Annotated in this window: 94 protein-coding genes, 1 tRNA gene and 2 pseudogenes; 61 read left to right on the forward strand and 36 right to left on the reverse strand. The window is 63.5% G+C overall.

The window, feature by feature from the left end; all coding sequences use genetic code 11:
• Positions 1 to 376: 376 nt before the first annotated feature.
• Positions 377 to 835 carry a GNAT family N-acetyltransferase gene (locus AC0L18_RS14300; protein ID WP_091598943.1) on the reverse strand — a complete coding sequence of 153 codons (459 nt, stop codon included), beginning with the start codon at positions 833 to 835 and terminating at the stop codon, positions 377 to 379.
• Positions 836 to 1,128: 293 nt separating this feature from the next.
• On the opposite strand from AC0L18_RS14300, the gene AC0L18_RS14305 reads away from it, so the two are divergent.
• Entirely contained in the window at positions 1,129 to 1,569 is a 441-nt protein-coding gene (locus AC0L18_RS14305; protein ID WP_473492862.1) for a hypothetical protein, read from the forward strand.
• A 31-nt stretch (positions 1,570 to 1,600) separates the two neighbouring features.
• Here the strand turns inward: AC0L18_RS14305 and AC0L18_RS14310 are convergent, their stop codons facing one another.
• Positions 1,601 to 1,804 carry a hypothetical protein gene (locus tag AC0L18_RS14310; RefSeq protein WP_473492863.1) on the reverse strand — a complete coding sequence of 68 codons (204 nt, stop codon included), beginning with the start codon at positions 1,802 to 1,804 and terminating at the stop codon, positions 1,601 to 1,603.
• 39 nt (positions 1,805 to 1,843) lie between these two features.
• Positions 1,844 to 1,969 carry a hypothetical protein gene (locus AC0L18_RS14315; protein ID WP_473492864.1) on the reverse strand — a complete coding sequence of 42 codons (126 nt, stop codon included), beginning with the start codon at positions 1,967 to 1,969 and terminating at the stop codon, positions 1,844 to 1,846.
• Between the two features lie 193 nt (positions 1,970 to 2,162).
• Here AC0L18_RS14315 and AC0L18_RS14320 point away from each other — a divergent pair, with 193 nt between their 5' ends.
• The gene (locus AC0L18_RS14320; RefSeq protein WP_023799072.1) at positions 2,163 to 2,465 is read left to right on the forward strand and encodes a hypothetical protein; all 303 of its coding nucleotides are present in this window, start codon (positions 2,163 to 2,165) and stop codon (positions 2,463 to 2,465) included.
• Positions 2,466 to 2,746: 281 nt separating this feature from the next.
• On the opposite strand, the gene AC0L18_RS14325 is transcribed toward AC0L18_RS14320, so the two are convergent.
• Positions 2,747 to 3,442 carry an XRE family transcriptional regulator gene (locus AC0L18_RS14325; RefSeq protein ID WP_023799071.1) on the reverse strand — a complete coding sequence of 232 codons (696 nt, stop codon included), beginning with the start codon at positions 3,440 to 3,442 and terminating at the stop codon, positions 2,747 to 2,749.
• Between the two features lie 460 nt (positions 3,443 to 3,902).
• On the opposite strand from AC0L18_RS14325, the gene AC0L18_RS14330 reads away from it, so the two are divergent.
• The 3 genes from AC0L18_RS14330 (at position 3,903) to AC0L18_RS14340 (ending at position 5,383) form a co-directional block, all read left to right on the forward strand.
• A complete protein-coding gene (locus AC0L18_RS14330; RefSeq protein ID WP_473492866.1) occupies positions 3,903 to 4,295 on the forward strand; it encodes a hypothetical protein in 393 nt (130 codons plus the stop codon).
• A 110-nt stretch (positions 4,296 to 4,405) separates the two neighbouring features.
• Positions 4,406 to 5,005, forward strand: coding sequence for a DUF6456 domain-containing protein (locus AC0L18_RS14335; protein WP_473492867.1), 600 nt, complete (start codon positions 4,406 to 4,408; stop codon positions 5,003 to 5,005).
• Positions 5,006 to 5,110: 105 nt separating this feature from the next.
• Positions 5,111 to 5,383: a DUF2285 domain-containing protein gene (locus tag AC0L18_RS14340; RefSeq protein ID WP_473492868.1), complete on the forward strand. Its 273-nt coding sequence runs from the start codon at positions 5,111 to 5,113 to the stop codon at positions 5,381 to 5,383.
• A 281-nt stretch (positions 5,384 to 5,664) separates the two neighbouring features.
• Here the strand turns inward: AC0L18_RS14340 and efp are convergent, their stop codons facing one another.
• Positions 5,665 to 6,231 carry an elongation factor P gene (gene efp / locus AC0L18_RS14345; protein ID WP_473492870.1) on the reverse strand — a complete coding sequence of 189 codons (567 nt, stop codon included), beginning with the start codon at positions 6,229 to 6,231 and terminating at the stop codon, positions 5,665 to 5,667.
• A gap of 129 nt (positions 6,232 to 6,360) precedes the next feature.
• On the opposite strand from efp, the gene epmA reads away from it, so the two are divergent.
• Positions 6,361 to 7,404 (forward strand): EF-P lysine aminoacylase EpmA, encoded by a 1,044-nt coding sequence (gene epmA / locus AC0L18_RS14350; RefSeq protein ID WP_473492871.1) that lies wholly within the window; start codon positions 6,361 to 6,363, stop codon positions 7,402 to 7,404.
• Between the two features lie 3 nt (positions 7,405 to 7,407).
• Here the strand turns inward: epmA and AC0L18_RS14355 are convergent, their stop codons facing one another.
• Positions 7,408 to 7,773: an endonuclease domain-containing protein gene (locus AC0L18_RS14355; protein WP_473492873.1), complete on the reverse strand. Its 366-nt coding sequence runs from the start codon at positions 7,771 to 7,773 to the stop codon at positions 7,408 to 7,410.
• Between the two features lie 116 nt (positions 7,774 to 7,889).
• The gene (locus AC0L18_RS14360) at positions 7,890 to 8,510 is read right to left on the reverse strand and encodes a DUF922 domain-containing Zn-dependent protease (RefSeq protein ID WP_473492875.1); all 621 of its coding nucleotides are present in this window, start codon (positions 8,508 to 8,510) and stop codon (positions 7,890 to 7,892) included.
• Positions 8,511 to 8,741: 231 nt separating this feature from the next.
• Between AC0L18_RS14360 and msuE the strand changes: the two genes are divergently transcribed.
• Genes msuE through AC0L18_RS14385 form a run of 5 tightly spaced genes read left to right on the forward strand, consistent with a single transcriptional unit; the run spans position 8,742 to position 13,423 of the window.
• Positions 8,742 to 9,293, forward strand: coding sequence for an FMN reductase (msuE, locus tag AC0L18_RS14365; protein ID WP_473492876.1), 552 nt, complete (start codon positions 8,742 to 8,744; stop codon positions 9,291 to 9,293).
• Between the two features lie 60 nt (positions 9,294 to 9,353).
• Entirely contained in the window at positions 9,354 to 10,727 is a 1,374-nt protein-coding gene (locus AC0L18_RS14370) for an LLM class flavin-dependent oxidoreductase (RefSeq protein ID WP_473492877.1), read from the forward strand.
• Positions 10,728 to 10,743: 16 nt separating this feature from the next.
• The gene (locus tag AC0L18_RS14375; protein ID WP_473492878.1) at positions 10,744 to 11,592 is read left to right on the forward strand and encodes an ABC transporter permease; all 849 of its coding nucleotides are present in this window, start codon (positions 10,744 to 10,746) and stop codon (positions 11,590 to 11,592) included.
• 57 nt (positions 11,593 to 11,649) lie between these two features.
• Complete coding sequence (locus AC0L18_RS14380) at positions 11,650 to 12,648, forward strand: ABC transporter substrate-binding protein (RefSeq protein ID WP_473492879.1); 999 nt, start codon at positions 11,650 to 11,652, stop codon at positions 12,646 to 12,648.
• 13 nt (positions 12,649 to 12,661) lie between these two features.
• Complete coding sequence (locus AC0L18_RS14385) at positions 12,662 to 13,423, forward strand: ABC transporter ATP-binding protein (protein ID WP_473492880.1); 762 nt, start codon at positions 12,662 to 12,664, stop codon at positions 13,421 to 13,423.
• Between the two features lie 71 nt (positions 13,424 to 13,494).
• Here the strand turns inward: AC0L18_RS14385 and AC0L18_RS14390 are convergent, their stop codons facing one another.
• From AC0L18_RS14390 to AC0L18_RS14405, 4 genes are all read right to left on the reverse strand, one after another.
• Positions 13,495 to 15,462 (reverse strand): acyltransferase family protein, encoded by a 1,968-nt coding sequence (locus AC0L18_RS14390; RefSeq protein ID WP_473492882.1) that lies wholly within the window; start codon positions 15,460 to 15,462, stop codon positions 13,495 to 13,497.
• A gap of 541 nt (positions 15,463 to 16,003) precedes the next feature.
• Positions 16,004 to 16,366 carry an SPW repeat protein gene (locus AC0L18_RS14395; RefSeq protein ID WP_027154285.1) on the reverse strand — a complete coding sequence of 121 codons (363 nt, stop codon included), beginning with the start codon at positions 16,364 to 16,366 and terminating at the stop codon, positions 16,004 to 16,006.
• Between the two features lie 138 nt (positions 16,367 to 16,504).
• Positions 16,505 to 16,726 carry an alkylphosphonate utilization protein gene (locus AC0L18_RS14400; RefSeq protein WP_473492962.1) on the reverse strand — a complete coding sequence of 74 codons (222 nt, stop codon included), beginning with the start codon at positions 16,724 to 16,726 and terminating at the stop codon, positions 16,505 to 16,507.
• Positions 16,727 to 17,084: 358 nt separating this feature from the next.
• Positions 17,085 to 17,312 carry a hypothetical protein gene (locus AC0L18_RS14405; RefSeq protein WP_091598836.1) on the reverse strand — a complete coding sequence of 76 codons (228 nt, stop codon included), beginning with the start codon at positions 17,310 to 17,312 and terminating at the stop codon, positions 17,085 to 17,087.
• A 176-nt stretch (positions 17,313 to 17,488) separates the two neighbouring features.
• Between AC0L18_RS14405 and AC0L18_RS14410 the strand changes: the two genes are divergently transcribed.
• Both AC0L18_RS14410 and AC0L18_RS14415 read left to right on the forward strand, forming a co-directional pair.
• A complete protein-coding gene (locus AC0L18_RS14410) occupies positions 17,489 to 18,418 on the forward strand; it encodes a hypothetical protein (RefSeq protein WP_473492884.1) in 930 nt (309 codons plus the stop codon).
• Between the two features lie 140 nt (positions 18,419 to 18,558).
• Entirely contained in the window at positions 18,559 to 20,562 is a 2,004-nt protein-coding gene (locus AC0L18_RS14415; protein WP_473492885.1) for an AI-2E family transporter, read from the forward strand.
• Positions 20,563 to 20,819: 257 nt separating this feature from the next.
• On the opposite strand, the gene AC0L18_RS14420 is transcribed toward AC0L18_RS14415, so the two are convergent.
• The 7 genes and pseudogenes from AC0L18_RS14420 to AC0L18_RS14450 all read right to left on the reverse strand — a co-directional run bounded on the left by AC0L18_RS14420 (position 20,820) and on the right by AC0L18_RS14450 (position 28,001).
• A complete protein-coding gene (locus AC0L18_RS14420) occupies positions 20,820 to 21,749 on the reverse strand; it encodes a phosphatidate cytidylyltransferase (protein WP_473492887.1) in 930 nt (309 codons plus the stop codon).
• A 162-nt stretch (positions 21,750 to 21,911) separates the two neighbouring features.
• Positions 21,912 to 22,571 (reverse strand): annotated as a pseudogene (locus AC0L18_RS14425) (lysophospholipid acyltransferase family protein); the annotation flags it as partial.
• An 8-nt stretch (positions 22,572 to 22,579) separates the two neighbouring features.
• Positions 22,580 to 23,008, reverse strand: a complete 429-nt coding sequence (locus tag AC0L18_RS14430) for a hypothetical protein (protein ID WP_473492889.1) — start codon at positions 23,006 to 23,008, stop codon at positions 22,580 to 22,582.
• Positions 23,005 to 24,336: a phosphatase PAP2/dual specificity phosphatase family protein gene (locus tag AC0L18_RS14435; RefSeq protein WP_473492890.1), complete on the reverse strand. Its 1,332-nt coding sequence runs from the start codon at positions 24,334 to 24,336 to the stop codon at positions 23,005 to 23,007. The genes AC0L18_RS14430 and AC0L18_RS14435 overlap by 4 nt, the downstream gene beginning before the upstream one ends.
• A 2-nt stretch (positions 24,337 to 24,338) precedes the next feature.
• Positions 24,339 to 26,120: a bifunctional alpha/beta hydrolase/class I SAM-dependent methyltransferase gene (locus tag AC0L18_RS14440; RefSeq protein ID WP_473492891.1), complete on the reverse strand. Its 1,782-nt coding sequence runs from the start codon at positions 26,118 to 26,120 to the stop codon at positions 24,339 to 24,341.
• 31 nt (positions 26,121 to 26,151) lie between these two features.
• Positions 26,152 to 26,754 (reverse strand): CDP-alcohol phosphatidyltransferase family protein, encoded by a 603-nt coding sequence (locus AC0L18_RS14445; RefSeq protein ID WP_473492893.1) that lies wholly within the window; start codon positions 26,752 to 26,754, stop codon positions 26,152 to 26,154.
• Between the two features lie 128 nt (positions 26,755 to 26,882).
• The gene (locus AC0L18_RS14450) at positions 26,883 to 28,001 is read right to left on the reverse strand and encodes a nucleotidyltransferase family protein (protein ID WP_473492895.1); all 1,119 of its coding nucleotides are present in this window, start codon (positions 27,999 to 28,001) and stop codon (positions 26,883 to 26,885) included.
• Between the two features lie 270 nt (positions 28,002 to 28,271).
• On the opposite strand from AC0L18_RS14450, the gene AC0L18_RS14455 reads away from it, so the two are divergent.
• From AC0L18_RS14455 to AC0L18_RS14480, 6 genes are read left to right on the forward strand one after another with little or no spacing between them, the layout of a single operon-like run.
• Positions 28,272 to 29,261 (forward strand): TIM barrel protein, encoded by a 990-nt coding sequence (locus tag AC0L18_RS14455; protein ID WP_473492896.1) that lies wholly within the window; start codon positions 28,272 to 28,274, stop codon positions 29,259 to 29,261.
• Positions 29,262 to 29,300: 39 nt separating this feature from the next.
• Positions 29,301 to 30,359 carry a sugar ABC transporter substrate-binding protein gene (locus AC0L18_RS14460; protein WP_473492898.1) on the forward strand — a complete coding sequence of 353 codons (1,059 nt, stop codon included), beginning with the start codon at positions 29,301 to 29,303 and terminating at the stop codon, positions 30,357 to 30,359.
• Positions 30,360 to 30,415: 56 nt separating this feature from the next.
• Positions 30,416 to 31,969 carry a sugar ABC transporter ATP-binding protein gene (locus AC0L18_RS14465; RefSeq protein ID WP_473492899.1) on the forward strand — a complete coding sequence of 518 codons (1,554 nt, stop codon included), beginning with the start codon at positions 30,416 to 30,418 and terminating at the stop codon, positions 31,967 to 31,969.
• On the forward strand, positions 31,966 to 32,943 hold the full coding sequence (locus tag AC0L18_RS14470) for an ABC transporter permease (protein WP_473492901.1): 978 nt from the start codon (positions 31,966 to 31,968) through the stop codon (positions 32,941 to 32,943). Before AC0L18_RS14465 ends, AC0L18_RS14470 begins: the two co-directional genes overlap by 4 nt.
• The gene (locus AC0L18_RS14475; RefSeq protein WP_091598869.1) at positions 32,940 to 33,818 is read left to right on the forward strand and encodes a MurR/RpiR family transcriptional regulator; all 879 of its coding nucleotides are present in this window, start codon (positions 32,940 to 32,942) and stop codon (positions 33,816 to 33,818) included. The genes AC0L18_RS14470 and AC0L18_RS14475 overlap by 4 nt, the downstream gene beginning before the upstream one ends.
• 33 nt (positions 33,819 to 33,851) lie before the next feature.
• A complete protein-coding gene (locus AC0L18_RS14480; protein ID WP_473492902.1) occupies positions 33,852 to 34,742 on the forward strand; it encodes a ribokinase in 891 nt (296 codons plus the stop codon).
• A gap of 317 nt (positions 34,743 to 35,059) precedes the next feature.
• On the opposite strand, the gene AC0L18_RS14485 is transcribed toward AC0L18_RS14480, so the two are convergent.
• Positions 35,060 to 35,596 carry an Hsp20/alpha crystallin family protein gene (locus AC0L18_RS14485; RefSeq protein WP_473492903.1) on the reverse strand — a complete coding sequence of 179 codons (537 nt, stop codon included), beginning with the start codon at positions 35,594 to 35,596 and terminating at the stop codon, positions 35,060 to 35,062.
• Positions 35,597 to 35,654: 58 nt separating this feature from the next.
• Positions 35,655 to 36,119, reverse strand: coding sequence for an Hsp20 family protein (locus AC0L18_RS14490; RefSeq protein ID WP_091598875.1), 465 nt, complete (start codon positions 36,117 to 36,119; stop codon positions 35,655 to 35,657).
• A 232-nt stretch (positions 36,120 to 36,351) separates the two neighbouring features.
• Between AC0L18_RS14490 and AC0L18_RS14495 the strand changes: the two genes are divergently transcribed.
• Both AC0L18_RS14495 and AC0L18_RS14500 read left to right on the forward strand, forming a co-directional pair.
• The gene (locus tag AC0L18_RS14495) at positions 36,352 to 36,570 is read left to right on the forward strand and encodes a hypothetical protein (protein ID WP_473492904.1); all 219 of its coding nucleotides are present in this window, start codon (positions 36,352 to 36,354) and stop codon (positions 36,568 to 36,570) included.
• Between the two features lie 130 nt (positions 36,571 to 36,700).
• Positions 36,701 to 36,949, forward strand: coding sequence for a DUF982 domain-containing protein (locus tag AC0L18_RS14500; RefSeq protein ID WP_473492905.1), 249 nt, complete (start codon positions 36,701 to 36,703; stop codon positions 36,947 to 36,949).
• 123 nt (positions 36,950 to 37,072) lie between these two features.
• Here AC0L18_RS14500 and AC0L18_RS14505 read toward each other — a convergent pair whose 3' ends face one another.
• Positions 37,073 to 37,360 (reverse strand): usg protein, encoded by a 288-nt coding sequence (locus tag AC0L18_RS14505; RefSeq protein ID WP_091598882.1) that lies wholly within the window; start codon positions 37,358 to 37,360, stop codon positions 37,073 to 37,075.
• On the opposite strand from AC0L18_RS14505, the gene AC0L18_RS14510 reads away from it, so the two are divergent.
• The 4 genes from AC0L18_RS14510 to AC0L18_RS14525 all read left to right on the forward strand — a co-directional run bounded on the left by AC0L18_RS14510 (position 37,359) and on the right by AC0L18_RS14525 (position 40,049).
• Positions 37,359 to 37,583, forward strand: a complete 225-nt coding sequence (locus tag AC0L18_RS14510; RefSeq protein ID WP_473492906.1) for a hypothetical protein — start codon at positions 37,359 to 37,361, stop codon at positions 37,581 to 37,583. The genes AC0L18_RS14505 and AC0L18_RS14510 overlap by 2 nt on opposite strands.
• A 153-nt stretch (positions 37,584 to 37,736) precedes the next feature.
• Positions 37,737 to 38,054: a co-chaperone GroES gene (locus tag AC0L18_RS14515; RefSeq protein ID WP_023799038.1), complete on the forward strand. Its 318-nt coding sequence runs from the start codon at positions 37,737 to 37,739 to the stop codon at positions 38,052 to 38,054.
• Between the two features lie 58 nt (positions 38,055 to 38,112).
• Positions 38,113 to 39,741: a chaperonin GroEL gene (groL, locus tag AC0L18_RS14520; protein ID WP_473492907.1), complete on the forward strand. Its 1,629-nt coding sequence runs from the start codon at positions 38,113 to 38,115 to the stop codon at positions 39,739 to 39,741.
• 35 nt (positions 39,742 to 39,776) lie between these two features.
• Complete coding sequence (locus tag AC0L18_RS14525; RefSeq protein ID WP_473492908.1) at positions 39,777 to 40,049, forward strand: hypothetical protein; 273 nt, start codon at positions 39,777 to 39,779, stop codon at positions 40,047 to 40,049.
• 263 nt (positions 40,050 to 40,312) lie between these two features.
• Here AC0L18_RS14525 and AC0L18_RS14530 read toward each other — a convergent pair whose 3' ends face one another.
• From AC0L18_RS14530 to AC0L18_RS14550, 5 genes are all read right to left on the reverse strand, one after another.
• Positions 40,313 to 41,329, reverse strand: coding sequence for an ABC transporter permease (locus AC0L18_RS14530; RefSeq protein WP_236377500.1), 1,017 nt, complete (start codon positions 41,327 to 41,329; stop codon positions 40,313 to 40,315).
• On the reverse strand, positions 41,326 to 42,957 hold the full coding sequence (locus AC0L18_RS14535; RefSeq protein ID WP_473492909.1) for a sugar ABC transporter ATP-binding protein: 1,632 nt from the start codon (positions 42,955 to 42,957) through the stop codon (positions 41,326 to 41,328). The genes AC0L18_RS14530 and AC0L18_RS14535 overlap by 4 nt, the downstream gene beginning before the upstream one ends.
• Before the next feature lie 177 nt (positions 42,958 to 43,134).
• Positions 43,135 to 44,085 (reverse strand): substrate-binding domain-containing protein, encoded by a 951-nt coding sequence (locus AC0L18_RS14540; protein WP_473492964.1) that lies wholly within the window; start codon positions 44,083 to 44,085, stop codon positions 43,135 to 43,137.
• 318 nt (positions 44,086 to 44,403) lie between these two features.
• Positions 44,404 to 44,589: an EamA family transporter gene (locus AC0L18_RS14545; protein ID WP_473492910.1), complete on the reverse strand. Its 186-nt coding sequence runs from the start codon at positions 44,587 to 44,589 to the stop codon at positions 44,404 to 44,406.
• 35 nt (positions 44,590 to 44,624) lie between these two features.
• The gene (locus AC0L18_RS14550) at positions 44,625 to 44,831 is read right to left on the reverse strand and encodes a hypothetical protein (RefSeq protein WP_128171069.1); all 207 of its coding nucleotides are present in this window, start codon (positions 44,829 to 44,831) and stop codon (positions 44,625 to 44,627) included.
• A gap of 232 nt (positions 44,832 to 45,063) precedes the next feature.
• Here AC0L18_RS14550 and AC0L18_RS14555 point away from each other — a divergent pair, with 232 nt between their 5' ends.
• The 7 genes from AC0L18_RS14555 to AC0L18_RS14585 all read left to right on the forward strand — a co-directional run bounded on the left by AC0L18_RS14555 (position 45,064) and on the right by AC0L18_RS14585 (position 53,378).
• Positions 45,064 to 46,503, forward strand: a complete 1,440-nt coding sequence (locus AC0L18_RS14555; RefSeq protein WP_473492911.1) for a LuxR C-terminal-related transcriptional regulator — start codon at positions 45,064 to 45,066, stop codon at positions 46,501 to 46,503.
• A gap of 87 nt (positions 46,504 to 46,590) precedes the next feature.
• Positions 46,591 to 46,815: a hypothetical protein gene (locus tag AC0L18_RS14560; RefSeq protein WP_023799025.1), complete on the forward strand. Its 225-nt coding sequence runs from the start codon at positions 46,591 to 46,593 to the stop codon at positions 46,813 to 46,815.
• A 332-nt stretch (positions 46,816 to 47,147) separates the two neighbouring features.
• Complete coding sequence (gene ligD / locus AC0L18_RS14565; protein WP_473492912.1) at positions 47,148 to 49,634, forward strand: DNA ligase D; 2,487 nt, start codon at positions 47,148 to 47,150, stop codon at positions 49,632 to 49,634.
• Between the two features lie 89 nt (positions 49,635 to 49,723).
• The gene (gene ku / locus AC0L18_RS14570) at positions 49,724 to 50,638 is read left to right on the forward strand and encodes a non-homologous end joining protein Ku (RefSeq protein ID WP_473492913.1); all 915 of its coding nucleotides are present in this window, start codon (positions 49,724 to 49,726) and stop codon (positions 50,636 to 50,638) included.
• Positions 50,635 to 51,738, forward strand: a complete 1,104-nt coding sequence (locus tag AC0L18_RS14575; RefSeq protein ID WP_473492914.1) for a tetratricopeptide repeat protein — start codon at positions 50,635 to 50,637, stop codon at positions 51,736 to 51,738. The genes ku and AC0L18_RS14575 overlap by 4 nt, the downstream gene beginning before the upstream one ends.
• Positions 51,739 to 51,953: 215 nt before the next feature.
• Positions 51,954 to 52,598 (forward strand): alpha/beta hydrolase family protein, encoded by a 645-nt coding sequence (locus AC0L18_RS14580; protein WP_473492915.1) that lies wholly within the window; start codon positions 51,954 to 51,956, stop codon positions 52,596 to 52,598.
• Between the two features lie 9 nt (positions 52,599 to 52,607).
• Entirely contained in the window at positions 52,608 to 53,378 is a 771-nt protein-coding gene (locus AC0L18_RS14585; protein WP_473492916.1) for an exodeoxyribonuclease III, read from the forward strand.
• Positions 53,379 to 53,627: 249 nt separating this feature from the next.
• Here AC0L18_RS14585 and AC0L18_RS14590 read toward each other — a convergent pair whose 3' ends face one another.
• Positions 53,628 to 54,092, reverse strand: a complete 465-nt coding sequence (locus AC0L18_RS14590; protein ID WP_473492917.1) for a GFA family protein — start codon at positions 54,090 to 54,092, stop codon at positions 53,628 to 53,630.
• Between the two features lie 308 nt (positions 54,093 to 54,400).
• Here AC0L18_RS14590 and AC0L18_RS14595 point away from each other — a divergent pair, with 308 nt between their 5' ends.
• The 3 genes from AC0L18_RS14595 to AC0L18_RS14605 all read left to right on the forward strand — a co-directional run bounded on the left by AC0L18_RS14595 (position 54,401) and on the right by AC0L18_RS14605 (position 59,201).
• Positions 54,401 to 55,780, forward strand: a complete 1,380-nt coding sequence (locus AC0L18_RS14595; protein WP_473492918.1) for a WD40 repeat domain-containing protein — start codon at positions 54,401 to 54,403, stop codon at positions 55,778 to 55,780.
• 82 nt (positions 55,781 to 55,862) lie between these two features.
• Complete coding sequence (locus AC0L18_RS14600; RefSeq protein ID WP_473492919.1) at positions 55,863 to 57,137, forward strand: tetratricopeptide repeat protein; 1,275 nt, start codon at positions 55,863 to 55,865, stop codon at positions 57,135 to 57,137.
• A gap of 24 nt (positions 57,138 to 57,161) precedes the next feature.
• The gene (locus tag AC0L18_RS14605; RefSeq protein ID WP_473492920.1) at positions 57,162 to 59,201 is read left to right on the forward strand and encodes an amidase; all 2,040 of its coding nucleotides are present in this window, start codon (positions 57,162 to 57,164) and stop codon (positions 59,199 to 59,201) included.
• Between the two features lie 58 nt (positions 59,202 to 59,259).
• Here AC0L18_RS14605 and AC0L18_RS14610 read toward each other — a convergent pair whose 3' ends face one another.
• Positions 59,260 to 59,589: a hypothetical protein gene (locus AC0L18_RS14610; RefSeq protein WP_473492921.1), complete on the reverse strand. Its 330-nt coding sequence runs from the start codon at positions 59,587 to 59,589 to the stop codon at positions 59,260 to 59,262.
• A gap of 177 nt (positions 59,590 to 59,766) precedes the next feature.
• Between AC0L18_RS14610 and AC0L18_RS14615 the strand changes: the two genes are divergently transcribed.
• The 7 genes from AC0L18_RS14615 (at position 59,767) to AC0L18_RS14645 (ending at position 67,984) form a co-directional block, all read left to right on the forward strand.
• Complete coding sequence (locus AC0L18_RS14615; RefSeq protein WP_473492922.1) at positions 59,767 to 61,389, forward strand: ABC-F family ATP-binding cassette domain-containing protein; 1,623 nt, start codon at positions 59,767 to 59,769, stop codon at positions 61,387 to 61,389.
• Positions 61,390 to 61,776: 387 nt separating this feature from the next.
• Positions 61,777 to 63,081 (forward strand): mechanosensitive ion channel family protein, encoded by a 1,305-nt coding sequence (locus tag AC0L18_RS14620; protein ID WP_473492923.1) that lies wholly within the window; start codon positions 61,777 to 61,779, stop codon positions 63,079 to 63,081.
• 352 nt (positions 63,082 to 63,433) lie between these two features.
• Complete coding sequence (locus tag AC0L18_RS14625; RefSeq protein ID WP_473492924.1) at positions 63,434 to 64,552, forward strand: KamA family radical SAM protein; 1,119 nt, start codon at positions 63,434 to 63,436, stop codon at positions 64,550 to 64,552.
• A gap of 159 nt (positions 64,553 to 64,711) precedes the next feature.
• Positions 64,712 to 65,443 (forward strand): BA14K family protein, encoded by a 732-nt coding sequence (locus AC0L18_RS14630; protein ID WP_473492925.1) that lies wholly within the window; start codon positions 64,712 to 64,714, stop codon positions 65,441 to 65,443.
• 124 nt (positions 65,444 to 65,567) lie between these two features.
• Complete coding sequence (locus AC0L18_RS14635) at positions 65,568 to 65,897, forward strand: DUF2934 domain-containing protein (protein ID WP_473492926.1); 330 nt, start codon at positions 65,568 to 65,570, stop codon at positions 65,895 to 65,897.
• 3 nt (positions 65,898 to 65,900) lie between these two features.
• Positions 65,901 to 66,050 (forward strand): hypothetical protein, encoded by a 150-nt coding sequence (locus AC0L18_RS14640; protein ID WP_473492927.1) that lies wholly within the window; start codon positions 65,901 to 65,903, stop codon positions 66,048 to 66,050.
• 161 nt (positions 66,051 to 66,211) lie between these two features.
• Positions 66,212 to 67,984: an adenylate/guanylate cyclase domain-containing protein gene (locus AC0L18_RS14645; RefSeq protein WP_473492929.1), complete on the forward strand. Its 1,773-nt coding sequence runs from the start codon at positions 66,212 to 66,214 to the stop codon at positions 67,982 to 67,984.
• 331 nt (positions 67,985 to 68,315) lie between these two features.
• Here AC0L18_RS14645 and AC0L18_RS14650 read toward each other — a convergent pair.
• Positions 68,316 to 69,373, reverse strand: a pseudogene (locus AC0L18_RS14650) (alpha-hydroxy acid oxidase).
• Positions 69,374 to 69,841: 468 nt separating this feature from the next.
• Between AC0L18_RS14650 and AC0L18_RS14655 the strand changes: the two are divergent.
• From AC0L18_RS14655 to AC0L18_RS14695, 9 genes are all read left to right on the forward strand, one after another.
• Entirely contained in the window at positions 69,842 to 71,254 is a 1,413-nt protein-coding gene (locus AC0L18_RS14655; protein WP_473492931.1) for a DUF1254 domain-containing protein, read from the forward strand.
• A gap of 90 nt (positions 71,255 to 71,344) precedes the next feature.
• Positions 71,345 to 71,872, forward strand: coding sequence for a hypothetical protein (locus tag AC0L18_RS14660; RefSeq protein WP_473492933.1), 528 nt, complete (start codon positions 71,345 to 71,347; stop codon positions 71,870 to 71,872).
• A 305-nt stretch (positions 71,873 to 72,177) separates the two neighbouring features.
• On the forward strand, positions 72,178 to 72,636 hold the full coding sequence (locus AC0L18_RS14665) for an NUDIX hydrolase (protein WP_353682347.1): 459 nt from the start codon (positions 72,178 to 72,180) through the stop codon (positions 72,634 to 72,636).
• Positions 72,637 to 72,653: 17 nt separating this feature from the next.
• Positions 72,654 to 73,298, forward strand: a complete 645-nt coding sequence (locus tag AC0L18_RS14670; RefSeq protein ID WP_023801761.1) for a DUF47 domain-containing protein — start codon at positions 72,654 to 72,656, stop codon at positions 73,296 to 73,298.
• Positions 73,299 to 73,302: 4 nt separating this feature from the next.
• Positions 73,303 to 74,307 carry an anion permease gene (locus tag AC0L18_RS14675; RefSeq protein WP_473492935.1) on the forward strand — a complete coding sequence of 335 codons (1,005 nt, stop codon included), beginning with the start codon at positions 73,303 to 73,305 and terminating at the stop codon, positions 74,305 to 74,307.
• A 292-nt stretch (positions 74,308 to 74,599) separates the two neighbouring features.
• On the forward strand, positions 74,600 to 75,292 hold the full coding sequence (locus tag AC0L18_RS14680; protein ID WP_473492937.1) for an RNA polymerase sigma factor: 693 nt from the start codon (positions 74,600 to 74,602) through the stop codon (positions 75,290 to 75,292).
• A 228-nt stretch (positions 75,293 to 75,520) separates the two neighbouring features.
• A complete protein-coding gene (locus AC0L18_RS14685; protein WP_473492939.1) occupies positions 75,521 to 76,795 on the forward strand; it encodes a hypothetical protein in 1,275 nt (424 codons plus the stop codon).
• A gap of 494 nt (positions 76,796 to 77,289) precedes the next feature.
• Positions 77,290 to 77,550, forward strand: a complete 261-nt coding sequence (locus AC0L18_RS14690) for a hypothetical protein (protein WP_287295606.1) — start codon at positions 77,290 to 77,292, stop codon at positions 77,548 to 77,550.
• Between the two features lie 4 nt (positions 77,551 to 77,554).
• Positions 77,555 to 77,815 carry a hypothetical protein gene (locus AC0L18_RS14695; RefSeq protein WP_473492941.1) on the forward strand — a complete coding sequence of 87 codons (261 nt, stop codon included), beginning with the start codon at positions 77,555 to 77,557 and terminating at the stop codon, positions 77,813 to 77,815.
• Here the strand turns inward: AC0L18_RS14695 and AC0L18_RS14700 are convergent.
• The gene (locus AC0L18_RS14700) at positions 77,812 to 78,525 is read right to left on the reverse strand and encodes an SOS response-associated peptidase (RefSeq protein ID WP_473492943.1); all 714 of its coding nucleotides are present in this window, start codon (positions 78,523 to 78,525) and stop codon (positions 77,812 to 77,814) included. The genes AC0L18_RS14695 and AC0L18_RS14700 overlap by 4 nt on opposite strands.
• A gap of 294 nt (positions 78,526 to 78,819) precedes the next feature.
• On the opposite strand from AC0L18_RS14700, the gene AC0L18_RS14705 reads away from it, so the two are divergent.
• From AC0L18_RS14705 to minE, 4 genes are all read left to right on the forward strand, one after another.
• Positions 78,820 to 79,257: a hypothetical protein gene (locus AC0L18_RS14705; protein ID WP_473492945.1), complete on the forward strand. Its 438-nt coding sequence runs from the start codon at positions 78,820 to 78,822 to the stop codon at positions 79,255 to 79,257.
• A gap of 169 nt (positions 79,258 to 79,426) precedes the next feature.
• Positions 79,427 to 80,197, forward strand: a complete 771-nt coding sequence (gene minC / locus AC0L18_RS14710; protein WP_473492946.1) for a septum site-determining protein MinC — start codon at positions 79,427 to 79,429, stop codon at positions 80,195 to 80,197.
• 102 nt (positions 80,198 to 80,299) lie between these two features.
• Positions 80,300 to 81,115, forward strand: coding sequence for a septum site-determining protein MinD (gene minD, locus AC0L18_RS14715; protein ID WP_023803856.1), 816 nt, complete (start codon positions 80,300 to 80,302; stop codon positions 81,113 to 81,115).
• A complete protein-coding gene (gene minE / locus AC0L18_RS14720; protein ID WP_023803855.1) occupies positions 81,112 to 81,384 on the forward strand; it encodes a cell division topological specificity factor MinE in 273 nt (90 codons plus the stop codon). Before minD ends, minE begins: the two co-directional genes overlap by 4 nt.
• A 693-nt stretch (positions 81,385 to 82,077) precedes the next feature.
• On the opposite strand, the gene yghU is transcribed toward minE, so the two are convergent.
• Entirely contained in the window at positions 82,078 to 82,944 is an 867-nt protein-coding gene (yghU, locus tag AC0L18_RS14725; RefSeq protein WP_473492947.1) for a glutathione-dependent disulfide-bond oxidoreductase, read from the reverse strand.
• Positions 82,945 to 83,170: 226 nt separating this feature from the next.
• Between yghU and AC0L18_RS14730 the strand changes: the two genes are divergently transcribed.
• The 3 genes from AC0L18_RS14730 (at position 83,171) to AC0L18_RS14740 (ending at position 87,206) form a co-directional block, all read left to right on the forward strand.
• Positions 83,171 to 84,073: a S1C family serine protease gene (locus AC0L18_RS14730; RefSeq protein WP_473492949.1), complete on the forward strand. Its 903-nt coding sequence runs from the start codon at positions 83,171 to 83,173 to the stop codon at positions 84,071 to 84,073.
• 223 nt (positions 84,074 to 84,296) lie between these two features.
• A complete protein-coding gene (locus tag AC0L18_RS14735) occupies positions 84,297 to 84,896 on the forward strand; it encodes a YdeI/OmpD-associated family protein (RefSeq protein WP_473492966.1) in 600 nt (199 codons plus the stop codon).
• Positions 84,897 to 85,058: 162 nt separating this feature from the next.
• The gene (locus AC0L18_RS14740) at positions 85,059 to 87,206 is read left to right on the forward strand and encodes an EAL domain-containing protein (RefSeq protein WP_473492950.1); all 2,148 of its coding nucleotides are present in this window, start codon (positions 85,059 to 85,061) and stop codon (positions 87,204 to 87,206) included.
• Between the two features lie 69 nt (positions 87,207 to 87,275).
• Here AC0L18_RS14740 and AC0L18_RS14745 read toward each other — a convergent pair whose 3' ends face one another.
• The 3 genes from AC0L18_RS14745 to AC0L18_RS14755 all read right to left on the reverse strand — a co-directional run bounded on the left by AC0L18_RS14745 (position 87,276) and on the right by AC0L18_RS14755 (position 88,048).
• On the reverse strand, positions 87,276 to 87,605 hold the full coding sequence (locus AC0L18_RS14745; RefSeq protein ID WP_027155386.1) for a GYD domain-containing protein: 330 nt from the start codon (positions 87,603 to 87,605) through the stop codon (positions 87,276 to 87,278).
• A 165-nt stretch (positions 87,606 to 87,770) separates the two neighbouring features.
• The gene (locus tag AC0L18_RS14750; protein WP_027155385.1) at positions 87,771 to 87,953 is read right to left on the reverse strand and encodes a DUF3606 domain-containing protein; all 183 of its coding nucleotides are present in this window, start codon (positions 87,951 to 87,953) and stop codon (positions 87,771 to 87,773) included.
• Positions 87,954 to 87,974: 21 nt separating this feature from the next.
• Positions 87,975 to 88,048: transfer RNA gene (locus tag AC0L18_RS14755), tRNA-Gln, on the reverse strand.
• A gap of 122 nt (positions 88,049 to 88,170) precedes the next feature.
• Between AC0L18_RS14755 and AC0L18_RS14760 the strand changes: the two genes are divergently transcribed.
• Positions 88,171 to 88,557: an ester cyclase gene (locus AC0L18_RS14760; protein WP_473492951.1), complete on the forward strand. Its 387-nt coding sequence runs from the start codon at positions 88,171 to 88,173 to the stop codon at positions 88,555 to 88,557.
• Between the two features lie 498 nt (positions 88,558 to 89,055).
• On the opposite strand, the gene AC0L18_RS14765 is transcribed toward AC0L18_RS14760, so the two are convergent.
• Positions 89,056 to 89,541, reverse strand: coding sequence for an Lrp/AsnC family transcriptional regulator (locus tag AC0L18_RS14765; RefSeq protein WP_287283691.1), 486 nt, complete (start codon positions 89,539 to 89,541; stop codon positions 89,056 to 89,058).
• Positions 89,542 to 89,695: 154 nt separating this feature from the next.
• On the opposite strand from AC0L18_RS14765, the gene AC0L18_RS14770 reads away from it, so the two are divergent.
• Together AC0L18_RS14770 and AC0L18_RS14775 are read left to right on the forward strand one after the other, a co-directional pair.
• Positions 89,696 to 90,448, forward strand: coding sequence for a tryptophan 2,3-dioxygenase family protein (locus tag AC0L18_RS14770; protein ID WP_473492952.1), 753 nt, complete (start codon positions 89,696 to 89,698; stop codon positions 90,446 to 90,448).
• A gap of 229 nt (positions 90,449 to 90,677) precedes the next feature.
• Positions 90,678 to 91,112: a DoxX family protein gene (locus AC0L18_RS14775; protein WP_473492954.1), complete on the forward strand. Its 435-nt coding sequence runs from the start codon at positions 90,678 to 90,680 to the stop codon at positions 91,110 to 91,112.
• Between the two features lie 53 nt (positions 91,113 to 91,165).
• Here the strand turns inward: AC0L18_RS14775 and AC0L18_RS14780 are convergent, their stop codons facing one another.
• Entirely contained in the window at positions 91,166 to 91,471 is a 306-nt protein-coding gene (locus AC0L18_RS14780; protein ID WP_473492955.1) for a hypothetical protein, read from the reverse strand.
• Between the last annotated feature and the right edge of the window lie 378 nt (positions 91,472 to 91,849).

Genomic DNA, 91,849 nt, shown 5'->3' on the forward strand with positions numbered 1-91,849 from the left:
GGTCTGGTGGGGGGTGTTTTGGGGGCGTGGCGGCCGGCCCACCCCCCCCCCCCCCCGCCCGCGGGGGCCCCCCCCCCCCCCGCGCGGGGGGGGTGGGGGGCCCCCCCCCCCCCCGGAGAGGGGGCTTTCGTAGGGCGCAGTCCCCCTCTCCGTCTCGGCTTCGCCGAGCCACCTCTCCCCCACTTTCGTGGGGGCGAGGAACCCAAGCTGGAATGAATCTGCGATCCTCCCCCTTCTGCCCCGCCGGGCATCTCCCCTGCAAGGGGAGATCGGCAGCTTCGCCGGCGACACCTACCCCGGAATGTTTGAGAGCCCGGCAGGCGGACGAGGGGCGGCGCCGACTTCAAACGATTGGCCTGACGGCAGGTGCCGCGACCTACAACCCCATCTTGTAGCCGAGATGGCTGGCGGTGAAACCGAGGCCCTCGTAGAAAGCGTGCGCCTTCTGTCGGCTCTTGTCGGTCGTGAGCTGAACGAAGCTGCAGTTGTGCGAGCGGCATTCTTCAACCGCCCATTCGATCATCTGCTTGCCGACGCCGCGAGACCGCCATTGCCGCGCGACGCGAACGCCTTCGATCTGGCCGCGCCAGGCACCTCTCCTGGATATACCCGGAATGAAGCTGAGCTGCAGGGTTCCAATCACTTGCCCGGCTTCGACAGCCACGGCCAGCAGTTGGTTGGGATCGGCATCGATCGCGCTGAAGGCATCGAGATAGGACGGCGCGAGCGGCGTCGACGCGTCTTCGCGACCAGCGCCAAGCGCATCGTCGGCAAGCAGCGCGACGATCGCCGGCAGGTCGGGCGCTTGCGCGCGACGGAATTTGATCTCGCTCATCGAGTGGGAGAATACGGCGCGGGCTTGGTGACGGCAAGTGCGGGTTGAGCGGCGGCGTCCTTGCGCATGACCATCTCGAGGACGGCGAGCTTTGCGCAAGAACTGTCTGTTCTCGGACACGACGGTTCAAATCCAACGGCTTCTGAGCGAGATTCTTAAGAAGAAGAGGCATAGAAGACTGCGCGCATTCGCCAAATGGGGTTGCCTTGGTCAATCGATCCGTCATCGCCAGCGTCGTGCTAACAGCGGCCATTTTAGTGGGGATGCCTGCAACGGCGGCAGCCGGTGCATCGTTGAAACCAAAAGACGGGCAGGCCGGCACCTGGACGGTCGAAGGTGAGTGCAAGCGCCTTGTCGCCCGCAACGAGAAGCTCGCTTGCACTGGTGAGGTCACGCGGACGAAATTCTCCGATGGGACAATTACTTTCAGGTTTTCCGACGGTGAGAACTGGCTGGTCTTTCGCACGAAGGAGGCGACGGCCCGGCTGTGGCAAGGCTACAAAACCATTCTCGACGTCGATGGCGTTGCCTTCGGCCCAGTCGGCAGCGCGCCTGAATTCATTACCAGAATAGCGGGTGCGGGATGCTCGTATGGGGCTCCTTACTTCGGCCAGGCCAATATAGATTGCAGGGCCGTTGTCGATTTCCGGATGTGGGCTGCGGCGGTCAACACGGACGGGCGGCTGCCGGTGCCGGATAGCGAATATATTCCGCCAACGCGATCCGCACCGTAGCTGTCATTCGCAGGTTTCGCCGACTTCCAGCTTACGCCGCCTGCCGTGACCAGAGGCGGTGGCCGTAGCGGCGGAAGAAGCGCGCCAGCAGAAGCTGCTGCCTGGCGCGGGCGAGATCGGCGCCGCGCCTTTCCTGGCGCCAGCGCGGCATGTTGCGATAACAGGCAATGAAGCGGGCGGCGTCCTCGAGCGCCTCCTCCGCCGACTGCCCCGGGCCGATCGCCGCCAGGAACAAGGCCTCGCCGAGCTTCAGCGGGTCGACCAGCGCCTTGCGCTAGCCATGGCCGAGGCGCGCCCGGCCTATGCCGTCGCGGCGGATAGCGGCGAAGGCGGCGAGCATGGCCGGGCTGTCGCCGGTATAGCCGCAATCGCGGGCGAACTGGGCGGAGAGGGCGTCCATCTTCGTCTCCTTGGCTGGCGGCGGCGCGACGGAGACCCGGTCCCGTCGCCCATTCATCTGGGATATCGTATATAAGCATAACTCAAAAAATGGCACAAGTTAAACTTTTGCATGGGTTGAGCGGAACCGACTCGACTCTTCGGGAAAAACCCCTAATGTTGTGAACAAAACAGGAACTGAGGCATCAGGGACGATGGCATTGCCGGGCAAGGAAGCAACGATCGCCGAGGTCGTCTCGATCGCGGTCGAGTGTATCGATTGCGGTCGAAACAGATGGTGGAAGCCGGCCGAGCTGAGGCGTTTCGGGGTGACCGCGCAGACGCCGCTGGCGGCGCTGTCGGGGCGGCTTCGCTGCTCGGCCTGTCGCGCCGATGGCCTGCCGGGCGCGGCGGTCTCGATCCAGGCGGCGTTCATCGATGAGCGGCAGCAGCGCCGCGCCGAGGCGCGGATGCTTGGCGAGCGCGAGGTTCCGCTGGAGAGATCCAGGCGGGCTTGATGGCGCCCGCTTGCGGGCAGGGGAATCGCATGGGAAGCCGAGGCTTCGAGGCTTTCGCTCTACGATGTACCCCCACCCTAGCCCCTCCCACAAGGGGGAGGGAGACTCCGTTGGCGCTGACCTCGGCAGATTGCCTGACTCGGCGCTAAGGGAAGTAAAGGCGCGGCAGCATTCCCTCCCCCTTGTGGGGAGGGTTAGGGTGGGGGTCCTCTTCGCAGAATCCCTATTGCCCCTGCCGGCGATGCCGTTGCGGGGAGAAGGAGCGCTCCGCCGCCGCCGCCCTAGTAACCCAGCAGTTCCTTGAGCGGGATGACGCGCCAGACGTGTTTTATCGCGTAGCGGTTGAAGGTCAGCGACTTCGGCGGATTGTACTGCTCGACGACCAACTCGGCGGCGGTCCGCTTGACCAGCTTTTTGATGAAGGCCTTACCGTTGCGCTCGTTTTCCTCGGGAAACATCTCGATCACCACGTGGTCGCCGGGCACAGCGTCGCGGCCGCCGCAATAGAGCATCTCGCCGGGCTCGTAGCGCGGCACCATCGAGTCGGAGAGCACGTGCAGCGCGAACACCTTGCGCAGATGGGCGATGCCGGGCGGGCGCTGGACATAGCCGGCGACCTCGCCGTTGAAGGTGAAGTCACCGTCGTCGCCGCCGACCGCGGCACCCAGAAGCTCGATGTCCATCGGGCCGGCGGGCAGGGGGGCGGCGTCGGTGACGATCTCGGCGTCGGCGACATTGTCGGCGTCGTCGAGGAAGACGACCTCGCCCTTGCCGAGCGCCACCGGGTCGACGCGCAGGAAGGCGGCGGTCTTCAAAAGGTTCTCGGTTTTCGGCAGGTTGCGGCCGGTTTCCCAATTGCCGACAGCGGCGACGTCGGTGTCGTTGTGCTCGGCAATATGGCGCATCACCAGGCCGCGCTGCTTGCGCGCCTTGCGGATTGCCGCCCCGACCTTGATCGACAATGAGGTTTTCGCCATGGCGCCATCTGAAACATAAGAATCGGTTTCGTCCATGAAAGAATAGCTTGCATAATTTTTTGAGTTATGCTTATATATAGCCATGCACAAGCCACGCTCCATCTCGCTTTCCCATCCGTCCCGGCTGTCCTCCTCCCCGGCCGGGACGAAGCCCGAGGCTCGCGCCTCGGATCCGGTCGCCCTGCCGTCAGCGGCTGCGACCGGAACGGCCGGAGCCGTCCCCTCACGGCTCCGGCCCCGAATTTCGGCGCGTGCAATGCGGGCCTTTCGTGCATCCGCACCGAGGACGGCACGGTCATCGTCTTCGACCGGCGCACGGGCAGGGCGGTTTCCCCTGGGAGAGGTAATCGGCGACGCCGCGCCGCCCCTCACCTGCCTGCCGGCACCCTCTCCCCGTGAACGGGGAGAGGGGGCAGCTTCGGCATCTACGCAACCCTTTCGATCTCGATGGAAGAACATCATGCCCGCCTATACCGACACAAAATTGCAAAGCATCGCCCGCACGCCGGCCAGGCTGGCGCCGCCGGTCTGGCTGCCGCAGCGCCCGTTGGTGCGCGAGATCCACGAGCCCGACGGCGAGGCCCTCAAGCTGCCGTCGCCGCGCCCCGCTGCCGCCGTCGGGCGCCAGCCGCATGTCGCGGCCATGCGCTTCATCGACTGCCTGTTCAACCGCTGCCGCGCACCGCTCGACCTGACGCTGGAGGAGGACCCCGAAAACGACGCGCCCGGCAGCCGGCCGGGACTGGAGATGCTGTGCTGCGGCCTGCGCACGCGCCCGCTGAAAAGCTACTGCGCCTATCACGCGGCGCGGTTCTGCGACCATCGCCGTACGGCTCTCGCGGACGCAGCGTGAGCGGCATCGGTCGAGAGTCTTCTCGCCAAGCACGGCGGCCCGGTTCCTCGCCCCCGCTGCGCGGAGGAGCCCAGGTTCTGCGAAGGCAGCAATGAAACGAGGAGCCACAGATGAGCAAGAAGACCGCCCAAAAGGCCAAGCCGCCCAAATTACCCACTGATGAGGCCGAGCAGGTGCGTATCCGCAAGCAGGTCGGCCATGATTTCGCGCTGAAGGACGATGCCTTCGGCCGCAAGCGGCTGGCGACCGGCACGCTGGAGGCGAGGCGCGTCTATGAGGTGTCCAATAGCGGCCACACCGCGACCGGCGGCATTGTGCGGGTGCGCAATGTCGACCCGCTGACCGGCATCACCTCGCTGTCGCGCCAGCAGCGCGAGGCGGGCATGCGCTACCGCGAGGATTTTCGCGTCTCGGCACAGGACGGCGTCAAGCCGATGGCGCTGACCGAGCGCGTCGACGGCGGACGCATCGGCGGCGGCGTTGCCGACCGCATCCTGTCCGCCGGTCGCGCCTATGCCGACGCCACCAGGGCGCTTGCGCATTGGGAGGTGTCGGTCGTGGTGCAAAAAGTCTGCTGCGCCGGCGAAACGGTGAAGAGCCTCGCCGAGCAGACCGGCGAGCCGCGGGATGTGCTGTCGAAACTGCTCAAAATCGGGCTGGACTTGCTGGCGGTGCATTACGGCATGATGCTGATGCGGCGGCCGCGGTGAAGGGGCAAACGGGGCGTTTGGCAATGCGTTTTGGCCAGCGTCCTCCAATTGAAGGGCGCGGCTTCCCGACGGCCTGTTACGCTGCGCCATTGCTGGTAGATCACAATGCCAAAGATGCCGCAAAACGCTCATTTCGCAGATACGGCGCCGACGTCTTCGGCGCTGACCGCGTATGACGAGCACTGCATACTGACTTACATCCGGCTGCTCGATGCTTCGGCGGACGGCGCCGATTGGCGTGAGGTCGCCCGCACCGTCCTGCACATTGACCCGGAGCAGGAGCCGGAACGGGCATTCCGCGCCTGGGCGACGCATCTGGCGCGTGCCCGCTGGATGACCGAGGTTCGTGTCGATCGGCATGATCGTGGCACGGAATGACGCCGGAGATTTTTTGTGGAACTGCCATCCCAATCTAACCGTTTAGACAGGAGACCAACTGGGAATCGCCCGATGAACTCTTGGCAAATCAACACCTTGGAGGCCTGCTGCCTGCTTGCCGTCCCGCTGTCGATGATCCTTACGGTTCTGGTGGCGGGTTTCATCCTTGGCTGAATCTGCACTGTTCAGTGAGACGGCATGCATCGCGGCACCGGCGTGAGTTGCGCCCTGGCATTCAGCGCGCGCGACACCTTCAGCGACGACAAAAATGATCCTGCCTCTCAGTCCTTGGCGCGCTCCACATAGGCGCCATCGGCCGTCATCACCACCACGCGGGTGCCGGCAGTGATGTGCGGCGGCACCAGCGTGCGCACGCCGTTGGACAGCGTCGCCGGCTTGTAGGACGAGGATGCCGTCTGGCCCTTGGTGACCGGCTCGGTGTCGACCACCTCGAAGGTGGCGCGTTGCGGCAGCATCAGCGAGATGGCGATGCCGTTGTACTGCGAAATCTGCACCGCCATGCCTTCCTTGAGATAGGGCGCCATCTCGCCGACCACGCTTTCCGGCACCGCGACCTGGTCGTAGCTTTCCGGATTCAAGAAATGATAGCCTTCGGCATCGTGGTAGAGGAAGGTATGCTCGCGCTCCTCGACATAGGCGCGCTCGACCTGCTCGGTGGTGCGGTAGCGCTCCGAGACTTTCACCCCGTCGGAGATGCGGCGCATATCGAGCTGGGTCACCGGCGTGCCCTTGCCCGGATGGATGTTTTCGGCAAAGAGGATCACATAGAGCTTGCCGTCCTTTTCGACGACATTGCCTTTGCGTAGGGAACTGGCGATGACCTTCACGGGCTTTATTCCTAACAGCGTTGACTGGCCTGGGAGCGCCGAATGGCGCAAATCGGCTGCGGGAGCCGTTCGGTGCGGCCTAGCGCATCTTGGCGGCAATCGCCAGTCCTCGATGCAAATCCTGTCGTCATGACCGCCGCCTCGCCCTGGTGGACGCCCGATGTTCACGCCGACCGGCGGCCGCGGTTGATCCTGCGCAACGCCATCACCGCGGCCGTGCGCGACTGGTTTGCCCGCCGCGACTTCGTCGAGGTCGAGGCGGCGGCGCTGCAGGTCTCGCCCGGCAACGAGGCGCATCTGTCGGCCTTCGCCACCGAGGCGATCGGCCCGGATGGGCGGCACCAGCCGCTCTATTTGCACACCTCGCCGGAATTCGCCTGCAAGAAGCTGCTCGCCGCCGGCGAGAAACGCATCTTCAGCCTGAGTGCCGTCTATCGCAACCGCGAGCGCGGCCCATTGCACCATCCGTCCTTCACCATGCTCGAATGGTACCGGGCCGATGAGACCTACGACAGCCTGATGCAGGATTGCGCCGGGCTTGTCGCGCTGGCCGCCGAGCGCGCCGGCACGAAACGCTTCGCCTTTCGCGGCCGCGAGGCCGATCCGTTCGCCGAGCCGGAACAGTTGAGCGTCGCCGAGGCTTTTGCGCGCCATCCCGGCATCGATCTGCTGGCCACGGTCGCCGCCGACGGCAGCACCGATCGCGAGGCGCTGCATGCGGCTCTGGTCCAGGCGGGCTTGCGCACCGCGCCCGACGACAATTGGGCCGATCTGTTCAGTCGGGTGATGGTGGAAAAGATCGAGCCGGCGCTGGGGCAGGGGCGCGCCACCATTCTTTACGGCTATCCGATCTCGGAGGCCGCCCTTGCCCGGCCGAGCGCCGATGACCCGAGGACCGCCGAGCGCTTCGAGCTCTATTGCTGCGGCGTCGAGCTGGCCAATGCGTTCGGCGAGCTGACCGACGCCGACGAGCAGCGCCGGCGCTTCATCCTCGAAATGGACGAGAAGCAGCGCATCTACGGCGAACGCTATCCGATCGACGAGGATTTCCTCGCCGCACTGGCCATCATGCCGCAGGCAAGCGGCGCCGCACTCGGCTTCGACCGGCTGGTGATGCTGGCGACGGGGGCGATGCGGGTCGAGGATGTGATGTGGACGCCGGTGACGGGGTGAAAGTCAGCGCCTGTCCGCATCGGCCTCGATGATTATGTGCTGGCAGACATTGTCGATATCGCGAATGACGTCGTCGTTCCAGAAGCGCAGGATGGTCCAGCCGCTGCTCTTCAAATACGCGCTGCGTGCTGCATCGCGCTGCGCGTGTTCAGTGTTCGCGTGCTGGCTGCCATCGACCTCGACGACTAGGCGGTGTGTCGGACAGGCAAAGTCAACAATGTAGGGTCCGATTGGCGCTTGCCGGCGAAAGCTCAGCCCCATCAATCGATGGGCGCGAAGCTCGTTCCATAGTTTCAACTCGGCGTCGGTCACACGACGCATCGATTTTGCGTTCTTGCGCTGATGCGGCGGAACGAGATCGTGACCCATCAGACACCCTCGCTTTGGAGATTAGCGACGTCATGGATGACGGCGGATCTCCCCCGCAAGGGGGGAGATTGGCCGTCATCAACGCCTTCGCCAGCCTTGCTGCGGTTTCCATCCCCCTACCGCCCCATCAGCAAAGCGACGATCAGCCGCTGCAGATTGCCGCGCGGGGCGAATTCTACCCGGTCGAAATCGCGGCTTGCCTTCTGCCGAGCCTGGGAGAGTTCGGCAAGCCGCCTGGTCATTTCGGTCCTGATCTTTTTGCAGCCGGGATCGTCGGGGACGGACAAGCCGATGGTGGCCGCCTCGATCTTGCGCGCCATGTCCGTATACATCTCGCCATGCACCCTTTCATGGGCGGCAAGGCCAGCAGCAAAAACCTCCCAGCTTTTTTGAACGGCGTCCGGTAGCGACCCGGATGGCTTGGGCAAGATGTAGGTGATGATGAGCTTCGGCCGTGCCGACATCAGCACGCAGGCATCGCCTTGCGGCTGGTAGTTTCTGACCCAGGTCAGCTTGTAATCGGTGTATGCCATGACGCGGCGCTTGCTTTTGCCGATGGTTGGCCCCTGCTCGCCCATCGAGGCATGGAGTTCCGGCCCGGTCTGCCCTGAAATGGCGTAGGTTTCGACCTTCTCGATCGGCTTCCACTGCGACTTCGACTGCGCCCCCATCTGCGCCTGCCCCGGCGATGCCAGCAAACAGGCCAGGAGCAGATACTTCAGAACGGCTGTTTTCATGCGAATCCTCCGGGGCGATGCCTTTGGTGTGAAATCATCAACGCATGGCCGGAATGCGGTCAAGGCGCCGTTGCCAAACTCGCCTATCGCATTTCGCGTCGAAAGAACCAATCAACGGCGATGTGCCGCAAACTCAATCCGCTTGGCGGGCTCGTTTTGAAATCTTCTTTCTCATTAAACTCTATAAACTTAGTAGAGTTAACGCACACAAGCGTTTTGCGAGGAGCCCAAATGTCGAAAAATCTGGTGGTGGGGCTGTCGGGCAACCTGACCCGTCCGTCGAAGACCAAGGCGTTCATCAGCCACATCGTTGCGGAGGTGGCGAGCAGCACCGGTGCAGCCTCGACCGTTTTCGACATCGAGGATCTCGGTCGGTCGTTTCCGCTGGCAAGGCGCATCGGCGATCTGGATCCATCGGCCAGGAACATCGTCGAGCGATTACTGGGCGCCGACGTCCTGGTGGTTGGCTCGCCGACTTTCAAGGGCAGCTACACCGGGCTTTTCAAGCATTTCTTCGACCTGCTCGACCCGTCATCCCTGCGGGGAAAGCCGGTCATCCTTGCTGCAACCGGCGGTGGCGATCGTCATTCGCTGATGGTCGAGCATCAGCTGCGGCCGCTGTTCGGCTTCTTCGAGGCGCTGACCCTGCCGACCGCGATCTACGCCTCCGACAAGGACTTCGCCAACGGCGTGCTGGTGTCCGAAGCCATCCATGCTCGCGCCAGCCAAGCGGTGGCCGAAGCATGCCGGGCGGTGCCACGCAGCGTCAGTCTTGCCGCCTGAACATGCCACCGGCCCCCGTGTCCTCAATCCGCTTCCCGCACAGCTCAGAAGGAGCCCGCAATGACCAGACCCAGCAAGTCGAGGCAGATCAAGCTTGGTGCTTTCCTGCCCGGTGGCGGACAGCATATCGCAGCCTGGCGCCATCCTGACGCGCCGGCCGACGGCGCGACGAATTTCGAGTTCCACAGGCAGCTCGCGCTGACCGCCGAGCGCGGCCTGTTCGATGCCTATTTCCTTGCCGACAACCTGACCGTCGGCCTCGGCGCCCGCGAAGGCGGCAATGCCAAGATCGCCGGGTTCGAGCCGGTGACGCTGTTTGCGGCATTGGCGCCGCTCACCACGCATCTGGGCTTCATCGCCACCGCCTCCACTACCTATGAGGAGCCCTATACGCTCGCCCGCAAGTTCGCCTCGCTCGACCTGCTGTCGAACGGCCGGGCCGGCTGGAATGTGGTGACCTCGGCGGGTGACGAGACCGCGCGCAATTTCAATCGCGAGACGCAGCCTGCCCACGCCGAGCGTTATGCCCGCGCGCATGAACATGTCGAGACGGTCAAGGCGCTGTGGGACAGCTGGGAAGACGATGCCTTCATCCGCGACAAGAAGTCGGGGCGCTTCTACGACAAGGACAAGCTTCACGACATCGACCACAAGGGCCGGCATTTCAGCGTCAAAGGCCCGCTCAATGTGCCGCGACCGGTGCAGGGCCATCCGGTGGTGGTTCAGGCCGGGCAGTCGGAGGACGGACGCAAGCTCGCCGCCCAGTCGGCTGAGGTCATCTTCACCGCCCATCAGAACCTGGCCTCGGCGCAAGAATTCTACCGCGACATCAAGGCGCGCGTGGCGGCGGTCGGCCGCGATCCCGGGCAGGTGCTGATCATGCCGGGCGTAGCCCCCTTCGTCGGCCGCACCGAAGAGGAAGCCCGCGCCAAGTACCAGCAGCTGAACGAGCTGATCCTGCCCGAGGATGGCGTGGCCCTGCTCAATGGGCTGGCCGGCCAGACGCTCGACATCCGGGGTTACCCGCTCGACGGACCGCTGCCGCCGAGCCGGGAAACCGAAGGCATGAAGAGCCGCCAGGCGCTGATCCGCCAGATTGCCGACGAGCACAACTTCACCATCCGCCAGCTCTACCAGTGGGTGGCGACGGCCCGCGGCCACTACACCGTGATCGGCAGCGCGGCGCAGGTTGCCGATCAGCTGGAGGAATGGTTCGGCAACGACGCCGCCGACGGCTTCAACATCCTGCCGCCGTGGCTGCCCGGCGCGCTCGACGACTTCGTCGACCTGGTGATCCCCGAGCTGCAGCGTCGCGGCCTGTTCCGCACCGCCTACGAGGGCAGGACGCTGCGCGAGAATCTCGGCCTCAGGCGGCCGGAAAACCCCTGGACCGCCGCCCGCTCCAAGGTGTGGCCGCCGAATAGATTCTCTTGAAGCAAAGGGCAAGACGATGAGTTTGCAACACATCGAGCAGCGGGTGACGATCGATGCACATGACGGCAGAACCGGCCTTGGCGCCGATTTCCCGCGCCTGGCCAACCGCACTGTGATCCGCTTCCTGTCCCGCTACGGCATCCTGATCGGCTTCCTCGCGATCTGGCAGGTGTCGAGCAGCGCGGGATGGGTCAACGCCGCGGTGCTGCCGCCGGTCGACACGATCGTCTCCGCACTGTGGGATGGTCTGGCCGGCGGCACCTTGCTTGGCGACATCGCCATTAGCCTGCAGCGCGCCGGCCTCGCCTTCGCGGCGGCGGTGGCGGTTGCCATCCCGCTTGGTCTGTTCATGGGCCAGGTGCGCGCCGTCGAAACCGCGCTTGACCCGATCCTGCAGGTTTTCCGGCAGACCTCGGCGCTGGCGCTCTATCCGGTGTTCATCCTGCTGCTCGGGCTGGGGGAGGCATCAAAGGTCTTCGTCATCTTCTGGGCGACGCTGTTTCCGCTGCTGCTCAACACCATCAGCGGCGTCAAGCAAGTCGATCCGAAACTGCTCGAGATGGCCCGGGTCTACGGCGCCACGCGGCTCACCGCATTTCGCCGGGTCGTGCTTCCGGGGGCCGTCCCTTCGATCTTCGTCGGCTTGAGGCTGAGTGCGACCACGGCGCTCTTGTTGCTGATCGCATCCGAAATGATCGGCGCCAACAAGGGCATCGGCTTCCAGGTGATGAACGCGCAGTACAACTTCCAGATCCCGCTGATGTTTGCAGCGATCGTCATCCTTGCCGGCCTCGGCCTGATCGCCAACCAGGCGCTGGTCAGCCTGCAGCGGCGGCTCTGCCGCTGGAGCAATCCCATCGACTGACCAGCTTTCAACCATCCTCTCCAACAGGCCCCATCCTCCAACACGAAAGTCCGGACCATGCCAATCACTCGCCGTTCCCTGCTTGCGGGCGCTCCCTTTGCCGCCGGCATCATCGCCACCGGCCTGCCTCGCTTCGCCGTTGCGCAAGTCGCGCCGGTCACGTTACGCTACCTCGCCAGCCGCGGCAGCATCTCGCCGCATGAGCTGGCGGACGCGCTCGGCTATTTCAAGGACGTCGGCGTCAAGCTTGAGAATGTCGGCTACTCCGGCGGCGGCCCGGAATCGCTGTTCGCGCTCGCATCCGGCAGCGTCGATCTCGGCTCGGCCGCAACCGCTGCGGTGATCAATTCGATCTCCGGCGGCAACGACTTCGTCGCTGCCTATCCAAGCAACGGCATCAACGGCCAAGTGCGCAGCGTCTTCTACGTGCTGGAAGACAGTCCGATCAAATCGATTGCCGACATCGCCGGCAAGACCATTGCGGTCAACACGCTCGGCGCCCATCTCGACTATACGGTGCGCGAGGCGCTGCACGGCGTCGGCCTGCCGCCTGATGCCGCCAACCTCGTCGTCGTGCCCGGGCCGCAGCTTGAACAGACCTTGCGGTCACGCCAGGTCGATATCGCGGCACTGGGCTACTGGCAGGCGACGTTTGCCGGCGCGCTGGTCGACAAGGGCGGTGTGCGCGGCGTGTTCAACGACACCGACGTGCTGGGCGAACTGGCCGGCGGCTTCATTGTCCTGCGCCGCGACTTCATCGCAGCGCATCCGGACGGCGCCCGCAATTTCGTCGAACAGTCGACCCGCGCCGCCGACTGGTCGCGCCAGAATCCGAACGAGGCGCGCAAGGTGCTTGCGGAGATTTTCGATAAACGCGGCGAAAATGGCGAGCTGGCGCGCTACTGGACCGGCTTCGGCCTGCGCGAAGGGGCGAAGGTCGACGACCGCGACATAGACTTCTGGGTCGGCGTGCTCGAGCGCGACGGCCGGCTGCCCAAGGGCAGGCTGAAAGCCGCGGATATTCTTTACGGGCGCGGCGAAACGAAAACCAATTGATCGGGAGACGGCCATGGCCAGCACAAGCGGCGGCGAGGTCACGATACGCGACCTCTCCAAATCCTTCACCCTCGGCGGGCGCCCGCTTGCCGTGCTGAGGGCGCTCAACCTCGATATCCGCTCCGGCGAATGTCTCGTCATCGTCGGCGCCAGCGGATCGGGCAAGACCACGCTGCTGCGCATCCTTGCCGGTCTTGAGGCCGCCGACAGCGGCGGTGTCGCGATAGACGGCAGGCCGGTCCATGGCGTCGGCGCCGAGCGCGCGGTCATCTTCCAGGAACCGCGCCTGCTGCCCTGGCTGACGGTGCTCGGCAACGTCGCCTTTGGCCTCGAGGTGCGGGGCGTGCCCAAGGCGGAGGCCGAGGACAAGGCCCGCTTCTATACCGCGCTCGTCGGCCTGGCCGAATTCAGCGATGCCTATCCCAGGCAGCTTTCGGGCGGCATGGCACAGCGCGTCGGCATTGCCCGGGCCTTGACCGTGCAACCTGAAATCCTGCTGCTCGACGAGCCGCTAGGCGCGCTCGACGCCATGACCAAGATCGGCATGCAGGAGGAACTGGCGCGCATCTGGAGCGAGGAGAACGTCACCATGGTCATGGTTACCCATGATCTGGAAGAAGCGATCTATCTCGCCGACAGGGTGCTGATCCTGCCCAAGGAGAAGGGCGGCACAGCGCGGCTGGTCGAGGTTGAACTGCCGCGCCCCCGCGATCGCAGCGAGAGCCGGTTCGTGCGCTACCGCGAAGAACTGCTGCGCGAGTTTGGCTTGCACTGAGACTGGGGGCACTGAGACTGCGAGCACTGAGACTGCACCGAGACGCTGGTGAAAGGCGCGTCTTGCGCGCCTTACTTCCCGGCCGCCCCGGTCGAGAACAGCGCGCGCTCGACCGTCGGCTCCAGCGTTTGCGCAAAGGGCGTCGCCATGTGGTGGCGGTCGCGATAGGCCAGCTTGCCGTCGATGAAGACATGGCAGGTTTTGGCGTCGCAGAACCGGTCGGTCATGTCGATGTAGGTCGCGTTGGGGACGGCGCGCACGATGTCACGCTCCACCGCGGCCATGGCGTCGTTGGCGGCGTCGGTTCGCGGCGCGTCACATACCGATGGCGTCTGTCCACGCCACAGCGCGCGGGCCACGCAGGTGTCGACAAACAGGGTGTTGAACGGCACATCGCGGATGAAAGCGACTTTCAGCCCGGCCTGGCTGAACGCCTCCAGCGTTGCGCGCAGGCCGCCCTGCCAGTCCTGATCGAGGCTTTCGGATTGCCGGGCATCGGGCGACAGTTTGCGCGAACTGGTCAGCGAGATCTCCGAGATCACCACCAGGCTCGGGCGCAGGGCGATGATCTCCTTGATCGATTGCTCGCGCCATTGATCGCACTCGGTGTAGTCGCGCTTCAGCTTCGAGCTCCAGACCGTCAGCCGCGACGCCCGGCAGGCGGCTTTGAGCCAGGTGACGACCTTGTAGTCGTTTCTCTTCGCCGCCTCGATCAGCGGCGTCGACCAGTGATCGGCATGCGAATCGCCGAACAGCGCGATCGAGTGCTCGGCATTCTTGGCGCCGAACTCACAGGCCTTCGGCGTCACGGTCTCGTAGTCGACAACGCAGCCTACCTTGGCGCGCGCGGTGGAGGGCTGCGCGGCAGTTTCGGCAATGATGCGTTGCGAGGGGTCGAGGCCGTCCACGGCAAGGCGCGCATTGGCGTAAGTCGCCACGACGCCGGCGCCGGTCAGCATTGCGGCGGGGATTAGTGCGCGCGCCGCGTTCGCCATCAGCCAGCCATTGCGACGGATCGGGTTTTCGATGAAATTATAGGTGAAGAGCGACAGCGCCAGCGTCAATGCCGCGCAGGCAAGCCGCCCGGGCCAGGACAGGTCGGGCACCATCATCGTCGCATAGACGATGACCGGCCAGTGCCAGAGATAGAGCGAGTAGGAAAGTTTCCCCAGCCATTGCATGGGCGGCAGCGCCAGCATGGCGCTCGGCCCTCTTTGGACATTGCCGGAGCCGCTGAGCAAAAGGAGCACGGTGCCGGCCACCGGCACCACCGCCGCGAAGCCGGGGAAGGGGGTGTCCTGCTCGCTGAAGGTCAGATAGGCACCGGCGATCAGCGCCAGGCCAAGCCATGCCAGTGCTGCGCCCAGTTGCGGGCGCTCTCGCCAGAATTTTGCCGGCGCCATCGTCGCCAGACCGCCGGCGGCGAACTCCCAGGCCCTGAGCGGCGAGAAATAGAAGGCCCAGGGCTGCGCCACAGTGGTGAGCCAGGCGCAGACGGCGAACGACACCGCGCCGGTGAGGCCGATCACCAGGATCGCCGTGCGCTTGCCCGGGCGCAGCCATGCCGCCAGCAGAAGCAGCCCCGGCCATACGAAATAAAACTGCTCCTCGACCGAGAGCGACCAGAAGTGGATGAAGGGGTTGTTCGCCGCGTCGGGGGCGAAATAGTCGAACGACCAGCGTATCAGCCAGAAATTGATCGCATAGGCCGAGGCGAACATGGCGCCTTTCGAATAGAGCGACTGTTCGTCCGGCGACAGGATGAAGTAGCCGGCGACCAGCGTGGCGAAGATAACGAACAGCGAGGCCGGCAGCAGGCGCCGGGCGCGCCTTGCATAGAACCGCCACAGGTCCAGCCTGCCGTCCTCGGCGATTTCCCGCAGCAACTGGCCGGTGATCAGGTAGCCGGAGATGACGAAGAAGATGTCGACGCCAGTGAAGCCGCCGGGCAGGTCCGACAGACCAAAATGGAACGCGACGACGCCGGACACCGCTAACGCACGCAGCCCTTCGATATCAGGCCGAAACGATGCTGACACGGCAAAACCTCGCGAAGTCGTTGAAAAGCCACCCGTGCGAAGACTCGACGCAATGCATTGATATTGCAATGCAACAAATCTAACGCAGTGCAACATAAGTGGAAGTTTGCCGGGTGCAGCGCGGCATGCTCGTCGGCGTGTCCCAAGCGAACGCCGCGCCAGCGCTGCCATCCGCATCCGCGGCGGCGGATTTTGGGCGGCGGGATTTTGGAGCACAAAAAGACAATTTGGCCGGGATACGGCGGGCGGGAGGCGTGCGAAATTGACTGGCGTCCGCTCTGTCTGTTCGTTTTAGCCGCATTTCTGCAACGCCAAATGATTCCACCAGGCTGCAAAAATACTCTAGCGGGCCCGATCTCAGGCTTTAGAAGGAGCCCGCCGCTCGCGCGCCGCGCTCCTCCCCTTAAAGCGCCTCGCCTTCGAAAGGAAATCGACGCGCTTTAAGTCTTTGTTTCTGTGCCTGTCGTTACCCCAAACCGCTACGCGCCCTCGGTCAGGTCCGAGGGCATGCTTTTGGGCGACATGCATCAGTTGTCACCGATCACGCATGCGCTGGCGGATGATGACGGGAGTCCCAGACTGCCCAGGCCGATGCCGCAACCACCAGCACGCCGAGGACAACGTGGGTCGCCATTGCGTTGGCGTTTGCCACGAAGCCGAGCAGCCAGGGCGAGGCGATCAGCCAGAGCCCGACGACAAGGTTCACCCACTCTTCCCATTCGGCGAATACTGAAAGCGCCGCGAGAGCCAGGGCGCCGAGCAAGATCGCGGCAATCCAGGCGTTCCAGGCAGCAGTGGTTTCAGCAGCGAAGCCGACAACCCAAGGTGAGATGAACAGGCATGCCGCTAGGATCAGGTTGATCCAATCCTGAGGCTTCTTTCCTTCCATCAGATCGTTTGCCATGACAACCTCCACAGATGAAGCTTGACCAAAGCACTACGTCGCGTGCAACGCACGCTTAGTCATTGATATATCGCACTTTCGGCGGCTTTCAAGGAGTGGCTCCGGGGCGGCCGGTTACGCACCGAGTGCCGGGCGCGATTACGCCTTTTTCAGGAACTCGGTCTTCAGCACCAAGCCCTTGACCTGCTTAGTGCTGCAATCGATCTCACCGGGATTGCCGGTGAGGCGGATGTTCTTGACCAGCGTGCCGCGCTTGATCGTCTCCGACGTGCCCTTGACCTTCAAATCCTTGATCAGGGTGACGGAATCGCCCTCGTTCAACTGGGTGCCGTTGCTGTCTCTTACGATCGCGTCCGTCATATCAGGGTCTTTCATCGAAGCCGGACAACGGACTATCCGGCGGATGGCGGCAAGGTCAAGCGTGGTGGCAAACTGTGCCATCTCTGGCGCGTGAAGCGGGCAGGGCACCCGCGCTGCTCATGTCAAGTGGCCGCATCGCCCGTCGAAGTCGGCGATGCCTCGTGGTTGAAGCCGACTTCACGGGAACGTGGAGGATTATAGGTTGGCGCGCCGCCGGCTAAGCCTGTCGATCAAGTGGCCTGTCGAACAAGTGACTTGTCGAAAAGGTGACCTGTCGAAATGCGGACCCGTCGATCGCGGACACCGCAAGCGGCGTACGGCCGGTTAAAGATTGAGCCCCACAACGGATGGAGGGACTCTAGAAATTGAAATAGATCGCCGGCGGATACAGACTGGATCCATTGTTGTCGGCTGGCGCCGCCGTCGCATCAGACGACGTGATCCCGCTGGTGGACTTGTTGTCGAGCGGCGGCCGGTTTTTCTCGGCAGTCGCCGCTTTGGTATCGGTGGCAACGGCTTTCGTCTTGGCCTCCACGGCTTGCGACAGCGCGAGCACGGCAAGAAGTGCAGACAGGGCAAGTTTCATGACGAGGTCCCTCCATGGTTAACGTAAGGTTAACCGCGGCCGCCGGCCCGAACACGGCCGCCGTGTGGAAGGACGTGGAATTCTCCGGAATTTCTGGAATATTAGCTTGTGGAAAAGTATAGTGTGAGCAGGTGCCGGCGCGTGCTATCCTCGCGGCGGCATAAGGGGCGGGTAGGATGGCACAGCATATCGCGCAGAAATTGCGGCTGACCGCGGCCGTGCTGGGGACCGTCACCCGCAAGGACCTTGCGGCGGCGTTCCGGGGCGTCAACCCGAAGACGGCGTTCGACCTCGGCCGCGCCGATAAATGGCTGCAGGGGCGCTCCCAGCCACGCGAGTTCAGCGTTTACGACGACTGGACGAAGCTGCTCAAGCTGGAGCAGACCGGCGCCTGGATCGCCGAGAGCGACCTGCCAGGTTTTACCGCGGCGATCTGTGCCCGCCACGGCATCGACAGGGCCGAACTGGAGCGCCGCGCCAATGCGCATTTCGAAACCGCTGCCGGGCATGAGGAGCGAAGCCTTGGATTGGCCCTTGCCGGAACCTACGCCTGTTATTCGCGCGCCTTGTCGCCCTATTATCGCGGCCAGCTGATCAGGGGCATCCTGTCGATTGAGGTCGGGCCGGGGGCGAACGGCCTGACCGCCGCCTATCGCGAGGCCTTGCCGACCGGGCAGCTGCTGCTCGGTGGGCAGATGACGTCGGCAAAACGCGGGCTTTATGCGCATCTGAAGGAAGCCAGCGGCGAAGCGCAATTCTTCTTGTGCCTGTTTCCGCACTCGCGGCCGGGAAGCGTGCTTGGCGGTTATTTGTGCGGCACCACCATCATCGGCCCGGAGCCGCAGCCGTCGCTGACCCGGATCCTGATGGTCCGCTTGCGCAATCCGGCGCCCCGGCCATGGGGCGGATATCTGCCGCCCGACGGATCGATCGCCGCCGATCTGGCATCGCTTGGCCTGTCCGTCGAGCAGACGGAAGCGGTTGACCGGCAGCTGGCGCAATTCCTCGTCGGAGACAGCGACGGCGGCGCCAGCCAGATCCCGCCGGCCGAGTTCCGCGCCATCGTCGACGTGTTCGATCGTCATTGGCTGAGCTATTCCGCCTGACACCGGGCCGTCTGACCCCCGGGCTAAGCGAGAGACGAAGACCGCTTGTCGCTCGCGCGGCGCTCGCTGGCACGAAGGTGGGGACGTTGCATGCCGGCTCAATATGCCTGATCATGGCCATGGCGGGATGGAGGCATCAAGTGGCGGCCAATCGGCGAAACGGCATGCATCCGTCGGAGCCCGGGCTGGTGGGCGTTGTTTCCGCTGCCATGGCCCTGCCGCGCATGTCGCTGCCCACCGTCGCGACCGTCGTGGCGGCGGTTGCGGCCCTGTATTTCGGGCGCGAGGTTTTCCTGCCGATCGCAATCGCTCTGTTGCTGACCTTTGCGCTTGCACCCTTGGTTTCGGCACTCAAACGGGTCGGCATTCCGCGTCTTCCTGCGGTCATCGCCAGTGTGCTGGGCGCATTCACCGTCCTTGCGCTGTTCTCCTTCATTGTCGCCACGCAGGTCAGCGAACTGGCGCAGAACATCCCGCTTTACCAGTCAAATATCCTGACCAAAGTCCGGTCCCTGAAGGAGACCGGCGTCGGCGGCGGCGTCATCGCCAGGCTGAGCGAGGCGATCGAACGCGTTGGCCAGGAACTCGACAGGCAGGAAACCTCACCGCCCGCCGCGGATCAGCCACGGCGCGAGCCGGTGCCAGTCGAGATCATCGCACGCGAAAGGCCGATTCAGGTTCTGCAGAACCTGATCGGCCCGCTGATCAGCCCGCTGGCATCGGCCGGCCTGATCGTCGTCGTCGTCATATTCATGCTGCTTGAGCGCGAGGACCTGCGCGATCGTTTCATACGCCTCGTCGGCTACGGCGACCTTCATCGGACCACCGAGGCGCTCCAGGAAGCGGGCAAGCGGGTCGGCCGATATCTGCTCATGCAATTGGTCGTGAATATCGTCTATGCCATACCGGTTACAGCAGGGCTTTGGGTACTCGGCATACCCAATGCACTGCTGTGGGGATTGCTGGCGCTGGCGCTGCGCTTTGTTCCCTATATCGGCCCGATCATTGGTGCGCTGCTGCCGCTGTTCCTGGCGCTTGCCGTGGCGCCCGGCTGGTCGCTCGTACTGTGGACCGCCGGGCTGTTCGTGGCCATGGAAATGATCACCGGCAACGTCGTCGAACCGTGGCTCTACGGTTCACGAACGGGGCTTTCGCCATTGGCCATCATCGTCGCGGCGATCTTCTGGACCTGGCTGTGGGGCCCGCTGGGCCTGGTCCTGTCGACGCCGCTCACAGTCTGCCTCGTCGTGCTCGGCAGGCACGTGCCGCAGTTCGAATTCCTCGACGTCCTGTTCGGCAACGAACCGGTGCTCGAACCCCACGCCCGGCTCTACCAACGGCTGCTGGCCGGCGATCCAGAGGAAGCCACGGATCACGCCGAGGAGATGCTGGAGGAAAAATACCTGTTCGAATTCTATGACAAGGTCGCCATTGCCGCGCTGCTGCTCGGCGAGCAGGATCGTGTGCGCGGCGTCATGGGCGATGAGCAAAGACGGCGGGTGGCGGCCAGCGCGCTGATGCTGGTGGCGAACCTCGACGACAGCGCACGGGAGGAAGCAGAGGAGGACGATGATCCGGCCACAGTCGAGCCTGCCACGGCGGACAAGTACAAGGACAGGGACAAGCAGGCCCAAGCGGAGGGCGAGGACGACACTGAGCTGCCGGATGGCACGGACATGTCGGTGCTGTGTGCCGGCGGCCGCGGCGAACTCGACGATGCCGCCGCCGCAATGCTGGCGCAGGTGCTCGAAGTGCAAGGGGCAACGGTCTCGAAGGCGAGCTTTGCCGATATGGATCCGACTGGCATTCGCCGGCTCGAGCTCGACGCGGTCGATACCGTTGTGGTCGGATTCCTGAACCGTGACTCAGTCAAGCACGCCCGTTTCCTTGTTCGTCGGCTGAAACGTGCCAAGTCGGCGCTGCGGGTAGGGATCGTGTTCTGGTCGAATGACGGCGACGATAAAGTGGCAGCCGTCGAAATGGCCAATGACCTCAACGCCGATTTTGTGGCGTTTGGCATGGTCGAAGCCGTTCTGGGCGCGTTGTCGACCGATCCGCCGGTGGCGCTGAAACTCGCTGCCAAGCGCCGCATGCGCCGCCGGCCGCGCCCGGCCAGGAAGGCGCCGCTTGCCGCTGCAAAGTAAGAGACCGTTTGGAAACTCTACTCCGGCGGCCATCTGATGGCGTTTTCTGCGCTTCCGGTGCTCACGGACCAGCGCATGACCCCGGAAACCTTCGGTTTCCGGAAAGGATCATGCGCCAACCAAAGTGTTAGAGCGTCCTTTGCGCGTCCAATGGACGCGCGGCGCTCTAATGTCCGCTGCGCCCCGGTTCTCGAAACCACCACCATATGACTCGCCGGAGCGACTTTCGAAACAGCCTCTGAGGTCGTAGCTCGCTCTCACGTCCAGAAATAGCGCACCGTGTGAAAGAAAACCGGGGCGGCGAAGACCAGGCTGTCGGCGCGGTCCATCATGCCGCCATGGCCCTCGATCAGATGGCCCCAGTCCTTTACCCCCTGGTCGCGCTTTATGGCGGAGGCGACCAGCCCGCCGAGGAAGCCCATCAGGCAGGCGATGAAGGCGACACCCGCCGCCTGCAGCGGCGGAAACGGCGTCAGGAACGACAGCAGCGCGCCAAGCAGGCTCGACGTCGCCAGCCCGCCGACCAGCCCTTCCCAGGTCTTCGACGGCGAAACCTTCGGCGACATCAGGTGCCTGCCGAACAGCTTGCCGAAGATGTATTGCAGCACGTCGCTGCCTTGCACGGTGATGATCAGGAAAGCGACCAGCAACAAGTTGCGGCCTTCGAAGCCGGGCACGTCGAGCGTCAGCAGCGCCGGCACGTGGCTGACGCAGTAGACCGAGATCATGACCGCCCATTGCTGCGCCGAGATGCGCTCGAGAAAGCGCTCGGTGTCGCCGTGCAGCGCGGTGATCGCCGGCATCAGCAGGAAACAGTAGACCGGGATGAAGATGGTGAACAGCCCGTACCAGGCAGTCCACACCAGCCAGTACTGGAACGGGATGATGATGCCGAACATGCCGAGCAGCACCCAATGGTCGCTGCGACGGCTGTGCGTCAGCGTCACGAATTCGCGCAGTGCGGCAAACGAGATCAGCGCGAACAGGATGGTCATGCCGGCGCGGCCAAAGAAGAAGGCAACGGTGATCGCCACCACCATCACCCACCAGGCGTTGATGCGCTGGTTGAGATTGACCAGCGTCGAGGACAGCGGCTTCGGCGCGCGCCACGACAGGATGCCGGCGACCAGGCTTGCCGTGGTCAGCACCGCAGTTAGGCCGACAACCATGATAAGGGTCTCGTGCATTGGCATGTTGTTCTAGTCGTCTCTTGGAGCATCGTGACTTGCAGCATCGTGCCGGATACCGGATCCGCCACGATCTCCAGCTCTTTGGGCTCTACGCTGTTTGGGCTCGACGCTGTTTTCGTCGCATGATGTTTTTCGGAAAACCGGATTCCACTTTTCCGCATCATGCGTTGGCGGGCGGGGGTTCAGCGCCAGCAGTGTTTGGCGGGCGCGCTCGAGAAAGGCGCGGCGTTCCTCGCCGGGCGCAATGGCGATCGGCGCGCCGAAGACGACGCGGCAGAGCAGCGGCACCGGCACGAACTGGCCCTTGGGCAGCACCCGCGACATGTTCTCGATCCAGCACGGGATGAGTTCGACGTCGGGCCGCGCCATCGACAGATTGTAGAGGCCGGAGCGGAACGGCAGCAGCGGCTGGTCGGTCATGTTGCGCGTGCCCTCGGGGAAGATGATCAGCGAATGACCCTCGTCGAGCACCGACAGCATGATCGAGATCGGATTCTGCGCTTCATCGGTCCACTGCCGGTGGATGAGCACCGAGGACAGCATGTCCTGCGCGATGAACCGGCGCAGCCGTGATTTTCCCCAATAGTCGGCGGCTGCCACCGCATGGGTGCGGGCGCGCTGCTTCTCGCTGAGGCAGGCCGACAGCAGGATGAAGTCGCCGTGGCTGGCATGATTGGCGAAGTAGATGCGCTGCCCGTTCGACGGCTGGCTGCCGTTCCAGATCGGCCGCACGCCCGTCACCGCCCAGGCCAGCGCCGACAGGCCGACCGAGGTCACGGTCTGCAGCAGGGTGAAGCTCCTTGTGCCGAACGTGCTCATCGTCGGGCTCAGAAAGACAAGGCGACGAGCGACGCCGCCACGAACAGGCCGAGCGCGATGCGCTGCTTCATCAGCAGGCGTTGCGTGCCCGCGATGCGCCGGTCGAGCGAGCGGATGCCGGCTGCGGCCGGTTTTACGCGCATGCGCGCCAGCACGTCGTCGACCGAGGCACCGCCGGCGGCCTCGCTGATGTGGCTGGCCATCAGCCAGAACAGCAGTGCGTCGAAGCCAAGCAGGGCCGAGACGGCGAGAGTGACCACGCCGCTCGCTGCCGCGACCAGCCAGGCCGCTGCCGCCAGCGTGGTCGCCTGCGGCTGCGCCGCCACGGCAATGACCGGCGCGGCCGCCAACGCGGCCAGCACAAAAAACAGCGGCCACACCGCCTGCGTCATCAGCCCGGCGGCGAACGCTTCGGCCTTGTCTCGATGGGCCCTCATGCCGGCTGGTCCACGTGAAGATGCACCGGCCGGCCCGCGGTGGCGAGCTTGGTTCGCGCTTGCGCCAGCGTGTCGGCGCGGCCGGTGGCAACCAGCCAGGCGGCGACGGCGCCGGCGCTGCGCTGGAAGCCGAGCGCACAGCAGACAAGCACAGTGCCGTGGCGGCGCGCGTCCTCGATCGCCGCCACCGCCTGCGCCTGCGCCTCGGGCGAGGGCGGCAAAAGATCGACCATGGCGACAGCCGTCCAGCGGCAGGCGACGCCGCGCGGCCGCTCCAACTCGCCGGCAAGGTCGATCACCGTGCCGAATGCGCCAGCCTCGGCGACGGTGGGAAAGCGGCCGAGGAAGACACCGTCGCCAATGGCGACATGCGGCGGCAGCTTGCGCGTCCATATCCATGCATTGATCCTGGCGCCAAGCCGGTGGGGCAGCAGCAAGACACGGCTGGCCAGCGAGACGCTGCCGTCGGCCGTTTTCTGGAACACTTTGGCGCCGGCTCCGGCATAGGCGAAGGCAACGATGGCCAGCGCCAGCGCCGGCCACAGCAGGATGAGCCACAGCGCCGAAACGAAGGCGCCGGCAGCGGCGCCGGCCAGCGCCAGCGCTGCGACCAGCGCGTAGAACAGCGCCAGCCGCCGCGCGCCGGCGTCAGCGGTCAGCCGGAAGCCGGCGAACGGCAATTCGCCGTGGCGCGGAAACAGCCACAAGGCGAAAAAGCCGAGCAAAGCGCCGGTAGGGATATCGATGACATGGTGCTGCCACGTCGTCAGCACCGAGGCGCCGATCAGCAGACACCAGGCATGCCAGACGACGCCGGCCATGCTTTTCAGCCGATCGCGCCAATGATCCCAGATGATGACCAGCAGCGCGATGTGCAGCGACGGCGCCTGGTTGAACGGCTTGTCGAAGCCGCCGAGCACCGCGAACATGAAGCCTGGCAGGCCCGATGTCTGCGGCCGCACAAAGGTCGCCGTCAGCGGGAACAGGATGAAACAGGCGACGGCGACGATCTGCGCCGTGAGATAGCGGCCGGCGAGACGATCGACGCCGCGCTTGGTATCGTTGAGCAGCAGCGACAGGCCGTAGAACAGGTTGATCGACCAGTAGGGCACGATCGTCCAGGCGATGAACGGGATGTCGCGCTCCCAGGTGAAGACGATGCTGCCGACATCGTCGCGCTGCGATGCCAGCCAGTTGGCGAAGCCGTAGCTCGCGTAGAAGAACGGCGCCAGGAATGCGAGCCACAACGCCGCGCGCAGCACGATGCCGGCGTACGGCTCGCGCGCAGGGGCAGAAAGGGCGGCAGGGCCAAGGACAGGCAAGACCATGCTCAGACGCGCCGCGCGACCGATACGGTGAAGATGCCCCACAGGTCGATGCGCTGGTCGAGCTTCTCGAAGCCGGCCGCCGCCACCAGCTGGTCCATCTCGCCTTGCGTGCGCCGGCGCATTACCCAGGCCTGGCCGCCGCGATGCGAGGTCAGGCTGCGCGCGATCATTTCGAGCTGCGGATGCCAGGGCTGGTTGGTGTAGACAAGCAGGCTGCCGGGCTGCATCGCCCTGGCCAGCCCGCCGAGCGAGCGGATGATCATGGCGTTGTCGGCAAACAATTCGTAAAGCCCGGAGACGATGGCGAGGTCCGGCGCCGGATCGAGCCCGGCAAGCATCTCGGCGTCGAAGGCGTCGGCCTGGTGGAACGATACGCTGGTTGGCAGGTGCCGCTCGGCGATCAGCTTGTAGCCGAGCGAAACGTTGAGCTCGGAGAAATCCTGCAGCCGCACGCTGGCCGGCGGCTCGGCGCATTTGGCAACGGCATCGAGCACGTAGCGGCCGTGGCCGGCAGCGATATCGACGATATGGACCGTGCGGCCGGCAGCCTTCAGCGTCCCGGTGGCGCTGCCGATCAGCTCTTCGAGATGCAGCTTGCGCTGGCGGATGCCGCGCCAGCCGATGGCGTCGAGAAAGGTGCGATCGATCATGCGGCCGAGCGGACAGGCGCCCCGCGCCTGGTTCTCGTAGACATAGTCGAGGGTCGAGCCGGAATCGAAGCCGGTGGCTATCCCGGTCTTCATGCCTGACGACAGCCAGGCGCCCGCGCGGATCGAGGCGCGGCTCATTGCCCAGTAGAGGCCTTTCGGTGACAGCAAAGCGAGCGGCGAGGCCAGCCGGTCGGCCTCGTCGCGTGTGTAGCCAGCGCGGTCGGCCGCGGTCAGGTCGACCGGCTTCTGTGGCGTCGAGAACTGTCTTTCGAGGAACGGCTTGATCAGGTCGAGTGCCTTGCGGCGGTCGCGCTCGCCCAGCGTGTCGTGGAAGAAGCCCGGCAGCACATGCCGCTGCTTGGCCGGGCTGGCGAGATTGACGAAGAATTCGTGCTGCGGTCCATGCCGCACAACCCAGTCGCTGCCGGAGATCAGCAATTGCGTCGGCACGGTGATGGCGCGGGCATCCGAGACGATGCGCGCCGCGTGGTCGTAGAGCTCGACCAGGATGTTGGAAGCGATCGGCCGCGTGATCAGCGGATCGGCCTCGAAGGAGGCGATGCGCTCGGGGTCATGCGTCAGGAACTTGGCCTTGACGTAGGAATTGACGAAGAAGCGGCCCTTGATCTTCTGCCACAGCGCAATGCCTTGCTTGGCGAGAGGCACGTAGAGCTTGACCGAGAAGGCCGGCGAAGCCAGTACCAAGGCGCGAATCTGCGGTGCATAATCATGCACCCAGGCGGCGGCGAGCACCGCGCCGAAAGATTGCGCGATCAGCGCGATGTCGCGCTGGGAAAAACCGTCTCTGCCGATCTCGCGCACCACACAATCCATGTCGCGCACAAGTGCGGCAAAAGACGGCGCATAGCCGCGCTCGCCGGCCGAGCGGCCATTGCCGCGCGCGTCCCAGGCGTAGAAGGCATGGCCGGGCATATCGAGTTCGTCGACCAGATGCGCCATGCGGCCGCCATGCTCGTGGCCGCGGTGGAACAGCACAATCGCGCCCCTGGCGGGTTGCCCGACCGCCGGCCAGTAGCGGTAGAAGATCTCGGTGCCGTCATGGCTGCGGAAGCTGCGCTCCTGCGCCACCCGCTGCTCAACTGCGGAAGCAGCAATCGTCGGTTCGTGAAGCATTTTTTTTCCCCAGGCGGATGCGACCGCAATTTCAGTCGCCGCTCCCGTTAAGGCCGCTGCGTATCCGGTTGATGGCGGTCACCAGCGAGAGTGTAGCCATCGCCGGAAACACGAACGGCGTGATGGCTTCCACCCAGAGGCCGCAGGCGACGAGGACGGCGACGATGCCGAGCGCCAGCGCCCGGTCGCTCTTGCCGAACGGCCCGGCATAATTGCGCCCGGTGCCTGCCGCGATGCCGAGCACGCCGGCGAACTCCACAAGCATTGCTGTGACGGCAAAGGCGACGACCCCCCAGGCAGGGAAGAGAGCGGCAAAGGCCAGGATCAGCGCCAGGTCGGAGACGGCGTCGCAGAGTTCGTTGAGATACATGCCGAGTTTTGAAGCCTGGCCATGTTCGCGCGCAAGCATGCCGTCGATGGCGTTGAGCGCCATGCGCGTAAACAGCACCACCGGCATCAGCAGCAAGACCGCGCGATGGCCGGCAAGGGCTGCGACCACAACGCCGGTGGCAACCGACAGGGCGGCAGCCAGCAGCGTGATTTGGTTGGCGGTGACGCCGGCCGCGGCCAGCCGGTCGGCGAGCGGCCGCAGCCTGGCCTGGAAGGCCGGTTTCAGCGCATAAAGCGTCGGCATGTGCGAACCCCCCGGCCGCGGTGCAACTGCGGCGAGGATGATCAATTGGCGCGCAAGACGCAAGGGCGGCCAGCGGTTGTACAGGGTTACGATCAGCAGCGCCCGCCCGGAACCTTTATGCGCAGGCCCTACGGCTTCGGTGCGGCCGCCACGTCTTCAAGGTGGAATTCGCTAGGATCTCTTTCCAGCTTTCGAATAGCGCGGGCCAGCGCCGGCAGGACGGTTTCGCGCGTGCCGTGGTCAATCTGGGACAGTGTCTGGCGTATGGCTTCCTTCCAGGCCGCACCGCGGCCATATGCCTCCATGAAAGCATCGGCCAGATCTTCCGACTGCCGTTGTTCGATCATGGCTTCCATGATGGTTGCAGCCTGCATCTTGTCCTTGCGGCTCTTGGCGGTGCCGTCGTTGTCCGTCCGGCGGCGGCTGGCGATGATGAGCTTATGGATCGCGTACCGTTCGGGCGAAGGCACGTTCACCGGCACGCCGGCGCCGTGCAGGAGAACGGCCCGGATCGGTTCGTATATCAGGAAATCGAGAAAGCGCAGGGGCTGCGCCGACGCGCCACCAAGCGCGGGCATGGTTGTAGGATGACCCTCGTAGTCGGCCGAACCGGTGTTCGGAGTCAGGAATTCGACCCTGTATCCGGAGCGAGACGAGTATTGCGTCGTGAAGCGGCCATCAGCCTGGTGCGGAATCTCTCGGAATGTCGGGTCGACTTGCCTCAGCGTATCGAGCACGGGTGGCATTTTGTCATCGACGGCTGTCGAGATCGAATGAAACTGCGCAAAATCGGCATCGCCGGTGACCATTGACGTGCTAGGTAGGCGAACGCCAAGGACGGCTGGATAGCATTGGTAGGCGACGGTACCGACCAGGACGCCACGAAGTCTGAAGAAGCCAGCTTCGGCGAGTGCCTGGACAATGTCGCCGGTCTTCCTTTCCGGCCGTGGCAGGTAGGCTTCGCGAACGAGTGTCGAAACCAGTTTTCGCCGCTCTTTGATGTCGGCTTTCAGGTCTTTGAAGTTTTCGACCCTCCTGGTGATTTCAGGATCGTCGACGGGGCCGACATATCTGCGTGTTTTGCCGCCGTCAGGGCTAGGTAGGTCGAGATACCAGTAGCGGCGGCCTTTCACCTCGGCTGTGACAAAGCGGCCGCCGATGTTGAATTCCGTCGAAAACGCGGCGTCCAGCGACCGCTGCGCCAACTCGGAATAGAGCGTCTGGTATGTGTGGGGTATTTGCTGCATGGGCGTTGTTACCGTTTTTGCGAAAAGGGTAATAACACAACTTCGCTGCCACGGCCATCATTGAGTTGTTACCGTTTTTGCGAAAACGGTAACAACTGCGCTTAAAGCATCATGAACGCGGATCAAATCGTGCGTCAGCAGTTCGTCTCTTCGTGGCCGCCTGCTCCTCTCTATGTACGCTGTACCGTCGCCCAGTCTTGAATCAAACGGCACATCCTACTTTACAAATAAACTATAGTATGTGAAGTTATGTCCAAGAAAGGGTCATCCATGACACCCAATCGTTTCGCCACACGCCTGAATTCCTTTGCCTCGCGGCCACAGGCCGAATGGCCGGATCTTGTTGGCAAGCCGTCCATGCTGCAGATGGCGGCGCGTGCGGCGAAAGTTGCGGGGCTGACCGACCTTGACCTCAACTTTCCCGATCATGTCGAGGAAAAACCTGCGGAAATGGCACAAAAACTCGGCGATCTCGGGCTTTCCATCAATGGTTTCGCCATGCGCTACTACTCCAATCCGGCCTTCAAGCTCGGCGCCTTCACCAATCCGGATCCGGCAGTTCGCCGCGAAGCCATCGACCTGACCAAGGCCGGCATCGACGCCGCGCGTGAGGCCGGCGCCAATCTGATGACGCTGTGGCTCGGCCAGGATGGCTTCGACTATGCTTTCCAGGCCGATTATGCGACGCTATGGCAACACGAAATTGATGGTATTCGTGAAGTGTCAGCGCATGATCCCGACTGCCTGATCAGCCTGGAGTACAAGCCCAACGAACCGCGTTCCTACAGCCTGATGCCCGACGCGGCGACGACATTGCTAGCGATCCGCGAGATCGGCCTGCCCAATCTCGGCGTGACGCTCGATTTCGCCCATGTGCTCTATGCCGACGAGCAGCCGGCCTTTGCCGCAGCACTTGTGGCGCGCCACAGCAAGCTCTTGGGCGTGCATCTCAACGACGGCTACGCCAAGCGCGACGACGGCCTGATGGTCGGCGCGGTGCATACGCTGCAGACGATCGAGCTGCTTAGGCAGATCCGCCGCGACGGCTACGCCGGCGCCATCTACTTCGACACATTTCCCGACATGACCGGGCTCGATCCGATCCACGAATGCGAAGTCAACATCGCCACCGTCAAGCGCATGCTGCGCGTCGTCGAGCGGCTGGAGAAGGACAATCGCCTGTCCACCGCCATCGACCGCCAGGACGCGGTCGCGTCGCAAGCCATCATCCAGGAAGCCATGCTCGGGCCGGAGAACTGAGGCTCGGCCTCAAAATCGTTCAACAAGGGAGGAAAGACCATGAAATTTCTGCTTGCCACCGCCACCGCTGCGTTGATGGCGCTGTCCATCGGCTCCGCCTATTCCACCGACCTCGCGCCGCTCAATTCCGACACCGAAAAGGACCGCATCGACTGGTCGCAACTCGAGGCCAAGTTCGGCGCGTTGCCCAAGCTGCCCGACGGCACCAGGGCGGGCGCCGTCTCCAAGACGCTGACCAACGAATACTGGCGCTCGCTGGGTGAGGGCTACAAGTCGTTGGGCGATCGCGTCGGCGTGCCGGTCGTCTACCAGGCGGCGCAGAGCGAGGGCGACCAGCTCGGCCAGCTGACAATCGCCGAAGGCCTGGTCACGCAAGGCTACAACGTGCTGCTCGTCTCACCGCAGACCGACTCCAACCTGCAGCCGATCATGGAACAGGCCAAGGCCGCCAACGTGCCGGTGGTCAATGTCAATGACGCGGTCATCCCGCAGGCCGAGCACTATGTCGGCAATGTCCAGCGCGACAATGGCGTGCGCGTCGCCAAATGGTTCACCAAGAACCGGCCGGACGGCGGCAAGGTCGCCATCGTCGAAGGCCAGGCCGGCGTCTATGCCGCAGTCCAGCGCACGGATGGCTTCAAGGCCACGATCACCGAGACCGGCAAGTTCGAGGTCGTCGCCAGCGTGCCCGGCAATTGGGATCGCCAGACCTCCTACGACGCTGCCAGCAACATCCTGCAGCAGCACCCCGACCTGATCGGCTTCTATGCCAACAATGACGGCATGGCACTGGGCATCGTCGAGGCGGTCAAGGCCGCCGGCCTGCAGGACAAGGTCGCCGTCTTCGGCACCGACGGCATCTCCGACGCCTATGCCTCGATCCGCGCCGGCGAACTGACCGGCACCGTCGACAGCTTCCCGGTGCTGACCGGCGAGGTGGCGCTGGAATCGGCGCTGCGGCTGGTGGCCGGGCAGAAGCTGCCGCGCGTCGTCGCCACGCCGCAGGCGCTGATCACCAAGGACAATGCCGACCGCTATTCCGGCGCCGGCGACGCCGTGCGCAAGGCGCTGCTCGAGGACGCGGCAGCGGGCAATTAAGGGCAGGACTGCGGGTGCCGGCCGGGCTGGCGCCCTTTGCCTGGAGAATAGAACCAATGTCTGTCCCGCGGCTGCAATTCGAGGGCATTTCCAAGGTGTTTCCGGCGGTGCGGGCGCTGAGCGATGTGTCCTTTTCCGTCGGCGCCGGCGAAATCCATGGCCTGCTCGGTGAGAACGGCGCCGGCAAATCGACGCTGCTGCGCATCCTGTCGGGGGTCTACAGGCCGACCGCCGGAAGCGTGCTGATCGACGGCAGGCCGGTGGCGCTGAACAATCCGGTCGCGGCGCGCGCCGTGGGCGTCGCCATGATCCATCAGGAATTGCAGCAGGTGCCGCATCTCAGCGTCGCCCAGAACATGTTCCTCGGCCATCCGCTGACGCGCGGCGGCATCTTCGTCGCCCGGCGCGAGCAGGAGCGCCGCGCTGCGGAAGCCCTTGCCGCCCTCGATCCGACCATCGATTCGGCAGTCCCGCTCGGCAGCCTGAAGGTCGTGCAGCGGCAGATCGTCGAGATCGCCCGGGCGCTGCTCGATCGGGCACGCGTCGTGGCGATGGACGAGCCGACATCGAGCCTGACGCCGAGCGAGTTCGAGCGGCTGGCCGAAGTCATTGCCGGGCTGGCGCGAGACGGCGTCGCGGTCGTCTATGTCTCGCACAAGCTGGACGAGGTGTTCGGCATCTGCCAGCGCGCCACAATCATGCGCGACGGCGTCGTGGTCGGATCCGTCGATCTGGCGCAAATGTCGGAAAAAGCCGTCGTTTCGATGATGGTCGGCCGCGAGCTTGCCCAGGAACAGCACCGTTCGCACATCTCGAGCGAGGTCAGGCTGAGCGTGCGTGGCCTCGCCTCGGCGACAAAAATCCGTAACGTCTCGTTCGACCTGCACCGCGGCGAGGTGCTGGGCATTGCCGGCCTGGTCGGCTCGGGCCGTACCGAACTGCTGCGGCTGCTGGCCGGCGCCGACCGCGCCTCGTCGGGCAGGGTCGAGATCGACGGCAAGGCCATAAAACTCGCCAATCCGCGCGACGCCATCGCCGCCGGCATCGGCCTGGTGCCGGAGGAGCGCAAGCGCGAAGGCATCGTGCCGTTGCGGTCGATCTCCAGCAATATGGCGCTGGCCTCGATGGGCGTGTTCGCACCGCGCGGCGTCATCGATCACACCAGGCTGAAACGGGTCGCGGCCGAGAAGATGAAGCGGGTCAATTTGCGCCCGTTCCTGCTCGACCGGCCGATCCGGCTGTTCAGCGGCGGCAACCAGCAGAAGGCGATCATCGGCCGCTGGCTGGCGGCGGCAACGCGCATCCTTTTGTTCGATGAGCCGACCCGCGGCATCGATATCGGCGCCAAGGCGGAGATCTACCATTTGATCGAGGAGCTTGCCGCCGAAGGCCATTCGGTCGTCGTCGTGTCGTCCGAGCTTCCCGAGGTGATCCGGCTCGCCGACCGCGTGCTGGTCATGCGCGATGGCACGGTCGCCGCCGAGCTCGACCGGGCTGATCTCAGCGAACAGGCGATCGCGGCGCACGCCATACCCCAATCGGAGACGCAAGGCCGGCAAGGCGCAAGGCCATCGAGCCGGCAAGGCATAACGGACAGGACCAGCGGATGACTGATGTAACCGAACACACAGCAGCGCGCCCACGGGCTGAATTCCTGCACCGGTTTTCGCTGCGCGACGCCGGCACGCTGATCGGCCTGGTGGTGATCCTCGCCGTCTTCGGCGCGCTGGTCCCGGGCTTCTTTGCCGAGCGCAATTTGATCAACATCCTGCAGCAGTCGAGCATCAACGCCTGCCTGGCGTTGGGCATGACGCTGGTGATCATCTCGGGCGGCATCGATCTGTCGGTCGGGCCGACGGCAGCCCTTTCGGCCGTCATCTCGGCCTCGATGCTGGTTGCCGGCGTGCCGTTCCCGCTGGCCATCGCCGCCGGCTTCGCCATCGGCCTCGTCTGCGGCCTGCTCAATGGCGTGCTGGTCGCCTATGTCGGGCTGCAGCCTTTCATCGTCACACTGGGAACGCTCAGCACCTACCGGGCGCTGGCGCTGATCTATACCGGCGGCAATCCGGTGCTCGGCCTGCCAGCCGGCTTCCGCGCCATCTTCAACGGCTCGCTGTTGGGATTGCCACTGGCGGTCATCATCGTGGCCGTGGTCGCGCTGATCGCCTGGATCATCCTCAAGAAGACGCCTTTCGGCGAATATCTGCTCGCCGTCGGCGGCAATGAGGAGGCGGCCTACATAGCCGGCGTGCCGATCGCTCGCACCAGAATCGCCGCCTACATGATCTCGGGCCTGCTGGCGGCCCTTGCCGCGCAGATCCTGATCGGACGGCTGGGTGCCGCTGAGCCCATTCTCGGCAATCTCTGGGAGCTCGATGCCATTGCCGCGGCGGCCATCGGCGGCGCCTCGCTGATGGGCGGCAAGGGCAGCGTCGTCGGCACCATCCTGGGCGCCGTCATCCTCGGCACCATGCGCAACGGCCTGACGCTGATGAATGTCCAGTCCTTCTATCAGCTCTTGGCAACTGGCCTTATAATCCTCGCCGCGATGCTCATCGATCGCGTGACGAGGGGACGTGGATGACCTTGACCAGCCTGGATCTGAAAGCAGTAGGACCGCGGATCCGCATGATGATGCCGCATTTGACACCGCTCGAGGCGAAGGTGGTGGAAACCGTGTTCGGACGGCGCGGCTTCGACGAGACCATTCCGCTCAAGCAGATCGCCGAAGAAGCCGGCGTGTCGGAGGCGATGGTGGTGAAGATCGCCAAGAAACTTGGCTTTTCCGGCTATCGCGACTTCCGCACCGCGGTTTATGAATACAGCCGCCTGCCGACCGCCGAAATGCACCAGGAACTCTCGGTCGACGACAGCTCGGCCGAGATCGTCCAAAAAGTGTTCCGCACCTCGATCCAGGCGCTGGAGGAAACGCTGGCGATCCTCGACATGGACGATTTCGACCGCGCCGCCGATCTTTTGTACCGCGCCAGGAACCGCGATTTCTATGGCGTCGGCGGTTCGGCGCAGATCGCGCGCGACGTCTCGCACAAATTCCTGCGCATCGGCATCCGCGCATCCGTCTACGACGATTCGCACATGATGCTGATGTCGGCCTCGCTGCTCGGCGCCGACGACATCGCGGTCGGCTTCTCGCATTCCGGCAACACCAGCGCCGTCATCGATGCCATCCATCTCGCCCGCAAGAGCGGTGCGCGGACGCTGGCGATCACCAATTACGACAACTCGCCGCTGGCCGCCGTCGCCGACATCGTGCTGTGCTCGACCGCGCAGGGCTCGCCATTGATGGGCGAGAACGCGGCGGCGCGCATCGCCCAGCTCAACATTCTCGACGCGCTGTTCGTCGCGGTGGCACAGCGCGACTACCAGGCGGCGGAGCGCAATCTCGGCCGCACGATGTCGGCGGTGACGTCGAAACGCCGGGACAAGGGCGGTTCATGAAAGATTGGGGCGGCTCATGAAAGATCGGGGCACATGACGGCTCCGCTGGTCACCGTGTTCGGCAGCCTGCATTACGACATCATGGTCGAAGCGCCTGACCGTCCGCGCAAGGGCGAAACCGTAACCGGCCATGCCTGGCAGCCGAAATGCGGCGGCAAGGGCGGCAACCAGGCGGTCTCGGCGGCGCGGGCCGGCGTGCGCTCGGCAATAATCGGCGCCGTCGGCGATGACGATTTCGGCCGCGCGCTTGTCGGCAATCTCGCACGCCGCGGCGTCGACAGCCGCTTCGTGCGGGTCGCACCTGGCGCCGGCTCGGGCATGAGCGTGGCGATCTTCGACGCCGGCGGCGATTATGGCGCGGTGATCGTCTCGGGCAGCAATCTCACCTTGGGCGAGAAGGACATCGTGGCCGCGACCGAGATGGTTGCGCAAACGGCGGTACTGCTGCTGCAGAACGAGGTGCCGGAAGCCGCCAACATTGCCGCAGCGCGGGCGGTGAAGGCGCATGGCGGCCGCGTCGTGCTCAACGCCGCCCCCGCGCGAAAACTGTCCGGCGAATTGATCGCACTCACCGATATCGTCATCGTCAACGCCATCGAGGCGGAATTTTTGGCCGGCGTTGCGGTCGTCGATACGCTCGAGGGTGCTGCCGAGGCGGCACGCATGCTGATCGATTTCTACCCGGCGGCGATCGTCACGGCCGGCGGGGAGGGCGTTGCCTATTGCGGCCGCGACGGCCAGGCGTTCGCGCGGGCCGCCCTTCCGGTGAAGGTGGTCAGCACCCATGGCGCCGGCGACGAATTCGTCGGCGCGTTCGCGGCAGGCCTTGCCCGCGGCCATCGGGTCGAGGCCGCACTTGCTGCCGCCAACGCCGCCGCGGCCTTGCTGGTCGCCACGCCGGAACGGCAGCGCGAGGCGATCTGAGACGGGTGGCTGCCTCCGCCCGCGATCGTGACACGAAGCGGATGGCGAGGACATTTCACAGGCCGATAAAGCCGACAATTGATACGAAAGCCCGCCACCCCCAACGGATGACGGGCTCCGTAGCCTGTGCGCCAGGAACGCCACGGTAGCGACGCTGCTACTCAATGCTCCGTAGATACTCACTATGTGGCCTTCGCGCCGTCAGGCGCATCGGCCGAACAAATGAAGCCCGTGCCTTTGGGCGGAGCGCGCGGGCCGATCGGGATGCAGCACGATCTGCAGCCGAACGCGGCTGGCGCGTCCGGCTGCCGATGTCGTCAGTGCTTGATCTTGCCGGGGCTGGCGGCACTGCCACTGATGGCGATGCGCTTGGCTTTCGTCCGTGCGCGCTCCGTCTTGGGCAGCGTCACGGTGAGCACGCCGTTATGGAAGGCGGCGTTCACCTTGTCCTCCTCGACCTCGTAGCCGAGCGGGATGCGGCGCTCGAAGCGGCCGTAGAACCGCTCGGAGAACTGCCTGTCCTTGTCTTCGGTCTCGGAGCGCTTCTCGCCACGCAGCGTCAGCACGCCGTCGTCGAGCATCACCTCGACGTCCTTTTCGTCCATGCCGGGAATTTCCGCGGTCACGCGGATCTCCTTCTCGCCGTCGGCGATTTCGACGCTCGGCCAGCTGCCGCGCGCCGACGAAAATCCGCTGAGCATCGGCATGCGCGTTTCGAAGCCGCGGAAGGCGTCGTCGATCAGGCGGTTCATCTCGCGATGCAACGCCATGAACGGGTCGCGGTCCTCGTCACGATAGAAGCTGGGAACCGGACTGTTCTCCCGGCCCCAGGGTATGAGATCACGAATAGCCATTGCTGTTCTCCTTTCTCGACTGGTTGTGTCAAAGGCGAACGCCAGAGATCGACTTCGCTCAGGCGGCCTGCTTCGGCTTCTCGACCTGTCCGGCCTTCGGCGCGCCGTCTTGCTTGGCGATCGTGATGCGACGCGGCTTCATCTCTTCGGGCACTTGGCGCACGAGGTCGATCGTCAGCAGGCCGTTATTGAGCGAGGCGCCGGTGACCGTCATGTGATCGGCAAGCTCGAAGCGCCGTGTGAACGGTCGCACCGGAAGGCCGCGATGGAGATATTCCACCTCGTCCTGTTCCTTGCGCTCGCCAGAGACGATGAGAAGGTTCGGCTCGTGGCTGATGTCGAGGTCGTTCTCGGAAAAGCCGGCGACGGCGATCCTCACCCGATAGGTGTTCTCGTCGCTTCGCTCGATGTCATAGGGCGGCCAGGTTTCAACTGCCTGAGGCGCGTTTTCCAGCAGGTTGAAGATGCGGTCGAAACCGATGCTCGACCGATAGAGCGGGGAAAAGTCGAATGCGGTTCTCATAGCTACATCCTCCGTGGAGCAACATAGTACGAGGGACGCCAAAGAGCTTGGCGCTCCCTGGGTTCTGCCGGTCCCATTCGGCGACCGGCAATTTTCATTTGGTTATTGTCAGGCCGAAATCAAGACCCAGATTCTGTCCCGCTGCCAGAATTTTGGTTGCCGGATTGTACTGGTAATGCCGGTTTCAACCGACGTTTGAGGGTCGCGCCCGGCACGCCGCATGGAGGACATCATGACCATGACACGCGACGACATCATTTCGGTGCTGGGCCCGGTCGACAACGCCTTCATCGCCGACATCGCCTCGACCGGCGCGACGATCGAAGAGTTGCGCGAGGCCTTTGCCTGGGTCGGCGCCGATGAGGCGCTGGTCAACGAGGGCCGCCCGCTGCCGTCGGCAAGGGTGGCGACGCTGATCGGGCTTCTCGAACCGCCGGACGACGACATATAGCGCCGGGTTTCGGCAAGCAGACTGGGAGACGGGGGAGGTCTTGAAGCGTGCAGCCATACGAACCATCTCGTCAGTCGGGCGCCGATCGGGCCGCCTTCCTGGTTATTCTCAAAAAGAAAAGGAGGAAGTGATGAACGACGTCCCATTTTCCGAGCCGATCACGCTCGAGCTCCAATCCGTCGGAGAGCGCAAGGTCGCCAGCAGCTGGGAAGCCATCGAATGCATGCAGCAATGGCCGGACCGGGCGCGCGGCCGCAACTGGCGCGCAGCCTATCGCGCCTGCCGCGACGCGCTCGACGGTTGGCGCACCGCCCGCGAGGCGCGCACCGCCTTCGTCAAGGCGGCACGCACCGCCGGACTGCTGGTCACGGGACGTTAATCCACCTGAACATCAATCCACCTGAACGCCAATGAACCTGAAGCCGGGGAACCTGAAGCCGAGGCGGACGCGCTGTGCTGCAGAGGCGGCGCCTTTCATGAAAAGCGCCACCTTTTCTCTATTTCACTGCAGCGTAATGACGCCGTCCACCGCCCGCCATTCGGAGGGCTGGATCAGACGGTGATGGGCGACGCGCACAGAATGCAGCGGGCCCTCGATCTCACGTTCCCAAAATTCGAGGAAATGCTTCAGCGTCGGGAAATCCGGGGCGATGTCGTATTGCTGCCAGATGAAGAGCTGCAGCAGGTCCCGATAGTCGGGAAGACGATAATGGATCTCTGCCGTCGTCAGGCCAAAACCCTGCATCTGGAGCCGGAATTCGTTGCTGACCTGGAACTCATTGCCGACCATGGCCGTCTCCTTTCCGAACGATCAGGCGTCCATCCTCCGCATGCAAAAACGCCTCCGCTTCCTCATCGGTTCCGGCCGCCGGCAGACGGTGCCGGGATCGACGACGATGTCGGAAGGTTGCGCCCCGGTTTCAAGTCGCATCCGTCGTTTCAAATCCTGGAATAGCGCCATTATTACAGTGCGTTATTACGGTGCGTTGGCACTCGACAACGGCGAGTGCTAAAATTTTTTCGGCGTCCTCTTGAAAGGCTGGATAGGCAGACTAATTCGATAGGCGCGTGATGCCTGAGCAGGGGTCGCGCACCGTCGCACCGACCCACTGGTCGGCTGCGAAGGGAGGTCCAAGAAAATCTGTTTGTCCCATGAGGAGAACGAAATGGCGTTCCGTCCATTGCATGACCGTATCCTGGTCCGCCGCATCGAGGTCGACGAGAAGACCGCTGGCGGCATCATCATTCCTGACACAGCCAAGGAAAAGCCGCAGGAAGGCGAGGTCATCGCCGCCGGCCCCGGCGCGCGCGACGATAGCGGACAGTTGCAGCCGCTCGACGTCAAGGTCGGCGACCGCATCCTGTTCGGCAAATGGTCGGGCACCGAGATCAAGCTCAACGGCGAGGACCTGCTCATCATGAAGGAAAGCGATGTGCTGGGCGTGATTGAAATGACCGACCAGATAAAAAAGAAGGCCGCCTGAGCGGGGCCTGAACAAGCCATCAGTCAACGAAAAGCTGCCTATTTGAAGGAGTTATCCAATGGCTGCCAAGGATGTGAAATTCCATACCGAAGCCCGCGAGAAGATGTTGCGCGGTGTCAACATCCTCGCCGACGCGGTGAAGGTGACGCTCGGTCCAAAGGGCCGCAATGTCATCCTCGACAAGTCGTTCGGCGCCCCGCGCATCACCAAGGACGGCGTTACCGTCGCCAAGGAAATCGAACTCGAGGACAAGTTCGAGAACATGGGTGCGCAGATGGTGCGCGAGGTCGCCTCGAAGACCAGCGACGTCGCCGGCGACGGCACGACGACCGCTACCGTTCTGGCGCAGTCGATCGTCCAGGAAGGCGCCAAGGCGGTTGCCGCCGGCATGAACCCGATGGACCTGAAGCGCGGCATCGACAAGGCGGTCGACGCCATCGTCGCCGAACTCAAGGCCAATGCCCGCAAGGTGACAAGGAACGACGAGATCGCCCAGGTCGGCGCCATCTCGGCCAATGGCGATGCCGAGATCGGCCGCTTCCTCGCCGAAGCGATGGAAAAGGTCGGCAACGAGGGCGTCATCACGGTCGAGGAGGCCAAGACCGCCGAGACCGAGCTCGAAGTGGTCGAGGGCATGCAATTCGATCGCGGCTATCTCAGCCCTTATTTCATCACCAACCAGGACAAGATGCGCGTCGAGCTCGAAGAGCCCTATGTGCTGATCCACGAGAAGAAGCTGTCCAACCTGCAGGCCATGCTGCCGGTGCTCGAAGCCGCGGTGCAATCGAGCAAGCCGCTGCTGATCATCGCCGAGGATGTCGAAGGCGAGGCGCTGGCGACGCTGGTCGTCAACAAGCTGCGCGGTGGACTGAAGGTTGCCGCCGTCAAGGCGCCGGGTTTTGGTGACCGCCGCAAGGCGATGCTGGAAGACATCGCCATACTGACCGGCGGCACGGCAATCAGCGAGGATCTCGGCATCAAGCTCGAAAACGTCACACTGGAGATGCTCGGCCGCGCCAAGAAGGTGCTGATCGAGAAGGAGAACACCACCATCGTCGACGGTGCCGGCCGCAAGGACGAGATCCAGGCACGCATTAGCCAGATCAAGGCGCAGATCGAGGAGACCACCTCCGACTACGACCGCGAGAAGCTGCAGGAACGGCTGGCCAAGCTCGCCGGCGGCGTCGCCGTCATCCGCGTCGGCGGCTCGACCGAGGTCGAGGTCAAGGAGCGCAAGGACCGCGTCGACGACGCCATGCACGCCACCCGCGCTGCGGTCGAGGAAGGCATACTGCCTGGCGGCGGCGTGGCGCTGCTCAGGGCAGCGAAGGCGCTCGACAATGTCGCCGTCGACAACCCCGACCAGAGGACAGGCGTCGAGATCGTGCGTCGGGCTATCGAGCAGCCGGTGCGCCAGATCGCCGAGAATGCCGGTGCGGAAGGTTCGATCATCGTCGGCAAGCTGCGCGAGAAGACGGAATTCGGCTATGGCTGGAACGCCCAGACCAACGAGTTCGGCGATCTCTACGCGCAAGGCGTGATCGACCCGGCCAAGGTGGTGCGCGCCGCTCTGCAGGACGCCGCGTCGGTCGCCGGCCTGCTCGTGACCACCGAGGCGATGGTGGCCGAGAAGCCGAAGAAGGAAGCTGCCGCACCGGCAATGCCCGGCGGTGGCATGGACTACTAAGGTCAGGCCTCCAAAGCGAGGCTTCTGAACGGCAGATGGACCGTGTCCGCCAAAGCGGGCACGGTCTTGCCGGTCCGGACCAATGCGGAGCAGGTGTTGCCATGGATGTGATGGACAGTTTTGGAAAGATCGCGGCGCCGACCCGCCCGAAGAACGATTTCAACTATGAAACCGATTGCAGGGCGGCGCTGGCGCCCCTGGTCGACGGCTTGCTGGATATGGCCGAGCAGGCCGGCTGGGATCGCCGCAAGGCGGCCTATACGCTGATGTTCCTGTCGGCCCAACGCGTCGGGGCCGGCCAGGAGTAGACGGCGCGAGCGACCTTCGTGGCGTTCGCCCGCCGCAACGACCTTCTCGCGCCGCAGACGAGCTCTACGGGTGCGGGTGGACCGCTCGGAGATTGGGCGATGCGTTCGCAGCGTGTGAACGCACCAGCGTGAAAGCGCTTTTTCCCAACGTTGGAGATTGGCGAAAGCCGAAGCGACATCCAATCTCCCCCCTTGAGGGGGAGATGTCCGGCAGGACAGAGGGGGTACTGTCCCGCCGACCTAGGTCTGTATTGCCCCTCGGACTACCGCCTTACCCGCGATTTCAGCCAGCGGTCGAAGGCCACGGCGAGGATCAGGATCAGGCCGATGACGATGCTTTGCGTGTAGGACGAGACGTTGTTGAACTGCAGCCCGTTCTGCAGCACGCCGATCAGTGCCGCGCCCACCACAGTGCCGCCGACCGAGCCAATGCCGCCGAACAGCGAGGTGCCGCCGATGACCACCGCCGAGATCACCGTCAGCTCGTAGCCGATGCCGGCGACGGCTTCCGAGGAATTGAGCCTGGCCGACAGCACGAAGGCGGCAAGGCCGGCGAAGAAGCCGACGATGACGTAGACCGAGATCAGGATGCGGTCGACGCGCAGGCCGGACAGCCGCGCCGCCTCGGCATTGCCGCCGACGGCGTAGACGGCGCGGCCGTAGCGCGTGTAGCGCAGGACGATGTGGCAGAGGATCGCCGCCGCCGCGAAAATGATCGCCGGCACCGGGACCGGGCCGATCAGCCCGGTGCCGAACCAGCGCATCGAAGCGTCGAAGCCGGAGATCGGGCCGCCATTGGAGATCGTCAGCGTCAGGCCGCGAAACACGGTGAGGCCGCCGAGCGTGACGACGAAGGGCGGCACTTTCAGCCGGGTGATGGCAAAGCCCTGGACGCCGCCGGCCAGGGCGCCGACGACGACGGCGGCCAGAAGGGCTGCGAACCAGCCATAGCCTTGTGCGCCGGACGTCGACAGCGACAGCGTGTTGGCGGTGCCGCCCTTGGCCACCACCGCCGCGACCATGCCGCAGAAAGCCAGCAGCGAGCCGACCGACAGGTCGATGCCGGCGGTGAGGATGACGAAGGTCATACCGAGCGCGATCAGCCCGGTGATCGAGATCTGCCGCATGATGTTGAAGATGTTGATCGGGTCGATGAAGCTCGGCTTCAGCACGGTGAAGACGACGATCAGCAGCGCCAGGAACATCAGCGGTCCGAAGCTCATCAGCAGGCGCGCGACATTGATGCCGCCGCGCTGGCTCTGTTCGGTCGTGCTGGTCATTGCGTCGCTTCCTGCGTTTGATCGAGCGCCATCAGTTCCATCAGTTTTTCCTCGGTCGCCTCGATGCCTGGCATCTCGCCGGTGATGCGGCCGCGCCGCATGGTGACGATCCTGTCCGACACCGCAAGCACTTCGGGCAATTCCGACGAGATCATCATGATGGCGATGCCGCGCCCGGCGAGCTGCACCAGGATCTGGTGCACCTCGGCCTTGGCGCCGACATCGACGCCGCGCGTCGGCTCGTCGACGATCAGCACCTTGGGGTCGCGCGCCAGCCAGCGGGCGAGGATGACCTTCTGCTGGTTGCCGCCGGACAGGCCCTCGATGGGCTGCTCGGGCGAGGCCATGCGGATCGACAGCGTTTTTCTGTAGCTCGCCAGCGCCTGGCGCTCGCGGCGCTCGGCCATGAAGCCGAGAGCGTTGGAGTAGCGGCCGAGCGCAGCGACGGAAAAGTTGGTGAGGATGCCGAGCGCGGCGAAGATCGCCTGATGCTTGCGGTCTTCCGGCACCAGGCCGATGCCGAGGGCGATGGCGTCGGCGGGTGTTTCAGGCGCGATCGTCTTGCCGTCGAGGGTGATGGTGCCGGCGGCGATGCGGTCGGCACCGAAGATGGCGCGGGCAAGCTCGGTGCGGCCGGAGCCGACGAGGCCGGCGACGCCGAGGATCTCGCCCGCCTTGAGGTCGAGATCGATGCCTTCGAGCACGATGGCGTGCGGCGCCTGCGGATCGCGCACCGTGCGCAGACCGCGCACGGAAAGCCTGACGTCGCCGGCGACATCGCGCAGCGTCGGCCTGGCATAAAGCTCGGACGCGGCGCGGCCGACCATTTTCTCGATGATTTTCGGCAGCTTGATCGGCCCGCCATCGCGGTCGAGATGGCCGGCCAGCCTGCCGTCGCGCAGCACCGTCATGCGGTCGCAGATCGCGGAGGCCTCTTCCAGCCGGTGGGTGACGAACATGATGGCGACGCCGTCCTTGCGCAGCCGGCCCATGATCGACATCAGTTTTTGTACTTCGGTTTCGGTCAGCGCCGAGGTCGGCTCGTCCATGATGATGAGCCGGCTCTTCAGCGACAGCGCGCGGGCGATCTCGACCAGCTGCTGCTCGGCCACCGACAGCGCAGACACCGGCGTCGCCGGGTCGAGGTCAAGGCCGACGCGGGCGATGATCGCGCGCGAGTCTACCTCCATCTTCCGCCAGCTGACCAGGCCCAAGCGCCCGAGCGGCGCGCGGCCGATAAAAATATTCTCCGCCACGGTCAGCGTCGGGATCAGGCTCAGTTCCTGGTAGATGGTGACGATGCCGAGGCGCTTGGCATCCTGCGGATTATGCGGATTGAATTCGACGCCGTCGAAGACGATGCGGCCGCTGGACGGCGGCATCACGCCGGACAGGATCTTGAGCAGCGTCGACTTGCCGGCGCCGTTCTCGCCGAGCAGGCCGAGGATTTCGCCGGGCCGAACCTCGAGCGAGACATCGCTCAGCGCGGTGACGCCGGCAAAGCGCTTGGTCACGCCCTCGACGGCGAGGAGGGGGAGAGATGGCGCGATGGCTTCAGCTGTGGGCAAAGGTTTCTCCCTGATTGCGATTGGCCGCGGGACAGCGCCCCCCTCTGTCCTGCCGGACATCTCCCCCACAAGGGGAGAGATTGCGCCTTGATAATTGGATTCGCCAATCACCAACGTTGCAGAGGGAGAGCCGGCGTTGAAACTGCCAATCTCCCCCCCAAAGTGGGGGAGATGCCCGGCAGGGCAGAGGGGGGCGCGACAGAACGCTGCTTTCGCCACCGCGCGCCCTGGACCCGCCTACTTCGTCTCGCCCAGCCTTTCCGCCTTGTCGAGATTGTCCTTGCCGATGACGATCGGCGTCAGCAGCACAAGCTTTTCCTTCGGCTCGGTCTTGTCCCTGGCATAGGCGACGGCGATCTGCACCGCGGTGCGCGACTGCTCGCCGGGGAACTGTTCGACGGTGCCGGCCAGCTTGCCGTCGCGCACGGCGACCAGCGCTTCGGGAAGCGCATCGAAGCCGTAGATCTTGACGTCGGTGAAGTTGCGCGCCGCGCAGGCTTCGACCGCGCCCAGCGCCATGTCGTCATTGGCGCAGATGATCGCGTCGGGCTTGCCGTTGGCGGCAAGGCCGGCCTCGGTGACCGAGAGCGCCTCGGCGCGGGCGAAATTGGCGGTCTGCTCGAAGATGATCTGGTACTTGTCCTTCATCGGGTCGAGGACGTTGTGCACGCCCTTGTTGCGGTCGATCGCCGGCCCGGCACCTGGCTGGCCCTGCAGATGGAAGATCTTGGCGCCGTTCGGGAAAGCCGCCACCATGGCCTGCGCTTCGGCCTCGCCGCCCTTGACGTTGTCGGCGCCGACATGGGCGAGGATGCCTTCGACCCCGTCGACGTGGCGGTCGATGGTGACGACGGGGACGCCGGCCTGGATCGCTTGCTCGATGGCCGGGGCCAGCGCGTTGACGTCGAGTGGCGAGATGACGATGGCGTTGACCTTCTGCACGAGCGCTGCCTCGATATCGGCGGTCTGCTTGGGCGCCGAGTTCTGGCCGTCGCTTTCGACAAGATTGACGCCCTGCGCCTGAGCTTCCGCCTTGATCTGGTTCAGCATGTGTACGAAGAACGGAAAGCCGAGGCTCGGCACCGAACCAAGGATGGTCAGCTTGTCCTGGGCGAAAGCCAGTTGCGGAGCGGCCAGCGCCATCGTGCCCATCGCCACGGACGACAGCAGGAATTCACGTCTGTTGATCAATTTAGTCTCCTCCCACATGAGCGCATGAACCCGAAAACCGGTTCCGGTTTTCCGAAATTTCCTGCGTCGATCCAGAAATGGAGTGTCCTTTGAGCGCCCAGGGGGACGCAACGGCGCTCCAGCCGGTCCACCGCGACGTTCTCCTCCGCTCGGCGCCGGCGGGCGGATGCTAGCCAAGGCCGGAGATTTGCGCAAGAACGCGCGGGCGGCTTCGCGGGGTTCGCCGGACTGCCGGGATGATCTCTCAGTCTGCCACCGCCGGCTTGCCGATTTTGTCGGTTGTCAGAACAGAGCGCTGACTTTGGCGAGGCTGATTCAGTAGCCTGGCCCGGATTTCGCTCCCCATTCGAGCCCCGTCAGCGGCGCGACCATGAGCCCCGCGATCAGGCAGCGCATGCCCACGGCGCTAAGCGGATCGAGATGATCCAGCACAGTCTTCTGCGCAACATTGCCGAAGCCGCAAAAGGCAGCGGCAAGCAGAAGCAGACAGTTGGCCTGCACCAAAGCTTGCGCCGCAAAGGGCGGATCGCTGGTTGCTAGCGGGCGGCGAGCTTGTCCCACCGCTTGCAATACAGGCGGACGCCGACGGGCATGATCTCATAGCCGGCGTCATTCAACTGCAGCTTCATCTCCTCGAAATGCCGCTTTGAGCCGCTGACGATCGATTCAGGGGTGTAGTCCCAGCCGTTGCGGGCGGCATTGGCCAGGATGTCGGCATAGAGGCGCATGCTCGTGATTTTCACATCCGATTCCAGCACCTGCCTGCATCCTCTAGCGAACGACGGCGACTGGGCGGCGGAAAAACTCAAGATCGTGCATGCCAGCATTATCGAAACAGGACGCATGGAAACCTCCCCCGGATTGCCGCTTTTTGCGGCAAACGACCTTGCAATTTGTGCGCCTGCGACGGGATCGGGCAGATGCAGTATTCGGCCTCCTGCATTTGTAGTATTCTGTCTTGGGACGGGTTCCACCATGACGGTCAATGACGCTTCGAAAGCGCAGACGCTCGACGCCTTGTCGGGTCGCGAGCGCGCGGTCGCGGAAAAATTCGCAACCGGCATGACCTATCGCGAAATCGGCGATGCACTTTTCATTGCCCCAACCACTGTTCGCACCCACCTTGCGGCCATCTACGAAAAACTTGGCGTGCGCACCAAGATCGGGCTCGCGGCGTATTTTGCCGGCGCTTCCGGCGCTCGGCCGGGCGGGCAGTCACGTCAGTCGGACGCTCCGCCGGTGCTCGCCATATTTCCGATCGAATGCCTGAATTCCGAAGAGCGCTGGCACCGCTTTGCCGACGGCCTGTCGTCAGACATCACCATCAACCTGGCGCGATACGCGGGCTTGCCTGTCATCGCCTTCCACACGATGAAATCGCTGGGCAGCAAGCCGGCCGATTTCGCGGCTGACGGCGAGGCGCTCGGCGCCACCTATTTCGTATCGGGCCAGTTGCGTGCGGACGACCAGAGGATTCGCTTGACGATAGAGCTTGCCGATGCCCGTAGCGGCGTCGACCTGTGGAGGGAGCGCTACGATCGCCCGGCCGATGACATTTTCGCGCTGCAGGACAGCCTGGCCGAAAGCATCATCAACGTGTTCGCCGGCAGTTATGGAACGCTGGCCACGGTCGGCCGCAATGCGGTTCGCCGCAAGCCGCTGGCCAGCTTGCGGGCCTACGATTTTTATTTGCTTGCCCTCGAACAGCACACCATGTTCAGCCGCGCCAGCAATGCCGAGGCGATCCGCTTGTTTTCGCGCGCGCTGGAGCTTGATCCTACCTTCGCCAACTGCTGGGCCGAACTCGCCTACGCCTATTCGATCGAGGCCTGCAACGGCTTTGGCGACGACGTGCTGACGTCAATCGAGAACGGGTGGATCACGGCCGAAAACGCCTTGCGCCTCGACCCGACGGACAGCTGCGCCCACGCATGCCTTGGCAATGTCAGGGCATGCCTTGGCGATCTCGAAGGAGCGGAGCGCGCGCACCGGCGGGCTCTCGAATACGGCTCCAACCACGCCGGCATACTGCTGCTGCTCGCCGGCAGCAAAGCGCTTGTCACCGGCGATCCAGCCGAGGCGATCCCGCTCATCGAGCGTGCCATGCGCCTCAATCCATTGGCCCCGCCCTGGTATTTCGGCATGCAAGGCCGCATCCTGTTTGCCGCCGGCAGGCATCGGGAAGCTGTCGCGGCGCTCCGCAGGAGTTCGCCGGAGTCGCCGGACGTGCTGATGTTCCTGGCGCTTTCGCATGCGGCCATGGGCGAGACCGGCGAGGCGGCGCGCGCCGCGGCCCGCTTGAGAGCCGATTTTCCAGGCTTTTCGGTCGAACGCTTCATCGCAGGCTATCCGGTGACCAACCGGGACGCCTTGCTTGCCATCCGCCACGCTGCCGAACTGGCGAAGCTGCCGTAGGCAAGTTGAAAAATTGACACAACCGTCTGTCTCGGCCATCCTTATGCCAGCCGTCTTCTCCTGCGGCGGCGTGTGTATGAGCAGTCCATGGCCAGTTCCGTCACCAGCCAGAATTCCAAGCGCGCTGCAGTGCGCAGGGCGCTCGGCCGCCACAAGGTCTACATCACCGCACAGAGCTTTTCCGCCGGCGCCTACAAGGCGCGTGTCCTCGTCGACGGCGAGGCTTATTGGGTCGACGAATTCCGGCTGAGCCAGCTCCAGCAGGGTCTGTCGCCTGCCGAGCTCGAATTGACGCCGGCCACCGACGATTGAGCCCGTGACATCCATCCCTTCGTCATCCCAGGGCGGAGCAGGAGCGAAGCGACGTCGCGGAGACCTTGGGATCCATGCCGTGACAGCGGAGCGCCGCTGCGATGGAATTTTGATGCTGGCGGGACAGCGCCCCCTCTGTCCTGCCGGACATCTCCCCCACGAGGGGAGATTGGATGTCACGAATGCTTTCGCCAATCTCCAACGTCGAAGAAGAGGCGCCAAGGCAGAAGCTGCCAATCTTCCCCCTCGTGGGGAAGATGTCCGGCAGGACAGAGAGGGGCGCGAAGGAATGAGACGCTGGTTGCTGACTGCCGCGCGCTTCGGTCTTTGACATGCCAGCTCCGTCCAAACTCAAGGCCTATCGCGCCAAGCGCGAATTCAGCAAGACGCCGGAGCCCGCCGGCGGGCCGGTTGCCGCAGAAGGCAATCGCTTCGTCGTGCACAAGCATCACGCTACTGCCGACCATTACGATCTTCGCCTGCAGGTCGGCAGTGTGCTGAAGAGCTGGGCGGTGCCTCGCGGCCCGTCGCTCAATCCGGCCGACAAGCGGCTGGCGGTCGAGACCGAGGACCATCCGTTTGAATATATCGACTTCGAAGGCGTCATTCCCGAGGGCGAATATGGCGGCGGGCCGATGATCGTCTGGGACACCGGCGTCTGGGCGCCGATGGACGATGTCGAAAAGAGCCTGCGCACCGGCTCCTTCAAATTTCGTCTCGCCGGCGAGAAGCTGAATGGCGGCTGGATGCTGACCAGGCTGAAACCGAAGCCCGGCGAGGATGAGGGCAAAAAGAACTGGCTGCTGTTCAAGGAGCGCGACCTCGCCGCCGACGCCAGGCTCGACATACTGGAAGCCCGGCCGGAAAGCGTCAAATCCGGCCGTCGCATCGAGGATCTGGTGGCAACCCCGAAGCCTGCCGCAAGGCCTGCGAAACCGGTGGCATTGAAACCCGGTGCGCTGCCGGGTGCGGTCAAGGCGCCGCTGCCTTCCCGGATCGAGCCGCAGCTGGCCACGCAGGTTCCGAAGCCGCCGGGCTGCGAAGGCCCCGCGAGCCGCACGGGCGAAATCTGGCTGCACGAAATAAAATTCGACGGCTACCGCACCATGGTGCATCTGGCCGACGGCGCGGTCAAATTGATCACCCGCGCCGGCCTCGACTGGACCAGGCGCTATGGCGACCTGCCGCTCGCCTTTGCCAGGCTGCCCTGCCGCGATGCGATCATCGACGGCGAGGTCGTCGTGCTCGACGCGAGGGGCATCAGCCGCTTTGCCCTTTTGCAGGAGGCGCTGGCCGAGGGCGCCGGCAACAAGCTCCACTTCTATGCCTTCGACCTGTTGTATCTCGACGGCTGGGACCTGAGAAAAGTGCCGCTCGGCCGGCGCAAGGCGCTGCTGTCGCAATTGCTGTCCGGCCTGGGCGCCAACTCCGCCATCCAGTTCTCCGACCACGTCGAAGGCGATGGCCAGGCGCTCTACGACCAGGCCTCCGAGATGGGGCTGGAAGGCATCGTCTCCAAGCGCGCCACGGCGATCTACCAGAGCGGCCGCACCAAGACCTGGGCCAAGACCAAGGCGCTGAAGACCGGCGATTTCGTCGTCGCCGGCTACACCACCTCCGCTGCAGCCGAGGGGCTGGCCGCGCTCGGGCTCGGCGAATTCGAGGATGGCGAGCTGCACTATCGCGGCAAGGTCGGCACCGGCTTCGACGCCGCCACCGCCACCGCGTTGCTGGCCCGGCTGCAGCCGCTGCGCGCCGGCGCGGCTGCACCCGAAGGCGTTCCACGCGAGATCATGCGCGAGATGAACTGGGTGCGGCCGCTGCTTTCGGCCCATATCCACTATGCCAACCGGACCACCGATAATGCGCTGCGCCATGCCGTGTTCCGCGGGCTGCGCGATGTCGGCCTGTCCACGCCTGTATCGGCCAAGCGCAAGCAGCTGATCGCCGAGGCCGACCTCGCCACGATCTGGGTGACCAACCCGACGCGGCGGCTGTTCGGCAGAACCGGACCGACCAAGCTCGACATCGCCGTTTACTACGCGCTGGTCGGCGACTTCATGCTGCCGCACATTTTGGGCCGCCCGGTGTCGCTGGTGCGCTGCCCGACCGGCAAGCCGCAGGACTGCTTCTTCCAGCGCCATGCCTTCACCGGCATGCCGAAATCGGTGGCGACTTTTGAGGCGACCAATTCCGAGGGCGAGACCAAATCCTACCTGTCGGTCGAGGATGCCAAGGGCTATCTGGCGCTGGCGCAGTTCGGCGTCGTCGAGTTCCACACCTGGGGCACCCATCGCACGCGCCTCGACAAACCCGACCTGATCGTCTTCGACCTCGATCCCGGTGAGGGGGTTGGCTGGCGCGAGGTGGTCGAGGCGGCGGTGCATATCCGCGCCGAACTGGAGGCGATGGGGCTGGTGCCGTTTGCCAAAACCTCGGGCGGCAAGGGCATCCACATATCAGTGCCGGTGACGCAAAAACAGAACTGGAAAAAACTGCACCAGGCGACCAGCGCCATCTCCTCCGCATTGGCCGCCACGGCGCCCGACACCTTCACCACCACCATGGGCAAGGACAACCGCAAGCGGCGCATCTTCATCGACTTTCACCGCAACGCGCGCGGCCACACTTCGGCGGCACCCTATTCGCTGCGCGCCCGCACAAACCTGCCGGCCTCGACGCCGGTGAGCTGGTCCGATCTGGAATCCATCGACGCTCCGGAAGATTTGAATTATTCTTCGCTGCCGGGCCTTCTAAACACCTCCGGCGATCCTTGGGCCGACATGGAAGATTTCGCTAGGGATTTGCCGGTATTGTGAGGGCGATGTAGGTTTTGCGCGGCGCCGTTCGTCCTTTGGACGAAGCGCTGCGAAATGTTCGACGGTGCACGGCCGCGTAGGAGAGTTTCATGGCGCCCAGGGCAAGTTGGAAAGGTTACCTCAAGCTCAGTCTCGTCAGCTGTCCGGTCCGGCTGTATCCGGCGACGAGTGCCAGTGAGCGGATCAGCTTCAACCAGCTGCACAAGGACACCCACAACCGCATCAACATGAAGCCGGTTGATCCCGAACTCGGGCTGGTCGAGCGCTCGGATCTGGTCAAGGGCTACGAATACGAGGACAAGCAGTACATCATCATCGAAGATGCCGACCTCGAGGCGGTGCGCATCGAATCCAACCACACGATGAACATCGAGGCCTTTGTCGACGAGGGCGAGGTCGATGTCATCTATCAGGACGCGCCCTACTATCTGGCGCCCGATGGCGCGATGGCCGAGGAGACTTTCGCGGTGCTGCGCGAAGCCATGCGCAAATCCGGCAAGCTGGCGATCGCGCGGCTGGTGCTGTCCAGCCGCGAGCGCGTGGTGACGATCGGCGCGCGCGAGAACGGCATGTTCGTCTGCACCTTGAGGAATCCGAATGAAGTGCGCGGCACAGTTGAATATTTCGGCAACATCCCGGCCGGCAAACCCGACCCGGAAATGCTGCAGCTTGCCGAGGCGCTGATCAAGCAGAAGGAAACCACGTTCGATCCGAAGAACTACGAGGATCGCTATGAGATCGCGCTGATGGCGATGATCCGCGAGAAGCTCAAGGGTCACAAGCCGATCATTGCGGCCGCGCCCGAGCGCGGCAATGTGATCAATCTGATGGATGCGCTGAAGGCCAGCCTGTCGCAATCGGCCAAGCCGCCGGCCAGGAGCAAGAGCAAGGCCGATGAAGCGGCGAAACCGGCAACGAAATCCGCCAGGGGCGGCGCCGGCGCGGCCAAGGAAAATCCGCTCAAGGCCAATCTGCTCAAGGCCGTCGGCAAGAGCAAAGGGTGACAGCGCCCACCGGTATAATTTCCGGCAGCGTCTTCGGCGCGATCGGCGCGCTGGCGGCGTTCCCGCTGAGGCTGGCGGCGCGTGAAGTCGAGCGCCGGCAGGGCCAGTTGCGACGCGGCGTCAACAGGCGCACCAGCCATGTCGTGTTCGGCCGCAAACTTCTGGCCAAGGCCGGGGATGCCGAGATCGAGCGCCGCGTCGCCGCCGAGCGTGCGGCCGGGCGCAAGCTGATCAGCGAAAACGGTTTTTTGCGCCTGCTCGGGCTGATCAAGGCGCCGGAGGCTTCGGCGCTGCCCAGGCAGTCGCTCATTGACCAGTCGCGGCTTGCCGCCGCCGACCTCGACCTGTTGTCGCTTTTCGATGCCTTCGAGCATGATTGCGAACCCTATTCGTTTCGCGATTTGATCCTGGCCCGCAAATATGCCGGGCTGGTCGCCGGCGGCGCCTCGTGGGGGGCGATCGCGCGCTCGGTGCACCGCTGCGGCCCGGTCGCTTCGCTGACCGCCAAGTCGCTGAATGTCGGCTCGCAGCATGGGCGCGCCGATCAGATCTATCTCGAGGGCGGCCAGAGCGAACTCGACGGCCAACTGCTGTTCGATCTGGGAACGCCGGATGACGACACGCTGGAAGAACTGTTCGCCGACGCCGAAGCCGCGGAACAGGCTGAAGACCACGAGCAGGCGGCAGCACTCTACCAGCGCTGCCTGGCCATCGATTCGGGCGATGCGATCGCCGCCTTCAACCGCGCCAACTGCCTGCGCGCCGCCGGACGCGCGGCCGAGGCGGCGCATGACTATGCCCGCGCCATCAAGTGCGACCCCGGCTTTGTCGAGGCCTGGTTCAACCTGGCCGGGCTGATGAGCGATGAGGGCCGCGACGGCTCGGCGCGCCGGCATCTGCAGAAGGCGATCGCGCTCGACCAAAACTATGCCGATGCGGTGTTCAACCTGGCAAGGCTGGAGTTCGACGCCGGCAACCTCGCCGAGGCGCGGCGGAACTGGGCGCGCTATCTCGAGCTCGACGCCAGCTCCGAATGGGCGCGCATGGCGGCCAAGGGTATTCAGTTCATCGATTTGCAGCTGGCGCGGATGTCGGGGTGAGGGCTTCGTTTGATCGCGCTTGAACACCCCCCTCTGGCCTGCCGGACATCTCCCCCTCAAGGGGGGAGATTAAGCACTCAGCCGCTTTCGTCATCCTTAAACGTTGCAAGAGTAAGCGGGGCGCCCGAGCTGCCGATCTCCCCCCTTGCGGGGGAGATGGCCGGCAGGCCAGAGGGGGGCGCGAAGGAACGCGGCCTTCAAAAGTGGGCCGCCCCATGACCACCTTCCTCCTCGACGGCCCAGAAACCGCTCCCATCACCATCCTGCTCGCCCATGGCGCCGGCGCGCCGATGGATTCTGCCTCGATGAATGCCACGGCAAAAGCGCTGGCCGAAGCCGGGTTCCGCGTTGCGCGCTTTGAATTCCACTACATGGCGGCCCGCCGCTACGGCCACCGCAAGCCGCCGCCGCGCGCCGAGACGGTGAACCCGGAATACATCAAGGCGATCGCCGACCTCAGGGCGAAGGGCGTGAACGGGCCGCTCATCATCGGCGGCAAGTCGATGGGCGGCCGCGTCGCTTCGATGATCGCCGACGAGATGTTTTCGAAGGACGAGATTTCAGGGCTGCTTTGCCTCGGTTATCCCTTCCATCCGCCGGGGAAACCGACGCAGCTTCGGACAAAACACCTCGCCGGTCTCAAGACGCCGACATTGATTTTTCAGGGCACACGCGACGAATTCGGGACCAGGAACGAGGTCGCGACCTACGACCTTTCCGACACCATCGAAATGCGGTGGCTGGAAGATGGCGACCACGATTTGAAGCCGCGCAAGAGCATCTCCGGTTTTTCGGCCGCCGATCATCTGAAGACGATGACTGATGCGGTGAAGGCGTGGACCGAGCGCATCGTGCGCTGAAGCAGGCCGATGAAGATCGCCACCTTCAACGTCAACAACATCAACGGGCGGCTGCAGAACCTGCTCGCCTGGCTGACTGTCGCCAAGCCCGACATCGTCTGCCTGCAGGAACTGAAGGCAAGACAGACGCAGTTTCCGCGCACAGCACTCGCCGCGGCCGGCTATGGTGCGGTTTGGGTGGGACAGCCGACCTGGAACGGCGTCGCCATACTGGCGCGGGGTTCAGAACCCGTTCTGACCCGCGAGGCGCTGCCCGGCGACGACAGCGATAACCAGGCCCGCTACATCGAGGCGGCGGTCAGCGGCATCGTCGTCGCCTGCCTCTATGCGCCGAACGGCAACCCGCAGCCCGGCCCGAAATTCACCTACAAGCTGGCGTGGCACGAGCGCCTGAACGCGCATGCGGAAGAACTGTTCGACACCGGCCTGCCGGTGGTGCTGGCCGGCGACTACAACATCGTGCCCGAGCCGCGCGACATCTATCCGACCCGCTCCTATGACGACAATGCGCTGGTGCAGCCGGAGAGCCGGGAATCCTTCGCAGCGCTGCTCGACCAGGGCTGGACCGACGCGCTGCGCAAAAAACACCCGAAGGAGACGCTCTACACATTCTGGGATTATCGCCGCAACCGCTGGCAGCGCGACGCCGGCCTGCGGCTCGACCATATCTTGCTGTCCAAGAAACTGACGCGCCGGCTGGCCGGGGCAGGCATCGACCGCGACGTTCGCGGCGAGCCCGGCGCCAGCGACCACGCCCCGGTGTGGGTTGAGTTGCGGTGAGGGGTGGGAGCCAATCTCCCCCCTTGCGGGCAAGGCAATCGCATTTGGATTCTTGCGAAGGTGGACCCCCACCCTAACCCTCCCCACAAGGGGGAGGGAACGCCGCGCGGCGGACACGCCAACGTCACCGCTGAATGCCACGCCAAATTTTGCAGAACTTGACGCACAAAACCAACTATCGGCGCCAACGAAGTCTCCCTCCCCCTTGTGGGGAGGGTTAGGGGTGGGGGTCCATCGTAGAGCGAAACCTTAGCGCGGTCGCGCGCCTTCGCGGGCGAAGGCCTCGATCAATGGCGTATACCCCTCAAGGTCGGGTTGGGTGGCGAAGCTGTGGCTGGCGGCGGTCGTTGCCCAGGGCAGCCTTTCCGACGTGAAGACCTCGACGAAGGGCACATACCAATGATGCTCGTCCAGCATGGTCGCGCGAACATTGACGAAGAAGTCCAGGCCGTGCGGATGCGTGAACATCCAGTTCTTGCAGTGCGGGCAGTAGAGTTGCCGGTGCGGGCCGTGCATGCCGCCGACCACCGGCTCGCCTTGCGTAACGGTGGAGCCGCTGCTTGGCACCGCCATAGTCAGGGAATAAGCACTCGCGCTCAGCTTCTGACAGCCGGTGCAATGACATGCCATTGTCAGCAAGGGCGGCGCACTTATGCGAAAGCGTATCCCGCCGCACAGGCAGCCGCCGTCCCAGGGTGGTTTCCAATCATCCATCACTTGGCCTCGGCGCTGAGTTCTGCTGGCAGGCGATCCTAGCGCGCGACCGGGCAACATTGCGGCGACCAAGAGTGTCGCCAGGCCATATCGAGCGCTTTGGCGTAGGCGCGCGTTTTGCGCTCGCTGTTTCGCTCTTCGGCATTGACCGGGCATCGACAAGCCCGGCGCCGACCTGCATCATTGCGGACGAAGCGAACAGCGGCGCGGGGGGAGCCCGATGAACAGGTTTGTCGACAGGCTGCTGGCAATGCTGCTGCTGGCGATCGGCATGCTCTGCTTCACACGCGTGTATTTCGCGGTGGGGGGTGCCGGCGAAGGCTTCGCGTCCGCGCGCTTGGCTTTTCGCAGCGACGGGCGTTGTCTCAGCCCTTGCAGCCCTGCTGTTCTGGGCCGGCCTGTTGCCGAGCCGGTCGACGCACGATCCGAAGGCGCCTCTGTTCGGCAGGGACGCCGAACTGCAACCCGCCGGAAGACCACGCCTGCGGCGGCTCCTTGCCGTCGTTCCGTTCCTCGCCGTGCTCGCTCTGGTGGCCGACCAACTCGGCCCGTGGTCGCGGCAGCCACAGGACGCCGGCAAAAGCCTGATCGCCGAGCAAACCGTGCCGAGCGCGCCGGAAAGCCAAGAGGTCACCAGCGCACCGGCCCCGGAACCGGAACCGGCTCCTGCCTCGCCATCCGAGGTCGCGCTTGCCCCACCTGTCTCACCGCCGGAGCCTGCTCCAGCCCCGGCTGCGCCACCGCAGACCGTCGCGCCGCTGCCTCAGGCTCCGCCGCCGCAGCCGACGCAGCCCGATGGCCACCGCGAGCCCGTCGTCTGGCTGGCGGTGGCGTCCGACGGTCACTCGATCATGAGCGCCAGTACCGACCGCACGATCAAGCTCTGGGATATCGACGGCAAGCGCCTGATCCGCACCCTCGGCATCCACAAGGACATGGCGCGTACCGCGCTTTTCCTGCCCGATGGGGCGCTGACGGCGGGCGACGATGGCGAGATCGTGCTGCGCCAGCTCTCCGATGGCGCGGTGCTGCACGTCTTCTCGTCAGGCCAGAACGGCGGCGTCAACAAGCTGGCGATCAGCCCCGATGGCAAACGTGCAGTCAGTGGGCACGACACCGGCAGGGTCATCGTCTGGGATATCGAGAAAGGCTCGGTGCTGCATGTGATGCCAGGGCACGACTGGTCGATCAGCGGGGTCGCCGTCTCGCCCGACGGCACATGCGCGATCAGCGGCAGTATCGAGGGCACACTAAAACTATGGGACATCGACACCGGCAAGCAGCTGCGCAGCTGGCACGGGCATGAGCGCGGCCCCTATGGCATCGTGTTCATGGCCAACGGGCGCCATCTGATCACCGGCAGCGGCGATTATACGATCAAGCTCTGGGATCTCGAAACAGGCAGCGAAGTTCGCCGCCTCGAGGGCCATTCGGGCACGGTCTATGCGCTGGCGCTGTCGGCCGACAACAAGCGGCTGCTGTCCGGATCGCTCGACGGCACTGGACGGCTGTGGGACATGGAAACCGGCAGCGAGACCGCGCTGTTCGACAGCCGGTCCGGACCGATCTACGCCGTGGCGTTCGCCGCTGACGGCACAGTGCTGACCGGCGGCTACGACCGCACCATCCGGGACTGGCCGGCAGGCGGCGGAGACGGGGTGGTGCTTTTCGCCGGTGCTCCGGATTGATTAGATTTTTCAAGGTGCGGATATTTCGGGAAGAGGCGGCGTGCGCTAATGATTACCGCTATCGACAAATGGATTGGCGAACGTGAGCAGTGAAGACTGGCCGCTCGAGGCGAACACAACTGTGTCCATTTTGCCCGTGCCACATCGCCGAAGAAACTTTCCCATCGTCTTGCTTGTGTTGGCTGCTGTCGTGCTGTTTTGGCCAGCTCGCAATTATTACGCTCAGTGGTCGGCCATCCAGAAGGCGCAAGCGGCATTCCTCGCCAAGGACTACGCCGAGGCATTCCGCCAGTGGAAGATAGTGGCCGACGCCGGCAACCCCGTTGCGCAGAACAATGTTGGCCTGATGTATTGGTCAGGCCAGGGCGTTGCGCAGAATGACGCACTGGCAGTGAACTTGTGGCGCCAGTCCGCAGAGGCAGGAAACCTAGATGGTGCGTCCGGCCTCAGCCAAGCTTATTATGATGGCAGAGGTGTCGGAAAGGACGATCGGTTGGCCTTAATGTGGGCGCGGAAGGCTGCGGACAATGGGCACGCAAATGGTCAACACTTCCTTGGCGTTCTCTATTCAGAAGGTCGAGCGGTGGCGAAGGACGACCGCCAGGCGTTCGAATGGTGGATGAAAGCCGCGGCCAGCGACCTCGCCGATGCGCAATATGCCGTTGGAACTGCATATGCGTTGGGAAAAGGCGTGGGCAAGGATGAAGCACAGGCATTTTCCTGGTTCAGTAAGGCGGCCGATCAGGGATATCCCAACGCTCAATTCGCTGTTGGCCAAGCCTATTCACAGGGTTGGGGGGTACAACATGATCATGGTCTGGCTGCGGTCTGGTGGCGTAAAGCGTCCGAACAGGCCAACCCCCAGGCACAAGCCGCGCTTGGCTATGCGTACTCAATCGGCAATGGTGTTCCCCAAAGCGATGCGGACGCGGCGTCCTGGTGGCTCAAGGCGGCCAATCAGGGAGACGTCAGTTCGCAACTGAACCTGGGGGGCGCCTATTCGAAAGGCGCCGGTGTTAGCCAAAGCAAGGGGGACGCGGTTTCGTGGTGGCTCAAGGCCGCAAAGCAGGGAGATATCCAGGCTCAGCTCCACGTGGCATACGCCTATGCCAATGGTGAAGGCATCGCCAGAGACGACAAGTCCGCCGAGTCTTGGTGGCTGGCTGCCGCGAAAACGGGAAATATCGATGCCGAAGCCAGCCTTGGGATGCTGTACTATCGCGGTATCGATGGACAACCGAATTACAAGGAAGCCTCCAAGTGGCTGCTCAGGGCCTCTTCCCATGGCCATCCCGCTGTCCAGATTTATCTGGATATGATGAAGGAAGATGGTCTGTTGGACACCAAGACACTATAGGCGAAGATCATATTCGACACTGTTTTGGACAAACACACGCTTGGCTTTCCCAAAGTGATCGATCTCCACATCGTCGAGGCGTCCATCGCACAGCTGCGGCAGGCGCTGGAGGCCGGCACCGTCACCAGCGTCGAGCTGGTCGGCGCGTATCTCAGGCGCATCGCCAGGTACGACCGCCATGGCATCACCCTCAACTCCGTTCCCGTGCTCAATCCCAAAATGTTCGAGGAGGCGGCCGCGTCCGACTGGCGCCGCAGGAATGGTGCTGCGCTCGGGCCGCTGGACGGCATCCCCTATACCGCCAAGGACAGCTACAAGGTATCAGGCCTCACAGTGGCCGCGGGCTCGCCGGCCTTCGAACATCTCGTCGCCAATGAGGACGCCTTCACCATCGGGCGGCTGCGGGCCGGCGGCGCGGTGCTGATCGGGCTGACCAACATGCCGCCGATGGCCAATGGCGGCATGCAGCGCGGCGTCTACGGCCGGGCGGAAAGCCCCTACAATGCCGATTACCTGACCGCCGCCTTCGCGTCGGGCTCGTCGAATGGTTCTGGCACCGCGATCGCCGCCAGCTTCGCCGCCTTCGGGCTTGGCGAGGAGACATGGTCGTCGGGCCGCGCGCCGGCGTCGAACAACGCGCTGGTCGCCTACACGCCGTCGCGCGGCGTCATTTCGGTGCGCGGCAACTGGCCGCTGGTGCCGACGATGGACGTGGTGGTGCCGCATACGCGCAGCGTGCCCGACATGCTCGAACTGCTCGACGTGATCGTCGCCGACGATCCGAACACAAGGGGCGATTTCTGGCGCGCGCAGCCCTGGGTGGCGCTGCCGAAGAGCTCGGCCGTGCGGCCGCCGCGCTACACCGGCCTCGAGTTGGAGGGGGCGCTGCGAGGCATGCGGCTCGGCGTGCCGCGCATGTATATCGGCCGCGATCTGGACGTTGCGATCCAGACCCGCGCGTCGGTGCTGGAACTGTGGCAGCAGGCGGCGGCCGATCTGCGGCGGCTCGGCGCAGATGTGGTCGAGGTCGATTTTCCCGTCGTCTCCAACTACGAGCGCGACCGGCCGGGAACAAAAAACATGGTCGATCGCGGGCTGATTCCCAAAGGATTCGCCGAGCGCGAGATCTGGGACCTGTGCGTCTTCGCCTGGGACGATTTCCTGCGCGCCAATGCCGACCCTACCATCCCCGATCTCGCGTCGGTCGACGGCGCAAAAATCTTCCCGCAGCCACCGGGCACGCTGCCGGACCGTTATGAGGACAGTTTTGATGTGGCGGAATATGTCGAGCGGGCCAAGCGCGGCGTCACGCCATTCCGGGCCATTCCCGATCTGGAGGCTGGCCTGAAAGGCCTGGAGGCGACGCGGCGCATCGATTTCGAGGATTGGCTCGACGCGCAACGGCTCGACGCAGTGGTGTTTCCCGCCGTCGCCGATGTCGGGCCGGCCGATGCGGATGTCAGCGAGGCCTCCGCTGCGCTGGCCTGGCGCAACGGCACCTGGGTCGCCAACGGCAATCTGGTGCCGCGCCATCTCGGCATTCCGACCGTCACCGTGCCGATGGGCGCGATGGCCGATATCGGCATGCCGGTCGGCCTAACCTTCGCCGGCAAGGCTTATGACGACACCCGGCTGCTGCGGCTGGCCGGCGACTTCGAGCGTTTTGGCCAGCGCCGCAGCCGCCCGTCGCGCACGCCGGAACTTCCCGACGATGTTTTTTTCGCCCGCCACAACGCAAGCACGCCCGACGAGCCGCCGCCGCTGACCGTCGCGCTTGCCGCCGAGACGCGCCATGCCGGTGATGACGATGAGATAACCGTCATGCTCGACTTCGATGGCGAGGCCGGAACCGACACTCGTGTGAAGGTGCATGTCAACGGCGAGCCTGTCACCATGCAGCAGACCGGCGCGCGCCTGACCGGGCGCGCGGTGGTGCCGGCCAACGAGCATGAGAGAATCCACAGCGTCTGGCGTGGCTCGTACGGCCCGATCGTCAGCGCCGTCGTGCGTCTTGAGGACGGACGCGCCGCAGGCGCCTACGCGGTGACCGGCGGGATTGGGTGACTATCGCGCTTCGCCTTGTGCTACGGCGCGCCGTCTGCGGTCGGCTTTTCAATTCGCGTCAATCCGGCTTGCAGGGGTCGGCTTTTGCAGCTGCTGTCTTCTCGCCCTCCTGCTGCGCCTCGACGTCCTGCTGCGAGGTGGCAAGGTTTTTATCGCCACCGGCTTCCTGGTTGGCAAGCGGCATGGTGTTGCCGGTCTTGTTGGCCGGGCCGCCCTTTACCCTGTTACCGGTATTCGCGTCGGTTTCGAGGGGCGCGCGCGTTGCGTCTTTTGCGACGCCTGATTGAGCTTGGATCGATGCGGTCGTGTCGTGGCAGGTAGCGCTTGCCGTGCCGGCGGTCAGCCCGATCATTGAGGTGGCGAGCAAAATAGCGGTTAGGGTCTTCATCTCGTCCTCCTTCGCTGTTTGAGGTCATCTTTCTAAACTGCCGGCCCTATCTGAGGTTCCGCCAATTCAGTTCGAACTTCGAATGTGGCGTCGTATTCCGATTGATTTGCGGGCTTCCGCAGGCGCCGCCTATCGCGTATTGGCGCGGGGAAACTCCCTTGGGCGCGCGTGAAAAGCATGATTCGACTGGAAAGCATCAGCAAGCAGAACGGCCGGCAGATCGTCTTCATCGAGGCCTCCGCCTCCTTGCAGAAGGGCGAGAAGGTCGGCCTGGTCGGCCCGAACGGCGCCGGCAAGACGACGCTGTTTCGCATGATCAACGGCGAGGAGCAGCCCGACGAGGGCCAGGTCTCGGTCGATCGCGGCGTCACCATCGGCTATTTCAGCCAGGATGTCGGCGACATGGCGGGCCGCAGCGCGGTTGCCGAAGTGATGGACGGCGCCGGGCCGGTGAGCGAAGTGGCGGCCGAGATGGGCGCGCTCGAAGCGGCCATGGGCGATCCCGATCGCGCCGACGAGATGGACGCCATCATCGCCCGCTACGGCGACCTGCAGGCGCGTTTCGAGGAGCTCGACGGCTATGCGCTGGATGGCCGCGCCCGCGAGGTGCTGGACGGCCTCGGCTTCAGCCAGGAGATGATGGACGGCGACGTCGGAAAACTTTCCGGCGGCTGGAAGATGCGCGTGGCGCTGGCCAGGATCCTGCTGATGCGGCCCGACGCCATGCTGCTCGACGAGCCGAGCAACCATCTCGACCTGGAAAGCCTGATCTGGCTGGAACAGTTCCTGAAGAATTATGACGGCGCGCTGCTGATGACCTCGCACGACCGCGAGTTCATGAACCGCATCGTCGACAAGGTGGTCGAGATCGATGGCGGCTCGCTGACCGCTTATTCCGGCAACTATGAATTCTACCAGCAGCAGCGGGCGATCGCCGACCGGCAGCAGCTGGCGCAGTTCGAACGCCAGCAGGCGATGCTGGCCAAGGAGATCGCCTTCATCGAGCGCTTCAAGGCGCGCGCCTCGCACGCCGCCCAGGTGCAGAGCCGGGTGAAGAAGCTGGAGAAGATCGACCGCGTCGAGCCGCCAAAACGCCGCCAGAAAGTGTCGTTCGATTTCCAGCCGGCGCCGCGCTGCGGCGAGGACGTGGTGACGCTGAAGAACGTCCACAAGGGCTATGGCAGCCGCCCGATCTATCAGGGGCTGGATTTCCAGGTGCGCCGCCGCGAGCGCTGGTGCGTGATGGGCATCAACGGCGCCGGCAAGTCGACGCTGCTGAAGCTGGTCGCCGGCGCTTCCAAGCCGGACAATGGCACGGTGGCGCGCGGGCCCAGCGTCAGGATGGGCTATTTCGCCCAGCACGCCATGGAAGTGCTGGAGGGCGAACGCACCGTGTTCCAGACGCTGGAGGGCGCCTTTCCGCAGGCCGGCCAGGCGCCGCTCAGGGCGCTGGCCGGCTGCTTCGGCTTTTCCGGCGACGAGATCGACAAGAAATGCCGGGTGCTGTCGGGCGGCGAGAAGGCGCGGCTGGTGATGGCGCTGATGCTGTTCGACCCGCCCAACCTGCTGGTGCTGGACGAGCCGACCAACCACCTCGACATCGCCACCAAGGAGATGCTGATCACGGCACTTTCGCAGTATGAGGGCACCATGCTGTTCGTCTCGCATGATCGGCATTTTCTGGCGGCGCTGTCGAACCGGGTCCTGGAACTGACGCCCGAGGGGATTCATACCTACGGCGGCGGCTATACGGAGTATGTCGAGAGAACGGGGCAGGAGGCGCCGGGGCTGCGGAGCTGAGCTGCCGCGAGGGCAGCAAGGGCCGAGCGGCCCGGCGTCGTTGGCCTGAGGGGGGCGGGACTGGCGCCGAGCCTAACCGGTTGGGGGGTAGATCACCGGCCACCTGCATACATACGCTAAATCTAATTTAAGAGCAAGCTAATGTAACAGTGATTCAATGTTGCGCGTTGGCGATTTTCCAGCGGTTGTTTCTAATCGGTTGTTGTTTCTGGCGGCCGCTGCCTGGCCGCGTGCGTCACTCTTATGGCGGCGGCTATACCCGACATGTTGAGCGCACCGGCCAAGAGGCGCCGGGGGCGCGCGGGGCTGAAGCGCAGAGCGCCGGCTTGACCCTTCATCAGGCCGGCGACATTGTGCTGTTCGCCAATCCATAACGGTCGTGTGGGAATGGATTTTCGCAACGCCATCGATGAATCGCTGGCCTGGGCCAGCCGATGGTTCGACTACGCCGTCACGCCGTGGTTTTTCTATCAGGCTGCCATCATCGTCGTGCTCTTCCTGGTCGCGAAGCTCGCGGCGCAGCGCATCGAACCGCTCGTGGAGAACCGGGCACGCCAGATCAAGGGGCATCCCGGACTGTTGAGGGTGGTCGTTGCCCTGTTGCGGCGCACCGACTGGATCCTGTTCACGGTCTTCCTGCTTGCCGCGCTCGTTCTCATGCGCGCCGTCACCTGGCCGAGCCGGACCCATTTCATCTATATCGCGCTCTCGCTATCGCTTGCGTGGCTGTTTGCGTCGGTGCTGTCGCGCATCATCCGCAATCGCTTTGTCGCGCGGGCTCTCGCCTGGCTGACCTGGATCTATGCGGCCCTCGTCATCCTGGGCATCGATGACGACGCCGCGACTTTCATGGAAGGCCTTGCAATACCTTTGGGCGCGGTGCGCCTTTCGGCGCTCATGGTGCTGAAAGCGGCGCTGCTGCTGATCGCCACGGTTTGGCTTGCGGTGGTCGTCGGCAAGTATATCGACGAGCGCGTCCGCATCTCCGAAGAGCTGACGCCCTCGATCCGCGTCCTCGTCGGCAAGGTCGCAAAGGTCGCCCTTGTGCTGGTGGCGGGTGCCATCGCCCTGTCTTCCGTCGGACTAGACCTGACGGCCCTGACGATATTCTCCGGCGCCGTCGGCGTCGGCCTGGCTTTCGGGCTGCAAAAGGTGGTTTCGAATTTCGTCTCCGGCATGATCATCCTGCTCGACAAGTCTATCAAGCCGGGCGACACCATTTCGCTCGAAGGCACTTTCGGCTGGGTGCGCGAATTGCGGGCGCGGTTTGTCTCGGTGGTGACGCGCGACGGCCGCGAATACCTGATCCCGAACGAGGACTTCATCACCCAAAGGGTCATCAACTGGTCGTTCAGCGATAACCTTGTGCGGCTCGACGTGAATTTCGGCGTCTCTTACGACGCCGACCCGCATAAGGTCAGTGAACTGGCGATCAAGGCCGCCATGAGCGTCGGCCGGGTCGAAGCGGACCGGCGGCCGGTCTGCTGGCTCACCGACTTCGGCGAGTCCTCGCTCAATTTCGTCCTGCGCTTCTGGATCCACGACCCTCAGCAAGGCCTGACCAATGTGCGCGGCAGGGTGCTGCTGGCGCTGTGGGATGTTTTTAGGGAAAACGGCATAGACATCCCCTATCCGCATCGCGAGATCATCATGAAGCCGGATGGGCGTGCTGAGAAACCAGGCGGGCGCTGAAGCTGCCAATCTCCCCCCTTGTGGGCCGGTCAATCGCATTTGGATTCTTGCGAAGGTGGACCCCCACCCTAACCCCCCACAAGGGGGAGGGAACGCTGCCGCGCGCCTTAACTTCCCCTTTGGCGCCCGAAAGGCATGGCAATTTGCCGAGGTCAGCGCAAACGGAAGTCTCCCTCCCCCTTGTGGGGAGGGGTTAGGGGTGGGGGTACATCGTAGAGCGAAAGCCTCGGCTTTCCACCTGCAATAGCCCTGCCTTCGCGGGGGAGATTGGCAGCTTCGCCGCTGAGTGCATCCGGCAAGGGTTCGCACCTCGGCTCCAATGCTGTACAGCCCCGAATTCAAGGAGCTTTTGATGACCTCACACCTCGACACCCCCGACGCCGGCATGGCGGCCGACGACGACGCCGCGTGGCAGGGCGATGTTCGCGCCGGCGTGCGGCAGGTGCGCGATCTCGACTCCCTGCCGCTGTCGCCAGCCGAGCGCGCGGCGGCTCACGCCGCGGCCACGCGCCACAAGGTTCGCATCCCAAAAGCCTATCTCGACCTGATCGCCTGGAGCGATCCCGCCGATCCGATCCGGGCGCAGGTCATCCCGTCGCCCGAAGAGCTGGCCGAGCAGGAGGGCGAGCTCGACGATCCGATCGCGGACCACGCCTTCAGCCCGGTGCCGCGATTGACGCATCGCCATGCCGACCGGGTTCTGCTGTTTGCGACCTACCAGTGCGCGGTCTATTGCCGGTTCTGCTTCCGCAAGGAGTCGCTGACCTCGATCGGCCGGGGTTTTTCGCGCGAGGCGCTGGAGCCGGCCTTCGCCTATATCGAGGCCCACCCCGAAATCCGCGAGGTGATCCTGACCGGCGGCGATCCGCTGTCGCTGCCGGACAAGGCGCTGGCAGAAATCCGTGCCCGCATCGAGGCGGTTGCGCATGTGCGGCTCTTGCGCATCCACACGCGCGTGCCCGTAGCGCTGCCCTCGCGCGTCACGTCAGGAATGGTTCGCTCGCTGCAGGGCCGGCTGATGGTCACAGTCGTCACCCATTTCAACCACGCGCGGGAGATCACGCCGGCCACCGAAGAAGCTTGCCGCGCGCTGCGGCAGGGCGGCTTCGTGCTGCTCAACCAGAGCGTCCTGCTGAAAGGCGTCAACGACACCGTCGAGGTGCTGGAGGAACTGTGCCGCGAGCTGATGTACCGCCTCGGCATAAAACCCTATTACCTGCACCACGGCGACCTCGCGCGCGGCATGGCGCATCGGCGCACCACCATTGCCGCGGGACGAGCGCTGGTCAGCGCCTTGCGGGCGCGCCTGTCGGGCATCTGCAACCCCGTCTACGTGCTGGATCTGCCCGATGGCGGCGGCAAAGTGCCGCTCGGCCCGTGCCATGTCGAGGCGCGGGACGGGGAGACGTGGCGGATTCGTGGGCAGGATGGTGAGCTGAGGACCTATACCGAGCTTGTCCGCGACCCTTGAAAGCTTGGTTCCTCGCCCCGCGAAGCGGGGAGGCGGCTCGGCGAAGCCGAGGCGGAGAGGGGGCTTCCTTTGTGCACGGAAGTTCATGCTGCCGCGCTTGCTTGGAACCGGATCCAATGCCTCGCATTTTAACAGATGACGGGGGCAAAGGAGCGCAAGGTGAAAGCTTTATCGGCGGTACTTGGCGGCTTCGTGCTGACGCTGGCGGTTTTCGCAAGTGGATTGGCTTTCGCCATGTGGATTCTCTCTGCCGAACCGGTGCGGCCGGTCGCTCCGACTTCCAGTGTTGCCGAACTGTGGCCGAGGGAGCCGCGGAAGGTGAACCCCGCTTCGCAGCATCTTGAGCGCCTTCCCGCCCGCGAGGTCCCGGAGGTCGCAGCGGTCCCAGAGGTTCCAGAGGTAGCAGAGGTCCCGTCTGATCAGGCCCCATTTGATCAGGCCCCAGTTGATCGCGCCGCGAAACCTGCCGATGCCGCAGCTTCGTCGCCCGACACCACCGCTACCGCCTCCATCAAGCAGACAACGCCGGCAACCGACGAGCAGCAGGCGATGCCCGCCGCCCATGTGGAATGGTGCGCCAGCCGCTACCGCTCCTACAGGCCAAGCGACGACCACTACACATCCTACAGCGGCGAGCAGCGTCCCTGCATCTCGCCCTATCTGGATGCCGGTGCGGCCGACCGCGCCGCACAGCCTGCCGACGATGGCGCCAGCTATGTCGAGGCGACCGACACGTGGTCGATGGATGGCGATGTTCCGGCGGATGAAATCGGCGGCGCCTGGCTTCCGCCCGACCACGTGCAATATTGCTTCAGCCGCTACCGCTCCTATCGGCCGGAAGACAACACCTACCAGCCCTATTCCGGCGGCCCGCGCAGGCAGTGCGAGTAGGTGGGTGCAGGTGGCGAACTGGCGGCCGCAGTGTATGGCGCCTGTGCGACCGCCGATCACGCAGATTTCTTGGATCGTTCGTGTTGGTGCGGCGTTCATCCGAATACCCACAGGAGGAATCAGCATGAGCGACGACCGGGAAGACAGGATTCGTGAGCGCGCATACCAGATCTGGGAACGCGAAGGCGGGGTCCATGGCGATCCCGAGCGGCACTGGCACCGGGCCGAGGCCGAGATCGAAAGGGAGGCAGCCCTGCCGCTGACGGCAGGCGATGCCCTGCCGGAAACCCGCGAGGTCGCGAGCTCCGACGTCTTGACGGTGGAGGCCCTGGCTGTGCGCACCGGCATATCGGGCGAACAGGCGCAGGAACTGATCGACAGGCTGGGCAACGACCGAGCGGCGATCGAACAAGCCGCGCGCAATCTCAAGGGGAAGCAGCGGCTCGGGGAGTGATAGATGATCAGAAAACTCAAAGACGGAAAATACCGCCTCTATTCGCGCAAGAAGGACGAAAAGACCGGCAAACGCCGCAATCTCGGTACGTTTGACAGCCGCGAGGCTGCGGAGCAGCACGAACGCGAGGTGCAGTATTTCAAGAGGCATTGAGGGGCGTTGATGGCCGTCCCTTGCCAGGCAGCCGCGCCGGATGACCCTTACTTCGGCGTAGGGTGTAGAATTCTAGCGAGTGCAGGATACCGCTCTGGGGACAGCGAACTTTCATGTTTCCCTGCCTCTTCGTGTTATTGTGGATACGAGGAGATTGGCCCGTGAGCGAGAGCCGCAAGCTAGCCGCGATCCTTGCCGCTGATGTGGTCGGGTACAGCCGGCTGGCGAGCACGGATGAAGATCGTACGTTGGCCCGGTTGCGGGCACTTCGAAGCGACCTGATCGACCCGACCATCGCCGTGTACAACGGTCGTATGGTCAAGCGCACAGGCGATGGTGCGTTGGTTGAATTCCGCAGTGTGGTAGACGCCGTGCGCTGCGCCATAGAAGTGCAGAATGGCATGGTCGAGCGCAACGCCGGCGTGCCCGAGGACCGCCGCATCGAATTTCGGATTGGGATACATTTGGGCGACGTGGTCGAAGAAAGCGACGGCGACCTGATGGGCGACGGCGTCAACATCGCCTCGCGTCTGGAGGGTGTCGCTGCCCCGGGCACCATCTGTCTGTCCGAAGACGCCTATCGGCAAGTCAAGACGAGACTAGACGTTTCGGTCAGTGATCTCGGCGACACCCAGCTCAAGAATATTGCCGAGCCGATCCGGGTTTATTCACTCCGAGTCGGCACCGCGGCTCACGCAAAGGCGCCTGTGACCTACGAACTTTCGGAAGCTCTGCTTTCGACAGCGGCACCGCCTCAGTTGTCGATCGCCGTGCTGCCCTTCGCCAACATGAGCGGTGATACCGAGCAGGAATATTTCGCCGACGGAATCTCCGAAGACATCATCACAGCTCTCTCAAAGCTGTCGCAGCTGTTTGTGATCGCTCGCAATTCGTCCTTCACTTTCAAGGGCAGGAACGTGAACGTTCAGGAGGTGGGCCGGAACCTCGGCGTGCATTACGTGCTGGAGGGCAGCGTCCGCAAATCCGGCAACAGGGTACGTATCACCGCGCAGCTTATTGACGCGACCACAGGCGGACATCTGTGGGCGGAGCGCTTCGATCGCAACCTGACCGATATCTTTGCCGTTCAGGACGACGTTACGCAGCAAATTGTCGACGCGCTGGCGCTCAACCTGACAAAGGGCGACCAGCAGCGGCTCGCGACCGAGCAAACCGGCAACCTAGACGCGTATGACTGCTTTCTTCATGGCCGAGAGCAGCTATGGCGGTTCACGAAAGCGGAAAACATCAAGGGCCGGGAGCTGTTGCAGCGCGCCGTCGAATTCGACCCGAAATTCGCTCCCGCCTACGCGTTCCTCGCTTTCGCAAACATACTGGACTATGCAAACCAGTGGAGCTCGTCGTGGTCGAACGCAATGGCACAAGCGGAAATGTTCGCGGCACGGGCAGTGGCGCTCGACGATCGATATCCTTACGCACATTGGGCGCTGGGCATCGTCGAATTGTATTCGCGACGGCATGAGGCGGCCATCCGCTCGGCTAAACGCTTGATCGCTCTTGCGCCAAATCTTGCCGAGGGGCTCGAAAATCTCGGTTACGCACTGTATTATTCCGGCAAGCCTGAGGACGCACTCCGGTGTTTCGACAGGGCAATGGCCTTGAACCCGTATTATCCGGACGTGTACCTTCACTTCCAGGCGCAAGCGATGTTCCAGTTGCGCAGGTACGAAGAGGCAATTGGGATCCTGAGGCGGCGACTTGTTCGTAACCCTACCACCGACGTCTCACGCGTGCTCCTGGCGGCGAGCTACGGCCATCTGGGTCGGTTCGAAGAAGCCCGTAGCGAGTGGCAGGAAGTGTTTCGCGTCAACCCCCAATATTCTCTGGAACATCGCCGCAAAGTGTTGCCCTACAAGGATCCCAATGATTTCGAGCTGATCGTGGATGGCCTTCGCAAAGCCGGCCTCGTATGAGCGCCTGACCGGGCGAGGTCCGGTATTGAACCTCCTGCAGCCACTGCTTCGAAGGAACAGCACGACCGCTGTGCGGCGCGTTGATGACTGGAGCGGGGCCGACAGCAGATCCAATGGAGGTCTAGAACCGATCAGGCGTTGCCATCAGTGCCGCGAATTTTCGGGCTTAGAATAGCGCTGCATAAGGAGTGGAGAGCGTCCCCACAATCCAAGTTTTCTGTCCAAAAGCCGCCACCTTGCTATGGCCGGCGCTCGTTGGACAAAGGGCGGGGACGGAGGTAAAGCGTCATAAGTGCAATGCTGAACTTGGCCGAGGAAATAGGTCCGGACTTCACCAGATTACCGACCGGTCGATCTCGCCGATGCGCGCCCGGCCGGTCAGCGCCATTGCCACCTCGAAGTCCCGGCGAAGCAGGTTGACACAATGGGCTACGCCCTCAGCACCACCCGTTGCCAGGGCGTAGACATAGGGGGGGCAATCATGACTGCGCTTGCCCCCAGGGCAATCGCCTTCAAAACGTCTGTGCCACGCCTCACGCCGCCGTCGAGGATGATGGGAATCCGCCCGGCTACCCGTTCCGCGATGGCGGGCAGGGCGTCGATAGTCGCCGGCAGGGTGTCGAGGTTACGCGAACCGTGGTTTGATACGGCGATAGCATCAGCACCGCTTCCAATCGCCTGCTCGGCATCGTCAGGGTCGAGGATACCTTTCAGGATAAGCGGCAGGGTTGTCAGGGAACGCAGCCAGGCAATATCCGCCCAGGTCGGCATGGCCCGCGGCTGCGCAGTGCCAACTTTGAGCACGCCGGTGTTCCGGTCCTTGAAGTATGGCGTTGCGAGGCTGTCGGGAATTTTGAATCCTGCCCGGAACTGCCTGCGGCGATCGCCTGGCGTTGGCATGTCGACCGTCACGCTGATTGCCTTTGCGCCCAGTTCCGCCATGCGTGATACGAGTTCACCATTGAAACTGCGGTCGCTTTGCCAATAGAGCAGGAACCAGACTGGAGACTGGCTCACCGCCACGCAATCTTCGATCGCCGCCGTCGCCGTGGTACCCAGAGTGAACACCGCTTCCGCCACTCCGGCGCCGCGCGCCGCGGCTACCTCGCCTTCCGGATGCGCCAGCCGCTGATAAGCTATTGGGGCCAGGATGATCGGATGCGACAGACTTTGCCCGAAGAGCGTGATCCCGGTATCAAGTCTTGTCACATCGCGCAGCACGCGCGGCCTTAACCTGATGCGATCGAATGCGGCTTCGTTATCGCGCTTGGTGATTTCTTCGCCAGCACCGGCGGCAATGAATTCGTGAACAGCGTGCGGCAATAGCTCTCGCGCCGCAGGTTCAAGATTCGCCAGGCAGAGAAACCGGGTTTCGATGTCAAGCGGCATGGACCACTCCGGTCAACGTCTCAAAAAAGTCGGCTAATCCAGAGACAACATTCGCGCATATAGCCGCTGGCCAAAAGGCGGCGGCACGGCACGCGGGGCAACGAACGCCGATGACTGAGGGGCGAAAACGGGGCCGTATCCAGACAGTCCGGTTCTAGGCGCGCTCGGCAGATAACTGCCTTTCAGCAACCGACCCCTTTGCTGCCGCTCAACGATAGTTCTGGGAATGTCCTGTGCTGATCCGTTGCCGACCTTTACATGGTAAGACTGCAACGTCCTGAGAGGACGATTGCTGCCGCACAGTCACCTACGTAACTTACATACCCACCACTTGCACTATTGAGTGTTGCATGCCCTGCTCTCCGCCAGCAACGGTTGAACCGGCGTCCGTACACTAGCACCGGCCGAGAAAGCCCGCCTACCGGGTTGATGATCAATGCATAACCCATCAAAATTTGGAGAACTGCGATGTCGTTAACCAGACGTGATTTCACCAAGGGTTCAGTGCTGGCCGCGGGGCTTTTGGGACTTGGTTCCATAAACGCCCACGCACAGGACGTAACGGCGGCCGAAGCCCGCGCCATCGCCAAAGAGGCCTATATCTACGGCTTCCCGATGGTCGACAGCTACCGCATCCAGCATGCCTATTTCGTTGACACCAAGAACCCGGAATACAAGGCCCCTTGGAACACACTGATCAACACCCCGCGTGTTTACACGCCGGCCGACACGGCGATCCAGACGCCAAACTCCGACACGCCTTATTCGTGGCTCGGCATGGACCTGCGCGCCGAACCGATGGTCCTCACGGTTCCGGCGATCGAGAAGGAGCGTTATTTCAGCGTCCAGTTCATTGACGCTTACACGTTCAACTTTGACTACCTCGGCAGCCGTGCGACCGGCAACGATGGCGGCAGCTTCCTCGTCGCTGGGCCAGGCTGGAAGGGCGAGACACCCAAAGGCGTGAAGAAAGTGATCCGCTCGGAGACCGACTTCATCTGGGCGGCCTACCGCACACAGTTGTTCAATCCCGGCGATCTGGACAACGTCAAAAAGGTGCAGGCCGGCTACAAGGCAGAGCCGCTTTCCGCCTTCCTAGGCCAATCTGCGCCTGCGGCCGCACCGATTGATTTCATCAAACCGCTGACGTCAGCCGACGAGAGGAAGTCGCTCGAATTTTTCAACATCTTAAACTTCATCCTGCAGTTCTGCCCGACCGATTCTTCCGAGACGGAACTGATGGCCAGCTTCGCCAGGATCGGGGTGGGAGCGGAGAAGGCTATAGACCTTGACGCACTCTCACCTGAGATGAAGACAGCCATGGAACAGGGCATTGCCGACGCCTGGGCTGATCTGGCGCGTTTGGAAAGACAAAAAATCGATACGGGGGAAGTGACCTCCGGCGACGTCTTCGGGACGCGTGCGTATCTGAAGAATAACTACCTCTATCGGATGGCGGGCGCCGTGCTCGGCATCGGGGGCAATTCGAAGGAGGAGGCGATGTACCCGGTCTATGCCATCGATTCCGCCGGAGGAAAGCTTGAGGGTTCCGACAAGTATACTCTCCACTTCGCGCCCGATGAGCTTCCGCCGGTGAATGCCTTCTGGTCCTTGACGATGTACGAGCTGCCGCAGAGCCTGCTCGTTGCCAATCCGATCAATCGCTATTTGCTCAACAAGCCGATGCTGCCGCAATTCGTGAAGGACACCGATGGTGGCTTCACATTCTACGTTCAGAACGAGTCGCCGGGCAAAGACAAGGAGCCGAACTGGCTGCCTGCGCCGAAAGGTCCCTTCATCGCCATCATGCGCCTTTACTGGCCCAAGGAACCGGCACTCGACGGAACCTGGAAGCATCCGCCGATGACGAAGGCACTATGAGAGAAACTGACGCGGGGCGGATGGCGTCCGTCCGCCCTCGCGTGGCCCACAGCCACCGAACAATTTTACCCGCATACGAGGGGAACAATTATGCGACATTTCATGATACTCATCGCGGCGACGTCAGTAGCACTTTCGTCTGCGATGGCAGCCTACGGACAAGATCAAAATCCCCTTCCCAGGGCCAGCGATGTGCTTGTCCGATACGGGCACGACGTCGAGGGCTGGACCGTCTATGCAAATCAAACCCGCGGAGATTGCTTGATCGTGCACTCAGATGGCCCAAATTCAGTGCAAATGGGCGTTACCGCAAATCACGAGGTCGGGTATCTTGGCGTGTTCACGAAGCAGGATATCGGCCTTCAGAACGGGACCAAGTCGGAAATCTTTGTCTCTATCGGCGGCCATCTCTACGAGGGTGTGGCCACCAGCACGAACGGCGAACTCAAGGGCGGATATTCTGGCGGCTACATCTTGACAGACGACCCGAATTTCAAGCGCGACGTGGCCAAGAAATACGAAATGATCGTGTTTCCGGAAACCGAGGGGACCTTTGTCGTCGATCTAAAGGGGACTTTCAAGGCAATGGCAATGGGCCGCAAGTGCCTTACGCAATGACCGCCGCTCTCCCGCCTACGAAACCATCTCGATGCTTCTCGACAAGCCAACTACCGTTGTTCCGAATATCAAGAGCGGCAAGAAGCTCGAGTGTGAGCTACAGTTCCGGAGCCGTCAGCCGACAGTCTGCTATTGACCCTGAGCTGCCCTTCATGAGGATGTTTCGCTGCGTGATAGCTGACATTCACAAGCAAGCAGCACTATTGACTCAACGAAGATCCTGCACGTCTTAATTGGCTTCGCAAAAAATTTAGCCAGCTACCGACAATACGGCTAAGGTCTTAGCGAAATGGATGGCCGGGCCTTTGAAGAAAAAGAAACTGGGAAAGCGAGCGCGCCGTGGCAAGCCCATCGCACAGGTTGCCGCTTTGCCTTATCGCCGCGCTGCAGACGGAGACACTGAAATCTTGCTGCTAACGTCTCGGCAAACGGGCCGCTTCATCTTGCCCAAGGGGTGGCCGATGAAGGGTCGACCAGACCGCGAGGCTGCAGCTCAAGAGGCGGGTGAGGAAGCCGGAGTAGTGGGCACTTTGCATGAGCAATCCGTTGGCAGCTTCCATTATTGGAAACGATTGAAGGACACGTTTGTCCCGGTAACCGTTGAAGTATACCCGCTTCACGTGCAGCAGGAGCTGGATGAATGGAAGGAGCAGAAGTATCGAAGACGGGCCTGGCTTAAGCCGGATCAAGCAGCACTCCTGGTCGATGAACCTGAGTTGGCTGCCCTACTGGAATCTATAGCGCCTGAACTGGCTCATTTCTGAACGCTACAGGATAAAACATGCTCAATTGGTTTCGTGCGCTTCTGCCCCGCGAGGACAAGTTCTTCGACCTGTTCGAGCGGCATTCCCGCATCCTGGTCGCCGGCGCCGAGGCGCTGCAGAAGCTGCTCGATGGCGGCGAGGCCGTCGAGCGCCATTGCCGTGAGATCGTCGAGCTCGAGGACCAGGCCGACGTGGTCACCCGCGAGGTGCTGCTCGCCGTGCGCAAGAGCTTCATCACCCCGTTTGACCGTGGCGACATCAAGGACCTGATCCAGTCGATGGATGATGCAATCGACATGATGCACAAGGTGGTCAAGATGGTGAGGCTGTTCGAGCAAACGAGCTTCGAGCCGCGCATGCGCGAAATGGGCGCCGTCATCGTCGAGGCCGCGCATCTGACCGCCGAGGCGATCCCGCTGCTGGAAAAAGTCGGCGCCAACGTCACACGGCTCGGCGCACTTGCGGAGGAGATCACCAAGGTCGAGGAGCGCGCCGACGGACTTCACGACGCGGGCCTGAAGGAACTGTTCCAGCGCCACGGCAGGACCGACGCCATGGCGTGGATCGTCGGCAGCGAACTCTATGGCCAGTTGGAAAAGGTGGTCGACCGCTTCGAAGACGTCGCTAACGAGATCAGCGGCATCGTGATCGAGAACGTTTGAGCGGATGGACCCCACTCTCGCCTTTCCGCTTCTCGTCGGCCTGATCGGCGTCGCTCTGTTCTTCGATTTCCTGAACGGCCTGCATGACGCTGCGAACTCCATCGCCACCATCGTCTCGACCCGCGTGCTGCGCCCGCAGTATGCAGTCTTCTGGGCGGCCTTCTTCAATTTTATAGCCTTCCTGTTCTTCGGTCTCCACGTCGCCGAGACCATCGGCAGGGGCATCGTCAGCGCCGACATCGTGACGCCTCAGGTCGTGTTCGCCGCGCTTGTCGGCGCAATCGCCTGGAACATCGTCACCTGGCTCTACGGCATACCCTCGTCGAGCTCGCATGCGCTGATCGGCGGACTGGTCGGCGGGGCTGTCGCCAAGGCCGGAAGCGTCGCCATCGTCTGGTCGGGGCTGCTGAAGACGGTCGCGGCCATCGTGCTGTCGCCGCTCACCGGCTTCGTGCTGGCTCTGGTGCTGATACTCACCGTCTCCTGGATTTTCGTGCGCCAGACGCCGTTCGCGGTCGACAATACCTTCCGCACCCTGCAATTCGTGTCGGCGTCGCTCTATTCGCTCGGCCATGGCGGCAATGATGCGCAGAAGACGATGGGCATCATCGCGGTGCTGCTCTACTCGCAGGGCATGCTCGGGGGCGAGTTCTACGTGCCCTTCTGGGTGGTGATCACCTGCCAGGCAATGCTGGCGCTTGGCACGCTGTTCGGCGGCTGGCGCATCGTGCACACGATGGGCTCGAAGATCACGCGGCTGAATCCGATGCAGGGTTTCTGCGCCGAGACCGGCGGCGCGATCACGCTGTTTGGCGCAACGTGGCTCGGCATCCCGGTCTCCACCACGCACACCATCACCGGCGCCATCGTCGGGGTCGGCGCGGCGCGACGCATCTCTGCGGTCCGCTGGGGCATAGCCGGCTCGATCGTGATTGCATGGGTGGTTACCATGCCCGCCACCGCCTTCATTGCTGCTTGTTGTTATGGAATCGTGGCACTCTTCAGTTAATGCGGAGCCCGGAAGTTTGACTGACGATCGCGAAGGTCGACTGCTGTCGTTGCGCGAAGATCAGCTTTGGAGAAGCGGTCAGAATGTCGCGAAATGGCCGGAAGCCGGCGTTTGGTGGATGCTGTGCTTGGAGGGCGGGTGATGAAGCGTCACAGGATTGTCGGCATGATAGGCGCCGTCGGCCTGCTTCTAGCCGCTGCCTTGATTGTCTGTGGGCCTTCCACTGATAAACGGGTCGAATGGGAACCTTTTTGCTGCGGAAAGCATCGAATTGGTGATTAGATAAGTTGTCATGTCCGACCAACGCATTGACAGGGGCGATGACGGGCGCAATTCCAAGGATGTGGAACTGGTCCGCCGCGCATTGGCGCGCGACGCGGATGCATTCCGAACCATCATGCAGACGCACAACCAGCGTCTCTATCGTATCGCGCGTGGATTGGCCGACGACGACAGCGAAGCTGAGGACATCGTTCAGGAAGCCTATGTCAACGCTTTCGCCTACTTTGCCGAGTTCCGAGGAGAATCGGCATTGTCGACATGGCTCTGCAGGATCGTCGTCAACGAGGCGCTAGGACGCTTGCGAAGGAGACGGCGCGCGGCAGCTTTTGCAAAGTCCGCGGCACGGGCCAATTCCGAGGTCATACAGTATTCTCTCAATAAATATTCCGACGACGCCGAGCGGACGGTGGCGCAACGACAAATCCTGAGCCTGGTCGAACGGGCTACCGATACGTTGCCCGTAGCCTATCGGGTTGTCTTTATTGCCCGCGCGATCGAAGGACTGTCCAATGACGAGACGGCGGAACTGCTCGGCCTGCGTCCCGAGACAGTGCGGACGCGGCTCCATCGCGCCCGCCGCCTCGTTCGCAAAAAGCTGGACGAACAGATTGGCCCCGTGCTGCTGAACGCCTTCCCGTTCAAGGGCCGCCGCTGCGAGCGACTAACCGCCACCGTTATGGATCGTCTTCGTCTTTCAGTCTGACTGCGTGAGCCAAATATCTTTATTCGGACTGTACGCCGGATGACGGGAACGTTCCGCCCGCTCGGTCATCTAATAGCTATCGGCCCGGTTGAGTCGCACACGATCGAACCGGCGAGCCGACTAAAAAACAATATTCGGGAGGACATGGCAGTGTCTGCACGGTTCAATCGAATTGGCGTCTCGTTGGGCGTTCTGCTCTCCGCAGCTCTCATTCCAGCCGCCGCTCAAATGAGCGCGAAAGGATCGGTCAGCGGCAAGGATTTTGACGCCGCCGCGGCCGAGCAGGCCATGCGATATCTCGAGGAAGGCCGTGAGACCTTCCGCTTCGACACCTTCGGCAGCGAGGAGTTCTGGGGCGGTAAGCTCAAGCTTCATGAGGCGATCGCCGGCGAGAAACTGGGCGGGGTCGGGCCAGGCCTCAGTCCGCAAAAAGCCCTCGAACTTGGCCTTAAGGTCGACGTCAACGCCATTCCGAAGGACGTGGCCGCGGCGCTAGACAAGGGCGAGGTCGACCTTGCCGATCCCGCAAGCACGCTTCTGCTGCTGAAGGCCAATGCCGTGGTCGGCGTGACAGGGTTTTTCTCCGAGGACGGACAGACCCTGACCTCGGTGGGCATCCAGTGCGCGGTGTGCCATTCAACGGTCGACGATGCTTATGCACCCGGCATCGGGCATAGGCTGGACGGCTGGCCCAACCGCGACCTCAATATCGGAGTGATCGTCGCGCTGGCGCCGGACCTTACAGCGTTCACCGAAATGCTGCAGATATCGGAAGCCGAGGTGAAGAAAGCGGTGGAGGCTTGGGGTCCCGGCAAGTTCGATGCCGAGCTGAACCTCGATGGCAAGGCATTTCGCCCGGACGGCAAGACGGCCGCCACACTCAATCCGCCGGCCTTCGGATTGGCCGGCGTGAACAACCACACCTGGACCGGAGCCTGGGGCACGGTGAGCTACTGGAACGCATATGTCGGCAATCTCGAAATGCACGGCAAAGGCGTATTTTACGATCCGCGTCTGGACGATGCCGAGAAGTATCCGGTGGCGGCACGGACAAAACAGGGCCACAAGCAAGACGACGAGGACCGGATCACCGCCAAGCTTCCGGCGCTTCATTTCTATCAGCTGTCGCTGCCGACCCCGAAGCCGCCCGAGGGCGTATTCGACAGCCCGGCCGCGGAGAAAGGCGAGGCACTTTTCAACGATAAGGCCAAATGCGGCACGTGCCACGTGCCGCCGCTCTTCACCGAACCCGGCTGGAATCTGCATACGGCCGACGAGATCGGGATCGACGACTTCCAGGCGATGCGATCTCCCGACGAGCGCTACCGGACGGCATCGTTGCGCGCGCTCTGGGACATGGAAAAAATCCACAAGGGCGGTTTCTACCACGACGGGCGGTTCGCCACCCTCGATGACGTTGTCGAGCATTATGACGACCATCTCGGCCTGAAGCTGACCGATCAGGAAAAGAGCGATCTGATCGAGTACCTCAAGTCGATTTGACCCAGCGCTTGACGGCGTCCTCATCCCTCGGATGTCGATTGGGAGGGAAGGTAGCTTCGCGCAGCCGATGTCCGCTTTCGAGTAACAGCGAAATTGCTTCGAATGACCAAGATCTGGCGCTAAGCCGACCTTCGAACGGCACGATTGAACACGCGTCCTGCTACCGTCATCTCTGAGCGGTTACCGCACCGCCCGGCGCCGTCCCTCCACGGCGGCAAACCCGCTCCTGCAGATGCCCGTTCAGCACGATCATTTCCTTGAGTGCCTTCACCGCGTCGCCCTTGTGCTATGCAATGAATTTTTCTGCAACTACCTGAAGGGCGGGTTCCTGACGGCTGTCCAGCGTCACCATGTGGTCCAGGCTATGCTCCAACAGTTTCTGTTCAAATTGAACAAAACGGGAACAAAAATGTTAGGAGCGAATTGACTCCGTGAGGAATGCCTTCCTATTTGTCAGAGGTGGGGCGGTTGCTCACAAACTGGGGAGAGCCGCGATGGGCAGACGAAAAAGCCGGTTCGACAGGCTGTCGGCGAGGCATGCCGAGGCGATCATCAGCGACGCTCTCAGCCTGCGCAGGACGGTGCTTTCGTCGCAACTGCATCTGAAGGCGCAAGGCGAACTGTTTTGGCAGCTTTGCGGGCTTGTCGAAAAATTGCATGAGGTGATGGCCAGCGTAGCGGAGAAGGAGCCCGATTTCCGGATGCCGGATCTTGGCCTGCTTCCGCTTCCCGAGGGCTATTTGACTCGGAAATGAGGCCATGGCCGGGCCGATGGACAGCGTTGGACGTGCCGCGAAGGCCAACATGCTGCTGATCGTCGAGTGCGGCCACTGCTACCATGTCGGGCGTTTTCGGGCCAACGACGTGGCCAAGGTGGTGGGCTGGAACAAGCCGCTGGAAGCCATCAGGTTCAGGTGCAAACGATGCAGCCGCAAGGACACCACCGTTCGCACTCAGTTCGTCGACCAGGACCATCCGCCAAAAGGCTACATCTGGGTGCTGCAGAAATTCAAGCTTTAGAACAGCGAACCTTGTACCGGCGCCTGTGGCGCCTGCGGCGGAAATTTTATCTGCGTCGCCGGCTTGTCGACGATCACCAGCGCGTCGTCCGCTGCCGTGCGCTGCAGGTGCCTGGCCTGCGACCACGGCGCGGTCAGCCAGGTCTCGGTTTCCTCCTGCGTGGTCAGGATCACGGGCATCGCCTTCTCGTGGATCGGCGCGATCAGCGCGTTTGGCCTGGTGGTCAGAAAGCCGTAGAGCTCGAACTCGCCCGGGCCGTCCTTGATCTTGCGCACGCCTTGCCAGCGCGTCCACAGGCCGGCGAAGAAGAACAGCGGCAGCGCCTCGCTCAGCGCGAACCAGTAGTTTCTCTGGATACCGGTATCCGGATCCTTGTCGCCCGGCGTTGGGCTCGGTTCGGCAAAACTGGTGAGCGGCACCACGCAGCGGTTCTCGACGCCGAGATATTGCTGCCAGTGGCCATATTGCGGGTTGCGGATGTTGGTGGTGCCGTAGTCGGCCTTGCCCTTCACGCGCTCGATCGGCGTCGGCATGCCCCACAGCAGGTTGGCCAGCTCGCGCGTCCCGTCCGGCGCATTGCGCACCACCGGGCCGGGCTGGTTGGGATAGATGTCGATGGAGGGCTCGAGATTGCCGAGACTATCGCGCAGGGCGCGGGTCCACTGGCGGATCGCCTCCTGGCTGGTGGTGATGTTGTAGAGGTTGCACATATCGAGCCCCGGGGATGTTCAGGCATCTTGCGGGAAAGGGCAGGTAATTTCCAGCGCTTGTCCATTCGGCTGGTGACACGGCTACCCCAGACCACAGCGCCGCGATCACCGCCGCCATCCCGGCGGGTCGACCGCGGCAGAAGGATACTGCCGCGCGCAGCGGCGAACCGCCGGCTCCGCTTACGCAACGCACGCCGCTCGCGCGCGTTCTACCATTAGGAGGAGCATGGTCATCAGGAGGAGCATGGGATGTGACACCTGGTCTCATGCGCTCACAATCGGAGGCAAACCACGATGTCCAAGTTTAGAGATGCCCTTGACCGCGGCAAGCAAGCTCGCCGTGAGCACGAGGAAAAGGTCGGCAAAGAGAAGGCCGAAGGGGTGGACTTCGGCGCGCAAGCAAGGGCCTGGCTAAACGACGTCGTGGTCGCGTCGCTGGAAGCGGCCAGGGCTGACGTAGCAGGCGAGGTGGCGGTCGAGATGGACACTGCGCCACGCCGCCAAGACAAAGCATCAACACCATCTATTCGGTTCAGGATCTACAGGAAGCGGGGAACGGAAAAGGAGGTGATCGGAAGGACGTTCTCGGTCAACGTCCAGCTGAGTGGACAAGTGTCGGCATCTTCGCCCGGGATGGTGGCGAGAGAAGTGGGAAACATCGGGGATAAGGCTGACGAGCGGTTCTCTAGCTTGCTGGCGGAACTGATCGAGGACGCAGCGAAGGGCACTTAGCCAGCAAGGTGTCGAGGAAAGGGCTGGCGATTTCCAGGGCTGTCCGCCGGTTTGCTGACACGCCGGGCCTGTCAGTAACAGCTTTCCGGATGCCGCAAACTCCCCTTCCGTTAACCTTTCGTTAACCATGGCTGGCTAGCGTTTACCTATCAGTAAGGAATCGCTATCCGTGACCTTCGCCGCCCCCGTCGAGACCAAATCCATTCGCTTTCGCGCCCGCTCCTTCGTCGCCTTCACGCTCACCCCGGAGACGCCGCTTTCGGAGTGGCTGGAAAGCCTCGACCGCTGGATCGGCAATTCTCCCGGCTATTTTGCCGGCCGCCCGGTGGTGCTCAACCTCAACACGCTGAAGCCCGCGGTCAGCCAGATCGAGGCGCTGGTTGCCGAGCTTGGGCTGCGCGGCATCCGCATCTATGCCATCGAGCTCGACGGCAACACGGTGCTTGAGCCCAGTCTGCCGCCTGTGCTGATCGGCGCCAAGGAAGCCACAGGCGGGCTGCTCATGCAGGCCGACCAAAAGGCTGCCGGCAGGCCGGAAGAGACGGGCAGGGCGGAAGAAGGCAGGGCGGAACCGGGCAAACGGTCAGAAGACAGGGTGCCGGAAGCGCCGGCCACGCTGATGGTCAAGACGCCGATCCGCTCGGGCCAGTCGATCTTCCACGCGCATGGCGATGTCATCGTGCTGGGCTCGGTCGCCTCCGGTTCCGAGATCGTCGCCGCCGGCTCGATCCATGTCTACGGCACGCTGCGCGGGCGGGCGTCGGCCGGTGTGCTCGGCCATTCGGCGGCGCGCATCTTCTGCCGCAAAAACGAGGCCGAACTGCTGTCGGTCGACGGCTGGTATTGCACCGCCGAGGAGATGGAGCCGGCCTTGCGTGGAAAAGCGGTGCAGGCGTTTCTGGAAAAGGACACGCTGCGCATCGCGCCGTTCAGCCAATGAAGGTACCCGAAAGTACGCAGCGGTTTTGAAATAGAAACAAAGACTTAAGCGCATCGCATAAATCAAACGCTTAACAATACGAACAACAATAAGGAGGCATAGATGGGCAAAGTTGTGGTGGTCACCTCGGGCAAGGGGGGCGTCGGCAAGACGACCTCGACGGCCGCCCTTGGCGCCGCCGTCGCGAGAACCGGCAAGAGGGTGGCGCTGGTCGACTTCGACGTGGGTTTGAGGAATCTCGACCTGATCATGGGCGCCGAGCGGCGGGTGGTGTTCGACCTGGTCAACGTCATCCAGGGAACGGCCAAGCTGTCGCAGGCGCTGATCCGCGACAAGCGGGTCGAGACGCTGTTCCTGCTGCCGGCCTCGCAGACGCGCGACAAGGATGCGCTGACCGAGGAGGGCGTCGGCGAGGTGATCGAAAAGCTGAGCTCGGTGTTCGACTACGTCTTCTGCGACAGCCCGGCCGGCATCGAGCGCGGCGCGCAGCTTGCCATGCGCTTTGCCGACGAGGCGGTCATCGTCACCAACCCGGAAGTCAGTTCGGTGCGCGATTCCGATCGCATCATCGGCCTGCTCGACGCCAGGACCGTCAAGGCCGAGCGGGGCGAGCAGATCGCCAAGCATGTGCTGGTGACGCGCTACGATGCGGCGCGCGCGGCGCGCGGCGAAATGCTCTCGATCGACGACGTGCTGGAAATCCTGTCGACGCCGCTGCTGGGCATCATTCCCGAGAGCCAGGACGTGCTCAAGGCCTCCAATCTCGGGTCGCCGGTGACACTCAGCGATCCGACCAACTCCGCCGCCCGCGCCTATATCGAGGCGGCCAAACGGCTCGAGGGCGAGGACCTGCCGGTCGTCGTGCCGTTCGAGCGCAAGGGCTTTCTCGATCGGCTTTTTGGAAGGAGGGCAGCATGAGCCTGTTAGACCTCTTCAAGCGGCGCGGCAGCGCGCCGGTGGCGCGCGAGCGGCTGCAGGTGCTGCTCGCCTATGAGCGCCGCAACCGCAGCCAGCCCGATCTCGTCTCGGTGCTGCGCGAGGAGATCATGGCCGTCATCGCCAGGCATGTGCAGATCGACCAGGATTATCTGCAGGTCTCGATGGATCGCGGCGAGACGATGTCGACGCTGGAGATCGACATCCAGATCCCCAACAAGAGCGCTAGGCCGCTGGCCATGTCGGCCTGAGCGTTGCGCCTGTAGTGGTTTTTGACGCCGGCGGGACAGCGCCCCCTCTGGCCTACCGGCCATCTCCCCCAATGGCCGGCAGGACAAAGGGGGTGTCTTATTTTATGTCAACCATAGGTTGCGTGAAATATTTCCCATCCATTTGCCACTTGCGCAACCAACAAAAGGGTGAAAACGTTGGTCCGGGGTAAATGGGCAAGGGTGGCCGTCGCGGCTGTTAGAAGCTCCGGGGCGGCCGTGAAAAGCGATGAATTTTCCACAGTTCCTGGTGGGGATGACCGCCGCGGCATTCGTCGTGGCGCTCTCGACTTTTTTGGCAACGGGTTCAATCTGGAAGGCGCTCGGCTGCACGGTCCTCACCTTGATCGTTCTGCAGCTTGGATATTTTTTGTCCGTCGTCCGGCTGATCTATAGGGCCGAACGAAAGCCACACAGTGACCGCGACCCGCGAGTACTGGACCGTCGAGACAGCATGCGGTTTTGAGATTCAGGTCGGCCACCACAAATATAAACATGCCTAGACCATGATGTTCATCAGATAGACAGTATGGTCTAAACCGCTTGAAAGCGGACATGTTCGGTTCTGGGAATGTGCCTTGGACGTTCCGTTACTTTAGTCAACCAGTATATATCTCCGGGTGCATATGCCCGATACTGCGCAGCGCGTCATCCGCTGCAGCTCCGTCGCTCTGCTCACTCCGCCGCCAGTTTGTCCTGCGTCCTGGTGTCGAAGTCGCTGGCGTCGTGGCGCTCGTGCAATTGCATCGCCGGCTCGCCGAAGGCGCGGTTGACCATGCGGCCGCGCTGCACCGCCGGCCGCGCGTCGATCGCGTCGGCCCAGCGCTGCACGTGCTTGTATTCCTGCACCGACAGGAACGCGCCGGCGTCGTTGTACATGCGGCCCTTGGCCAGCCCGCCATACCAGGGCCACACGGCGATGTCGGCAATCGTGTAGGCGTCGCCGCCGAGATATTCGCTTACCGCCAGGCGCCGGTCGAGCACGTCCATCTGGCGCTTCACCTCCATGGCGAAGCGGTCGATGGCATATTCGAATTTTTCCGGTGCGTAGGCGTAGAAATGGCCGAAGCCGCCGCCGAGATAGGGCGCCGAGCCCATTTGCCAAAACAGCCACGACAGGGTTTCTGCGCGCGCCGGCTGCTCGATCGGCAGGAACTCGCCGAATTTCTCGGCCAGATGCAGCAGGATCGAGCCGGATTCGAAGACGCGGATCGGCTTTGGCCCGCTGCGGTCCATCAGCGCCGGGATCTTGGAGTTGGGATTGACCTCGACGAAGCCGCTGCCGAACTGGTCGCCGTCGTTGATCCTGATCAGCCAGGCGTCATATTCGGCGCCTTTGTGGCCGCGCCCCAGCAACTCCTCCAGCATGATCGTCACCTTCACGCCGTTTGGTGTCGCCTGCGAGTAAAGCTGCAGCGGATGCTTGCCGACCGGCAACTGCTTGTCATGCGTCGGGCCGGCGATCGGACGGTTGATGCTGGCGAAGGCGCCGCCATTTTCCTTGTTCCAGATCCATACTTTCGGCGGTGTGTATTGGTTCATTTCGGAGGCCTTTGATGTGAGCGGAGAGGGTTTTGGGGAGGATCAACTTGCATAGATACAGGTAGTGCGGACTGACGGAAGTTCAACTTGTGTTGAACTATTGTCGATGTCGGCAGCGCAAGCCTGCGCGATTGCATCCGGCCCTTGCGCCTCGTCACATGCGCCATAGCTATAGAAGATGCCGGCCCTCTGAACGGTCGTCGTGAGTATTGCCAGGATTGAGAGCATGACCATCGATACGATTTTGCGGTCCATCGTGACGGTGCGCGCGTCGATCCCGGATGATGCCTTCACCGCGAATGCGCTGGGCACCAGCCGGGAAGGCAGCGGCGTGGTCATTCGCGACAACGGCCTGGTGCTCACCATCGGCTATCTCATCACCGAGGCGGAAGAGGTCTGGCTGACCGACCACAGCGGGCGCGTGATTCCCGCGCACGCGCTTGCCTACGACCAGGAAACGGGCTTCGGCCTGGTGCAGGCGCTGGCCCCGCTCTCCCTGCCCGCAGTGGCTTTCGGCGACGCGGCCAGGGCGACGGCCGGCGACCCGGTGGTGCTCGCCGACGGCATCGGCCAGGCGGTCAGCGCGTACATCGTCACCAAGCAGGAATTCGCCGGCTATTGGGAATATCTGCTGGACGAGGCGATCTTCACTGCGCCGGCTCATCCGTCGTGGGGAGGTGCGGCCCTCATCGGGCAGGACGGCAGGCTGCTCGGCATCGGTTCTCTGCGCCTGCAGATGAGCCGCGCCGGCGAGATCGCCGATATCAACATGGTGGTGCCGATCGACCTGCTGCCGCCCATCCTCGACGATCTGCTGACGCGCGGCCAGGTTGCCAGACCACCGCGCCCATGGCTCGGCGCCTTCTCCGCCGAAAGCAATGGCGAGGTCGTGGTGATGAGCGTCGCCGAAGGCAGCCCGGCCGCCGAAGCCGGCCTGCGCCAGGGCGATATCATCTCGGATGTGCGCGACGGCGAAGTCGACGGGCTCGCCGATTTCTACCGCAAGTTGTGGCAGAACCCGGCGGGCGCCGAGATCCCGTTGCGGGTTGTGCGCGACGGCCGCGAAACCTGGCTGCGCGTCAAGTCGGCCGACCGGAACAGCTTTCTCAAGAAACCGCAGCTGCAGTGAGGCTCCTTTCCTTCTTCCACAAGGGGCCTTGTGGGAGAAGGAGGATCGGCGCGCAGCGCCGAGCCGGAAGGCCGCAGGTTATTACATCACGATTTGAAGGACCGCCATGGGCGGCGCGAAGCATCGCGCCATCCTTGCAACAAGGCCACTGTTGCCGCATTCGATCGGAGCCAAGCAGCGACAAAGGAGAACCGATGACGACCACACAAAGGCAGACCCGCTGATGGCGCCGGTCGAGGTCGACCCCGCCAAGGTCCGCGAATTCAGCGATGCCGAGAGCTTCTACACCTGGCTCGGCAAGCATCACGACACCGAGACAGAAATCTGGATCAAGATCCACAAGGTCGGTTCGGGACTGCCTTCGATCACGCCCAAGGAGGCCATCGACGTCGTGCTGTGCTGGGGCTGGATCGATGCCGTGCGCAAGGGGCTCGACGACAAGAGCTATATGCAGCGTTACACACCGCGCGGCAGGAAGAGCATCTGGAGCCAGATCAACGTCGACAACATCGCCCGGCTGATCGAGGCGGGCCGGATGACCGAGCATGGGCTCAAACAGGTCGAGGCGGCGAAGGCCGACGGCCGCTGGGCGCGCGCCTATGCAAGCGGCAAGGACATGAAAATCCCCGCGGATCTGCAAGCCGCAATAGACGTCGAGCCCGAGGCAAAGGCGATGCTGGCAGGGCTCAGCGCGCAGAACCGCTTCGCGCTCGCCTTCCGCATCCACAACATGAAGACCGAGGCTGGCCGCAAGAAGAAGATCGCCGCCTTCGTCGAGATGCTGACGCGCGGTGAGACGATCTACCCGCAAGGGAAGAGGTGAGGGCTGGCGCCGTCGCGGCTGTGGCTGCCGTTTCGGCAAAGTTCCCGCCTCGTGGGTGTCAGGGTGAAGAAATTGGCCGTCCACCCCAGCCGCTGCGCAGTAACGGATTCTTCTTTGCTTTTGCCGCACAATGGCCGCGACGAGGCAGGCGAAGTCCAGAGCATGGCCGAAAAGAAAAATCGCGACGGAGAGTTCTGGGAGCTGGCGCTCGAACGCGCGCATCTTGGCGTCTGGGATTGGGATCTCGCGAGCGGCGACTGTTTCTACTCGGCGATGTGGTTGCAGATGCTCGGCTATGGCGAGGGTGAGCTAGCCGAGACAAGCGATCTCTGGCTGCAGCTGACGCATCCCGACGATCGCGAGCGGGCGGTGGCCAGCGGCGAACGCCACATTGCCGGCCTGACCGATTCGATCGAGACCGAGCTCAGGCTGAAGCACAAATCCGGTCACTGGGTATGGGTTCTCGATCGCGGCGGAGTGGTCGAACGCGACGCCCAAGGCCGGCCGGTCAGACTGATGGGCGTCCAGACCGACATCACCAAGCAGAAGCAAGCGGAAGCAGAGCTTGAACAGGTCAACGTCCGCTTTCGCCTGGCATTGGCGGCCAGCGGCACCGGCATCTGGCACCACGATCTCGCCGCACGCAAAAGCTACTGGGACCAGCGCACGCGGGACATCTACGGGCTTGTCGCCGACACCGACGAAGTGTCTCAAGACCTCTGGCACAGCTATCTGCATCCGGACGACCGGGCCGACGCCGAGCGGGCCCATTTGGCGCCGCTGCAAACCCAAAAGGTCGTCGCCGTGCAATACCGCATCATCAAGCGGGACGGCGAAATCCGACATCTCGAATCGCTGATACGGTTCGCCGACGCCCAGTCATCGGGCCAGATCCTGGGCACGGTGCGCGACATCACCGAGGCGAAGCAACGCGAGCAGGAACTTGCCCATGCGGCCCGCCATGACGCGCTGACCGGCCTTCTGAACCGCGCCGCTTTCGACCGGCTGCTGGCCGAGCACATCGCAACGGCGCGCCGGCTCGCGGTGTTCTACGTCGATCTCGACTACTTCAAGGCACTGAACGACTTCGCCGGCCACGCCGCCGGCGACCTTGCCCTGAAGAGCGTCGCCGAGCGCATTCTGGGCTGTCTGCCGCCGTCGGTGCACGCCGCGCGCCTCGGCGGCGACGAGTTCGCGCTGCTGGTGCCTGATTGCGACGCAGCGCAAGCCGAGCGTCTCGCCGGTGCCGTTCTCGCGGCGGTTCGCGATGCCGACCTCGGCTTGACGGCGATGTCGCGCAAGCTCGCGGCCAGCATCGGCATCGCCTTTGTCGCCGATGCGAATACCGCAGTGGCCGACGCGCTCGCCTGCGCCGACGACGCCTGCTATGCGGCCAAGGCTGCCGGGCGCAATCGCTTCGCGGTGTTCTCGCCCGAGACGACGTCCGGTTCCAGCGGCCTCAATGCGGCGCGGCTGGCCGCCGACACCGTCGACGCCATGGCGGACGGAAGGCTGAAACTGTTCGGCCAGGAAATCCACCAGCTCGGAAAACCCTGGCAAGATAGCCGCCATGTCGAGGTCCTGGCGCGGCTCGCCGGGCGCAACGGGCGGCTGATCCCGCCGGGCGAGTTCATCCCGGCGGCGGAGCGGTTCGGCGTCGCCTCGCGGCTCGACCGCTGGATTATCAGGACGGCGCTGTCGCTTCATGGTCCGGCGCTGAAGTCAGGGGCGCTCACGCTCGGCTTCAACCTGTCGGCGCAGACGCTGAGCGACCCGCAGCTTTGGGATTTCGTCGACGCCATCATCGCCGAGACCGGGGCGCCGCATTCCGGCATCGGCTTCGAGATCACCGAAACCGCCGCGGTCACCAATTTCGCAGCTGCCGAGCAGTTCGTCGGCAAGGCGCGCGAGCGGCGCTGCCGCGTCAGCCTCGACGATTTCGGGGCGGGCATGAGCTCGTTCGAATATCTCCGGCGCTTTCCCGTCGACACGATCAAGATCGACGGTTCGTTCATCGAGCATATTGCCGATAGCCGCTTCGACCGCGAAATCGTCTCGGCGATATCCGGCATCGCCAGGAGCCTCGGCTGCTCCGTGGTGGCGGAGAAGATCGAAGCGCAGGATGCGCTCGACATCCTCGCGGATATGGGCATTGACTTCGGCCAGGGATTTCTGCTGCACCGGCCGGAGCCGCTGCAAGCGATCGTGGCGCGGGCGTGCGCGACCCGGGCGAGCGCGACACAAGCGAGCGTGGCACGGGCGAGCAAGACACGGGCGAGCGCGCCGGCACCAGCCGGACGGCGAGCCTAGCCCGGATCTCTCCGGGCTAGCCGGGCGAAAAGTCCGCGAAACCGGTCCGGCGCCGTGATGCGCGACTGGTCAGGACTTTCCCGGCGGGCGATAGCGGACCGACTTCGCCTTGCCAAGCGCTTGCATCGTCTCTTCGACGCTCAGGAGAACGGTGGTCTCGTACGAACTGAGCGCTCCTCCCGCACCAATGGCAAGCATGACCGATGCCATCGAAACGTTGTCGGGCGCCTCCCACAGGTTCCAGCCATCGTGCTCTCCGAAGCCGTACCAGAACCCGTGCAGCTTTCCGCCTACCGATTCGATGTAGGTGCGGGCTGCCTCGCGTCTATCCTCGGGGTTTTCGATCAGCCGCGCCCAGGTCTCGGGCGTATAGCTGAATCGTGAGAGATACATGGGCATGGTTCGCCTCCAGGGCCGCCGATCCCCCAGCGGCTCGGCGTCGAGGGGATCGAGGGAGGGGCTGGCGCCGAGCCTGACCGGCTTGGTTGGTTCACCGGCTGACAAAATATGCGCTCAGGCTAATATGATCGCAACACCTATCCTGCAGGCCGCCGCCGATGCGGGTCAGGCGTTGCGGCTCGCCATATGCGCGTCGAGCTTCTTTCTCGAAGGCCCGTACCGCTTGATGATGGTCGCGGCCTCGCTCGGCGGTATGCCATATTTTTTCGCAAACGCCGCTACGTCGTAAGGCTCCTCGCCGGCGGCCGGTTTGCGGTCCTGCTTGCTCCTGGATTTGTCGTCGGCCATGTCGTCCTCCGTCATGTCAGGTGGTTCCCGCTCATGGGCTCGAACCACGATTCACGCCTTCAAAGGGCGCTGTCCTACCATTAGACGAAGCGGGAGTAGAGGAAGTGACGCTGTCTAGCACTTTCTCATCCGCGCATGAAGCTGCTTCATGTCATCATCGGCTTGAGCATGAGACACGCCCTTTCGGCGGGGCCTTGCAGGGACGGGAGCAATCGCCGTGACCAGAACCGACCTCTCCGACTTCTACCGAGACTACATTGCCTGCCTGAACAAGCAGGACTGGCCGAAGCTGGGGCAGTTCGTTGATGATGAGGTGATCCACAACGGCCGGCGGCTCGGTCTATCAGGCTATCGCAAAATGCTGGAGCGAGACTTTGCTGAAATTCCGGACCTTTATTTCAACGTCCAGATGCTGATTTCCGATCCGCCCTACATAGCGAGCCGGCTCGGGTTCGACTGCGCGCCGAAAGAAAGCCTCCTCGGCCTCCCTGTAAATGGGAGGAGAGTTTCCTTTGCCGAGAATGTTATCTATGAATTTGGGGACAAAAAGATTGTAGAAGTATGGTCTGTCATAGACAAGGCTGCCATCGAAGCCCAGCTTTAGCGCGAGAATGCTCGGCCGTCGTTCCACGTTCCGATATGAACCACGATATGAACAATGGCAGCTGCCTGTCTACCGCCTGTCAAGGACCCGGCCTTGACGCCTGAACACGCTGCCCCAGATTACGCGGCGGAGTTTTCAGATATGCGATACGACTGGCAGGGGCGCAAATTCCTCGAACGGCATTTCGGCATTGTTATCGCAATTGGCCTGGCTGCAGGGCTGTCCGTGCTGGTCGCGCTGGGCTACACGCCTTAGAGACTGTTTGGAAACTCTACTCTGGCGGCCATCTGATGGCGTTTTCTGCGCTTACCTACAGCGCCGCGCGTCCTTTGGACGCGCAAAAGGACGCTGTAGCACTTTTGGTTTGCGCATGATCCTTTCCGAAAATCTTCCGATTTTCGGGGTCATGCGCGGGCTCACGGACCAAAACGTCCGCTGCGCGCCGGTTCTCGAAACCACCACCATATAACTCGCCAGAGCGAATTTCGAAACAGTCTCTTAAGCCTCGGATTTAGCGCTCTGCTGGGCATGACCCACGGCATTGGCGAAAGAAATGTCATCCTTGATCTCGCGCATCGCCATCGAGGTGATCGTGCGGCGCACGCCGGGCAGGCGGCTGAGCTCGACGCGCAGCATCCTGTCCAGCGCCATCATGTCGACGGTCACGATCTGCAGGAGATAGTCGGCCTCGCCTGTGGTGGCGTGGCAGCGCCGGATCAGCGGATGCGCCTGGACGGCGGCCTCGAAGGCTTCGGAGAGCTCGAAATCGATCGACACCTGAATGAAAGCTTCGATGCCGAAGCCAAGCTTGGCCGGGTCGACCCGCGTCGAGTAGCCGCGGATGATGCCGGCGTCCTCCAGCGCCTTGACCCGCTTCCAGCACGGCGTCTTGCTTAAGCCGACCTCGTCGGCGAGCACTGCGAAGGAGGTGCGCGCATCGCGTTCCAGCGCCGCGACGATCTTCCGGTCGACGGCATCCAGCATCACACGTTCTCCAAACCTTCGCAATGGACGAACATTCGTCCTCCATTTTCTGGTATTTGGATAACACAAAGGAACAATGTTCAAGTGAAAAGCGACTAAACTGCGGGCTCGGACCGAACAAACGCCCTGAGGACCGGGCAAAGGAGCAGCTGCCATGCACAAGCCGGATTATTACGCCCGTATCGAAGCGCCCGAGATGCGCGACTATGGCGTCTACCTCAGCTGCGACAAGCTACTCGCCTGCCAGAAGCCGCTGGCCGAGATGGTCAATGCCGACGAGCTGCAGTTCCAGATCGTCCACCAGGTCGAGGAGCTGTGGATGAAGCTCATCGCCTACACGCTGGTCGATGTCGTCGACTTCCTCGAGCAGCAGAACACCCATCGCATCGTCACGCTGATGGGGCGGGTGCATCGGCTGATGCGCCTGATGACGGCGCAGCTCGACCTGCTCGAAACCATGTCGCCCAAGGAATACCAGGAGATTCGGCTGCAGCTCGGCAATGGCAGCGGCCAGGAATCGCCGGGCTTCAAGCTCTTGCTGCGCATGCCGCCGGACCTGTGGCGGGCGTTCAAGGCGTCCTATCTCGATGGTCGCGGGCTCTCGCTCGAGGATGTCTACGATGTCAGCTATGACCACGGCGACAGCTATGTCGTCGCCGAGGCGCTGATCGAATTCGACGAGCTGTTCCAGAAATTCCGCGCCAATCATCTTTATCTCATCCACCGCTCGATCGGGCTCGGCTCGAAATCGCTCAAGGGCCGGCCAGTCGAACTGCTGCAGGCCGGCGCCCTGCATCGCTTCTTCCCGGAACTGTGGGACATACGCTGCGACATGACCGACCGCTGGAGCGGCCAGTATGGGACTGTGCGGGCACCGATCAGCCACCCGGAGGCGAAGGCAGGGTAAGGCCCGCCATCCCTTCTCCCCTTGTGGGAGAAGGTGGATCGGCGCGCAGCGCCGAGCCGGATGAGGGGTGTTGGACGGAATGCGGCGATGCCAAGCTGGAGCACCCTCATCCGACCGCTTCGCGGCCACCTTCTCCCACAACAAGGGGAGAAGGGGAAGCGCCGCATGTCGGGTTTGCGGCTGGTGTAACGTCCTTGGGGCGAAATCGGTCGCAACCCTGGAGGACGGCATGTCATCGGAAACCACCCAATCACCGGCTCAACCGCCGTGGCAGACCGCGGCAATCCTGATTGGCCGCCTGATCTTCGCAGCCGTCTTCCTCATGGCGGTGACCTTCAAATTCATCGACATGGGCGCCACCGCGGGCTACATCGCCGCCGCCGGATTTCCGTTCCCGCTGTTTCTGGCCTGGTGCGCGGCCGTGCTCGAAGTCATCCTCGTCCTGTGCTTCCTGACCGGCGCCTTCTTCTCGCAGGCCGCTCTTGTCTCCGGCGCCTATGTGCTGTTCCTCGCCTTTGCCTTCCACGGGCCGTCGCACTGGGCCGGAAACCAGGCCGAGTTCGGCTTTTTCGTCGATCATTTTACCTTCCTGGCCGGGCTGCTGTTTGCTGCCGTGCATGGGCCGGGCCGTGTGCTGACCTGGAAGCCTGCATCGGCCAGGTGATCGTAAGCTCGGCTGGCAAGCGGCGGTCCGACCGGACGGGGGCGATCGCGGCGTCACATCTGATCGTTGTAGGGTTCCTTCATCTGGCCGACCATGCGCGCCAGTTTGGAGAAGGACGGCATGTCCGCCTCCGGCTGGCACTGGTTCGCCAGCTCCAGCAGCCGGATCGGGAAGTTGACGGCATCGCGGCTCGACGCCGACATGCCTTCGGAGCGCTCCTCGCTGGTCTCGCTGGCTTCGGCCTTGCGCAAGGCGGTGTCTATCTCCTCGACCGTCAGCACGCCCTTGCGGACAAGGATCTGATTGATCGATGCGACGGCCATCAGCAGGCCCTCGAGTTGCAGATTGGCGACATTCATGGCTATGCTCCCATTGGCAAATTGCAAACGCGCGAACACCGGTTCCGATCCCTGCACCATAGCGCGGCGGGCGGCCGAATTTTAGGCCGGCCCGCGAGATTTCGCTTGCTTTGTGACGGCAGCTATGCTAGGAATATAGTCATGGTGCTGATTTGCGCCAACGACCCGCCCGCCGAGGCGGGTTTTTTTAATTCAAGCCTTCTCACAAGTTCGTGCCTGTGTTGCCGATATCAATTGCCGGCGGGACAGCGCCCCCTCTGTCCTGCCATCTCTTTGCCAAAATTTGGCATCTCCCCCACTTGGGCATATGCGCTAAGATAGCTTCGGCATGGACTGAAATTTGCGCTTTCGTGGTGGTTCACGCCATCGATGTCGCAA

This window comes from Mesorhizobium sp. WSM4819, from assembly GCF_055811215.1.

Bases quoted from the DNA above. Each gene is read 5' to 3' on its own strand.
- AC0L18_RS14435 (WP_473492890.1), bottom strand. From the start codon at position 24,336: ATGGTCTTGCCTGTCCTTGGCCCTGCCGCCCTTTCTGCCCCTGCGCGC.
- AC0L18_RS14695 (WP_473492941.1), top strand. From the start codon at position 77,555: ATGGCCGGGCCGATGGACAGCGTTGGACGTGCCGCGAAGGCCAACATG.
- AC0L18_RS14775 (WP_473492954.1), top strand. From the start codon at position 90,678: ATGTCATCGGAAACCACCCAATCACCGGCTCAACCGCCGTGGCAGACC.
- AC0L18_RS14685 (WP_473492939.1), top strand. From the start codon at position 75,521: ATGAGCGCGAAAGGATCGGTCAGCGGCAAGGATTTTGACGCCGCCGCG.
- AC0L18_RS14325 (WP_023799071.1), bottom strand. From the start codon at position 3,442: ATGGCGAAAACCTCATTGTCGATCAAGGTCGGGGCGGCAATCCGCAAG.
- AC0L18_RS14505 (WP_091598882.1), bottom strand. From the start codon at position 37,360: ATGGTCGGCAATGAGTTCCAGGTCAGCAACGAATTCCGGCTCCAGATG.
- AC0L18_RS14640 (WP_473492927.1), top strand. From the start codon at position 65,901: ATGATCAGAAAACTCAAAGACGGAAAATACCGCCTCTATTCGCGCAAG.
- ku (WP_473492913.1), top strand. From the start codon at position 49,724: ATGGCGCCCAGGGCAAGTTGGAAAGGTTACCTCAAGCTCAGTCTCGTC.
- AC0L18_RS14475 (WP_091598869.1), top strand. From the start codon at position 32,940: ATGACCTTGACCAGCCTGGATCTGAAAGCAGTAGGACCGCGGATCCGC.
- AC0L18_RS14410 (WP_473492884.1), top strand. From the start codon at position 17,489: ATGGCACAGCATATCGCGCAGAAATTGCGGCTGACCGCGGCCGTGCTG.
- AC0L18_RS14635 (WP_473492926.1), top strand. From the start codon at position 65,568: ATGAGCGACGACCGGGAAGACAGGATTCGTGAGCGCGCATACCAGATC.
- AC0L18_RS14360 (WP_473492875.1), bottom strand. From the start codon at position 8,510: ATGAAAACAGCCGTTCTGAAGTATCTGCTCCTGGCCTGTTTGCTGGCA.
- AC0L18_RS14380 (WP_473492879.1), top strand. From the start codon at position 11,650: ATGCCAATCACTCGCCGTTCCCTGCTTGCGGGCGCTCCCTTTGCCGCC.
- AC0L18_RS14730 (WP_473492949.1), top strand. From the start codon at position 83,171: ATGACCATCGATACGATTTTGCGGTCCATCGTGACGGTGCGCGCGTCG.
- AC0L18_RS14375 (WP_473492878.1), top strand. From the start codon at position 10,744: ATGAGTTTGCAACACATCGAGCAGCGGGTGACGATCGATGCACATGAC.
- AC0L18_RS14615 (WP_473492922.1), top strand. From the start codon at position 59,767: ATGATTCGACTGGAAAGCATCAGCAAGCAGAACGGCCGGCAGATCGTC.
- groL (WP_473492907.1), top strand. From the start codon at position 38,113: ATGGCTGCCAAGGATGTGAAATTCCATACCGAAGCCCGCGAGAAGATG.
- AC0L18_RS14300 (WP_091598943.1), bottom strand. From the start codon at position 835: ATGAGCGAGATCAAATTCCGTCGCGCGCAAGCGCCCGACCTGCCGGCG.
- minD (WP_023803856.1), top strand. From the start codon at position 80,300: ATGGGCAAAGTTGTGGTGGTCACCTCGGGCAAGGGGGGCGTCGGCAAG.
- AC0L18_RS14740 (WP_473492950.1), top strand. From the start codon at position 85,059: ATGGCCGAAAAGAAAAATCGCGACGGAGAGTTCTGGGAGCTGGCGCTC.
- AC0L18_RS14490 (WP_091598875.1), bottom strand. From the start codon at position 36,119: ATGAGAACCGCATTCGACTTTTCCCCGCTCTATCGGTCGAGCATCGGT.
- AC0L18_RS14420 (WP_473492887.1), bottom strand. From the start codon at position 21,749: ATGCACGAGACCCTTATCATGGTTGTCGGCCTAACTGCGGTGCTGACC.
- AC0L18_RS14625 (WP_473492924.1), top strand. From the start codon at position 63,434: ATGACCTCACACCTCGACACCCCCGACGCCGGCATGGCGGCCGACGAC.
- AC0L18_RS14500 (WP_473492905.1), top strand. From the start codon at position 36,701: ATGAACGACGTCCCATTTTCCGAGCCGATCACGCTCGAGCTCCAATCC.
- AC0L18_RS14530 (WP_236377500.1), bottom strand. From the start codon at position 41,329: ATGACCAGCACGACCGAACAGAGCCAGCGCGGCGGCATCAATGTCGCG.
- AC0L18_RS14465 (WP_473492899.1), top strand. From the start codon at position 30,416: ATGTCTGTCCCGCGGCTGCAATTCGAGGGCATTTCCAAGGTGTTTCCG.
- msuE (WP_473492876.1), top strand. From the start codon at position 8,742: ATGTCGAAAAATCTGGTGGTGGGGCTGTCGGGCAACCTGACCCGTCCG.
- AC0L18_RS14510 (WP_473492906.1), top strand. From the start codon at position 37,359: ATGGCCGTCTCCTTTCCGAACGATCAGGCGTCCATCCTCCGCATGCAA.
- AC0L18_RS14395 (WP_027154285.1), bottom strand. From the start codon at position 16,366: ATGGCAAACGATCTGATGGAAGGAAAGAAGCCTCAGGATTGGATCAAC.
- AC0L18_RS14675 (WP_473492935.1), top strand. From the start codon at position 73,303: ATGGACCCCACTCTCGCCTTTCCGCTTCTCGTCGGCCTGATCGGCGTC.
- AC0L18_RS14320 (WP_023799072.1), top strand. From the start codon at position 2,163: ATGGCATTGCCGGGCAAGGAAGCAACGATCGCCGAGGTCGTCTCGATC.
- AC0L18_RS14670 (WP_023801761.1), top strand. From the start codon at position 72,654: ATGCTCAATTGGTTTCGTGCGCTTCTGCCCCGCGAGGACAAGTTCTTC.
- AC0L18_RS14620 (WP_473492923.1), top strand. From the start codon at position 61,777: ATGGATTTTCGCAACGCCATCGATGAATCGCTGGCCTGGGCCAGCCGA.
- AC0L18_RS14660 (WP_473492933.1), top strand. From the start codon at position 71,345: ATGCGACATTTCATGATACTCATCGCGGCGACGTCAGTAGCACTTTCG.
- AC0L18_RS14580 (WP_473492915.1), top strand. From the start codon at position 51,954: ATGACCACCTTCCTCCTCGACGGCCCAGAAACCGCTCCCATCACCATC.
- yghU (WP_473492947.1), bottom strand. From the start codon at position 82,944: ATGAACCAATACACACCGCCGAAAGTATGGATCTGGAACAAGGAAAAT.
- AC0L18_RS14400 (WP_473492962.1), bottom strand. From the start codon at position 16,726: ATGACGGACGCGATCGTAAGAGACAGCAACGGCACCCAGTTGAACGAG.
- AC0L18_RS14705 (WP_473492945.1), top strand. From the start codon at position 78,820: ATGTCCAAGTTTAGAGATGCCCTTGACCGCGGCAAGCAAGCTCGCCGT.
- AC0L18_RS14560 (WP_023799025.1), top strand. From the start codon at position 46,591: ATGGCCAGTTCCGTCACCAGCCAGAATTCCAAGCGCGCTGCAGTGCGC.
- AC0L18_RS14450 (WP_473492895.1), bottom strand. From the start codon at position 28,001: ATGCAGCAAATACCCCACACATACCAGACGCTCTATTCCGAGTTGGCG.
- AC0L18_RS14480 (WP_473492902.1), top strand. From the start codon at position 33,852: ATGACGGCTCCGCTGGTCACCGTGTTCGGCAGCCTGCATTACGACATC.
- AC0L18_RS14445 (WP_473492893.1), bottom strand. From the start codon at position 26,754: ATGCCGACGCTTTATGCGCTGAAACCGGCCTTCCAGGCCAGGCTGCGG.
- AC0L18_RS14455 (WP_473492896.1), top strand. From the start codon at position 28,272: ATGACACCCAATCGTTTCGCCACACGCCTGAATTCCTTTGCCTCGCGG.
- AC0L18_RS14315 (WP_473492864.1), bottom strand. From the start codon at position 1,969: ATGGACGCCCTCTCCGCCCAGTTCGCCCGCGATTGCGGCTATACCGGC.
- AC0L18_RS14765 (WP_287283691.1), bottom strand. From the start codon at position 89,541: ATGCTGGATGCCGTCGACCGGAAGATCGTCGCGGCGCTGGAACGCGAT.
- epmA (WP_473492871.1), top strand. From the start codon at position 6,361: ATGACCGCCGCCTCGCCCTGGTGGACGCCCGATGTTCACGCCGACCGG.
- AC0L18_RS14430 (WP_473492889.1), bottom strand. From the start codon at position 23,008: ATGAGGGCCCATCGAGACAAGGCCGAAGCGTTCGCCGCCGGGCTGATG.
- AC0L18_RS14655 (WP_473492931.1), top strand. From the start codon at position 69,842: ATGTCGTTAACCAGACGTGATTTCACCAAGGGTTCAGTGCTGGCCGCG.
- AC0L18_RS14485 (WP_473492903.1), bottom strand. From the start codon at position 35,596: ATGGCTATTCGTGATCTCATACCCTGGGGCCGGGAGAACAGTCCGGTT.
- AC0L18_RS14460 (WP_473492898.1), top strand. From the start codon at position 29,301: ATGAAATTTCTGCTTGCCACCGCCACCGCTGCGTTGATGGCGCTGTCC.
- AC0L18_RS14555 (WP_473492911.1), top strand. From the start codon at position 45,064: ATGACGGTCAATGACGCTTCGAAAGCGCAGACGCTCGACGCCTTGTCG.
- minE (WP_023803855.1), top strand. From the start codon at position 81,112: ATGAGCCTGTTAGACCTCTTCAAGCGGCGCGGCAGCGCGCCGGTGGCG.
- AC0L18_RS14340 (WP_473492868.1), top strand. From the start codon at position 5,111: ATGCCAAAGATGCCGCAAAACGCTCATTTCGCAGATACGGCGCCGACG.
- AC0L18_RS14470 (WP_473492901.1), top strand. From the start codon at position 31,966: ATGACTGATGTAACCGAACACACAGCAGCGCGCCCACGGGCTGAATTC.
- AC0L18_RS14370 (WP_473492877.1), top strand. From the start codon at position 9,354: ATGACCAGACCCAGCAAGTCGAGGCAGATCAAGCTTGGTGCTTTCCTG.
- AC0L18_RS14745 (WP_027155386.1), bottom strand. From the start codon at position 87,605: ATGCCCATGTATCTCTCACGATTCAGCTATACGCCCGAGACCTGGGCG.
- AC0L18_RS14735 (WP_473492966.1), top strand. From the start codon at position 84,297: ATGGCGCCGGTCGAGGTCGACCCCGCCAAGGTCCGCGAATTCAGCGAT.
- ligD (WP_473492912.1), top strand. From the start codon at position 47,148: ATGCCAGCTCCGTCCAAACTCAAGGCCTATCGCGCCAAGCGCGAATTC.
- AC0L18_RS14335 (WP_473492867.1), top strand. From the start codon at position 4,406: ATGAGCAAGAAGACCGCCCAAAAGGCCAAGCCGCCCAAATTACCCACT.
- AC0L18_RS14690 (WP_287295606.1), top strand. From the start codon at position 77,290: ATGGGCAGACGAAAAAGCCGGTTCGACAGGCTGTCGGCGAGGCATGCC.
- AC0L18_RS14750 (WP_027155385.1), bottom strand. From the start codon at position 87,953: ATGGCCGACGACAAATCCAGGAGCAAGCAGGACCGCAAACCGGCCGCC.
- AC0L18_RS14610 (WP_473492921.1), bottom strand. From the start codon at position 59,589: ATGAAGACCCTAACCGCTATTTTGCTCGCCACCTCAATGATCGGGCTG.
- AC0L18_RS14525 (WP_473492908.1), top strand. From the start codon at position 39,777: ATGGACCGTGTCCGCCAAAGCGGGCACGGTCTTGCCGGTCCGGACCAA.
- AC0L18_RS14440 (WP_473492891.1), bottom strand. From the start codon at position 26,120: ATGCTTCACGAACCGACGATTGCTGCTTCCGCAGTTGAGCAGCGGGTG.
- AC0L18_RS14355 (WP_473492873.1), bottom strand. From the start codon at position 7,773: ATGGGTCACGATCTCGTTCCGCCGCATCAGCGCAAGAACGCAAAATCG.
- AC0L18_RS14515 (WP_023799038.1), top strand. From the start codon at position 37,737: ATGGCGTTCCGTCCATTGCATGACCGTATCCTGGTCCGCCGCATCGAG.
- AC0L18_RS14405 (WP_091598836.1), bottom strand. From the start codon at position 17,312: ATGAAACTTGCCCTGTCTGCACTTCTTGCCGTGCTCGCGCTGTCGCAA.
- AC0L18_RS14495 (WP_473492904.1), top strand. From the start codon at position 36,352: ATGACCATGACACGCGACGACATCATTTCGGTGCTGGGCCCGGTCGAC.
- AC0L18_RS14700 (WP_473492943.1), bottom strand. From the start codon at position 78,525: ATGTGCAACCTCTACAACATCACCACCAGCCAGGAGGCGATCCGCCAG.
- AC0L18_RS14585 (WP_473492916.1), top strand. From the start codon at position 52,608: ATGAAGATCGCCACCTTCAACGTCAACAACATCAACGGGCGGCTGCAG.
- AC0L18_RS14590 (WP_473492917.1), bottom strand. From the start codon at position 54,092: ATGGATGATTGGAAACCACCCTGGGACGGCGGCTGCCTGTGCGGCGGG.
- AC0L18_RS14680 (WP_473492937.1), top strand. From the start codon at position 74,600: ATGTCCGACCAACGCATTGACAGGGGCGATGACGGGCGCAATTCCAAG.
- AC0L18_RS14780 (WP_473492955.1), bottom strand. From the start codon at position 91,471: ATGAATGTCGCCAATCTGCAACTCGAGGGCCTGCTGATGGCCGTCGCA.
- AC0L18_RS14770 (WP_473492952.1), top strand. From the start codon at position 89,696: ATGCACAAGCCGGATTATTACGCCCGTATCGAAGCGCCCGAGATGCGC.
- AC0L18_RS14535 (WP_473492909.1), bottom strand. From the start codon at position 42,957: ATGTCCGGCAGGACAGAGGGGGGCGCTGTCCCGCGGCCAATCGCAATC.
- AC0L18_RS14385 (WP_473492880.1), top strand. From the start codon at position 12,662: ATGGCCAGCACAAGCGGCGGCGAGGTCACGATACGCGACCTCTCCAAA.
- AC0L18_RS14330 (WP_473492866.1), top strand. From the start codon at position 3,903: ATGCCCGCCTATACCGACACAAAATTGCAAAGCATCGCCCGCACGCCG.